A 115,343-nucleotide genomic window follows, 5' to 3' on the forward strand; every position below is an offset into this window, starting at 1 on the left:
GAATTTAAAAAAGATGACTCCTGTTGGATACAGAAATCATCTTCTTGATGTTGCCTAACTTTTTTCAAAATGTCCTTTACAAAGGGTACAGATTAAATCGCACCTACTTTTTTACCAAAAGCCTTCTCAGAAAAAGTTGCAATTCCCCCTGCATTTGGATGCTCAATAGATAAAAAAGCGAATGTTAATGCAAGTGGGATACTAAGTAAAATCATAATAAGCCAAGAAATAATCGCATTCCCTTCCGCTATACTCGCAGTCATACCAGGTAATATAAGAATTCCTGATCCTAAAACTGCCCCTACGTATAAAGCTGTTCCCTTTTTAATAGAAATTGTTTCGTTGAAATGATTAGACATTACATGCACCTCCATTTATATTTTAATTATAGAAAGTTATCAGTCTATTCAATATTCAATTGTGTATGTAATTTAGCATTAGATTTTATATTATGCATGTATTTCAGAAGTTTACTTTCAACTTTGCAAAGGAGCATGAGTAATGGATGAGATTGATAAGAAAATAACCCTATTATTACAAGAAGATGCCAGGATGACAATTACAGAAATGACTGAGCATCTACACCTTAGCCGCCCTAGCGTTACAGAAAGACTAAAAAGGTTACAAGATGCAGGAATAATTGAAAAGTATACAGCACGGATATCACTGGATACAGTTGGAAAATCAATTCAAGCATTTTTAAGAATCGAAAATTTAAAGATTCCATGCAAAAAATTTGAGGAGAAAATATACGAAGAACATAGAATACTCGAATGTCACCGAGTAACAGGTGAAAGTAGCTATTACTTAAAAGTAGCGGTTCACTCAATGAAAGAATTAGAGGAATTAATTGATATCGTTATACCATTTGGTATAGTAAAAACTTCTATGATTTTATCATCACCGATACCATATCGACCGATAATTGTAGAATAGTAATAAAAAGAGGTTATCCAAAAAGTATAAAATATCATACTCTTTTGGATAACCCTTTACAATTTATAAGAACTTTTGACTAAACTTCTTTTTTAATCCATTTTATTTTCAGCTGAAATTTTAAAGTACTTCGCAGATAATTTATAAGAGCGATTCTCATTATAAAAGTTACCTAATTCATAGGATAATTCAGCAACTAAGCGATGTTGCTTTTTTTCTACTCCCACTTCAATTGCTTTTTGCATATTTTTTTCATATTCATAATAATCTCCACGTATATTGAATATTTTAGCTTTCAAACCATATAGTTGGACATGTGCAATTGGTACATCATAAATCGATAAAAAATGAAATGCTTCATTCATAACTTTATTAACATTTTTCCAATCTTTAAGTTCTATGTACACCTCTATCATGTTTCGTAATGCATATACCTTTTGATGTTTCTCCGATAAAAATTCACTCAATTTCATAGATGAATTACCAATATCGCATCCTAGTAATTAGTTTGTCGAATTATTTAGTAAACTCGAAAGGAAGATAAACATGATTGTAAGACTAAAAAACGAATCAGCACGAAAAATAGTAAGATATGTTGGAGGCGCTGTTTTACTTTTAATAATCGCTTCTTTCCTTTATCAGTGGAAAAATGACTTAGTAATTGATCATACTGAAAGAGTCAGCTTTGCACTAGCTATCACTACTTTCCTATCTACCTTCTTACCTTTTAAAGAGAAAGTTAAGAAGTAATTACATATTTTTCATTCGCATAAAACAATTATTTTAGAATTAAAAAAGGATTGATCAAAAGATCAATCCTTTACTCTACTTCATTTAAGAAAAATAATGTTAACGCACCTGGTCCTGTATGCGCTCCGATTGCTGCTCCAATTGTATTTACGATAAATACTTCACAGCCGAATCTTTCAGTAATTAATGCTTTTAATGCTTCGGCAGTTTCTAAATCATCACCGTGAGTCATACCGATTGTTTGACCTTTAAGGTCTTTCCCGCGCTCTTCCATAATATCAACAATTCGGCTTAATACTTTCTTTTTCCCTCGTACCTTTTCAAGTGGTACAAGTTTTCCTTCATCCACATTTAAGATTGGCTTAATGTTTAGCAAACCACCGATGAAACCGGCTACTTTACTTAAACGGCCACCTCTAACAAGGTACTGTAAGTCAGCTACAGTGAAGATATGCTCCATATGCTCCATTAGAAAAGCGACACGGTTTAATATTTCTTCTTTCGATGCGCCCTCTTTTGCCATTTTTGCAGCCTCTAATACGACAATACCCTGACCGAGTGAGGCACATTTTGTATCGATAATTTCTAAATCTAAATCAGTGTATGTTTCTTTCACTTCTTTTTTAATGAGAACTGACGATTGATATGTACCAGACAATTCAGATGAAAAAGCTAAATATATACAAGGGTTACCTTCTTTTGCATAGGAAACAAATTTTTCTTGGAATGTTTCAAGTGAAGGCAATGACGTTTTATAAACTGCGCCTTCTCTCATTTTTTGCAATAAAGTAACTGATTTTAATGTAACCCCATCTAAATACTCTGTTTCTGCTTCATCATATACACGGAGTGGAATTAAATCAATATCATATGCTTGCAGCAATTCTAACGGTAAATCCGCCGCACTATCCGTAATGATTTTAACACCCATTTTTAAACCTCTATTCTGTTATAAATATATAATAAATAAAATAAAAAATATTACTTTTAAATTATATACGTAAAACTAAAATGAAGAAAGGAAAAGACTTTATATTGTATGCACTATTATTCAAAACTTGAACTGCAAATAAAAATGATTTCATTTTAACCTCTTTTTACAAGTTATTACACTGTGTATAATGAGAATATTACATTTTTTCTGAGGGAGGATACATATGAGTATTCAACTAGCTACATCTAATGATTTAGAATGGGTTAATAATCATTATGAATCGATAGGATTTGTACCAAGTGATTTAACACGAGACACAGTTGCGATCATTACATACAACAACGAGTATGCAGGTGTTGGACGTTTAGTCCAAATAGATGAAAATACTATTGAAATGGGTGGGATTTTTATTCTCCCTAAATTCAGGGGTCTACAATTAGCTGGGGAACTCGTATCATTTTTAGTACAAACTGCGAAAAAATTACAAATACAAAATGTGTATTGTCTTCCTTTCGAGGAACTAGAAAACTTTTATAAAAAATATGGCTATACTGAAGTCGATACTACGAAAGAAGTTGTCCACCCAATTATTCTAAAAAAATATAATTGGTGTTTGGAAAATTACGATAAACATGTTTTACTATTTAAATTGTGAGTTTTGTAAAAAAGGAGTCAATGCACTTTGTATTACACATCAGATTATACAAGCAATTATCTGTGAATTAGCTTCTTTATTCAAACAACATATACGCCACATTTTATGCCTGTTTTTAATAAGTGTTAGCAAGTTCGTTGACAAACTTGTTAGCACCTTTTTAAAACATAAACCTGAAGAAATTCATACAATTAAGTAACTATCCTAGCTAGCAATAATATCATCCTTCATAAATATTAAAATGAATTCATTGAGGATAAACCGTTTGGAGGATATTCTATAGCACTGAATGATTTACAAAAGATTACGCATTGATACGCTACGAATAAAAATAATGAGCTAATCAAGGGAATATAATCATTTTTATGTAATTCGCACTTGTACTTCCTGTTCTTGTATCACTTGAATGATTAATTCCAATACAATATTTTGTACTAACTGATACACATTGTCATGAAATGTACTTTGTTCTGATATGTATTCAATACATTGATATATATATCCTTCTACCAATAAGCTCCCTTTTTCAACTGTAAATTTATTTTGTCCATTCTTTTTTACTTTTGGTACTAAAAATTCGGTTTTGGTCAAAATAATCTCCTGTTCCACCTCTTTTATTCCTATGACTTTTTCTGTAAATACCACTTTTTCTCGTAAACTAATTTCACCTTTATATTTTCCTATTTCTACTGGTAGTCTGGCTGTTATATAATTATTTACTTCTCCTTCATTTCCACTCTCTAATATTATGCTGTGAATAGGAATCCATGAAGATGTCTCTACCTTATTCTCTTCATTATTCCCTTTAACTTTTTGATTATATAATTCAACAAGCATTCTCTTTTCATGAAGATTTAAAGAAACTAATTTACAATAAGCCTCCGAATGATACTGTTGCACTGTAGTTAATAACTTAGAATCTAATTCACGCCCCTCCGCATATTTTTCATTTCGAAATACAAATGCATCTTGATTTTTCACATTTATTTTTGGAAATACATTAAAGCTAGACACTTCTGAAATAATAGAAAATGGCGTTTTCACTACCATTGAATGCACTGAAGTCTCTATTTTTGATCCTAAACCTATACTTTCTCTCTTTGATTCAGTTTCTTCACTTTTTTTCTCTGATTCATTTGCTACTTCTACTTTCTCTAATCCAATCACTTTATTTTCTTTTGCTGGTTCAGTCTCTTCACTTTCTTTGTTTGATTCAATTGCTTTTTCTTCTTGCTCTAATTCTCTTTCTTCATATTCTTTTGCTGATACAGTTTTTTCACTTTTTTTCTCTAATCCAATTACTTTTTCTTCTTTTTTTGATTCAATTTCTTCATTTTCTTCCTCAAATCCAATTGCTTTTTCTTCTTTTGCTGATACAGTTTTTTCACTTTCTTCCTCTAATTCAATTGCTTTTTCTTCTTTTTTTGATTCAGTTTCTTCACTTTCTTTCTCTAATACAATTACTTTTTCTTCTTTTGCTGATCTAGTTTTTTCACTTTCTTTCTCTAATTCAATTGCTTTTTCTTCTTTTGCTGATCTAGTTTTTTCACTTTCTTCCTCTAATTCAATTGCTTTATCTTCTTTTTTTGACTCTGTTTCTTTACTTTCCTTTTTTTCTCTTATTTCGCGCGAATCATCTTGAACATTCAGCATTTTCCATTTGTAAACTTTGTTCCATATTTCCTTACCAACCCATGGCTTATTCATCACCATCCCCCCATCTGATGAAATTCATAAAAATATGCTTTTTGTACGCGACCATTCCATCATTATATATGTTTTATAATAATAAAAAAGACATTGTCTTTTTATTAAAGACAATGCTTTTTTAGTCTTATACTTGTACTTGTTGTACTTGTAAAACTTTTAAAGTAAGGTCTAGTACAATTTTTTCACGAAGCGTTCCAAATGGCTCGTTTAATTCTGTTGGACAAGGGGAAAAGTCTAATTCGAAAAATTGAGCACTTACTAATTCGACATATGGTTGTTCGTTATAAAAAACTGAATTTTGGAAGAAGTATTTATCTAAACGTGGTAAATCGCCGTTGTTAGGATTAATAAAATGAGATGTAGTGTCTGAAGAAGCAGCTATTAAAGCTAGTGATAGAAAATCAGCTTCTGTTAGATCTGCAAAACCAGAAAATGGAACATTTGCAATGCGGTCATATAGAACTCCATTACACTCATCATTTGCATATTCAATATTTTTACGAATATACCCTTGTACAAATAATTTTCCTCTTGTAACTCGGTTGTAAGGTGTACCAACTACCGGAGTAAATGCTACAGGAACTAACTTACCTTGTGTTAAAAATACATTTTTTAAGACACGTTTAATCTCAGTTGCTGGAGGATCTAATGGAACATCGGCTTCTACAACAATTTGAATTGTTCTTTCCGCTAATACAACTGGTATTTTTACGATTGGTGCTCCTGGAGTAGTAATTGGTGTTGCTGCAGCATCACTTAATGGTGTTTGGGTTTGTCCCGCTACCTGACATGGTACATTAATTGGGCATTGTTCACTCATATTTTATAATCTCCTTTATATGAAAAATTTAGAGCTTTTTAACTCTCTATACTGTATATGTTTGTCTTCTATTAATGCGTGGGTTTGTATCATAGTCACTTTTATCATTTACAAATAAAAAGAGTACTCTCTCTTTAATAGTCAAATACACATAACTTAATGTACTTAATTTTCATGTATATTTACCTATAAAAAATAGAATTTCTTAACTCTCAACGTGGAAAAATACAATGATACGTTAATTAAGTTCAATAGTAAAAAAGATAACCATATTTTCGAAGAAACTTTCAAAAAATCTATTCTTACATTTATTAAGGCAGATAAATTTAAGTTTGTTGATTTCTTCATCTCATAATATCTTTGCAACTGCAATTTAATATTGGGTAACACCTGATTGTTAAAAAATAAAAACCGACTTAATAAAGTCGGTTTTTATACCTACATTGTTGTGGAATCACTTCATCTTTATCATTCACATCGTTTTTTTACTCTCACCTTTTCCAATAGAATTTATCAATACTTCTAATGAAAACAATCTTGTCGTTGTTCTCCCCTCTAATACTATTAATTAACATCTCTCTTAACACCTTTAGTTTAGGTAAAATTATCTTTGGATATTTTATCTTTGTAATTATAAAAAAGGGCTAATTAATGTTAATTTAATTGGATTTTCTAGCCTTTTTATGTTGTAAAATTCAATTCGTACAAACTCGTTCATTTACCTATTATTTACAAAAAAGTATCGTACGCCTTATCAAAAACATATCCAAGCTTTTCCACTAGTTTAGCAGAAGTGCTATTCGCTGCATCCCAGTTTGGATATTTCGTCTTTTCTAAACAATCCAATATTAAAGCCGTACTTACTGCAGTCACCAATCCTTTTCTTCTATGATTCGGATCAGTAGCAACTTCAATTTCAATCCCATCATCATAAATACTATATGATGATGCACCGCATACAACGTCTCCTTTATAGAAAATACTATAACCAATACCTCGATTTATATAATCATCTATCAATTGATAAAGTCTTGCCGTGGTCAACGGATTTTCCATCTAGATGCAGAGTGCCGAAAAAAGTGAAGTAAACAAAAAATAACTCCAAAATCAACTTTTAATGTATATTTTGGAGTTACTTTACGCTTACTTTAAATTCACAATTTTCTATTTTCCTTTTCTTATTTATGTTTATCAGCTAAGTATCTAGCATAGTGAACTAAATTTCTAGCTACATCTAATTCAAGATTAAATATATTAGGTACACCTGGTCTCCAATTCACCTCAAACAACCACAATTTTTGGTTTTCATCAATCCCAACATCAATTCCTAACTCATCAAATAATACATCCTTATATAAAGAATTAAAATGGTTAGAAAAACTTACCGCAAATCGTTCTAAATACCTTTGAATATTATACCAATCGTTATCAAACTCCGTTTTTAAAAAAATATCTAAATAAGTACTATAACCACCGCTAGCCATATTTGATACAACACTTCCTAATGGACCTATTCTCGGGAATATTGAAGTAATAACCCACTTTCCTTCTCCATTTCTTTGAACATGCAATCGAAAATCATAAACATGACCAGATTTCATTTGACATGAAATAAACTGTTGAACTATGTAACCTTTCTCTTGAATCTTATCAGATAAAAAACTTAGCAATTGTTTTTTATTTATTAATGAAATTTGTTCTGACTCATTCATACTGTAATTCATCCCATGTTTTTCAATGAAAACGATACCCTTACCTTGATGTCCAGAAATTGGTTTAATAATAACTTTTCCATAACGATCAATCATGTCAAAAAACTTATTAACATCATTTAATTCATAAAAAGGAATAAGATATTGCTTAAATTTTTCTGCTTTTTTTATTCTGTTATATACACTTAATTTATCTCCGATTGAATGACTTGTGAATGGAACTTTATCATATAGATAATCAAAAATTTGCTGATTTTTATCACTAACATGAACACTTGCATTATAAATAACATCAGGAAAAGAAAATTCTTGTTTAACCCATTCACCATTTTCATAAGTTTTACCTAAAATCTTCTCAGTCTCTATATTTACTTTCCCTAAAGTAAAATAAAAAAAGTTTATACCTTCAGCTTTGGCTACAGCAGCATAAGTATATGCTTTCTTTACGACATTCGGATCTTTCCGATGATGAAGCATACCAATTATAGTCATATCGGTTCCTCTTCCCCTCTTTTTAAAGATCTTTTTCAAAACAAATATCAACTTCATTATATATATATTCATGTTCTCCTTCATTCAACCATTTTTTGAAAAGTCTAGAACAAGCTTAACCTCATTTTAATATTCTACCTATAGAAATAATAAATCTAAGGGTTTATAAAATAATTAAGGTAGGGTGGCATAAGATGGATACTATTGTTTTTATTGAAACAAATAAATCTGGATCCAGTAGGGAAGCGATCAAAGCAGCTGAAAAACTTAATTTCTTTACTGTTTTATTAACGAAAAAAACAAAATTTATTGAAGAACGCAGTACATTCCCTGATGTACATCAGATGATTTTCACTGATATAAATGATTATGATAATATAATTACTACAATTGAAAAATTAAATAAATCAGGAAAGAACATAAAAGGAATCTTTAGTTTTATTGACCCCTTTGTTTATCTGGCTGCACGTTTATCAGAAAAATTCTGCTCAAATATTGTATCCACTGAAGCTATCTATCGTATGGAAAATAAAATATTAACTCGTAATGTCCTTAAAGATTTACCAATCTCACTCAACTATTTAATTTACAAACCAACAGAACCATTATCATCTTTTCTAAAAAAAAATAAAAAGATAAATTTCCCTCTTATTGTGAAATCCCCTAAATCATCAGGATCAAAAGATGTATTATTAGTAAAAAATAAAAATCAATTAATTTTATCTATACAAAGCCTTTTAGAAAAACTACCTAATGAAGAAATTCTACTTGAAGAATATGTAGATGGACCTCAGTACTTAGTCGAAATTTTAGTTCAAAATGGAAAAGTCCATATTATAGCAGTAATTGAACAAGAAATTACACTCTTTGAACGTTTTATTGTTACTGGTTATTCTTTACTAGGACAGGTAGACAAAAGTCTATATACTAGTCTTTTCAATGCAGTTAATTCTGTTATTCAGGCTTTTAATATGAAAAATGGAGCTTGTCATCTAGAACTCCGGAGAATAAATAATGATTGGAAATTAATTGAGATAAACCCCAGAATATCAGGTGGAGCAATGAATGATATAATTGAAATTGGACATGGAATCAACTTAGTGCAAGAGACTATTCAGTTAATGTTAGGAAATAAACCTTCACTAAATAAAAAACATCATAAATATGTATACACTCATTACCTAACAGTTAAATTTAAAGGGAAACTAATTCGAGTTACAGGAAAGAACCGTAGTTCTAAATATCCTGGCGTAGAGAAAGTTTATATAAAACCTAAAAAAGGAACTGTCTTAAAACCACCTACATCAATGGGACATCGATGTGGCTACGTTTTAGCAGCATCCTATTTTAAAACAGAAGCTAAAAAAATAGCTTTAAAAGCAGCCAAAGAAATTTCATTTGAAATCCAAAAAGAATAAATGCAACATAAAAAACAAGATATATACACCAACTCATAAAAATATACTAAAATCAAGTTTCTTACAATTCTAATTATCATAATGCGTAATAAAAAAGTTCAATCCTTATCTACATTTATAGAAGGAGTGAACTTTTTTATTATGAAATTTTAATTTATTTACCCAACAAGCGACTCCAAAATGACTTCTTCTGTTCTGAAGCTACTATTAAGCATTTACTTTTATATAGTTTTTCGAATACTTACAAATGAGCTTTTATCTAATTAAAAATGTTCTCCGTGAATAATAACAAAGTAATGTTTTTTATTATTTTATAAATTTTTTCGAAACATAAAATTTTAACTAAGAGGGTTAATCAATAGATACGTTATAACTCCTTCTTAGAAATAAAAGATTCCGTCGCACCATTTATATATATTTTAGTCAACTTAATAATTGACTTGTACGTATTATTGTCATTCATTATCATCTTTTTCATCTCTTCTATTTCGGCATTACTAGTTCCACTCTCTATTTTTAAACAGTTCGAAATGGAAAGATATCCGCTTGATGCTAAAATAATAATATAAGTAACATCAGGGAAATTAATAAATAGCAATCCAAATTTCAAAGGATTCCCAGCTGTATCCGATAAAATTAATCGAAAATCTAACAGTTCAGGTACTGGAACAAAATCCTTAGAAACAATCGCTTCACCTACTATAGTAATTTGCTTTACTACATTCCCAAGCTCATCTACAAATTCAACACATCTAGGTGGATCAATCATTTTTGCCTGTAAAGATAAACTTAATTCAGGGTTATTAAAATCGAAGAATAGTGTACTTCCCTCAGTTAAACAATGTGGACAAACATTTCCAAGTAAACTGAATTCCTCTTCAATAAATTTAACTTTCGTTTTACAACTACAAACTTTCCCTATTCGAATCGCATCAATTCTTGAACAATCTACAAATATTACCTCACTGTCTTCTTGTGCAAACGACACTATACCTTTTATCTCATTAAATGAAATAAAATAGGATACAACTATTTCGTTTCCGTCTATTACGATACTCTCAACCCTAGAATAAGGATTTAAACTTTTCAAAAATTCACATATACTATTTTGACAACATTGACAATCACGTTTCGGCTCACAATCCACTGATTCTCCATTCCTTTCCTATATGTTTTACCTAATAAATATAATATGAAAGGCATGTAAGAAAAGCTTGGACAATATAACTCTAATATTAGTCTAGATAAGTATACAGACATATGCCTGTCAAATTAAGAAACTAATCGTTCCTCAAATAAGTAATAAAATATACTTTTCACTATAAATGCATATAACAATTTCATCTTTCAACAAAAAAGCGTTATAATAAAGTGAAACTTCTATTAGCAGGGAACTTTATCTCCTACTAATGGTTAGCCCTCACCAATCGGGCAGTCATCTCCCGCCGTCCTCATCATTTACTTCTTCATCTTGAGGTGGGAGTCTACTGCTCGTTATTGCGGGATGAATTGCAGCCTCTAAGATTACGTTATAAAGGAGATTAAAACAATGACTAAAATTAAAGTATATCAAGTAAAAGAAGAAAATATGGAAGCAGTAAAAAACATTATTGATGTTGAGGAACAAAATCCAACTGCTGAGAACTTACAAAATCTATATACATGTGTATTAGATACTGAAGATATGGCATTACCTGAATCATACATTGAAGAAGATATCTTAATTGATTCTATGGAAGTTATGGTTAACGCTTCTCAAAGCAAGCTAAGAGACTTAGGTACATATGATGTAATCGAAGTTCAAAACAAAGGTAAGAAAACACACATTTTATTATTAGCAGACGAAGAATACGAAATTATCGAAGGCTAATTCGACTCCGTACATAAGAAAAAGCTCCTTTCAAAATTGAAAGGAGCTTTTTCTTTATGCTTTTGATGTTTCACTTTTCACCTTGTTTTGTTCTTTTTTATATACCATGCGCTCATTTCCCATAAAGAAAACGAATACGAACGCTAAACTTGCGGGGACTAACGCCCACATAAATGTCTGAACGATTGAACTAGAGAGAGCTTCAATAATTTTATCTAATATTTGCGGCGGAATTTGAGATCTTGCCGATTCTGATAGAATAGCTCTTGAATCTCCTAAAGCGTTTGTATTCATTCCTCCGCTCATACCTTTAAACGATTCTTCTAATTGATCCTGGAAACCAGTTCTTTGAATCATCCCGAAGATTGTAATACCAAGTGTCATACCTAATGAACGAATGAAGTTACTCGTTGAAGTCGCAGAACCGCGTTGCTCCATACCGAAGTTATGAATAGCAGCCATACTTAGTACAGAGAATGAGAAACCAACTCCAAAACCGATAATAACCATATAAATTGTTAATAATATACGACTTGTTTCTGGCGTTAATGTACTTAATAAGAATAATCCGATTAGCATAATTACAGCGGAAATAATCATAATGTTTCGGTAGCTAAGTTTCGATGTTAAAAATCCACCTAACTGCGCTGTAACTACTGATCCTAACATCATTGGTAATAACAATAATCCTGCGTTTGTTGCCGTACCACCGTATACACCTTGAATAAATAACGGAATGTACACAGTTGCTGACATAAATGCCGCCCCGTAACATAAGGCAATAATTGTACTCATTCCGAATAGACGTTGTTTAAACATCTCAAATGAAATGATTGGTTCTTCTACTTTTCGTTCAATAACAATAAAAGCAATTACTAAAATAGCGAACCCAGCAAATAAACTTAAAATAAAGCTAGAATCCCAATCATACTTTTGTCCGCCTAATTCTAAGGCGAACATTAAACAAACTACTGCACCAACTAAAGTAATTGCGCCAAACCAATCAATCTTTTGTTCTCTATGAACTCGTGACTCTTTATAAAATAATGTAATAAAAATAAGTGCTAAAATTCCAAGTGGTAAGTTAATATAAAACACCCAGTGCCAGCTAATATAATCTGTAATATATGCGCCAAGTAATGGCCCGAAAATACTTGATAAACCAAATACTGCTCCGAATAAACCACCCATTTTCCCGCGCTTTTCTGGAGGGAAAATATCAAAAACGATAGTAAATGCGATTGGCACTAGTGCCCCGCCGCCAATACCTTGAATGGCACGATAAATACCTAACTGTGTAATATTTTCAGCAGTTCCACAAAGTGCCGAACCAATCATAAAGACGATTAAACCGAAAATAAAGAATCTCTTTCTACCATACATATCTGATAGTTTACCGAAAATCGGCATACCTGCCATTTCTGCGACCATATAGGCAGAAACGACCCATACAAAGTTTTCAAGGCCTCCTAAATCACCAACGATTGTTCCCATCGCTGTTACGACAATGGTATTATCCATTGATGCCATTAAAATCCCTAGCAATAAGCCCGCCACAACAAAACCGAGCTTATTATTCTTCTCAACCATAACCTTGCTCTCCCTCATACTACTTATATTTGTTTATGTTCTTTTACGACTGCATTACCTTTCTGATTAAAACTAGTGTGATATTCTACTACACTAATTTCACAGCCAGGGCCAATTATAACATGATTTCCTCTTACTACGTCTGCTATTGTATGTTCTAAATAAATATCATCCCCTTCAATAATTGATGTTTGAAGGCTTCCTGCATGACTTGTAAAAGGAATAAATCTCGCTTTTTTACGTACTGTAATCTTTTTCCCACCGATTTCTCTCACTTTACTTCCTTCATAACGAAGTGAGATTTCAATATTTTCAGCATTAAGCAAACCATCACTTTCAAGACCACCAGTTAGTAATAATTCCTCTACTTCTATATCTCCCTTTACATTTAAAGCGCCTTTCACATCTACGAAATCACCGGATAGCTTCCCTTTAAATTCTATCATACCTCTAACTTTTGTTTTATTAATTTGTCCGTCGCCTTGTACTTGGGCATTGCCATATACTTTTACATATTCCGCCTCCATATTCCCCTGTACTTCACTATCTCCATACACGACATAATTTTTCGCTTTCATATTGCCACGTACTTCACTCGTACCATACGTTTTAAAATCATTACAACTCATATGATTAGAGATTGTTCCTTCGCCGCGTATCTTTACTTTGTTATAATCTCCACCTGCTGAGCTACCTGATCCATTTACAGTAAGACTATGTTGATTTTCCATACCGATTCCTCTCTCCCTTTTAAACTTAAACTTGCTTAATTTCTTTTACATTTGCGCTTTTATCAACAGTAAGAACCCCAGTATATTCAATTAGTTCAATCTCACAGTTCGGCCCTACAGTAACATTGTTTCCCCTTACTGTTTTAATGTGAGCATAATCAATATCGATATTGTCACCTTCTAGCAGTTCAGCTTCTAACTGTAAGCCAAATACTGTTTTAAATAGTCTACTAAAAGCACTCAATCTATGTTTTACTTTAATGGTTTGGCCACCAATTTCTTTCGCTCTACATGTACCATGAATATTTATATTAATTTCATCTGCGCTTAATAATCCACCAACTGTAAATTGCCCTTCTGAAGAAAAAATATCAACTTCACAATTACCATCAATCGTCGCTTGACCATTGATTTTAAATTCTTCACCAGTTACATTACCACCTATCGTCCCTTTTCCTGCAATTTTTAAAGTGGTCGCCTTTACATCTTGTGTAATTGTCCCTTTCCCATCGATTCGCATCATTTCTGCACTAACTGTACCCTCAACTTTACCTGATCCGCTAATTCTCGCATCGCTACTTTTCAAATCACCAGTAACAATTCCGTAACCATTACATTCAAATTGGTCGCACTCAACGTTTCCATTAACAGTTCCTTTTCCATTTAGTTGCACTTTATGAAACTCTCCACCGTTTGATGAACCATATCCGTTTATAATTAAATTTTCTGTACGCATTATTTCTCCTCCACTACAACAGTTTAGTTTTTAATGCTTCGGTATATTTCATAATTGCTACACGTAAAACAATCTTTGTTCCCTTTTCAAAAATTAAATCCTCAACGCTTGATACTAAGAAGCATGTAGAAACCCCTAACTTCCGAATAATAACTAAGTCACAATTTTTATGTTTAATCGCTTCATAATTTTCACGTAAAACTTGTAAAACCATTTTCCCTTCTTCTAAGCTAACGTCTCCTGATTGAAGAAGTTCTTCTAACACGTATACATAAAGAATATCTGCAAATTGAAAATCTGCCGTTTTGTTCGTTTGCTCCATGAAAAATTGTAAAACAGGTTCTGATGTAATTTCTTTACGAATGAGATCTTCCTTTGCTAAAAGAATCTCTGTTACGCTTGGTGAAAACATATTTGCCAATTCATCAAGCGATAGATCCTCTTTCATCGTTTGAATTTTATCAATACGCTCTAATATCTTTTCTTTCGGAAAAAATGTTTCCTGACCTGTGAACGTTGACTTCCGTACAAACCAATCTTCCGGTATTAAATTTTTTCTCTTCCACCTATATAACTGTCCGTATGAAATACCAGTTAACTCTAATAAATCTTTTTTTGAAATTAAATCTGTAATCAACTGTATATCACTCCTTCCTAATAATAACGTAACATAACACTGTTACGCTGTAAATGGACTTTTATAACATGTAGCGTAACAATGTGGAAAACAAACTTCATTTCCATACAAAAAAGGTTCTTACACATCTTACTAAAATGCATAAGAACCTTTATATATCAAGCCTTAAACCATATTTGATAAAAATCAATCCAACCTTGTGGATTAATCATTATATTTTGCACTTTTTCGTGTGAACTTACTTGCTGTTTGTTACGGTATAAAGGAATAATATGAATTTGACGTAACAATGTGTCTTCAATATCGTGTAACAGTGTCATCCGTTTCTCTAATTGATTCTCTATAAAATAAGACTGCAATACTTCGTTAAATTTTATATTGCTATGTTGATGAATAAAGCTGTTTTTTGTAAGAAACATATATAGTAAACTTTCTTCAATACGCTCACTAATTGTCGCACTATCATGTATTATATCAGCCTTTTGTATCGTACTTGCTTGCAATAACTCTTTTGTTTCAAGAAAAACGACTTCAATAGTGACGCCATACTTCGCACACTCTTTTTGTATCCAATCTGAGTCTTCAACATGATCTTGTTCTGTAAATGTATATAGTCGCAGTGTTTCATTACGGTAAGAGCTCTCTTTAATAAGCGTATATATGTCCTCATTTATATGTATAGTGCCACCCTTTGTTAGAACCAATTCTTCTGCTATTTCTCCGCGCGCTCCTTGCAATTCCTCGATAAGCGCATTGCTATGAATGATTTTATGTAGAGCTTTCCGAAACATCGTGTTTTGCATAGGTCCTTCTTTTGTGGTATTTAATGTAATGTATGTTACATTCGACTCAAGTCTAGTTAGTTCTTTATGATGCTTTTCTATATTGTTATAGTGTGCTTTCGCTAAAATATCGCACGTATTTACGCTGTGCTCTACATTCCATAATTCAATTCGATCGAGAAATGGTCGCTCGCGAAAATATAAATCATTTGCTTCTAATACGAATACATCCTCATTCTTTTCACATAATCGAAACGGTCCAGTACCGATTAACCTTCCATCTCCATCTTCATTTACAATAGAACACTGTTCTGTACTTAAAGCATGTAAAAACAACTTATTATCTGTAGATAAACGAATCTGCACAATGTAGTCATCAAGAATATGTAAACTTTCAATGTGCTGTAACATCCAAGCATGCGGGTTATTTTTTTCTTTCATAAATCGTTTAAATGTCTGTTCAACATCATAAGCGGTTAGTTCTTTTCTATTATGAAATTGAACACCTTTTCGTAAGTAGAAGGTCCACATATATTTCTGGTCATCATATTCCCAATAAAACGCAAGTCTTGGCTCTACACTGTTTGTATTTCCGTCTATATACACTAACGTGTCGTATATATGTTTTACCATATGACATTCCGAACGCATCGTAGCGTATACAGGGTCTAATGCAATGTCTAGATTCATTTGGACTTGCAAACGTAGTACATCTCTTCTCCCTTTAGATGTCCTTTCGACTTGATACCCGAATATCGAATCTATCCAAGTTTGAAATTGAGTTTGAAGTGATGGAAAATATGAGCTATACCTTTCAATAAATGCACTCCCGTTTTTTACATCCCCTTGTTTCGTTATTTCTTTTCCTCTTTCTAAAATTAAAGAAAGTGGATGTTTTTGAAATAACAACTTTGAACGATTTCCTCTTCCTCGGCCTGGAAACCACATAATCCAATTAAATTCTTCTAATTTTTTTATGATTAATTTACTATTTCGCTCTGTACAAAATAAAGTTTCAGATATATTTTGTATTGTTATTTCTAATTGTTCTCCCTCTGCTCTCCCATTTCCATACTGGAGCCACAGGTGCATATATTGCTCCAAAATAATCATAAAACGCCCCCTAAAAGATGAAAAATCTTCCTCTTTCATTCTACCCTTTTTCATTTCCGGCTTCCATCTTATCATTTCAATATAGAAAGGAGGAAATAAAAATGAAGTATCTTTTAAAACGTTATAATAAGCCTATTCTCATTCGATTGTTCGGTGAATTGTTAGTCCGAACGACTGAAGCGATGTTAGCTATCATTTTTATTGTTCACGTTAATAAAGCGTTAAATGGTAATGTTATAGTTACAATGCTTCTTTTCGGATTACAGCCTCTCGCTGATATTGTGTTTACATTAATCGCTGGGGGTGTAACAGATAAATACGGCCGAAAGAAAATAATGTTACTCGGATTACTTTTACAAGCTTTTGCCGTAAGCGGATTCGTTTTTGCTGAATCGGTCGCCTTTTTCGCCTTATTGTATGTAGTAAATGGTATTGGACGCTCTTTATATATTCCGGCACAGCGAGCACAAATCGCTGACTTAACGAAGGAAGAACAACAGGCAGAAATATTTGCTGTTCTTCAAACGATGGGAGCAATCGGCTCTGTAATTGGCCCATTAATTGGCGCCTTTTTCTATACTAGTCACCCTGAGTATTTATTTATTTTGCAAGGTGTAGCCCTTACGCTATATGCTATTCTCGTTTGGACGCAGCTTCCTGAAACAGCTCCACTCATGAAAAACGTTAATAAAACTAAAGAAGTATATTCGACAAAACAATTTATTTCAAAGCATTACGCTGTGTTTGGACTTATGGTTTCTACGCTACCGATTAGTTTTTTCTACGCTCAAACCGAATCGAATTATCGTATATTCGCCGAAAGTGTATTTCCAAATTTTCTATTTGTACTCGTGTTTATCTCAACTTGTAAAGCAGTCATGGAAGTTATGCTCCAAATTTTCCTTGTGAAATGGTCAGAACGATTTTCTATGCCAAAAATCATTGTTATTTCCTATACTTGCTATACGTTAGCTGCGATTGGCTACGGCTATTCCACAACAATATGGTCATTATTCTTCACATTGCTCTTTTTAGTAATTGGGGAAAGTATCGCTTTGAATCACTTACTACGATTCGTTTCACAAATAGCTCCAAGTCATAGTCGCGGATTGTACTTTTCTATATACGGTATACATTGGGATATTTCAAGAACTTGTGGGCCTTTTGTAGGAGCATTGTTATTAAGTAAATTAAGCGGTAGTACGCTATTTTATATTTGTGCCTTCTTATTAATAATTGGCGGTATTATTCAAGCTTTTTTTGTTCAATCGTTAGAAAGAAACAAAACAAAAGAGCTGTCCCTATAGGAACAGCTCTTTTATTTAACCTGCCATTTTATTAATACTATCCTCCGGTGAGAACACAGAAATATGATGTACTTTACCAGTCGATTTTGGAATTACGAATTTCAATTCAAACTGGTCATTTACTTTATAAACATAAATTTTATCATTACCATTTTCTTTAACAGACGCTGGTTTTCCTAAAGCCTTTTCGATCTCTTGTAACGTAATCACTTTAAGTTCTGAATGGTAAGATCGCACGTCAAAGACTTGTGATCCTTTATTAAAGCCAAATGCGACATTTTTATTTGTAAACGTCGCATACATCCCGTTTCCTGCTTGCTCCGTCTTATCAGCTTTCCCCCACACCTTCTCTATTTCTTCAATATCTCCTGTATGCGCCGCATATGGAACATTAGGTACTTTACCTACTTTCGCTTGCTCAAATAAATCTTTTACATGGTTAATTGATTTTTGATTAAGCACTGTATTTTTCGTATTAGACTCCGTTGAAGGTTTTACCGATTCTTGACCTTTTTGTTTTTCCACAGGTTCTTTCTCTTTTTTGGAAGCAGTCTCTTCATTCTTTTTACTCTTTTCTGACGTATCGCTCTTTTTTTCCGTACTATTTTCTGATGTTGAATTAGTTTGCTTCTTTTCCTCAGCGTTAGTACATGCGGTTAAAGCCGCTACACACGTTAAAGTTAGGAAAAATATAAGTACTTTCATATATACTTTCATCATTTTCAACCTCCCTCTTCAATATATTCACTTTTGTAACCATTCCATAACACTACTCCTCAAATTATTTCCCCCCAAAAAAGTAAGTGCTTCCGTTTCTCCGAAAGTACGGACCATATACTCTATATATGATTTTCCTAAAAAATAACCGAGTCGGTTGTATCCGAAATAAGTCCCTCCGGATAGACGGAACCATTCTTTCTCTTTTTCACCTGTCCACCCTTCAACATAATCTTGTAAAAAATGTTTCTTAATGTGCTCTTCAATTTCTTTATAATATTGTAACGATGAATCACCATTACTACTACATGAATAGTAAACGGACTCACTTAAACCTTTAACTATTAGTTGTGATAAATAGGTCGCGACCCCTTCACGATATAAACTTACCGGGGCATCATTCCATTCTCTTGTAATGCTACATTATGATATATGTCCGATTTCATGAGCAACGATAACACGGAGGTGCTCCCTTACAGGAGATAATTTCTCAGCCGCAAAAAATATATCCCCAATAATCTCCCTTTCCACAAATGCATTAGAACCAAATCCACCTACAAATATATGAAAAGTTACATCTATATTACTACCAAATTGAATGCGATAGTCCTTACTAACTTCTTGAATAATTGATGGTAAAATTTCTGAAATAATACGAATGTCTTCTAGTTTTGCAGGATACTTTTCAATCGCACTAGAGAGACGTTCTTCTGTCTTAGGACACTGAAACTTAAAATACTCTTCGAATGCCTCTGGGTGCATATCATAATATTTGTTCAAGTCATGTAATCCTATATCATTGCTTTCCAAAAGCTTTAAAAAGCTTGGAATTGTATTGTTAATCATCTTATTCATCTCCTTATTTACACCTTCTCTCCTTACTCGTTATATCCTTTTTCTATAACTTAAAATACACTGTCACAAAGGCTCCTTTAAATGCAAAAAACCAGCAGGGAGTGAATAATCATTCCCTGCTGGTTTAATATTTTTGGGGTTTCTGAAATTTAATCAAACCATTTTTCGCCGTCAGAAATCCATTAAAATTGCCTATTTATATAATTAAAAAAGCTGCCCTATTAAAGGACAGCTTCAAATATGTATTTTTACACTTCGATAGATTTACCATCTTCAACGATATGGTAAAGTAAGTGCGCTAAATGATGAATTGGACCATTTTCTTCCTCTTCTTCATTTGTCTCACCTTGGAATTCAAGATCATTTAAGTATAGTGCTAAAAATTGATAGAACAATTTCAAATCAAATCCGTAGCAAGCACTTGGTTCTTCATGATCTCCTTCATATTGTAACATTAAGTATTGCTCGTTTCCTTCTGTATCTTCAGCATCAAAGAATACGAAGAAACCAACGTTTGTATCTAAATCAAATAGATGACGAGTACCTTTTTCTGTTGCTTTCTCGAAGTCCTCTTCACTTAATTTATGTACTGTTGTTGCCTTTGCATTATCCTCTTGATGAAAATTTACTGTAAATGATTTCAATGCTGACACCTCCTAATTGTATAACAGTAGCATAACAGATTAGACAACATAATACAAAGGGACTGCTTACAAATGTAAACAGTCCCCTGTATTCATTTCCGCATTGCACGGAATATAAAGCTTACGATGAAAATCAAAACAATCGCGCCTATTAAAGCCGGAACAATCGCATATCCGCCTATAACAGGTCCGAATTTACCAAGTAACGCTGTACCAAGCCAAGAACCGACAATACCTGCAATAATATTACCGATTACACCGCCAGGTACATCCTTCCCAGTAATTAAACTTGCAAACCATCCTAATATACCACCAACGATTAAAGACCAAATCATATCATTTCCTCCTTTATAATTGACCAATAAAAATTATAATCAGAAACAATTGCTTACCATTAGTTATGTTACATTTTTCGTAAGTTATTCGTCTTATGAAAATCATTCAAATCTGCTCACCCTTTTAAGGACAATCTGGCTTCAATATTGTTCTCATAAATTCGTCTTTAAACGCTTGATAATTAAATTCAACGGCAATTTTTTGTATAGGACGATTATCAAACGTCGTTGGCTCAGCTATTTTTCTAAAATCTGCAACACTTTGACCTCTCGTTACATCATTCGTCGTACTTATCCAAACTGCTGATTTTTTATATTCAAAAATATCATCATTTATAAATGAAATGAACGGAAGTAAATCGTGAATCGGACTCCCAGCAATACCTGGATATTCTTTTTTGTAAAAGTTCTCGTAATAAAAATCGATCATTGGCTTAATAAGTTTCGCCTGCCCGGTTCCTTCTTTATCAATAATATCGACCATTTCAGGGGTAATAAGAGCACGCTGTGTTACATTTAACGGATATATAGTAGCATTCTGCGCATATTTCATAACGATATTCGCGGCAATTGGATCGCCGTAAAAATTAGCTTCTGATACAGGTGTAACGTTTCCCGGAAATAGAAAAGCACCGCCCATTATATAATAAGAACATACTCGATTCATTAAATTGGGGTACAATAAAAATAATGTTGCAAGTGTTGTTAATCGTCCCGTCGCGACTATAATAATATCTTCTGGACAAGGCTCAATTAATTTAATCAATTCACAAAAATTTTCTCTGTCACAAATTCTCATTTTCGGTGGAATAATTGGACCTAAACCGTGATCCCCATGAATTTCAGGGAAAAACAAAGGTTCTTCAGCTGTCATTGGTCTACTGGCACCTTCAATAATCTTCACTTTTGTAGCATAGTATCTTTCTAAAAAATAAACATTTTCCGTAACAATTTCTCTTGATACATTTCCATACTCTGCAACGATACCTATAATATCTAATTTGCATGTTTTATTCGCATAAATTAACGTTACTGCATCATCAATACCAAAATCTCCGAAAAAGATTATTTTTTTATTAATTTTCCTCACCCCTCTCCAGCATAATCTACTATTATTATTATGCGAAAAAGACAAGGCGGTGAAACAGAGATAATTAAAAAAGCCGCCTATTTATTGGCGACTTCAATCTTTTTATAAGATAAATATGCTAGTACACTTTTGCTTGAATCATATTTCGGATTATTCCCTTTTCTCGGTTCTCTCATATGTGTTTTTTCAAACCCAGGAATGTCAGGCATTTTCTCTAAAAATTCAAGCATCTCTTCCTCAGTTCCCTCAATACGTACACGAATCATTATTACTATTCCTCAATTCTCATTTTCTCTGTACTAAGTATATCGTACATCAGAAAGACTGCAAGAAATTTATCTTTTTAATGTTGAACTTTTTTTACATACGAACAGTGCCATTTCAGTATAAAACGATTCTATTTTATTGTTTCCAAATTGAATTTTGAAAAATTCTTGCATTTCATTTGATGTTTTCATCATACACTCTGTTAACTTTACACGTTTTTGCATAGGAACATCCATCATATCGCACCACCAATCAAAATCGAACTTCTTGTCAAAAGTATGACATGACTGCATTTGCAAACCATGTTTTTCTAATAAAGTAATCCATTCTGTTTTTTTCAAAGCTCGTTCATGGCTTGGATCTCTCTTCTTTTCGATAAAGTTATAAAATGTATCAAACTCATTATTTTCTGGTGAAACGTTATCAATTAATATAAATAATCCATTATCTTCTAACGTTCGATTTACTTCAAAAATAAATTGCAAAGGATCAACAAAGTGATGTGCTGCAATTCGGCATGTAATTGTATCAAAGGATTCATCAGCAAATGGTAACCTTTCTGCATGTCCTGCTACAAATGATACATTTTCATGTCCGTTCCCTTCTATAAAACCTTTTGCTTTTTCTAACATTTTTTCTGTTAAATCAAGAGCGACTACCTCTTTGAACATTGGGGCTAACAAATTAGCAACATGTCCACCACCAGTAGCAATATCAAGAAGACGAGTATTATGACGAGTTTCAACTTGCTGAACTACATATTGTAAATCCAGTCCTTTTGCATGAATTTTACTTTTCACATACTTCTCTGCATTACTACCAAATTGTTGTTTCACAAGTTCTTCTTTACTCACTTTTATCATCTTCTTTCTATAAAGTATTATATTTAATTTATAAGTTCTCTTTATATAATTTCAAATCCTCTTTTAGTTTAGTTTAGTCTCGTCTCTTGTACTAGAGACCTTCTATCAAAAAAATTTAACTCTTTTATTTTTAAGCACAAAACAAAAAAAGTTATGGGGAATTATCCCACAACCCCACAAAATATCTCTTATATTTGAGGATCTTCTTACACGGCTAAATAACTTAATCCCCCTGTAACTTCACAATAATTTCTACTTCGCTATTAGTAGCCTCTCTTGCATGCAATCCATATTGGTCCATGCCAATCCATATCCACCCAGGACTATCATAAAGAATATCTATGTTGAAATGCTTCAACTTAGTAAGCTCTGACCTAATAAATTTATCCCTACTAGCGATTTCCTTATCAAGCAAGCCATATTCTTTCCCATTTTCAAATAGCGCTATCATCTTTCCTGCAAGTGGATGTATACGAACTATAAAGTGATATTCTTTTTCATTTATATTCGCTACAATCGTATTAGAATCAGGTACATCACATCTAGAATTCGGCATATTCATATCGGTCAGCTCCTTTATTGATTTCATTAATATCATAACAGGTTAATATTTAGATATTATTAATATAATGTAAAAAATATAAAAGCTGACTTCCCATTAGAAATCAGCTTTTACACATTGTTTATCTTTAAACTTTTTACAAATTTTATAATGTTTCTTTCTCTTCATCATTTCCGGAAACTAAATCTCCTAAAACATCCACCGTAACTTCAACTACAAATTCACAAATCCCTGCTACAACTTCTCCAATTACTTCCTCCATCTTTCTACCCCCTTGTTTTATGGAACCTATTTGTAGTATAGAAGATACTGGTTAATTTTAACTATCGGCAAAGGTGACAAAAACATTACAGATTTGTAAGCTATTTCAATGTTTTTTGAATTTATACTTCTCCCCTTTGAAACTTTAAGTATTATTAACAACCAGATAGGTCATCATAATATAAAGTATTTAAGAATCCTAATTTAAAGGAGGCGTGTAAAATATACTACGTAAAATTAATTAAAGGTCAATCTTTCTATGCTTTTGATCAACGATTCTTAGTGTCTCATGAAGAAGAGGTTTCGGAAAAAATTTTTAATTACTTACGCCGGAATGAATTCTTCGAAGTACGTAAAGAAGAATATTCCGCCTAAAGTATGAAAAGCATCAAAAAATGAATCTCATAATTGGGATTTTTTCTTGATGCTTTTATATTATCTCCCTTTATTCAACATTACTCCTCAATTCTCTTAAAATCATATAGTATATGTCCAAGCTAATTCATCGTTACCTTCATATTTTAGTATATGAGGAGGTGACGAATATGACTCATATCATTGATTATCAAGCTACTCAACCTTTAAATAAAACAGGTGAAACAACTTTTGTAATTCCCCATTCCCCAGAAAAAGCAATTCTAGCAAGTGTTAAATTAAAAATTTCAAGAAGAGATTCACGTAATAATCGAGTAGAATTAATTGCTACAGTTGGGGTTAAAGGTATAACTGAGATTTCACAAGTTTTATTCCGAATTTTCCGTGACAATACAGAAATCTTCAACGCTCAAGTAGGGATTGAATCTACAGATTCTGAGCAATTTTACGCGCAAACATTTCAAGCTATAGATCAAAATGTTAGCTGCGGGACTCACGAGTATTCATTAACTGTAGAAAACCTTACTAGTGGTGCAAGTGCAGACATTGTTGGTCCTCTGTCTTTTAGCGGCTTAGCTATTGGACAAGATCATAAGTGTTGCTAATTTAATCTATTTTGGTTTTTTGAGAAAAGTAAGACGCATTATCTGCGTTCTTACTTTTTTTATTTTCCCCACACTTACCTTCCCTTTGAATTTACTTGTGAATTTTTTGTATTTTTAGTTACCCATTGTATCACTTAATTCATCCTTTTTTTACAAATCAAAAAGATTGAAATCCATTAATGAAACACGTAATATAGACTCTGACTCTAAAAAAGTTCGTTAAAAATAATACATAAAATAAGGAGGTTTTATATACGAGTTTTTCATTTTAAAAGACAGAGAGGTTTTACATTATGTGGCGTAATAAAAATGTTTGGATTGTGTTAATTGGGGAGTTTATTGCTGGTCTAGGGTTATGGCTTGGTATTCTTGGTAATCTTGAATTTATGCAAAAATACGTCCCTTCTGATTTTATGAAATCCGTTATATTATTTATCGGACTGTTAGCTGGTGTTCTAGTCGGTCCAATGGCTGGGCGTGTCATTGATCAATATGAAAAAAAGAAAGTTCTTCTTTACGCTGGATTTGGTCGTGTTATTAGTGTTATTTTCATGTTTTTCGCTATTCAATATGAAAGTATCGCTTTCATGATTGCATTTATGATTGCACTTCAAATTTCCGCGGCATTTTATTTCCCTGCATTACAATCTGTAATTCCACTCATCGTTAATGAACATGAGCTATTACAAATGAACGGTGTACATATGAATATCGGTACAATCGCTCGTATTGCAGGTACTTCACTAGGTGGCATTCTTTTAGTTGTAATGAGTTTACAGTATATGTATGCCTTCTCAATGGCAGCATACGCTTTATTATTCCTCTCAACTTTCTTCCTACAATTTGAAGATAAAAAATCCGCTACATCAAGTAAACAATCAGCGAAAGATAATAGTTTTATGGAAGTATTTCGTATTTTAAAAGGAATCCCTATTGCTTTTAAAGCACTTATATTAAGTATTATCCCTCTTTTATTTATAGCTGGATTCAATTTAATGGTTATTAACATTAGCGAAATGCAACATGACCCAACAATTAAAGGATTCATATATACAATTGAAGGTGTAGCGTTTATGTTAGGTGCATTCGTTATTAAACGTTTATCTGATCATTTCAAACCTGAAAAGTTACTATATTTCTTCGCATTTTGTACCGCTTTTGCACACCTTTCGTTGTTCTTTAGCGATATTAAATGGATGGCACTTGCCTCATTTGGTTTGTTTGGATTTAGTGTTGGCTGCTTCTTCCCTATTATGTCGACAATTTTCCAAACGAAAGTCGAAAAAAGCTATCACGGACGTCTCTTCTCATTCCGTAATATGTTTGAAAGAATTATGTTCCAAATTGTCTTACTCGGCACAGGCTTCTTCTTAGATACGATTGGATTACAGTATATGGTTCTAATTTTCGGAGTCATTTCATTGTTAATTATATTTATTTCCCTATCTAAACAGAAACGATTTGAAAAACAAACGTCGCAATCTGCGAATTTATAAAACTAATACTTCTTAAGAATGGATCCCGTATTTTACTGGGTCCATTCTTTTTGAATTTCAAGGATTAAAATCTATTCTCTTAATGTAGTTCAAATATTTAAAGGATTATCCCCTACTACTTTCGAATAAAATAAATTATAGATTTTTCAAAAAGGAGCTGTGGAAATGTCTGATGGCATCCAATTATTAATTACCCTTCTGTTTTCATTCATTATGTTTGGCGCCCTTAATTTTTTAGCCATTTCCCTATCCCAAAATAACTTTAAAAGAAGAATTGTTGCAGGTTTCTTATTTTTACTGTTAACTCCCATTATCTTTTTGACTACTACAGCATTCACCTCTATATTCGATAAAGGTGGATTTGGCGCAGCTAACCTAGCCTTTATTATTGCAAATATGTATGTTGTAAATGGAATTGTCATTCTTCTTTCCGCTTCATTTATCCTCAAAAGACATAACATAAGATAGACCATTAGGCATGAATCTGGCATTACACTAGATTCATGCCTTTTTATTTTGAAATCCCACCCTTCTCCAAATTTTTATGTGAAATTTATTAATTCTTTATAAAAATTTAAACTTTATTCATTACAATATTCCTATCGTATTCGCACGTTTATAAAAACTAATAAGAAAGGAGTACACAATGAAAAAGCTTCTATTTATTTTCCCTATATTAATCGTTCTACTTAGTGGATGTAGCAATAATGATATATACGGTTCTTGGGAAGTCATTGATAATAAAAAAGGTGAATGCCCTGTGTATTATAAATTTGAAACAGTTGTAAAAGAAGAAAAGAAAGAAAAGGTTGTTCACAATTTAGTGGAAATGCAAACAACAACTAAAAAAGAGGATTTATTTAAAGGATCGTTTGTTAAAAATTCTAACGTGTATCGTATTGATTATGGTAACTCGTTTACATCAGATCAATCTTTAAAAGTTGTCGATAATGAATTAAATGTATACTTTTTTACAACTGAAAAAACATGTACATATAAAAAAACAAACAATTAATCTTCATTTATAACGTAGAAAATATTTTCTACGTTATTTTTATATTCCCCCTTATTATCCTCCCTCTGAATTTGTCAATCGTTTTAATTTTCATAAAAAAATGATAAAATGTAAACATGTGTTTTCAGAATAATTAAAAATACAGAAAGAAAACACTGTTTTTAGGAGGGGTTTTGATGACTTACACTTTAGCAACTAGAATGAAAGCATTCCAATCTTCTATATTTAGTGAATTAGGCGCCTATAAAAAAGAGAAAATTACAGCAGGTCATAAAATGATCGATTTAAGTATCGGGAATCCTGATATGCCTCCTGCTGATTTTGTGAGAGAAGAAATGGTACATACAGCAAGTGCAAAAGAAAGTTACGGATATACATTATCTGGTATTCAAGAATTTCACGAAGCTGTAACTGAATATTACAACAACACTCATAACGTTATTTTAAATGCCGATAAAGAAGTTTTATTATTAATGGGTTCACAAGACGGACTCGTTCATTTACCGATGGTTTTTGCAAATCCGGGAGATATTATATTAGTTCCTGATCCTGGATATACGGCTTATGAAACAGGAATTCAAATGGCCGGTGCAACATCTTACTACATGCCATTAAAAAAAGAAAATGATTTCTTACCTAACTTGGAAGTTATCCCTGAAGAAATCGCCAATAAAGCAAAGATGATGATTTTGAACTTCCCAGGAAATCCAGTTCCAGCAATGGCACATGAAGATTTCTTTAAAGAGGTAATCGCATTCGCGAAAAAACATAATATTATCGTTGTCCATGATTTTGCTTATGCTGAATTTTATTTTGATGGTCAAAAGCCAATTAGCTTCTTATCTGTACCTGGTGCAAAAGAAGTTGGCGTTGAAATTAATTCTTTATCTAAAAGTTATAGTTTAGCTGGTAGCCGTATTGGTTATATGATTGGTAACGAAGAAATTGTCGGCGCGCTTACGCAATTTAAGTCTAATACAGATTACGGTGTGTTTTTACCAATTCAAAAAGCTGCATCCGCTGCATTACGACACGGCGCTGCATTTTGCGAAAAAAACCGTGGAATTTACCAAGAACGTAGAGATACTTTAGTGGACGGATTCCGCAAATTCGGTTGGAATGTCGATAAACCAGCTGGAAGTATGTTCGTTTGGGCTGAAATTCCGAAAGGATGGACTTCGCTAGAGTTCGCTTATGCACTTATGGATCGTGCAAATGTCGTTGTCACACCAGGCCATGCATTTGGTCCTCATGGCGAAGGTTTTGTTCGTATTGCACTTGTTCAAGATAAAGTAGTATTACAAGAAGTAGTTGAAAACATTAAAAATAGCGGTATTTTCTCTATTGAAAAAATAGAAGAATTAGTTAAGAATTAATAATAACTCCCCTGCTTAACTTTAGCAGGGGTATTATTATTCCTGGAGGTACGATATGAATATTAAAGATACTCTTCCCCATCTCTATCCATTTTTAATGATTGATAAAATTACAAACGTTAAAGAATCTCAATCAGCTACAGGATACAAACTGATCACAAATAACGAGTGGTTTATTAATGAAAATCAAAACTATATGCCTCATATGCTAATTGTAGAAGCACTGGCTCAACTTAGTGCTTTTGTAAGTACAGGTGAATCTGAAGGTCTTGGTTTCCTCTCCTCTTTAGATGGGGTGGAATTTCATGAAAATGCGTATCCCGGTGATAAACTTGACTTACATTATGAATTAACACGTAACAGACGAGGTTTTGTTCTTGGGAAAGGAATTGCCTCTGTAAACGGTCAATCAATCGTTACCATTGAAAAGCTATTAATATATCAAGCTGATTAAACAGATCACATAGTAAGGGGTAGGAAAATGCGGAATGTTGTTGGTATTGATGCTGGGGGAACATTAACAAAAATTGCTTACTTTAACGAAATGAACAAATTAGTTTTTGAAAAATTTTATTCATATGAACATGAAAGAATTAAAGAATGGCTTCATAATAATAATTCAATTACACAATTATGCATTACAGGTGGTAAAGCTACACATTTAGAACAACTCCTTTCAAGTTCATATAAAATAGTAGAATTAAACGAGTTTGAAGCTACTTTAGCAGGAGTACGATACATACTAAAAGAAGAAAAACGTGCTATAAACAGCTTTGTATTAACAAATATCGGTACAGGTACTTCCATTCACTATGTTCACGACAAGCAATATGTTCGCGCTGGTGGAACTGGAGTTGGCGGTGGTACTATTATGGGTCTTTCAAAACTATTAACAAATATAGATCATTTTGAAGACGTGATTCCGCTTACGAAAATTGGTTCAAGAAACAGTCTAGATATTACAGTTGGAGATATTTATGGCGGGATTCTCTCCCCTCTTGATAATAACTTAACTGCTAGCAATTTCGGAAAAGCGACCATTACAGACTCAAATTATAGTAGTTCAGATATACTAGCTACCGTTCAAGGACTTGTCGGTGAAGTCGTCACAGCATTAAGTCTTCAATTCGCCGAAGCAAAAAATATTGACCATATCATTTACATCGGTTCTACTCTATGTAATAACGTACATCTTCAAAATATTATTAGTAGCTATACAGAATATCAAAACAAAATACCAGTCTTTTTACAAGACGGCGGTTATAGTGGTGCAATTGGTGCTTTACTTCCTAGTTCGAAATAAAAAAGCTGACTTTTGTCAGCTTTTTTGCAATGGTACTTCAAATTCAATAATTGATTCTCCATTCTCACCAATTCGTTCCACACTAATTCTATCAATTACACAATTTAACTTCTCATGAAAACTAGGAATATCCTTCGCTATTTCAGTTGCTAACTCTGTGCTATCTTTTCTCCCAACTGTTACATGTGGTATGTATGGAATGTCTCTTTTCAAAAATCGTAATAAGGGGCCTGTATACAATTTATCATGTAGTTTTTCTATTTGTTCTTTTCCTTGCTCAATTTCTAAAAATAAATAGCCTCCTATACTAGTTACACCACTTGCAAACTTAATCTCAATTGTACCTATCCCTTTTGCTAGATTCGAAATATGTGATTTCAATTCATCATTTGAAATATTACCTTCAAAAGGAAATACAATTGTTATGTGGGGAGGAATTAAACCAAATAAAGGATCGTGTATTTCTCTAATACTTTCTATCTCATCAGTAGACATGTTAGTTAGAAAAAGTAAAATTGTACGCATTTTTATATCCCCCACTCTCCTCAATTTTTTATATTTATCATATTGCATGGTAGTTTGCACTTCAACAAGTTATTTCACTTACATAGAAAAATAAAAAACTTCTCAAATGAGAAGTTTTCATATTGCATGATTATTATTTTCCCGCCAAACTTTCCTGAATTTTATATAACAAGCAATTCTCCACGGAATAATATAAGACACCGCAACGACGTAAAATAATAAACCAATTATTTGCGGATCTAAGCCAACGATATATTGTCTTGAACTATATCTTAAAATAACAATTCCGATAAAAGTAATTAAAAAGGCAGCACTTTTTTTCGTATAAATGTTTCCGTCTTCTCTTCGCTCATAGTTTGTTAGAAATATAAGTGGGATTGCGAAAATCACCCCAATGGATGCTGCTATAGTCACTTGTAATATAGCTGGATGTACTGGACCAAAAAACAATAAAATACCCGGTGTTAAAAATAGTAATGGCCACAAAATACGTTTTCCCGTTCCCTTTATCGGCTTATACATAGAACGATATCGTCGCCAAAAAATTAGCAGTGCCACGCATAAAAAGACGGTTATTAGTGAAGAGGTATCTCCCATACAGTCTTCCTTCTCTCTTAAAGTATTTGTATTTAAATCGTATCTTCAAACGAAACTTTACGAATAAACAGGGCACTAATTACAATATATATTAAAATAAGTACTATCGAAACTGATATAAAATTAGGTATTTCTAGTAACATTTTACTATCAATAAACACCAATTCTTTTATCCCTATCCCAGCATACATTGTACTCGCCAATCCGAATAAAAATATCACACTAAAGACAAATCCTAACCAATTAAATCTTTTCTGAAAAATAGTTGTTAATTGGAATAAGCTAGCTAATAATAGATAGAACACGAACTGTGCAAAGAATTGTTCAATTGTATGTGCTCCTAAATTTATATGTTTCGTTTCATAAAATGTACCTTGTAAAAGCAAAACTTGTAGAAATGAAAAAATTACTGATTGTAATATGATAAAACATACTGAACCAATAAAGAATTGTAATCTAGTAACGCCAAATGAGACAACTGTACGAAATATGTCATCTTGAACAAGAAAAACACTTGCCACAATAAATATTGTAATTGCAATAGATGAATTATTGAAGATATCATGTAAAAATGCTACCTTTAGTCCCTTTATATCAGTTGCAGTTGTTGTCCATTTTATAAATAATGCCACACACCAAAAGATAAGAATAGCCTTATAATGAAATTTCATATGTAACTTTAATTGTTTTAAAAGCATTTTCATTTCACCTCATTATCTGTTAGATAAATAAATAGTTTTTGCAGTGTTACTCTGCCTATTTCTAACCCTTCAGTTTCTATTAGCTCATAATCTCTAGCAGAAAGATCTCCCCATATCGCAGAAATCTCTTTATTCCCATACAACTCTTGTTTTACAACATTTTTCCCCATTAAAAAATTTGTCACTTTATCTTTATGTCCTGATATTATGTGTCCTTTTTCTAAAAAATCTTCCACAGAGGATTGAACAGCTAACGATCCTTCTTTTAATATGATTACATTTTCTATAACATGGGACACTTCCTCAACTAAATGTGTTGATAAGATGATTGTTCGTGGATATTCACTATAATCTTCCAATAATAATTCGTAAAACAACTCTCGATGTGCTGCATCTAAACCGGTAGTCGGCTCATCAAAAATAGTAATTGGTGCTCTACTAGCTAAACCTTTAATAATACCAACAATTGTTTGCATACCATGGGATAAATCATAATATTTTTCTTTTGCATTCAATTGAAATTTTTTAATAAGTTCCTCAGCATATTCTTGATCCCAATTTTCATAAAACATGTTACACAAATAAAAAACATCTTTTACCTTACTACTTAAATTAATGTTTTCTTTCACCTTTACGAAACAAATATTTCGCATCGCTTTACTATTTTCAAATACATTTTCACCAAATACAGATACGCTTCCACTACTTGAAATAATTTGACCAGCAAGTATGTTTAATAATGTCGTTTTCCCCGCTCCGTTTCTTCCAAGCAAACCATATATTTTATGCTCTTCCAATGAAATAGTTACTTCGTTAACAGCTAATTTCTTTTTATATTTTTTAGACAAGTTTTTCGTTTCAAGTGCAATCATCCCTCTTTCCCCTCCTTCGTAATTTTGTGTATCATGTCCATCAATTCGTCTTTTGATATTTCTAGTACTTTTGCTTCTTCCCACACTTTAGGTAAATACTCAGTCATAAAAACATGCTGTCTTTTTTTTAGTACGACTTCTTTTGCTCCCTTTGTAACAAACATCCCGATCCCTCTCTTTTTATATAAAATCCCCTCATCTACTAGTAGATTTACTCCTTTTGCAGCTGTAGCCGGATTAATTTGTAACATCTTCGCAAATTGATTTGTCGACGGAACTTGTTCTTCTTCAAGTAATATGTCTTTTAAAATATCAGATTCAATTGTTTCTGCAATTTGTATGTATATTAACTTATTTTGTTCTAGAGTAGGTTTCACGATTTCACCACCTTAGGTTCATAGGTTCATTACTTATGTAATTAACCATAGCACAATGTTATGTTTTTTTCCATAATTTTCATCAAAAAAAGAATCATTCAATACTGAATGACTCCCTTAAAAAAATGTCCGTATTTTCAATCATAAAATAACCACATCTTCCTCCATATCACTTAGATTTCCGCACAGGATGTTCATTAAAAAATTGCTTTCGAAAATCTTTATTATTAACTAGCTTTTCTATTTTTTCTTGATTACCGTAAAAGAAATTCATTACGATTCCCTTATTCCATATAAGATCATCCTTTGGCAAATCATTAAATTCTTTATACAGTATGGGTAAAAGTTCTTCTCTTTTTAATGCAAAACTTTGATTTTCAACCCGAAACTCATACCCTTTCGCATTCGGTACTAAAACTGCAAAATAAATAGCATTAAAGAGTAAATTCTTCTTCATCGTATCCTTCCCATCAAACCAATACGTCTCAATCATTTCTTCTGTAAGATTTCCATTCTCTTTTGCACCATATTCCACTTTAATATTTTCATTTTCTAAATTTAAACTTTGAACTGTTTCACCACCAGGTAAGTTTGTAACAATCGCAATAACGTCGGAATTATTTCCAACGTATGTCCCCGTATATTTTTTAAAAGCCCCAGGTTCAATATGTGATATTTCTTTTATTTGCTCCCCATTAGAACAAGCAGTAACAACTAATAAAATTGTTAGCATAACACCTGCTATTCTATTCATATACTTCATTAGACACCCCCACGTTCTATTTATTATCCAATCCATACAATGTATCCTTTAAAAAGCCCTTTTAAATATACGCATTTTAATCAAAATTAAAAATTTTCACTTTTTATGTTTACAATTATCCATTAATTGTATATAATTACTAACGTAAGAAAAATATTCTAAAAGGAGGTCGAAGGAAATGATGAAATTACAATTACATGCTTTAACTTTAGCGTTAACTGCATCTGTGTTTTTCGGACAATTAAATATGAATTCGACCACCCTAATGGAGAATTAAAAATCGTACTTTATTTCTTTTAATTCATAAATTCGCCACAGGAGGTCGTATACTTTCCTGTGGCTTTTTCACGCCCAGCCATAGGAAAAAGATATCTTCCTGTGGCTTTTTTGTGCGATTTTTTAGTCTCATACATTATTTTTTAAAGAAAGGAGCAACATTCGATGACTATTAGCGTATTGTTTTTAAGTATTACGATTCAAAGAAATACACTTTCCAAAGCTGAAATTCTTCATAATGAGCAAATTACAAAAGCTATGAATGATGTTAAGGAGCGCCAAGTGCTTTATTGCGATCACCTGTAATTCCTTTTCGAAAGGAGGAATTCGTCTATGACTTTTCATATTTTCTTTTTTACGACAGCACTTCAGAAAAAAACGTTATCTGAAGCTGAAATCTTTCGTAAACAACAATTAAAACAAACTATGGATAAAATAACGGACATTAAAAGTTCGTATTATACACAAATGTATTAAAAATATTTTTTAAAGGGGCAATATCCTAATGAAATTCAAAGCTTTCTTTTTAACTATCACCATTCAAAAACGTAAATCTTCAAAAGCTGAAATCTTACGTGAACAACAAATTAAAATTATTATGGACGAAGTAAAAGAGCGTCAGTCCTCTTATTACAATCGCCTTTACTAAATAAATTATAAAGGGGTAATTTCCTAATGAAATTTAAGGCTTTCTTTTTAACGATTACCATTCAAAAACACAAACTTTCAAAAGATGAAATTTCTCGTGAACAACAAATAAAAAACATTATGGATGATGTGAAAGAGCGCCAGTCCTCTTATTACAATCGTCTTTACTAAATAAATTATAAAGGGGTAATATCCTAATGAAATTTAAAGCTTTCTTTTTAACGATTACCATTCAAAAGCGTAAACTTTCAAAAGATGAAATTTCTCGTGAACAACAAATTAAAAATATTATGGATGATGTGAAAGAGCGTCAGTCCTCTTATTACAATCGTCTTTACTAAATAAATTATAAAGGGGTAATATCCAATGAAATTCAGAGTATTATTTTTAACAATTACCATTCAAAAAAACAAACTGTCTGAGTCTGATATGCTTCATGACCGACAAATTGAGCAGGCTATGTACAACGTAAAAGAACGACAAAGTCATTATTGTAGTCACCTGTAATTCCTATTCGAAAGGAGGAATTCATGTATGAAGTTTCACCTTTTCTTTTTAACCATTACGATTCAAAAAGAAACTATATCTGCAAATGAAGTAAAACAAGAGGAACAGTATAAAAAGATTATAGATGAAATTCGTGATCGTAGAAGCAAGTACTACACTCACCTATAATTGTTTGAACTAATATTAGAAATGAAAGGAGTCAATTATGATGTTAATAACGCGGTGTAAAGAAATGATTTGGATAGTTCAGAGGGATTCCACATAGTTCATTTAACAAAAATTCACCGCCTGCACCGCCTGATTTGATGTGTGAAAAATATACAATAATAAGTATTTCATACACCGCTTAATAAAAGATACACCCCTTTTTATTAAGCGGTGTATCTTTCTCAACATATTCTATTTCCGTTTACTTCGTTTCGTCTTAAACAATCTCACTAAGTTCGAAACAACTGTTTTTGTTACCGCATAAGCTGGTACTGCTAAAATCATTCCGATAATTCCCGCGAAATTACCTACCCCTAAAATAAGGATGATAATTGTCAACGGATGGATATTTAATTTTGAACTCATAATACGCGGTGAAATGATGTTACTTTCAAACTGTTGTACGATTGTTACTATAATAATTACGTACAGAGCTTGCATCGGAGATACGAACAGACCTATAATGACAGCTGGTGCTGCTCCGATAAATGGACCTAAGTTCGGAATTATATTTGTAAATGCTGCGATAATTCCTAAAACGAAAGCATACGGTAAACCGATGATTAAATAACCAGTAAATGTAAAGGCACCAATAAACATACAAACGAGCGCTTGACCTTGAATATATGCAGATAATGTTTCGTTCGTTTCCTTTATGATACGAAGTCCTTCTTCACGGTAAGACTCTGGTAATACACTAACAGCTTTTCCTGGAAATGCATGTCCATCTTTAAACATATAAAATAAAATGAACGGTACTGTAAAGATAACTAACGCCACGTTCGTGATAATACCAAATAAAGCCGTTGCACTCGACGTAAGTGTGTTTGGTATTTCCTTTAAGTATTCAATTGCATTTTTCTCAATTGTCTCAATGGAAACGTAGTTTTGTGTAGATAGCCATTCAAATAATCTATGATGGGATAGATCTTGTATGTATACTTTTCCCTCTTTTATGTAAGTCGGCATATTTTTTACTAAATCCATTAACTGTTGTGAGATGGTTGGAACAACTACTCCAATAGCAACTCCAGTTAATGTGATGATAAAAAGATACAGTAGTAAAATCGCTAAACCTCTAGGTACTTTTTTATTCTCCAAAAAGACTAACAATGGGTTAAATATGAAGTATAAAAATAACGCGATTAAAATTGGGAAAAATAATGTTGATATGAAGATACCAATCGGTTGAAATAGAAACGATATTTTTGTGCAAATAAATATAATTCCTACAACCATCAGCACTTCTAATGTCCAAAAGTGCACTTTCGATTTCAAAAAAACGTCCTCCTTTAAACTAGCACTTCTCTTCATTGTACCAAATTAAACTTAGATTTCACATAATATTTTCCTTTACAATATTCCAAAATCCCATTAAATACACTACAATGAGATTACAGACAAATTTGCAGGTAAAGGTGATAAATATGACACAATGCATCATTTGCAGAAAAGATACGAAAGAACTTAGTGAACAATATGTCATTCCAGAGATATTATGTGGATATTATTTCATAAATTCAATTTGTGATTCATGTCATGAACATATGACAACAAATATTGATCGTCCTTTAATTAGACATAAATTAAGTCAATATAAGATTGAGCAAATGAAAAAACAAATCGATTCCCCTCTCTATACGAATGAGCATGGTGAGGAGCTAGCAGCCGCTGAGACAGATGTAGTCGAAGTAAGTGATGAGATACTTTATTCCAATGCATTAATTATGAAACTATGTAAAAAGCACGATATTTCATTACATAATGAAATTTGGAAAGAAGAGCGCGTAACAAAAGTAGCTAGTTCTATTCAACGTGAATTGCTTTTAGATAACCGTAAATATAAAATGAGTGTATTAAAAATGGCTTATACTTTTGCTGTACAAACAATTGATGGCTACTTTGACGATCCAGATGCGATTGATATTTCTACCATTCTATTAAATGCCGATTTCATGGAATTAAAGGAAAAGAGTATCGTTCGTGACTTAAGCAAAAGCTCTTTATGGAATACATTAAATACAACGAGCGAAAACCATTACTTTATTTTACTTAGTGATAAAGACGGTCTATTCTGCTTCATTCGCCTATTTGATATTTTTGATGTTGTTGTTCATTTATCAGAAAAAAGATACAATCTTCCATCACCAATTGTCGGCGTAAATAATGTAGACAAAAAAGGATTTTTTGTGGAAAGTTTAAAACAGTATATGGATGGGCTATTTAAAGAAACTACACGTTCTATTTAATCCATATAGGAACATACGGTCTCCTTTCTTCATGAAAAGACACTGTGTTATAATGAGTGTGAAAAGAACAATACAATCACATAAAACAATTAAAACCTGTATATAAATAAAAAAGACTAGTGTGCGGCTACACACTAGTCCACGTAACTTAGCAGATTGGATTGTTCATTTATCCTATTTGTTTCGTACAAACACAACAACCCACTTTCTATAGGCATAGGTGGGTTGTTATTTTTTGAGCTTGTCAATTAAGACGACAATAAACGTTAACAATGCAATGAGAAACAGTCCACCTTGCAATAACAACGCAATTTCACTCACTTATTATCACCCCCCTCCTACTCGGAGAAGTGATAATTGAACAACCAACCGTACCATAAGTTACCTCTTAATTTTATCATATTTATTAATTGTTTACGATGAAAACCCGCAAGCTTAAAAACTTGCGAGTTTTTTATTTCTCACTATTTTTTTAAAGCATATGCATCAGCTATCATTTCACCAACGATTTTATTTTCTTGTTGCTTCTCGTCTTTTAATAAAGGGAATAACAGTTCTGCCACTTCTTCCCCCTCCTTGAACTGATTCATATAAATGAATGGATTCGGTTTTTCCAATCAGCGATACGTTATAGAATTAACTACATATTATAAAAACATTTCCTATAAGTTAACTAGTCTTTATTTAAAGACACATATGATTCGTTTGAACATCGTTACTGTTTGTTTGAAATACAGTTCGATTTATATTCATAAAAATTGTATATTTCTTTATTTGAAAGGTATTTTTCACTTACTATTTTTTATGGTCCTTAATCCGCTGTAACCAATAAGAAAACTCACATGCTAAATGCATTTGATGTGATTTAATAAGACTATTAGGACAAAGTGCTGGGAACTCAACAACTAGACTTACTTCTATCCCAGTATCAATATCTTTAAATTGATGCCGAACTCCACCAATAATAGTACCATCTTTCATACGTGCAACACCTGTTGATTGGTATTGGTAAGACTTATCTCTAGGTGTTTTCAATCCCGTTTCGTCACCAAAAACAATGAAAAATTGAACTGGGAACGGAGAATTACCTGTAGTTTCGATAACCTCTAATTCATTTTCCCCAAAGGGGCTTAGTACATAGTGATCAGGACAAGCCGATAAATTCACTTGATTATTTTCACGTGATTGTTCAAGCATAAAACTATCAATTCCATTTATAGCTTCTTCTGCTGTAATCCCATCTAAATAGATGCTTGTTTTTGAAAATTTTCGTCTATCACCAGATAAAACAGTACAGATACGCATACCTATTCCACTTAATCTAAGTTTTGATTTCAGTTTATCATACATTTCATTATATGAATATCCCAACTTTACTTTCGTTAGCTTTTTTATCATGACGTCTGTATCATTTATTTCAGGCCCTTTATGTCCTAATGTATTTAATGCTTTTTTAATACGTTCTCTTTTCCATTTTGTAAGTTGCTCTTGCGAAATATTGTTTCCATCGATAATAATCTTCATATACATTCACCTTCTTTTTGATCGTATCGTAGTGTAGTTAATACTAAATTAACCATTTCTTGTTTCGTATCTAGATTCAACTTTACTTCTGAATGAGCAATACTGCTAAGACCGTATAAAATAAATCCAGAAGCTAATGAGGAGTTGTCAGTATAAAAAATCCCCGTTTTCACTCCTTCTTCAATTACTTGTCGAATTAATGGTTGAATTCGTGTGAATAATTTCTGTTCCAGTTGAAAATGTTGTTCCGTCTGAAACGAACTCACATTTTTATAGGGTGCTAATTTTTCAATAAATGTCCAAAATATATCTAGAGAATCTTTCATCTTCTGCATTACAGACCGTTCATTTGAAATAAGTATTTCTTCAATTAACTCCATATTTTTCACAATAAAGCTATTTAAAGTCTCATCAACAAAATCTTCTTTAGATTTAAAGTAATAGTAAAACAACCCTGTTGCTACACCAGCCCGACTAACAACATCTTTTATGCTAAATCCTCCCATACCATTTTTCATATATAGTTCAAAACCAATATCCATTAACTCTTGGCGTCTTATATCGGGTTCTTTTGATATTCTTTTCATCCGTCATCTCCTACTATGTTTTTTACCACGACTGAATCTGATTCAATCATAAACGACCGAACTTGATTCAGTCAATCTTATTTGATAAATTTAAAAATCAATTTAGAAACTAAGCAACAAAATTCCTACAAAAAAAGAGTAATCCCAAGAAATATGCTTCTAACCTTAGATTTATCAAAAAAGTTAGATCATATAACTTGAGACTACTCATTTTCATTAAACACGTATTCTCTTTTCAAATCGATTAAACTTTATTTTAGCCGCACCATTTCTGTCTCTACAATCATTTGAGGAAGCGACTTTTGAATTATTTCCTTTAATACATAAAGAGCTTCATCCACATAGCCACCTTCAAAACTCTCTAAGGGCTCAGGTAACTCATCCTCATCTAAAATAAAACATTCTCCACTTGGCATTACCATAATATCAATAATTAAGTCTTCAAATGACACTAGTTCGTCTGTTATTTGCGTATTTTTTACAACATTAAAATAAGCGCCTAAATACATTCCGTTCTTATCTCTCCATATGTATAAATTGTACGGACGATTTTCCCAGTAGTATGCAATGGTGTAACTTCCTTTTGGGATTGTTAAACTCGAATCATTTGTATTCATCGTAAATGAATACTGAACCTCATAAAATAACACGATACTTTGCGATTTCTTTTCAAGTATTAAGCAATTGTGATCTACTATTGTCGAGTCATATCGGATTTTTCTTTCTATAATTTCACTTTTAGGTGTTCGTAATTTATTCATTTTTTTGTTTCCCCTTATGCTATTTCTAGTCTTAATTATATCCGTTTATATAGCGATAAAGAAGTGTACGGTCTACAATTACACAATAAAACTCCTTCTTATTTAGAAGGAGTTTTTCACTATCCACCATTCATATGTTTTAACCTTTCAGTAACCGCATCATAAAATTTTCGTTTCTCATCAACATTTAAGTGAACACGACTTACTGTTTTAGTAAATCCATACAACAACTGCACTTTCACTGGCTCTTTTAGCGTTATTTCAAAAGTAGCAGGTTCTTTTATGAACTCCATAACAGTTGCATCCAGCACCTCTTTTTCTTCTTTTGCTGTTAGGGATTCCCCCTTGTAGAATGCAATATTATCAATTTGTGTAAATGGCAATACAACTTTCTTTCCTAATCCAATTTGAATGATAACTTGTTCTTCTGTTACGACAATTGGATTTTTACGCATCGCTTGTATTTCAGCTAAAAAATAAATCATCGCATATACGTTTAGTATGAGTAAAATCCAAGCTATTACTGGATTCCATTGATGAAGTAAATAGTGAAAACCGATACTTTCAATTACTGTTGCGTGAATAATCATAATATAAACACCTATAGCGCCGGTCTTTTTGTGATAGGAATATGTGCATTCACCATCTGGTACTTTTTCACGCCACGATAAAAATGCATAATAGATTAATTTACACTCAGTAAGAATGATACTTACAGCCTTACTTCTTTTCATAGTAGCATCAAATGCTGCATCAATCGCATAAGAAAATGAAGAATACTCACTTCTATATTCTTTATATCGTTTTATTATTTTAGGAAGTACTCTTATAATTTTATATATAAGAAACAGTTCAAAACATACGAACACAATTTCTCCAGCAACTATTACATACGAAATAAATGAAAAAGCTTGTAAATAATCACTAGGAATTATAAATCTTGCGAATACATATCCAGCTATAACTACAGGAAACATATACGTTAACGAATATCTTTTCCGTATAATAAAGAAATATGTGATGACTGGAATTACAAACATAAAATCTAATAATGAACCGAGGACTACTTCTTTCGGGGCAGCTGGCACTATTGGAAGGGCATACAATAAATAGTTTGATAACATAATTAAAGATACGAGTCCAATCCAAATGCCTTTTTTCCTTCGTGAAATTGATGGATTCATTCCTTCTCTCCTCTATTCAAAAACCTCATTTAAATGGTCTTTATAAAATGAAATAGCACGTTCAAATTCTTTTATCTCATCTACTTTCACAACTGTCTCTAACAGTAATTTCATCGCTTCTTCATGTTCGTTTACGTTATATTTTGCTAATGATAAAAACACTTTCATCACGTCATTTTCCGGGAACTTCTTTATCCCTGCTTCTAATACAGTAATCGCTTTATCATATTCCCCTATACAACGATACGTACTGCCAAGACCGATATACGCACCGCAAAGGGATTCACCATCAAGTCCGTTCGCAATTGCCTGTTCATAATACGGAACCGCCTCCGTTTCAAGACCCATTACATCATGTATCCAAGCGCATTGATATAGTACTTCTGCATCCCTCGTAAAGTTTGTTAATCCTATAAGTATCTCTCTAGACTGCGCATATTTCCTTTCATTTCTAAGTTTAATAGCTTGCTTTAATAAATGTTCCATACAATCCACTCCTCACAAAATGTTCATTATGCATATATCATGTATTACACATTTACGAGCAGCTAATGGCCTATTTCATTGATTTGATTCAATTTAATAATTAGTGAGGGATACGTTCCCCCACTAATTTAATATTAACTCCATTATATACTATGCGACTGCATCTCTTTCTAAAAGCTTAAATCTACATAGTAGTGATACGATTACATAAATGCTCTAACATATTGACAATTTCTTTTGCAGTTTCATCTTTCCCATTACATAACTTCACATTACCGTCTTGTCCAATAACGTGATGCACAGCACCGCGAGAATATAAAGAATGCGGTGAGTTCGCTATCATTACACTCGCTTTTGCACCCTCCATTCTTTTGCTTGCTCTTTCAATAAGTTCTGCTTCATTTACGTCACTTTCCAGTTTAAAGCCAACGAGTATCGTTTCTGGATCCCAACTCTTTATTTGTTTTAATACTTTTGGCGCTTTTTGAAAATGAATAATTGGAGCGATATCACTTGAAATCTTTCCGTTCATATTAAGAACATTTCCATCTTGATCACAAATCTTATCGACAACCCAATCTGAGCCAGCAGCAGCCATAATAACTGCATCTACTTTTTCATGTGTAATAATACTTTTCATCTTATCTTGTAAATCAATAATCCCCTCAAATGGGTGCAATTCTAATTGGTTATTTACATCCATTGGCTTCTCAGCAAAATAGCCATGCAAATATATAACATTTGCTCCTTTTTTCATTAGCTCTTCTGCAATAATTCTTCCAATCGTACCTTTTGCTAAATTTGTATGCCCACGTACTTGATCCCATTTTTCTAGGCAGCCGCCGCTCGTAATTAATACTTTTTTCCCCTGCATAATAACCATCCCTTACTGATTTTTCGCACGAAACCACTCTGTTCCAAAGTCAACTGCATCACGCTGCCTCATAAAACGGCACGTCGCATTCCCTATCTTCCCACGCGTAACTGTTCCTTTAAGCTCATATTCAACTCCGATTTCTACAAACGTATCAGAATCGTAATCCATTTCAACGAATTCTTTCCATACTCTTACACCTTCTTCTATAATAGGTGCTCCTACCTTTATTAACTCGCGTGCACCTGTACGTACCTCAGATAAATGTATAGACGTATTAGAGTCATAACCGACACCAAGTAATAATATGTATCCATCTAAATCGTATATTTTTCGTAATGGCGATTCTTCACCAAAACTTATGGAAAGTGAATGATTCGCTGTAATTTCTTCTGCGTGTTGCCCCCATGCTGCAAAACTACTGAGTGGATGATTACTGCGCAATACATTCGGATATGTACGAAAACATTCAACTACTTCTCCCATTGCCCTTGTTGGTGTTATACGTGGATCAAATGCTGGGACGTTATCCCGAATAATTTGCCACCATTCTTCTGGTACAGGTGGTCTTGACCAATGTTTTGGATCGGATAAATCCGAAGATTGCGTCGGCATAATTATCGTTCCTTCTTCTGTAACAACTTTCATTAACGCTTCTACTACAGCAACTGCACCGCCTGATATCCAACCGATTGAACTTAATGAAGAATGTACAATAACTGTCATTCCCTTTTCTATCCCTAATGCTTTTAAATCATTTGTAATTGTTTCGATTGTATTTGGAAATTGTGTATTCGCCACTATGTCATTCATTTTCACGATTGTTCCCCCATTTTGCTTTAAACTAATACATACATATATTATCATATTTTTCTTAATTTTTAACATAATCATACAGATTACTATAGACCTATCGTTCTTATCATATCGGAAACAGTTAAATTATGGTGTATTTATTTAAAATTAATAAAGGAAGGTGCACACAATGAAGAAAATTATATTACCCCTTTTCATATTAGGGATTATTAGCTTAAGTGGCTGTACTTTTTCTAATAATGAATATGAAGATTTTTGGGTGTTAGAAAAATCTTCATATAACGAAGGTGGATATGGCCCTTCAAACTTATATGAAAAGGCACAGGAAGATCCAACTATGATTCATTACTCAAACGATAGCATTAGTGAAGGAAAAAGGATGGTATATTTAGCATTTGGAGAAAAGTATAAAAACGATAAAATTACAGTAAAAGAAGTTACAGACGAAAAAGATACATCAGTTATCGTCTTACGTATTGAAAAAAACAAAGGAAAAGATAAAAAACCCTGTTATGTATATCGGTGTGCCTAAACTTAGAGATTCTATTAAAATTGTAGATGAAGATGGTATGAAAATTTTTGAAATGAAACAAAATGAAAGCGTTACATCAAAGCAATGATCACTCTAGCACTCTTAATTCAAGCTTTATACTCATATGAAAGAGCCCATCACAAATGATGCGCTCTTTGTTAATTACCTTTTAATTCAAATGTTGCTACCCTTCAATCGTAACTCCAGTAAACATCGATAAATTCCCTGTTATTCTTTCACCTACTCGTAAAAACAGTCCAGCGGCTCTTCCGCTAATACAATGAGAACCGATAAGTAGTTTACCAGTATATGGTCCATCCCACGTATCAATTGTATAGTCAGGCATGTCTACATATTGCTGATATATTTTTCGTTGTTCAAAATAATACTCTGTTTGATCTTCAGCCAATAGTTCATCATTGTCATAAATAGATACTCCGCCGCCTTCGCGACCAAATAACGGTTTTGAAACATATGATTCTTTTCTTTCTAAGAATCGTTTATTTGTGAAATACGTTGGAAGGAAGTATTCCTTAATAATCTCTCGCTCTTCTTTTTCAAAGAAAACTTCATCTTCATAAAGTTGCCAAATTAATGCGAGCATACCTTTATTTTGCATAACAAAAGCAGCCGGTGGGTTAATAATTTGCACCTTTCCTTGTGCGATATGATTTAAAAATTGCAGACCGATTCTTTTACCATTTTTATCAGTATCTGAAACTAAATATTCAATTGGATATAAACGATATAAGTATTTAATTTTATCGCCTGCCGGGGTGTATATTCCATCATCTGCAACAACGATATCTTGTATTCCTACATAATCGGTTTGTTGCTGTAAACAATAACTTCTTAAAAACTGAACGGTTTGATGATCTTCATCATGCCAATCGTAGCTTGTAAAATAAATCGTTTCGTCAGGACTTATTTTGTAATCATGTTTAATTTGTTCCCAAGCTTGAACGACGTGTTCTTCAATATGATTCGGATGATTCACATCGTGATATCGACACAATACTTCATTAGCGACAGATGGTTCTAAATAACCTGTCGGAGTATCGCAATTTACTTCAATTAATTTAATATCATCATGATTTACGATGAAATCAAGCCTTGTAAAATATGAAAATAAACCAGTATGTTTCATTCTTGCAATTTCCCACGTCTCTGGTGGAAAACCAAGTTTTTGAAATTGTGCTGGTGTATTTGTAATGTATTGATATGTTTTATATAACACATACATAATTTCTTCTGTCGCTTTAGAAATTGCAGTATATGTACGTACTGGCATACGATACATACTAGTTGCCATATATTGATTCCATTCTTCACTCTCTAACAAACTCGGCCATGTAAATCCATTTCTACCAGCCTCTTCTGCAAGAGAAAACCAGATTTTCATATACTCTTCCTGTTCTTTTTCTGTATACATTTCTCCATTATCCTTTCAAATTAGGATCCAGCTGGTGCTTTTGCGTTTCCAATTCCATTTGAACCAGAATTCACTTTTGGCGTTTGTGTAGTAGATGCTTTTGACGTATTTGAATCTGGCGTCACTTTAGTTGAACTGTTCGGCTGTTGCTTATTCAAATCCACTTTCTTTGAAGAATCATTATTACTACTAGTGCCACCGTAATACCCACCGCCACCACCGCTGCCACCACTTCTTCGCTCATCCTTTTCACGGTATGGGATAATATTATTTGCATATGGTTTCTTTGTAAGATTTGGTTTCGCAGTATTATACATATTCGACGTCTTACTTGCTAATAAATATCCGGCAACGAACGGAAGTATTGGCAAATTGGAACTCTCATTATTAAATGAAGCGGGTGAATTATTATCTCTACATAATTCTTCTTTTTCTATATTTCCTGTCGTTGGCGCTTTATCATCACAATTTAATTTTTCTTGTTCGCTTTCTTGCTTCGTACCATCTGTTTTTACCGCACTACTTTCTTTTTGTGCACTCTCTTCATCATTATCAGCACATCCTGTTAATAAAAAAGATGACACTCCTATTGAAGCTGCAATTTTCACAAATTTGCTTTTATCCATTCTCATGTGTTATACACCTAATTTCTATTTATCTATATTTTTCCAATTATCTTTATTATATACTGTAAATATCATTTTTTTCAAACTAAACTAAATATGTAAAATTACATATTTCACATACTTTTAAGCTGTTCATTCTCGAGATAGCAATGAAATCTTTCCACCCCTGGATGTTTTTCTCCTAGACTTTTAATCTTAAACTTACACTTTTTATAAAATCCGACTGCCTCTGTATCTGTCTCAGCCTCAATATATGTTAACTCATATTCCCTAATTATTTCTTTAATCATTTGAAGTGCAATTCCTTGATTGCGATATTTTTCATCAACAGCTATGTGACACATTCTCGCTCTATTTGTATGAATTAGCACTATACCTATGCAACCCCTATTCCCATATTTATATAGCACTGCCTGATTATTTTTATACATTGAAACTGCTTTAAATAAGCTTGCTTCACTCGGACCGGTCGCATGCTTTAATACTTTTTTAATGGGATCTATTTCTAAATGCTCAACACGTTGTAACATCCTATCTCCATCCTTTCTCATGAAAAAAGATTAGCTCTTTATTGAAAAAGAGCTAATCTCATTACGCCGTTATTTTCTCTTCTTTTTTCACAACTACAGCTACATAACTATGAAGTATCATTCCGACAATTACAAGACTCATTCCAACCCACGATAAAGAAGACGGAATTGGAGCCGATAACCAGATCAGCTCTCCTACTAATGCAAATAAAACTTCACCAGACTGTGTCGCCTCGACTGTTGCTAATTTTTGCGGATCATCTTTTACAAGATCTGTCGCAAAGAAGAATAATACCGTTGCGATTAACCCTGAACTAACTGCTACAATAAAACATTGGAAAACTTGACTACTTGACGGTAGTCCGCCTGTTGATACTTCATAACCAGATAGTAAAAACCAAAATGGTAAACTTGCTAATGTCATACCGAGAACTCGTTGGAAGACATCTAATTCGCCCTTACATACTTGCATCATTTTTCTATTTCCAAGTGGATATGCAAACGCAGCAATGAGTACAGGAACCACACATAAAATGGTTTCACGAATCCCTAAAGAAGAAGCGTGTTCTACTTGCATAAGAACAACACCGAATAAAATAATGCCTGACATTACTAATTCTTTCATTGGAATTTTTTTATGTAATGGGTCTACCGCAAAAAATGGTGTTAACAAAATCCCTGCAACTATTGTAATTTGCCAAGTCGAAGCGACAAGCCACCCCGGTCCAAACGCACCCGCGAAACTAAGCGGTGCATAAAAGAGACCAAACCCTACAATACTCCATAACAACCACTCTTTCGGATTGTTTTTCATATATTGCAAGAGTTGTTTTAAATTCCCCCTATACATGACAATAAGTAATAGCATTGGAACCATAAAGTAATACCGTAGTGATGCACTCCAAATCCAACTCCCGCCCCCTAAGTCCATCGACCGGTTTAACACAAAGGTAAAGGCAAAGAAAAATGATGCCAATATCCCTATTACAATAGCTTTCATTTTAAAACCCCTTGTTTAGTTTCTTGTTATACGATACAACAAAATGAATATAATTAAAATTCGCAATTCTTATTATATATGTATTCTTTAAAGAAACAACACCATATTTTCATCATCACTATACACACCATTCATTTTTAAAGCTCTCTTTTCAATTCCATAAGTTTTAAAGCCCATTGATCCGTATAATTTTTTTGCTGGTTCGTTTGTGGATACAACACCTAAGTTCAATTGCTCTAGTTTTATATCTCGCGCTCTTTGAATGGCATTTGTTATTAACTCACGTGCCAATCCGTTCCGCCTGTTTTGTGCATCTACATACATCGCAACGATATGACCTTTATGTTTATACGCCTCTCTCTCTTCTGTTAGTAAAGTGACAACTCCAACTAAATGATTTTCTTCATTAAATGCACCAAATGTACAACTAGTAGTAGCTGTTAAATTACTTTCCACTCTCTTAATAGGATTTTCCTGGCGAATCGCCTCTTCATAAGTTGTTACAAATGCCTCTGGATTTACTTGTAAAGCTTGTAAACGTAAGTCCCAATATTTTTCCGCATCTTCTTTCGTAAGTAATCGAATCATATTTATCCTGCCCCTTTAAGTTAACATAATATTTTTATAAGCTACTATTTAAAGATTGGTATTCTTCTCTTAACATACTATAGCGATAACGATGAATGAACTTCCCTTTACGTAACCGATCATTTCTCATTATTCCTTCACAAACAAATCCTACTTTTTCATAACTCTTTCTAGCTTGTAAATTATCTTCGTCTACTCGTAGCCAAATTTTTTCTAATTTGAATTCAGAAAAACCGATTTGTAACATACTGTATAGGGCTGCTATTCCATATCCTTTACCCCAATATTCTTTATTTCCAATTGCAATCCCTAGTTCAGCATTTTTATTTGTATTATCAAAGTTTTTTAGGTCTACCCATCCAATGTGTATACCTTCCTTTGTAGCGATAGCTCGTTGTTCATAACCATTCGCTCGACTTATGCATGTTTCAATCCACCTTCTCGTATCGCCACGAGTGAACGGTGGATATTGATCTGGTACAACTAAATGTTTTGTTACTTCTGTATCTAATGACCATTGATATCGATCTTCTACATCGTCTTGTGTCAATTCTCTTAATTGAACGAATGGTACATTCATTTTGATATCCCCTTTTCATTTCCCGATAGAAAACCCTTCAAAAACTCTTCCTCCATACTGCTCTAACGTATTTTCTATAAAACTAATTAATTCATTTTTATCTCCTGTTTTATAAAAATGATCAAAAACTGCTACAAATTGGTCTGCATATTGTTCGTCATATCTTTTTAATACTCTAATAAACCATTTTGAATTTCCAAGCCATTGACCATTTACCCTTAAAACATATTCATGTACTAAATCAGCTAATAAATTTGCGATGAACAATTCTTCTTCTCTCTTTGTTGCACCAATGAAGTCATCCAAAGTATCCGTAATAAAATAGCGTTTCTGCTTCATCGTTTCTTCTGTCCATTTTTCTGGTCCTTTATTTAATAAATCATTCGCTTCTCTTTTGAGTATTTTTACAATTTCATCTTTTCCTTTTAACACAATACCTTCTGAAACTAATTGAGGTAATGAAGGTCGTCCGCGCTCACAATCACTTTTGAAAAAGGTTTTATACGTTTCAAAATTATGTACGAATACTTCAACAGGCCAACCATTACTATAGAAAGATTCTCTATAACAAGATGACAAACTTTGGTCAAATATTACAATATCAAGGTCAGATGTTTTCGTAGCCTCTCCTCTAGCAACACTTCCCCCTAGTAAAGCAACATCACAATTCGAAAATTGTGATGTAATAATACTTTGTGCCGCTTCAATTGGTTTCATAATCTTATCCCTTCTTATTTTACTTTCTTCTTTTCAGCTCTTTCTCGTGTCTTTTTAATATAGGATTCTGCATTTGGTGTTTTGCATGACGTTTCACCGTGATCAACTTCTACTTTTCCAATTTCATGTGAGATTTTAATTGCTTGTTGTTCCAAACTTTCATTTCGAACCCCTACCGCAATTAAAGCTCTATTCATCGCTTCTCTTTTACGATTTTTTTCATTATGTATATGAACTTTAATCTCTTCTAAATACGGTAAGAAAAAGTCATCGTCTAACGTTTTATTTTTTATTGCGATATTCGCTAATAATGACCAACCAGCTCTTCCAATCCATTCATCATCAGACTTCGTCCATTCTTCCATTCTTTCTATCACGATTGGCGACGTACATATAGCTGTCATAAGAACGTCCATTAAACAATAATAATCAACATCCTGAACCCATCTATTTAGTTGTTCTGACGTTAGTTTCTTCGGATCTAAAATCATCGTTGCTAAAGTCATTGCATCCATATTTTTCGTTTCCCATAATGAGATTGCTAAATCATGATCCTTTTTTATCTTCTTTTTCAACAATTTTAAATTTGCAAAACTAACTCCAAATAACGGTTCTTTTGCCCCATGATTTTTAAAGATTTTACGGTTTTGTTCTGTTCCATATTCTTCTAGTTGCTGCATTACTTCTTCAAGTAACATAGGTCCACCTCTTTTATATATTTTGTTGCCTTCACATATGTATGTACGATATATTCTACATTATTTTTTGGTTTTCCTATATTTATTTTTTAAATACGGTATGTGAAATTTTATTGATGTTCTTTAAAACAAAAAACATCCTCTTCCTTATTTTTCACACGGTTGTTCATTCACACTCTGTATACAATACTCCTCAAGCGCATTCAACGGATTTATTATGTTCCTTCCTATTATATTTTCTACCCTTGTAGCAGCGTCTACCATCGATAATTGTGCAACTGAAAGCATTTCGTTTCTATCTTTCATAATTTCATATAAATACTTTTCTAATTTAACATCATGCTCTTCTTTACGACCTTGCATAATTAACTCAAATATCCCTTCTATCACTTCTACTTTTACTTGTATGGATTTATTATTCTGCCGAGCGTATTGTTTTAAACGTTCCATCGTTCCTGAAACCGTACGATTATTTGTAAAAAGTATTGTTTGTGGCTCTTCAACATGACAAATCATTTCAAAAAATGGCTCATCAATTTTCAATATAGGTATGTCTATTTTGAAATTCTCATCTAATAGCGTAATATAATCTGTACAAGTTAATAAAAGTGTATCTACATCACTTTTGGCTATATACTTTATAATATCTTTTAAATTATTCCGTGCTTGTTCTTTTTCAAAATCACAATCTTTTTTTAATATGCGTGATAAGATGGGATCTACAAAATGGAGTATTTCGATTCCAAAAGATTGCAACGCTCGGTCAATGTATTCAATATTTGAATGATGAGCATGTAAACAAGCTAATTTTTTCATACTTATCCTCCCTTTCTAAAACAAAAAACATGAATGAACCATTTTACATGCAGTTCCATACATTCAATTCTTGTTTCATTTTTTTAAACCTGCAAAACGTTGAAATCTTGCATATTTTTTTACAAACTTTCTTACGCTTGTAAAAAAGTTTTTTTGCATTTCCCCCTCTAAAATTGCTAATATAGTAGAGTAGAACTTTTATAGAGAGAAGGAAAATTATGCGCAATGGAATTCGGATGACAACTTTAATGAAAAGGGCTCTGTTGATATGCGTCGGGGTATTGTTTACATACGAAGCTGCTTATGGATCAACACATACTGCTCTAGCAAGTACAGAGGATGAAACTAAATCTGTTCAACTTGTAAGTGAAATTCAAACATCCCTAGCACCAAAAGAAGCTCCAAAACACTATAATGGGCAGGTTAGAAAAGTTGCTTACTTAACATTTGATGATGGTCCTGGAAAATACACAGCTGAGCTTTTAGATATGTTAAAAAGTGAAAATGCAAAAGCAACATTCTTCCTAATTGGTTCAAACGTGAAAGCTTTCCCTGATCTTGTAAAACGTGAAAATGCTGAAGGCCACTATGTTGGGATGCACAGTATGACTCATAACTACAAGAAGCTGTACACAGAAGGTCATTACGTTGATGAAATGAAAGAAGACCAAGGCTTAATCGCTGGTGTTCTAGGAAAATCACCAGTATTAACACGCCCTGCTTACGGATCAATGCCAGGATTAAATGAAGCCCTTCGCAACAAAGTTGTAGAAAATGGTTTAAAAGTTTGGGACTGGACAATTGATTCATTAGACTGGAAATACAACAAAATGCCAGTAGACGCTGCATCTGCTAAAATCGTAGAAAACGTTCTACATGGTGCTACAAACCCAACAGAAGTTATTCTAATGCACGATATTCATCCACAATCAGTTAAAGCAATACCTGGAATTATTAAAGGGCTGAAAGAAAGAGGATATGAATTAGAAGCCTATAATGAGAACGAACACTTCCCATTAAACTTCTGGCATGATAATCGTATGTAATAAAAAGACTTGATTCCCTCTTGTAGGTTATCAAGTCTTTTTTTATCGTTTTGGGAATTTCCTTTGTTGCTCTTCAATAGAACGAATAATATTCTCCCTATCCTCTTGAGTTATACCGATAGAAAATTCGTATTCTTCTTCCTTACACCATGTGGGGTTAAGTTCCAGCGATAAGCGAATAACAATGTTAAACTCCCCTGCTTTTCCCCCCATAAATTCAAACGCTAAATTTGGTTCTATGAAATCTAGTTCGTTATATGTAGGGTTTGGTAAAGATTCAAACCATTTTATCATGTACTGTAAATCGTATGTTTGTAAAAAAGGATCCATCGTTTCAAAAACTTTATTTTCTTCTGATAGTTTCGCTTTTACTCTTAACCAATTTCTATCACACTCGTCTTTTGCATCTGCATATTGGTAATTTACAACCTCTAAATGTAATGATATTTTTTCATTTTGAAAATTCATGCATATCCCCCTTCTATCTCTGGATCTTTTGTTTATAAATTTTTATTAATCCCGATACTTTAAATTATACTAGGTTATTTTAATCTTTTTTTAATACGGATAAATTGTTTGCATTTATTACCCTTTATACATAAAATAAATTTGATTTGCAATATAATCTGAACTAAAGTCAAGTCCATTCCTTATCCACCACATGATGATACCTACTAATGAAGCTGTTTTAATATCAACTGCAACATAATCGTTTGGTAAATCCTTTTTCGTATTCTCTCTTCTCGTTTCTATTAATTGCTTTAAAAATAAAAATAATTGCTCCTCAAATTGATTCATTTTAAATAATATAAATAAATAATTTCGGTGGTTATATAAATAATCAAGTAATTGTGTTAGCTTTTGTTTTTCTGATAAATCTTTTGCATGTATTAAATCAGCTATTTTATTTGAAAGTTCATTTGAAATCTCATTCGTGATTTGGTCTAGTAAATCTTGAATATCTTGATAATGTAAGTAAAAGGTTGTTCGGTTTAATCCTGCTTTTGTTGCGACTTTCTGAACCGTTAAACTTGAAGTACTAGGATTCTCACATAGGAGAGAAAAAACAGCATTTTTAAACATTTCTCTTGAACGTACTGTACGAGGATCTTCTTTTTTAGGTGTAGACATTTTGAAACTCCTTTATAGATTTTCTCTTTACTTACTCGACAGTGCACATCTTCTATGTCGAGTAGTGAACATTTTCAACAAAACTGTTCATGGTCAAAGAAAATTTATTTTGTTACCATTAATTTTATCGACACATTGTCGATAAAATTAATGGTAACAATGAAGGAGTTTACCAATGCAAAAGGAAATATCAGAAAGAAATAAAAAAATTATATTAGTTGTGCTCATTGCTGGCTGTTTTTTATCAACATTAAATCAGAAACTATTAAATGTTGCGATGAGTAATTTAATGGAAGTATTTGATGTTACGGCCGCTACAGTTCAATGGCTATCAACAGGCTTTATGCTCATAAATGGTGTTCTCGTGCCAATTACGGCATTTTTAATGAAGCGATTTACAACAAGGCAGCTATTTATTAGCTCAATGCTCTCCTTGTTTATTGGGACTGTTCTTTGTGCATGTGCCATGAATTTTGGCATTTTGTTAACAGGAAGAATGATTCAAGCAGTTGGGGCAGGAATTATTATGCCACTAATGATGACAGTTATTTTATATTTATACCCTAGTGAAAAGCGTGGCAGTATTATGGGAACCATCGGTTTCGCCATAATTTTCGCGCCAGCCATCGCTCCAACATTATCTGGCTTTATTATTGAATATGTATCATGGAGATGGTTATTTATTGGATTAGCTCCATTTGTATTAATCGTTATTATTCTCGCGCTAAAATATTTAATGAATGTTGCTGAGACAACAAAAGCAAAATTAGATATCGTAAGTGTCATTTTATCAACGATTGGCTTTGGTTGTATTATATTTGGATTTAGTAGTGCAGGAAGTAAAGGATGGGATCATCCAGTTGTTATTACTACAATTATCATCGGAATAATTGTTACAACCCTATTCTGTTTACGTCAAATAAAGTCTAGCGATCCACTATTAAATTTATCCGTATTTAAATATAAAATTTTCACTCTTACATCAGTCATTAACGTACTCATTACGATGATTATGTATGCTGATTTAATTCTTTTACCGATTTACTTGCAAAATGGACGAGGTTTTACTGCTTTTGAATCAGGTTTACTTCTATTACCTGGAGCTGTGATTAATGCCTTCTTATCACCTATCACAGGTAAAATGTTTGATAAATATGGGGCGAAACCACTCTTTATTACAGGTTTAATATGTATCATTATATCTATGTGGGGTGTAATTGATTTGACCGAATCCACCACTTATATGTATTTAATGGTTCGTACCATTATTCTACGTATTGGACTAAGTTTCATTTCGATGCCTTTAAATACAGCAGGTTTAAACGCTTTACCAAGAGAACTGGGTTCACATGGTTCTGCAGTGAATAATACCGTACGTCAATTAGCAGGTGCTATTGGAACAGCAGTTATTATCACGGTATACACAATTCAATCAACTTCACATGCTTCGCAGTTATCTAGTGAAAATGGAAACATTTCAGTTATGCAAGTAAAGAAATTATCTTCTATCTTCAGCTCAAGTGATGCCTACGTATTTATGTTAGTCTTATCTTTTGTAGCTTTGATTATCGCATGTTTCATGCCTAAAAAAGTAGCACTCCAAAAATCTGAAAGTAAATCTTAAAACAAAAAATCCTACTCGTTTTCTATACGAGTAGGATTTTTTATTATTTATTTTGTTTCCCCGTCTTCAGTCGTCTTCACCTTCGTTTTATTTTTATCACGATGGTTATAGTTGTACTTAGAACGCTCTACTGGAGTGAAGCCTTCTGGTGTGTAGAATCGTAATAAGTCGCCGTTAACAACTTGGTCAGAGTATTTTAGTGATTTTTGAACCATTTGTTCATTTTGTTTTATTTCGTCTGTAAATTCTACTGGATTTCCAGTCGCTGTATCATAGTATTTGCCGTTCAGTGCAGTCACTGTTGGACTTACATAGTTACCGTTACGGAAAGGAACGACTTGTTTATGATCTGGCGATAATAAATCTGATCCGAATTGGACATAATTTTTTGTATCTGTACCTAGTAAGTGTAATAAAGTTGGAAGAACGTCAATTTCTCCGCCATATTGATGTTGTATGCCGCCTTTCATTCCTGGTACGCGAATGATTAATGGTACACGTTGTAATTGAGCATTTTCAAATGAGTTCATTTCTTTACCCATTATTTGAGACATTGCTGCGCCATGATTATCTGAAATACCGTAATGGTCACCGTACATAACGATAATTGAGTTATCGTATAAACCAGATTGTTTCAAGTAATCCATGAAGCCTTTTACAGATTCATCTAAATAACGTGCTGTTTGGAAATACGTATCTACAGATGAATCACCTGTTTTCGCTGGTTCAATTGTCGCTTCCGCTTTATCAATTGGATAAGGGAAATGGTTCGATAACGTAATAAATTTTGAATAGAACGGTTGTTTTAACGTTTGTAATAATGGAATGGATTCATTAAAGAACGGTTTATCTTTTAACCCATAGTTTACTACATCTTTTTCGTTCATATCATAGTATGACGCATCAAAGAATTTATTAAAACCAAACGATTTATAAATTTCATCACGGTTCCAGAACGTTTTGTAGTTACCGTGGAACACTGCTGATGTGTATCCTTGTTGACCTAAAATAGCTGGTGCTGATTGATACGTGTTATTAGCTTTATTTGTAAAAACAGATCCTTGCGGTAATCCAAACATTGAGTTCTCTAACATGAACTCCGCATCAGATGTTTTACCTTGTCCTGTTTGATGGAAGAAGTTATCAAAGTATAACGTATTCGCATCTTTTGTAAATGAGTTTAAGAATGGTGTAACCTCTTGACCATTTAGCTTGTAGTTTAGTAAAAAGTTTTGGAATGACTCTAAATGAATATAAATTACGTTCATTCCTTTTCCTTTACCAAAATACTCAGGATTTGGACTTGCATAAGTTGATGTAAGATAGTTTCTAACTTCTGTCATATTATCTCCATCCGCTAATGCTCGTTCTGTTGATGCTTTCGCACTTTGAATACCATCATAAATCGTAAAGTTGTACGCCCCTAAATATTTCACGATATAATTGCGGTCAAATGTTCTTGTTAACAATTCAGGACGGTCAGATTCTGCCAGACCTAAGTTAACGCTAAAGAATAAAATACCTGCTACAAATACTAGCGATAATTTATGCTTCGCAACACGGATTGGTTTAGGATTTACAAATTTCGTTGCGACTAAAACAATTAAAATGATTGTATCTAAGAAATATAGTGGGTCATATAAGTGTAGCAATGCAAAAATACTACCACCTAAATCTCCAAAGTTATTCGTTTGTGTTAATGTCGGGAACGTAATAAAGTCGCTGAAAAAGCGATAATATACTACGTTGGCATATAAAAGTATAGACATTAGCAAATTAATAATAATTAACCAAATGTAAGCTCGTTTCCCTTTCGCGAATAGTGCGAGCCCTAAAAATAGAACTGCTGAGCTTAACGGGTTGAAAAACAGTAAGAACTTTTGGATTGTGTTCGATATCCCTAAATTAAATTCTGTCACATATGCTGCATATGTTTTTAACCAAAGTAAAATAACGGCAAATACGAAAAATCCAAAATGATTACTTAATACTCGTTTACTCTTTAATAAAAATTGTTGCATCTCTCCACCTCTTTTGATCATCCAAGGCTTATTTTATATAAGTCTGTCTCTCTATTTAATTTTTCTTCTTCAAATAGATTTTATTTGTTTAACTATATGAAGAATATTAGTAATTATAATTTGTAGCTTTTATTTATTCAACTATTTCTTTTTAAACATTTTGACTTTGGTTTCTATTTTACAAAATACATTTGTAACATTTCCTGTTTTCTCCCAGGGGCTCATCCACTAATTATGACTCCACAAACTATAATCCTTTATTTCCTCATTTGCAAACTAATCTATCTCCAATTTTGGTACATTCATCTAAACTACCCAATTTCATAAAATAAAAAGTGTAGTTTGGGCAATTTGCTCAAACTACACTTTTTCGACTACCGTTTATCATCCTTTGTAGCTATTCCCTCTTCTTTTAAACAACTCTTTAAGTCCCATGAACATTACATTCCAACCATGTTCAGAGCCATCATGACACCCCTCTAAAGCTTTTTCAACATCATATTTTGTCCAATCTTCTTCATGAGCAACGATTATATTTTGTGAAAATATCATTTTAAATCCTTGTTGTTTCTCTTTTATTTCAACTGTGTTTTTATCTAACAATTCACTAAACTGCGGCGTTTTTAATGTAAATACTAATTTTTTTTAGGACGATTCATTTCGATATATTCCCCAATTGCTCGATAATCTTTTCCGCCACGATGATCAATAATTTCCCAACTCCCTCCTACTTCAGGAGTATTTCCCGTTACTTTATCCGTCCCTTCCAATGTAAAAAACCATTTCTTCATCATTTCAGGGTTTATCCACGCTTCAAAAATTTCTTACCTTCGCTAATGTTATTTTTGAATAATTATTCATTTTAATCCTTCCCCCACTTTATATTAAAACGAATATTTGTTTACTTAAAAAACCCCCGCTCTCATAAAAGAGAGCGGGGGTTTTAATCATTCATTATTGACCTTTGTACATTGCATCAACTTGTTTTTGAAGTTCTTCATTTTCTAAGAACTCATCATACGTCGCTACCTTATCAACTACACCGTTTGGCGTTACTTCGATAATACGGTTTGCAATTGTTTGTACGAACTGATGGTCATGAGAAGTGAATAGTAATGTCCCTTTAAATGTGATTAAACCGTTGTTTAATGCTGTAATAGACTCAAGGTCTAAATGGTTCGTTGGATCATCTAATGTTAATACGTTTGCACCGCTTAACATCATTTTAGATAACATACAACGAACTTTTTCTCCTCCAGATAAAACAGAAACGTTTTTCTTTACTTCTTCACCAGAGAATAGCATACGGCCTAAGAAACCACGTAAGAAACTTTCTGATTCATCTTGTGGAGAGAACTGACGTAACCAATCAATTAAAGTGTAATCACTGTTCTCGAAGTACTCAGAGTTATCTCTTGGGAAATGAGCTTGAGATGTTGTTACACCCCATTTGAATGAACCGCTATCTGGCTCCATTTCACCCATAAGAATTTTAAATAATGTTGTCATTGCAATATCGTTACGGCCGATAAATGCAACTTTATCACCTTTATTTAAAGTGAAGTTCACATTATCTAATACTTTTTCTCCGTCGATTGTTTTAGAAATACCTTCAACCGTTAATAAGTCATTTCCTACTTCACGCTCTGGTGTGAAACCAACGAACGGATAACGACGTGATGACGGTCTAATATCATCTAATGTAATTTTATCTAATAATTTTTTACGAGAAGTTGCTTGCTTCGCTTTAGATGCGTTTGAGCTAAAGCGCGCAATAAAGTTTTGTAACTCTTTTACTTTCTCTTCTTTTTTCTTGTTAGAATCTTGCGTTAGTTTTAATGCTAATTGGCTTGACTCATACCAGAAGTCATAGTTACCAACGTATAATTGAATTTTACCGAAATCAAGATCAGCCATGTGCGTACATACTTTATTTAAGAAGTGACGGTCATGGGATACAACGATAACTGTATTATCAAAGTTCATTAAGAAGTTTTCTAACCATTGAATCGCTTTTAAGTCCAAATGGTTGGTAGGCTCATCTAGTAATAGAATGTCAGGTTGACCGAATAAAGCTTGAGCAAGTAATACTTTTACTTTCTCTGCCCCTGTTAATTCAGACATCTTTTTATCATGAATATCTTCGCCGATACCTAATCCTTTTAGAAGGATTGCAGCTTCTGACTCAGCTTCCCAACCGTTTAGCTCAGCGAACTCACCTTCAAGTTCTGCAGCACGCATGCCATCTTCATCACTAAAGTCTTCTTTCATGTAAATTGCATTTTTCTCTTGCATTACTTTATAAAGACGTGTGTGACCCATCATTACTGTTTCTAGTGCAGGGAACTCTTCATATTCGAAGTGATTCTGTTTTAATACTGCTAGACGCTCACCTGGCGTAATATGTATGTCACCTGTTGATTGGTCAATTTCTCCAGATAAAATCTTTAGAAATGTTGATTTACCAGCACCGTTTGCTCCAATTAAACCATAGCAATTACCTGGCGTGAATTTTATGTTAACATCTTCAAATAATTTGCGATCTGCGAAACGCAAACTAACGTTACTTACTGTAATCATTTGTGTCCTCCTACTAATACCGCTTATTTCAGCGTTTTCTCACCGATTGTCTTAAAAAATCGCATATTACGACTCAATTATTGTAGACTATAGCTATTATATAGTAGAAGCTGGATGAATAGCAACGGTTGATTAGCTTTCTACAATGAAATCGAATAGTTTTTATCCATTCCCCTAGTTATTTTTTGTATATCATCGACCTCTTTCTAATATCCCCATTCGCTTCTCATTCTGTAATACATTAGATCATTTTTTCATTTCATATTTTATATACAAAAAACCTGTAGAGAAAACATTCCCTACAGGTTTTTCTTATCTCGTATTTATTATTTTCTCTTTATAACTCTTCAATTTACTCGCCAATCCTATTAAAGCTGGTAACAATATCGGCATTACAATTAAAGCTAATAGCATAAGGGCAATGCCAACAACTAATGCCACTTGTATTAGCGTCAATACTCCTGAAGGGATTAATGCAGCAAATGTTCCGCCTAAAATAAGTGCCGCTGATAATACGACTCCCCCTATGTGACGAGATGCATTTACAATTTTCGTTACTGAATCCCCTTCTAGCTCATTGTATCGCATCATTACGAAAATGCTATAATCCACACCTAGAGCGACAATCATTATAAAGCTAAAGAATGGAACATTCCAGCTTAATGACTCTACGTTTAATAAGTGTGAACTAATTTGTTCACTTATACCAAGTGAAGCAAAGTAAGCTAATATTAATGATCCAATAATAAAGATTGAATTTAAGAATGAGCGTGTAATCACGATTAATACAAGCGAAATCCCTAATAACATAATCGTAGCAGTACGTAAGAAATCTTGCCCGGTTACTTCTTTTAAATCAACGTTTCTAGCTGTTGTCCCGCCGATTGCTTTTTTCGCATCATTTAGTTCTGTTCCCTTTAACGTACCATCTATCGTTTTATTAATTTCTTGAATGATAGGCATCGCTTCTTTTGAATACGGGTTTACGTCTAAAATAATTGTCATTTTAGCAGTCTTTCTATCATGTGACATGTACGTATTCAATGCTTTTTGGAAATCTTCTCCTTCTAAAACTTCTTTCGGAATATAAAATTTCTCAGAGTTTTTTGATTCATTAAGCTCGCCTAAATATTTCTGAGCATCCCCTAGGCCGTTACTTATCTTTCCAAGCCCTTCTGTACTTTTAGATAAGCCTGATTGTAATTGCCCCATCTTTTCTTGCAAATCTTTAAGCCCTGTTAAAAGTTGCCCTTGCCCATCGTTTATTTTCGTTAATCCGGATTGTAACTCAGTTGATTTGTTCGCAATTTGTTTTGAACCTGTAGCCCCTTCGCTCAATCCTTTGTTCAGCTCAGCAGCTCCTTTTTGTAACTTGGTAACTCCATTGTTCATTTCTTTTAAACCGTTATCTACTTTCAGTAACGATTGATTCGCTTCTTTAAACGAATTCATCGCTGCTTTATGCTGCACCGCCAATTGATTTAATTCTTTTGAAAGTCCAGTTAATTGTTTTTGAGCTTCTTTAGCAATTCCTAATGTTTGCTGTATGTTCGGGTCATTTGCTAATTCTGGTTTCGTTTGAATGAAATTAGTCATTAACACTTCAATTTGTTCATATCCTTTTTTCGCACCATCAATTGCTTGAGAAATGCTTCCGAAATATTGATCGTAAGAACTTAAACCTTTTTCTAACTGTTCATAACCAGCATGAAGCTGTGAAGTTGCATTTGACAGGGCATTGATATTTCCGTTTAATGATGCTAGCCCATCCTCTATTTGCTCCGCTCCTTGTGCTCCATTGTTTATTCCATTCGATAATTGATTTAAAGCTGTCCCTAATGCTGATACGCCATTTTTCGCTTCATTTGTTCCATCAATTAACTTTTGAACATTTGCAAGACTATTTGAGTCATTACTACCCATTTTATCTTTCGCATCAGTTAATCCTTCATTAATTTCTTTTATGCCACCATTTGCATCTCCTAAGCCTGTATTCAATTCTCCGGCTTGTTTATTTATATATAATTCTTTAATCTTATCTCCAGTTGGACGCGTCGGTGAATATACTTCTGAGACTCCTTTAACTTTCGAGATTTTATCAGTAAGTTCATCTAAAGTTTGTAAAGAAGTCGCCTCATCTAACTTTTTATCCGATTGAATAACTAACGTACTTGGTGAAGAAAAACCAGGCGGAAAATGCTCTTCTATTACGTTAATCCCCATTTTTGATTCATATTTATTATCCACTTCAAATAAATCATTGTAATTAAGCGTGTTAGAATATTTTAATACGAATGGAATCGATATCACGAATACGATAATTAAAGCGATAAATGGTCTTGCTACTGAATTTTTCGCAAAGAATCCCCATAAACGACTATCCTCATGTCCTTTAAATGTTTTAACTGGATAAAACATTCCTTTTCCTAAAAGCACCATGAAAAATGGATTTAAAGTAGTTAATACGAGTAGTAGTACTGCGACACCAATTGCTACCGCTGAAGTCGATTGATATAATTTAAAACTCGCTAAAGCAAGAGATGCAAAGCCAATTAGTACTGCTATCCCGCTATATAAAACGGTTTTACCTGCCGATTTAAACGTTTCTTTCGTAGCCAAAAATGCATTTTCTTGTTTACTTAATTCTTCTTTAAATCTTGTATATAATAAAATGTTATAGTCTGTTCCCACTCCAAACAGGACGACTACTACAAACACTTGCGTAAAGTTTGAAAACGGAAAATTAAATTGATCTACAAGATGGGCAATAATCCCCATTGAAATTAAATACGAAACACCAACTGTAAGAAGAGAAATAATCGGAACAACTGGTGAACGGAATACAATGATTAATACTACAAGAATGAAAATGATCGAAATAACTTCTGTCTTTTTCACGCCCTCTTGAGAGGATGTAAGAAAATCACCCGCTATTAAATCACTTCCTGTTAAGTACGTTGTAACTCCTTTCGTTTGTACTTTTTTATGAAGATTATTTGCAATTTTTGATATTTTACCATGTTTTTTATCTACCGATATTTGCGTTAAAATAGTCGTATTATCTTTAGAAATTAATTGTTTCTCTAGTTCTTTATTATCTAAATGTGAAACGACTTCCTTAATTCCTAATTGCTCTTTTTCATTTTGCAGCGCGTTGATCGTTTTTGTTATTTCCTCTTTCTGTTCATTCGTTAATGCGTTTTTATCTCCACTATTAAAGACGGCTATAATTTCATACTTTTCAGCCCCTTCTTTATCCATCTCCTTTATCATCTTGTCAGCAATACTGCTTTGTTCTGTATTAGGAATCGTGATTTGCCCTTTTTCCTTCACTAACTGATCCATATTAGGCATCGTTACGATCATTGCAATAGTAATAACTATCCATAATAGAAAAGATAAACTTCTCCAACTTTTTAGCTTGCTCATTTGAATCATCTCCTGTTATTAGAGTTTCATGGTGCATAGAGAATGAATATTCATTCCCTGTTTTTGAAAACATCATTTCGGAATGAACGTTCATTCCTATTATCCTATTAAATTATTTTTCAATTCTATTAAATCACTCCTTGCGGAATGAATATTCATTCCTTTAATTGTACAGATATATCATCTCCTGTAATCGTTTTTTATATTTATTTAGGAATGAATGTTCATTCCTGTCCTTGGAATGCTATTAGAATCAAATGATTCTAATAGCATTCCAAGAGCTTTCTTCCAATTCTTTTACTAATTCTTTTGAGTATTCTAACTGCCCTGTCGCCATTACTTTTATTAATTTTTCAAGTGGTTGATATACAATAATAATTAAAGCAATTATAGGCAATGGACGAAGAAAACCTTTTTCGATTCCATCTTCAATAATATTCATAAAGAAGCCTATAAAATCGTCAAATATTTTCTTACTCTGTTCATCAAGAAAATAACTATCACAGTGAGAATTTGTAAAAAGAAAGGCATTCACATTGTTTCTCGCAAATTCAAATAAACGGTTATACGTATGACTAAACTGTTCACGAATATTTGCTTCAACAGGAAAATCAGTTTTTATTGTTTCAGATAGCTGTAGCATACTTTTGGTAAATAATGAGTTAACGAGTGCCTCTTTATTTTCAAAATAGCGATAAATAGTACCCGCGCCAACTTTTGCTTTTTCAGCGATCATCGGAATTGTCGTACCATCGTAACCACGCTCTGCGAATAATTGTATAGCCGCTTCAAAAATGTCTTCTTGTTTATTTTTAGCCATTTTTCTCACCTCAATTTCCAGGAATGAAAATTCATTCCGTTTTTAATTATAAATTACATGAATTAAAAGTCAAGTGTGTAAATACGCTATTGAAACATTTATCAAATAACACACTCAATTAAGATATTAATACATTTTTTGCGTTATCCCATCAAAAAATTTCTTTGTATCATCATGACTTAAAACCCTCAATACATCTTGTATCTTAAAAAATTGAACTTGACTTATTTCATTATCTTTTGGATGCAAATCTATTCTGTCACCTATATATTCTACATAAAACATCGTAGTTTCTTGCTCTTCATATCCAATTTTCATTTTGAGTTCTTCAGGAAAGCCAAAGCAAATTTTATCTTCAAATTGTTTTATAACTTTAAACTTTGTAGATCCAGTTTCTTCTTCCAGCTCTCTCAAAATAGCACTCTCTAAATCATTATCTGTATGTTTCACTCTACCTTTAGGAAAATCCCATTCCCCCTTTGACATAGCATATTCTCCATCTATGTCGCTAATTTTCACCTTATGTACCAATAAAAATTCACTGTGATGGAATACGACCGCACCTACGGCTTGCCTAATCATTTTACTTTTCCTCCTAAAACAATGATTTCACTCTATTAAATAGAAAAGTACTATAATAAAAAGTTTATCATTGTAGTACTTTGTTACTCATACATAGCACATGACATTAATTAAAAGAAATCATAAATAAACGGCTTACGCACCGGCACTACATTCTCAAATGCACGTATCTCCTCTTCGCTACCGCTTATTAAGTCTATTTCATTTAATTCTAGCGGTCGCTTGTAACCAAACATAATAGTAGATAACGCATTAATATCGATTTGAATTCCATTTTCTTTTGCTGTTTCTTCTTTAACGATTGTTATTTCATTATTTTTAAGTTGAACCGTTACGTTATTCCACGGTGCAAATGAATCTGTAATATGTAAAATTACTTCTTGCTCTTCGTTGTTCCAGTTCCATTCATATTGTTTGAAAAACTGTTCTACATCTACAATTCTTCCCATGAAATATGGAGTTACTTCTGCTTTTACTCGTGGTTCTTGTAATGTGTAAAGAAGTGGTTCTGTCTCACTTAGTATCATTTCTAGATCTTTAATCATAGAATCATGTTGGCAGATGAAGTTCCAAAGACCAATTCTTGCTTCATTATGTAATGGGACAAATTCTTCTACTTTCATTTTAGAATTCTCTATTTTGTATAAAATGTAACCAGCCGCCGTTTTATTTTCATCATAGTAAACTGCCAATGTTAAATCATGATACACCGCTTGTAGCCACCATTTACGTCCGCGAACTAACATACCAGAAAATCGTTCTGCAAATGTTTCATATAGATTCTCTACTTCTTCTGGATGATTATCTTTACTAAAACGTTTCACTGTACCATTCACTTGTTTTTTAATTATTAAATCGCTCTTTGTCATCTGACATACGATTCGATTCGCACAAAGTTCCCAGCCGTATTTACGATAAAATGAAACGGCAAATGGATGTAACATCGATACACTATGTCCATCTCTTTTCATAGTTTGCAGTGAATGCTGAAGTAACTCTTTTACATATCCACTTCTTCTATATTCCGGATACGTCGCTACCCCCGCAACGCCGCCCATTTTAAACTTTTCTTTTCCTATGTAAATATGAAAAGGAATTAAGTGCAACTTTGCAGCTAACTCTTCTCCTTCCATAATACCGTATATTTGATGGCTTTCCTTCATTCGTGTAATTTGCTGCTCTACTCGTTCTTCATTTGCTTTATATTGAAAAGCATATTCTGATAAACGTAATGCTTCTCTAAACTTATCTTCTTTTAATTGTATAACGTTCATATATTTCTCCTCCATTCCTCGTTTGAATTATATCATAATTCAAACTATTGTAGTTCGGTAAGTGAAATTACGAGGATGTTTCAACAAAAGATATCGATTTAGAAACAATCTAACATAAAGGCTCTTTTCAACTGCTTTCTATTGGCGGCATAAGAATATTAAAAGCCTTGCGTTCTCTTGGGTTTGCGAAGCTAAGAGGTACCATTGAAAGTGATGAAACTTATGACAACGGCAACATTACGGGCATAAAAAAAACCAGTTGATTGAGAGAAACTGGTTCAATAAAGGTTTTATATTGGATATTCATTCAACCAAATTAATGCTTGTTCATAATCATCGAAAAATTTTACGGATTCTTTTGTATTGGATTGTTGTAAATAATTCATTATCTCCCCTTCTTCAAGGAGAAACGCAATTGCCTTACTGTGATTCAAAATGGTTTCATTGAAGAACTTATCTTTCCATGCTTTTTGAACAGAAAAATGATCTGGCGTGTATCCTTTTCTATCCACCAACAATTTGTATTTCCGACCCTCGGAAATGAATTGCTGACAAACCTGCTCGAAGCCATTAAACCATTCATAAACATCAGCTGTATTAATCTTGCCAATTAGATGGGTAACAATTAAATCCCCTGAAACTGTTGTGCTGATATTCTGTTTACTCAACTTGGAACCATCTCCCTTAGTTACAATTATGCGTAAAAATCTCATAAAATCAATAAGGATAAAATTCTTACGTAATAAAGCAACATTATTTAAGAAAAAAGCCAACATAAAAAAGCAGATACATTGCATATCTGCTTCTCATCAATTTATTTAGCTAACGTTTGAAGCTCTTCAAAAAATGTAGGATATGATACGCCTACTGCTTCTGCATCTTCAATCGTTGTTTCTCCTTCAGCAATACAGCCGGCGATCGCCAGCATCATGCCAATGCGATGATCTCCGTGACTATGTACTGCACTACCTTTTAAAGTTGATTTGCCGTAAATAATCATTCCGTCATCAGTTGCTTCAATGCAGGCTCCGAGTTTCGTTAGTTCAGCAACGACTGTATCGATACGATTCGTTTCTTTCACTTTTAGCTCGTGTGCATCTTTAATGACTGTAATTCCATCTGCTTGTGTTGCCGCTAAAGCGATAATTGGGATTTCATCAATCAGTCGTGGAATGATATCTCCACCGATTTCGATTCCTTTCAGCGGCGATGTTTCAATTGTAATATTTGCAGCAGGTTCTGATGCTCCTTCGTTAATCTGCTCTACAGTAAACGTAGCGCCCATTTTCTCAAGAACATCAATAATACCTGTACGAGTCGGATTCATTCCCACATTTTGTAATAGTAGTTTACTATTTGGAATAATTGCACCTGCTACTAAGAAAAATGCCGCTGATGATACATCACCTGGCACTTGAACATCTGTTGCGGTTAACTTCTGTCCTCCTGCTAGTTTCACTGTTTTCCCCACGCGAGTTACTGTAACGCCAAACGCCTCAAGCATTCTTTCTGTATGATCGCGGGAAATATGAGGTTCTGTAACAGCTGTTACACCTTCTGCGCGAAGGCCTGCAAGTAAAATAGCTGATTTCACTTGCGCACTTGCTACCGGTGAAGTATATTCAATCGCCTTTAAATTCCCGCCTCGTATTGTGAGCGGCGTAAACGTTCCTTCTTTTCGGCCATCAATTTTTGCACCCATTTGCTTTAGTGGATTTGTTACACGTTGCATCGGTCTCTTCGCAATTGAAGCATCACCTTGCACGCAAGAAAAGAATGGTGTGTTTGCAAGTATTCCTGACATTAATCGAATCGTTGTACCAGAATTACCAACATCTAATACAGCTTTTGGCTCTTGTAAACCTTCTAATCCTGTTCCAATTACCGTAACTTCGTCTCTATTTTGTGTAATCTCTACTCCCATTTCTTTAAAACAAGAAATAGTACTTAAACAATCCGCACCAGGAAGAAATCCTTTAATTGTTGTTTTACCTTCCGCGATTGCGCCAAACATGACAGCGCGATGGGAAATTGATTTATCTCCAGGGATTGTAATTTTGCCATTCAATCCGTTATTTACAGTTTGTACTGTTTTTTCTTTCACGTTGTCACCCTCCTCATTAAATTGTTTCATACGTTTGGTATTCTTCTTTTCCGAGCGCAATTTTTGCCTGCGTTCGATCCTCTTCTCTTTGGAAACTAATTCGTAAAACCCCGAGCAATCCTTCTCGCGCTTCTAATATTTGCAAGTTCGTAATACTAATTTCTTCTTCTGCTAGAATGCTTGTGATATGGGCTAATGCCCCTACTTTATCTAAAACGTCGACGTATAAGTCGTGATAGGCAGGAATCGCCCCTCTTTTTCGAACTGGTAAAGAGTCACGATATTCTTTCGCATCTGCAAAATAACTTTGTATTTCTCCTGCATCTCCTTTAGAAACCGTCTTATATAGCTCTTCCATTTCTGAAATCCATTCTTCTAATAGTTCCAATAAATGCCCTCGATTTTGCTTTACGATATCACTCCACATTTTCGGACTACTTGATGCAATACGTGTTATATCTTTAAATCCGCCTGCCGCTAGTTGATGAATAAGCGGATTATCACCAGCATGTTTCTCAACTTGTTTTACTAATCCTGCTGCAATTAGATGCGGAAAATGACTAACTATTCCTGTTATATAATCATGTTCTTTTGTATTTAATACAAGAAAATGAGAGCCTGTTCCTTTTAACCATTCTTTTAGCTCGTCTACTTGATCCGCCTGCACGTGATTCATTGGCGTTAAAATGTAAAATGCGTTTTCAAAAAGGTGTGCCTTTGCACTTTCAACTCCTGTTTTGTGAGAACCTGCCATCGGATGACCGCCGATAAACGAAACTTTCTTTGTTAATAAAGCTTCCGCTTCATTCATGATTGTCCCTTTCGTACTTCCTACATCGGTAACAATGACATCTTCTCGTAAATGAAATGATGCAAGTTTGTGTAACAACTTTTTCGTTTCTTCAACTGGAGAGGCAAATACAATTAAATTTGCCTCCTCACATGCACGCTGTAAATCTACTGCTACTTCATCAACTACATGTAATTCTTTTGCGCGCTCTACTTGCTCTTTAAATATGTCATAACCGATAATCGTTACATCGTGCTCTTTTTTAATCGCTAATGCAAGAGAGCCTCCTATTAATCCAGTACCGATTAATACTACCTTTTTACACATTTGCCTCATCTCGAGACTTACCTTTTTTATTTTCAAAGTGTTGTTTTAACACTGAAATCACTCCTTCATTTTGTTCCCTAGTTCCGATTGTAATACGGACACCATTTGGGAACGGACGAATAATAAACCCTGCATGCGCACAAGCTTCATAAATTTCCCCAGCATCATCTACCGGCAAGAAGATAAAGTTCGTTTGCGACGGATAAAATGGAATTTCATTTTCCGTACAAAAACTCTCGTATTGTTGTAATCCTTCTGTATTAACACGAACTATTTCTTCAATAAACGCTTCATCGTTAAAAGCAATCGTCGCTGCTTTTTGCGCTAATGAAGATACGTTAAATGGCAAACGTACGACATTTAATTTCTCGATTAACTCTTCCTGTCCAATCGCATAACCAACGCGGAAAGAAGCTAATCCGTACGCTTTAGAAAACGTTCTAAGTACAAGAATGTTGTTATGTTTTTCTAAAAGCGGTAATGTCTCAGGGAAATCTTTTGCTGTTACGTATTCATAGTACGCTTCATCAATGACAATTAACGTATTTTCACTAATGCTTTCAATGAATTGAGTCAATTTTCGCTCATTCACATATGTGCCTGTCGGGTTGTTCGGATTACAAATCCATACGATTTTTGTATGTTCATCAACTGCTGAAGAAATTTCATCTAGATCATATACACCGTTCTTTAAAGCAATTTCTTTCACTTCACAGCCTTCAATAATTGCATGATGACGGTACTGTGGGAATGTTGCACCAGCCGTAACAATATTATCTCCTTTACATAGTACTGCACGACTTATAATTTGAATTACTTCATCAAGACCACTACCACAAAGCACTTGTTCCATTTGAACTTGTAATTTCTCTGCAATAGTTTGACGGAGTACTTCAGCACCTCCGTCAGGATATAAAGCATGTTCCTCCCACGATTTTTGTAATTCTCCTAAAACACGAGGTGAACAGCCAAATGGATTTTCATTTGATGCTAACTTAACAAATGAATGATTCCCGTATACTTCTTTCATTTGCTCTGGTGATTTACCTGGTTTATACGGTTGTAATGATGATAGTTGATCTTTTACTCGCATGTTAAATCCACCTTTTCATTAAAATTCTTTTGCGTATTTGTTATGTTGCGAAATATTTTGTTTTAGTAATTCCATGCGATCTTTTCCGAATTGCTCGACTAGTGCACCGGCAAGTTCCCATGCAACGACAGCTTCAGCTACAACACCTGCTGCTGGTACTGCACAGCTATCAGATCTTTCAATACTCGCTTGGAACGCTTCTTTCGTATCAATATCTACGCTTGCTAACGGTTTATATAATGTAGGAATTGGCTTCATTACGCCTCTTACGACAATTGGCATACCTGTTGTCATACCGCCTTCTAAACCGCCGGCATTATTCGTATTTCTCGTGTATCCTTTTTCTTCATCCCATAAAATTTCATCGTGCACTTTACTTCCTGGCTGTCTTGCCGCTTCAAAACCAATTCCGATCTCAGCACCTTTAAATGCATTCACGCTCATAATAGCACCGGCAAGTTTTGCATCTAATTTGCGGTCGTAATGAACGTAGCTACCAACTCCAATTGGCATTCCTTCTGCAATGACTTCGACAATACCGCCTATAGAATCTCCGCTACTTTTCGCATCATCAATCGCATTCATCATCTCTTGTTCTACTTCTTTATCTAAACATCGAACTGGTGAGTTTTCAGTTATCGTTTGAATTTCTTCAATTGGTAAGTTTGAAATACGCTTCGCTTGTACCCCACCAATTTCAAGAACATGCCCTGCAATTTCCACGCCTAATTCTTTCAAAATTTGTTTCGCAACTGCACCAGCAGCTACACGAACTGTCGTTTCTCTTGCAGATGAGCGCTCTAATACGTTTCTTATATCACGATGGCCATATTTAATTGCTCCGTTTAAATCCGCATGTCCTGGACGTGGTTTTGTAATTGTACGTTTCATTTCTTTACTTTCTTGCTCCGAAATTGGTTCAGCACCCATTACTTTCGTCCAATGTTTGAAATCATCATTTTTTACGATTAACGTAATTGGTGAACCAAGTGTCATTCCGTGACGTACACCACTTGCAATTTCAACTGTATCTGTTTCAATTTGCATGCGTCTTCCGCGCCCATGCCCTTTTTGTCTTCTTAATAATTCTTTATTAATATGTTCCGCTGTTAATGTTAAACCTGCTGGTACACCTTCTAAAATAACTGTTAACTGCGGCCCATGTGATTCTCCAGCTGTAATATATCTCATTTCTCTTGCCCCTTTACTATTTTTTTGTACAAAAAAGTCCCTACTGAGCGCTCAGTAGGGACGATGTTTATCGCGGTACCACCCTAGTTGTAGACTTCTTTCGTCTACCTCTCTTCTTCTTTAACGATCGTTTGACCGTCTTTCTCTCCAAAAGTTGGCGGGAAAGATGCTCCAAGGCTGTAATTCATGCTTACCTTTGTACTGATTCACACCGGCCATCAGCTCTCTTTAACAGTGAGATAAGCACTACTGTTTCCTCTTCAGCGCATTTATGATATGGAATTAAGATAATTTATTTTTGAAACCTTTTAACTCATCCATGAATCTATGGAATTCTGGAATATCCATTTGTTGCGCAGAATCTGATAACGCAACTGCTGGGTCTGGATGTACTTCCGCCATTACTGCATCTGCTCCAATTGCAAGTGCCGCTTTCGCTGTTGGTAATAATAAATCTCTACGTCCTGTTGAATGTGTTACGTCGACGATAACTGGTAAATGTGTTTCTTTCTTTAAAATCGGTACTGCTGAAATATCTAATGTGTTACGTGTCGCTCTCTCGTATGTGCGAATACCGCGCTCACAAAGAATAATTTGGTCATTACCTTGTGCAATAATGTATTCCGCTGCATTAATGAACTCATCAATTGTTGCTGCTAACCCACGTTTTAGTAATACTGGCTTGTTAACTTTACCTACAGCTCGTAGTAAATCAAAGTTTTGCATGTTACGTGCACCAACTTGAATTACATCAACGTAGTCTAGCGCCATTTCCACATCGTTCGGATTTAAAATTTCACTAATAATCGCTAAGTCGAACTCATCTGCTACTTGGCGTAAAATTTGTAAACCTTCTACTCCTAAACCTTGGAAATCGTATGGAGATGTTCTCGGTTTGAAAGCACCACCGCGCATTAATTTTAAGCCTTGGTCTTTCATAGCTTGCCCTACTTGGCGAACTTGCTCTAAACTTTCTACCGCACAAGGTCCCATAATGAACGTTTGTGTTCCGTTTCCAATCAATTCACCTTTAACATTAACAATTGTATTTTCTTTTTTCTTTTTACGTGAAACTAGTAATGCTTTACGGTTATCATCTTCTTGCAATTCTAAGCTAGCTTTGAAAATCGTTTTGAAAATATGTTGAATCGTTGACGTTTCGAATGGTCCTTCGTTATGCTCTGCAAGCATATCAAGTACTTCACGCTCACGTACTGGATCAAAGCGTTTCGTACCTTGTACTTGTTTTTGCTCTCCAATTTTTTGAACGATTTCACCGCGTTTGTTTAATAGGTGTAATAGTTGTAAGTTAATTTCATCTACCTGTTTACGTAATTGATCTAATTCGTGATTTGCCATTTGGAAATCCTCCTCTAATGTTTTAAAAGTATAGTAAGAGAATAAAAAATTCTCTATTTTCTGAACTGGTTAATTATACAAATTTAAAGTGGAATCGATACCTCTTCTTATTTTAAACTAATAATTACCATAAAGACACTAACTACTAGTTAATAAGCCACTTTTTTGTACAAAAAAGCCCTACTGATTCAATCAGTAGGGACGATATTTATCGCGGTACCACCCTAGTTGTAGACTTCTTTCGTCTACCTCTCTTCATTGTTAACGATCAATGTGACCGTCTTTCCCTTCATAAAGATACATATCTTTACTACGAAAAAGATGCTCCAGGACTGTAATTCGCTCTTGTTTTTGTACTGGTTCGCACCAACCACCAGCTCTCTGTTACAGGGAAACAACAACTACTTCTTTTCCTTTCAACGCGTGACTATTTTATTTTCAAGTTGGACCACTAAAATACAAAAATTCCCTACTGAATAAATCAGTAGGGACGATATTTATCGCGGTACCACCCTAGTTGTAGACTAACTTTCCGTCTACCTCTCTTCACTGTTAACGATCAATTGACCGCTTTTTCTTCATAAAGAAAATACTATCTTTACTATGAAAAAGATGCTCCAAGACTGTAATTCATGATTATCCCTGTACTGGTTCACACCAACCACCAGCTCTCTGTTACAGTAAGACTAACCACTACTGTGATCTCTTCATTGCACTTTGTTTATTCAAATGTTTTTGAAATTGAATAAGTATGATTCGTATTATAGAACGCTTTTCAAAACACTGTCAATAACTTTTTATATATTTTTTAAAAATTCCACTTCCGCCCTATGATTCCTCTTGTAAATTCTCCGTTACGATTCCGATGCGAATTATTTCATTTTCTATTAAATTTAATACATGTCTTTCTACTTCATACCTGGTTAATAGTTCTTTTATTTGTATAATCTCACTTTCAAATAAATCGGCTTCTTGACACGTCTGAAGTAAAGTAAAAAACACATTTGCATACAATTCTTTATACGCTTTCATACGCTCTTTCTTTTCAAGTATCTCTATAAACAACTGTTTCATTTCTTCTTGATTAGATTGTCCTTCCACACCTTGAAATTTACTCGAAATAATATTTAATCCTTTTTCTAAAACCTCATCCATGCATAAAACAATACGTAAAAGCATCATATATTCTCTCGTTGTTATTACGCCCATTTTCGGACGTTCTCTTAAAAACACACTAAGCCACGCTGTCCAAAATTTTTGTTGTTCCTTACCACTTAACGTTTTTACGTAGTAGCATAAATACTGCATAAATTTAATTTTATTCTCTTCGTTTTCTTGCATCAAAAGTGGATATAACCAATCTGTTTTTTGCTCCCAATATAATACGCATTTAATAAATACAAAGCTAAGCCATTTTAAAAATGCTTCTCTCGTATATGGATGTAGTGCATCTAAATGTTCTACTGCATACTTAATATATCGTCTTATTTCTGTAAACAAAGGTAGATTAATTTGCGTATAACATAATCCCGCCCACGCATATTTCGTAAGCTCACTTTCTTTCTTTAAATCTAAGTAAGGTAATACATTTTTCCGACACCATTGCTTCTCAATATGGTATAAAAACGTAATATCCGCTGTTAAACGCGCAAACATGAAATTCGTTCTTTCCGAAGTAACCCTTACCTGCTCCTCAAATAAAAATAAATATTCATACACGTTGCGATCGTATAAATGATCATATGCTAGCAGTTTTAGTAATACAGCAGTCATCTTCCCAACAGGATGCTGAATAGATTCATTGTAAAACTCTTGTTTTCCAATCTTAAAATCCGATTCCCCTCTCATAACTTGTGGAAGTACAGAAAAAGCAAAGCGTTTTACAATCCTTATACTATTTTCATCTAGCTCTTCTAATCGATTACTAATTTCATATAGAAAACTACTAATTAACCAATGAAAAGCAGTATTTCTAATAAATTTCTGCAATAACGGAATGATTTTTTGAATTTGTTCATTCGCCAAATTCCGGTTATTTCGCCACTCTCTAATACATACAAACCATACTTCATTACTAATTTCGTGCACGCCTACTAGTTGATAAGCAAACGAAATACTCCACTCTACATTCAATTTACACGCTTTTGATAACATCTCTAAAAAATGGCGTTGCTCAAAAACACCGTCTCTTGAAAATTGCCGAACTTGCTCCATTATTTCATCGTCTTTCAGCTGCAGTAATCCATCAGCTGTTACATTGCATGTAATACGTTGTTCATTTGCCTCTTTCTTTGGAACACTGTATAGATCTGAAGAAAAATGGGGGTGTTTCTGTTTCATTAGCTCGTATCCTTCCGCCGTACACTTACTATTCGAATCACACGTGAATAGTAAGTCTAATACAAGACAAGCATCAAACGCCCTCTCTTCTGCAAGATACTCTAATACATGTTGAATTACTTCTTCTTTCGTTTCCTCTAAAGCATCTGCGTAATAATTCTTTAAAAGTTGAAACACTTCATGTTTACATGTGAAATCTAACAGAACATCCACATGTAACAACCACTTCAGTTTGTCATCCGCTGTAACGAATACATTATTAATCATTGCTTCAATTGCAATTCGCTTTTGAAGTACACTATCAGTTTCTATCATTTCTGTAATATAATGATTTGCTTTTTTCTCATTGTTTTCACATAAATATGTAAGACACTCTTTTACAATTTGAATTAAAAATGTAAAATCATTTTGCTGTAACTCCTGCTCTGAAATTTCTCTATCTCTTCTTTTCAGTGCATTTTGTCTTAATGACAATAGTTGTATCTTTTCTAACCCCGTAACCATAATCGGATTTGCGTAGTAAGCGATATGTGGTCTCATTTTCTCTTTCCAAATTCGCTCCACATGAGAAAAAATAGGCATCGGTATACGACTCGATTCCTCGAGTTCAATCGACTCTTGCGTATCATTTCCCCATCTTCTTACACGCTTCAATTTAAGTTTCCCGTCTAAAATAAACGTTAATAGCAACAAGCCAATTTCTTTATGCTCAGGGAAAGAACATTTTTGCAATAAATATGTGATCATTTCAATAGAGCTACTATCTTTCTCTGCTGTTTCTAATAAAAGCAATGTCCATCTTGCAAACAACAAAGGGTCCATCGTTTCTTTCGTTTCGTTTAAGTAAGTACAAATTGTTCGCCACCATAACGGGGATATTTTAGAATGATTTTTAAAAATCAATTGAAATAGTTCTTTTTGATGACTAAATAGAAATTGCTCCACCAACCATTCCGCAAGCAATTCATCTACTTCATCATAATTTGCTGTAAGCAGAAATAAATTTCTTAGTTTCCCTTCTGCTTCAAGCCATTCCACCCATTCATAATCACGAGCAAATTCAACGAAGTACCGAACGGTTTCAATTTTTTTTATTGACTGTTTTATATAGGATAATTGCTCCTGCTCTACTGATGGAGGAACGGTCACAATATCACGAATACGCATTCTTTTCGTAATATAATTATCCCCCATTAATTCCGCCCACCGCTTCACCGCTTTCACAAGCGCCTGATGATTATTTGCTTTATTCGGATACACAATCGGTCTTATCCCTAAATGCTCCCAATGATATGTATTATCACCTTGTGCGACGAAAGCATAACGCCTTGTACTCGGTGGTAAGCCTGTTGCTAAATATTTCATTACAGGATCATTATGACTATACCCAACGAATAAAACAGTGTAATTTGAGAATAAATCAACTAAAAATCGTCTCGCCCATCCTTCTGTTAAGTAAGCCCTTCCAAAATCACCATCCGTTAAAATTAAAGCTTCTTTCTCTTGTTCTACATTCCCATGTATGTAAGCCAACCCTTTAAACGCTCTCCCTGTCGGTAAAGCAGGTGCATAATAAATATTCAGCTCTCTATTCATTTCTGTAATTACAGACGTAAAATGTTGATCAAAGTTTGTCGTTATAATTCGAACATCCGTATCTAACGGAAACAGCTTTGGAATCGCATAGTGTAATGGATTTGGTTTTGATTTTTCTATATTAACGAGGTCTCTTGCAACTTGATGCACATCTTTCGTTTTCGCAATTTTACCGAGATAATAATCGTGGGGTTCTGTCATCTCACGCCTTTCGACATATAAAGCTTTCGAAATTTCATCAACTAAATCATCGAAATTCGGTAAGTTTGATTTCCCCTTCATAGAAACTCCTGCTCCAACGAATAATACTAACTTACCTTGTTCAAGGTGATCGATTAACTCATCTGGAATTTCTACTTCTGAAGTTATCCACATCCCGGATTCCCCCTTACCTAAAAATGTCATACGCTCTCATTTCACTATAACATTTTTTAATTGTTTTTTTAATATTTAGATAAAATTTCAGCATGATAAAGTTTTATATAAATTAAACCGTTCCAATGTATGAACTCCTGAATTTATTGTAAAACTATGTATAAATGGGAGGTGTAAATATTGAGTGATATTACTGTAATACTTATCAAATTTATATCATGCATCATCGCTTTTAGTATCGGACTAGCTCTATTTTTCCCAGCAACGCTCGTCCAAATCATTTCTTTTAGTCTCTTCGTCACAATCGTTTCTTATATGTTTGTTGATAAAATTATTTTAAATCGAATTGGCAATTCCGCTGCCATTATGACGGATTTCTTACTTACGTATTTAAGCGTTTGGATTTTTGGTAATATTTTATTAGACAACTACATGCAAATTGCATGGGGCAGTATCCTTTCTGCCATCGTCTTTACATTATCAGAAGTAATCGTCCATCGCTTTTCTAATTCCCACACAAGGCACAGCAATGATAACATTCGAATTAATCGCCGGTTTGCATATGGCACGGAGTTTGCTGAAGAACAGAATGTGTTGGATAAAGATAAGAAGAAATAAAGCCATAATTACTGGTGCAAAAAAGTAGCTGTCTCATCAGTCGAATTTTTGACGATGTGGCGCTCCTTTTTGTTTTTTGTACTATCAATACGGTGAATGAAATTATATTAACGATTTTGGAAATATATCTATCGTAACTCTAATTATATCAACGATTCGACAAGAAATATCGATTTATCGACAACGTTTGATAGCCTATCTTCAAATAAAAAAGCTGCCCCATTAAGAGACAGCAACTTCTGTAATTACGCTTTTACTTTTAAATCTTTTAACGTAATAACATCTGCAAATGATCCAAATACAACATTATGATGTTTTACAATATCTTCAGCGCGTAATACATCTGTGTCAAATGTGCTATGTGCATCACTTACTAATGTTACTTTATACCCTTCACTAAACGCTCTTCGCGTTGTCGTATCAACACAGTACTCTGTTTGCATTCCTGAAATAATAACATGCTCAATCCCTTTTCCTTGTAACACTTCGTTTAAGTTTGTCTTATGGAATGAGTCTGGAGTCGTCTTTTCAACGACAAGCTCCCCTTCTCGCGGTGCAATCGCCGCATGTACTTTCCAACCATCTGTCCCTTTTTCTAATGGATGATCCTTAGGTCCATTATGTTGGACATAAATAACCGGAATACCATTTGAACGACATTCCCCAATGAGCTCTTGCAACGTTTCTAAAAACTTTTCCCCATTATGTACTGGGATTCCTGCTGTATACATACCCGCTTGCACATCAATAACTAGTAATGCCTTTTTCATTTCACACAGCTCCCTTTATTTTTATAAGCCCCTGCATATTTATTATAATTGTTTATATTCTACCATCCAACAATCTTCTAATTTCCCTTCATGCAGTTCATGTTTCTCTAGTACTTTCACCTTTTTAAACCCGCATTTTTCATAACAGCTTATCGCACGTTCATTATTTACTTTAGGATCCATCGCTATCGCTTCTGCTCCTAAGTTCTCCATTATGTATGTAATTGCTGCTTGAACAAGTTTTGTTCCAATTCCTTTTCCCCAAAAAATCGGTTCACCGATAAATTGGTCCATTCCCCATACATTCTGCGATTCTCCATATCCATATAACGCTTTCCATTCAGAATCAACTGGATACATTTGAATGTAACCGATTGGCATTTCATCAAATTCTACTAAGCATCTTTTTTCATTACTGTTTGGATTATGTATAAAATGGGCAAGCACCTTTTCTACAGATTGCGGATTATCTCGTCCTTCGTAATACTGTAGGACTTCTGGGTTTGTTAGCCATTTTGAAATGATAGATGCATCGTTTTTTATTACGTATCTAACTAATAATTGTCCCTTTTGGAATAACATAGGTCACCTCCTTATTAGTTACTCTTATAATAACTTTTCTATATGCGGATAGTAAATTTGTCAAACAGCTTTACTTGCATAATCCCACAATAAGAAATTATCCTGTTCAACCTATACTGAGTATCATAAACTATTATTTAACTAACTAAAAGAATGTTTCCCATAATGAAGTTCTTTTGTAACAGGACCTAAAAAACTAAAACAATTTGGAGATGATACTTTGAAATCAACATTAATTATTCTTCGAGGAAACTCCGCAAGCGGCAAGACAACTATCGCAAAAGAACTGCAAGAGCATTTCGGGCAAGGAACACTTCTAGTCTCACAAGACGTTGTGCGCAGAGATATGCTAAAAGTTCACGATACAATGGGTAACTTATCTCATGATTTACTATTTGAAATTACGAAGTACGGAAAAGGAAAATGTGAATTTGTTATTTTAGAAGGTATTCTAAACAGCGGTAGATATGGAGATATGTTAAAAGAATTAATACATTATTTTGACGACGCACATACATATTACTTCGATTTATCACTAGAGGAAACCATTAGACGACATAATACAAGAGAAAAACGACATGAGTTTGGTGAGGATTTATTAAGTAAATGGTATAACCCTCACGATACAATTGAAGTTGATAAAGAAACTATTTTTACAGATGATTTCATACAAAAAGACATCTTTCATGCGATTCTTAATGATGTGACACATCAAAAATAAGACTGACTTTTTATGTCAGTCTTATTCTTTTATGTTCCTTGAATTTCAGTTTTCATAACGGAACAATCTTTACATACATAATAATATATATTCATTTCCCCAAACTGGAAATCAACTACTGAAATAAGTTCCCGTTCTTCAAGATCTTGTGTAATTGTAGCAACATATTTCATCTCTTTCGAACAAGTTGGACATCCTAAATCTTCTGGAACATCACCATATAAAGGCGCTCCTAACAATCTACATATATATTCCGAACCGAATAAGTCAAAAGCTTCCCAGTAACTATCTTCATCAGTAGGTATATCTTCATTTTTCATATTCGTTAAAAATAAAAGCCAGTCTCAATAAAGAGAACTGACTTCTATTTGGATAACCATTATTATAAAACTTTTACTTTAACAGTTTGTCTTCCCCAGTTCATAGCTTTACTTTTTGAACCCATTAAAACATCAATACGATTTCCTTTAATAGCACTACCAGTATCACCAGCAATAGCTTCTCCATAACCTTCTACCCATACTTTAGATCCTAATGGGATTACCTTCGGATCTACTGCAATAATTCTCATATTAGGATTTGCCGTTAAATCATGACCCATCGCAGTTAAAACGCGTCCACCATATGTACCATTTTCACTTGGATCAGCAGTATATGCTGTCGCTACTACCGTTAATTCACGTTTAGCAGACTGTGTGTTATTTTTAGATACTTCTTGTGTCTTTGTTGCTTCTTTTGCTTTCGCTTCTTCTTTCGCTTTTTCTATTTCTCGTGCTTGCGCTTCTTCCTTAGCCTTTGCTATTTCCTGCGCTTTTGCTTTTGCTTCTTCTTTTGCTTTTTCTATTTCTCGTGCTTTTGCTTCTTCCTTAGCCTTTGCTATTTCTTGTGCTTTTGTTTCTTCCTTTTCTTTTTCCATTTCTCGTGCTTTTGCTTCTTCCTTAGCTTTTGCTATTTCTTGCGCTCTTGCTTCTTCCTTTGCTTTTTCCATTTCTCGTACTTTTGCTTCTTCCTTTGCCCTTGCTATTTCTTGCGCTTTCGCTTCTTCTTTTACTTTTTCTATTTCCTGTACTTTTGCTTCTTCTTTAGGCTTTACTATTTCTTCTGCTTTCGTTTCTTCCTTAACTTTTACTCTCTCTGTTACTTTCGCTTCTTCTTTAGGCTTTACTATTTCTTCTGCTTTCGTTTCTTCCTTAACTTTTACTCTCTCTGTTACTTTCGCTTCTTCTTTAGGCTTTACTATTTCTTCTACTTTCGTTTCTTTCTGCTCTTTTGTTGTTTCTTTCGCTTTTGCTATTTCTTGTACTTTTGCTTCTTTCTGCGTTTTTACTTCTTCCTTTGCTTTAACTGCTTTTTGTACTTTCGCTACTCGCTTCGTTTTCTCTTCAGCTTTCTTTTCAATTGGTGCTGTACTTGATAGGAAAGAAACATTTGCATAAGCTGTTTTTCCTTTATACTCAAATTGCAGCCAGCCATCTTTTACTTGATGTGTTGATTCAATTACATCATCTTGTTTCAGTCTGCCAAGAATTTCTGATTCTGTGTTTGCTTCAGTACGTACATTTAACAAATTTGCTGTTACATGGTAAATATCTTTTGTAAACTCCGAACTTACAAATACTTCTTTACCATTTAACTCAATTTTTGACCACCCATCTTCGGTATTTATGACTTTTAACTCTTGCCCATTTTTTACTTTTTCGACAACTTTTGATTCTGTAGTCGGTTTTTCACGTACATTGAGTACATCTGCTGTTACGATCGTTTCTGCGGTAACAGTTGTAGTAAATGCCCCCAATCCAAAAAACGTTGCTGTTGCTGCGCCAATTATTTTTTTCATAATAGCCTCCATTACATTTTTTTGAATTCTATGAAATCCTTCCATTAAATTAGGGAATTCCACAGAGTATCAAAACATTTGTAACAGTATATTAATACCACTTAATATACTGTTTTTAAAACTTCCTACTCCAATATTATCAAATTTTCATTTCTAATTCTATACATTATAAATCTATTTATCTTCTATAAACTCTTCATGACCTTCTACTTCACACTAGATAGTTGTCGCAATTCCTGCCAAGAATAAACTTACAATTGCTAAAAATGGCGTTCCAGCTATTGCACCTCTTAAGTGAAACTTATAGTCTTTATATCCTTTCATTCCCTCAGTACTAGGAATAACAACAAATCTTGGAGTAATCCAGCAAAATATAAGCCAATCGATTATTAATAAATCTACTAAATTGAAAATCATTACAATCCCAAAAGTATGTAAATAGGCTTCAATATACAATAATTCCCCGTGGTGATGTAGTATATATGTAGAAACTAAAGGCGTTCCGAAGAGAATAATATTGTAAATAATTCCGAAATAAAATGTTTGTTTTTTCTCATTTATCGATTTTGGCAAAACTACTTTTTGAATATCTTTCGGATAATCATTTAACCAAAGGCGAGGATTATAATATGTAGACCCTAATATCATAATAGACAGTATAAAAGACATGGAAATACCGACAATCACCATTTGTTCAAATTGCCCCACAAATGTCCCTCCTTATTTGAAATTTTGACGTACGTAATTCACTTAATTAGACATTGTATGCATGTTATGACTTAAAAATCATCTAATACCATTAATAAAATTTTTTCATTACAATCCGCTTTTTCCTAACGTCCATTCTTATTTCTTGCAATATGCATGCAAATTTAATAAAGTGAACATCTAATTAGTGTTGTTGAATTTCGCTAATTATTACAGAGTGCATATTTTCAAATTTACATAAAGATAGGATTGGTGAAACGAATGAAAATCGAACATATAGCAATTTGGGTAAATGATTTAGAATTAATGCGTACTTTCTATACAAAGTACTTTAATGGTAAAGCAAACTCTTTATATCATAACGAAGCAAAGCAATTTGAATCTTATTTTATTGCGTTCGAATCTGGAGCAAGGCTTGAACTTATGCGTAAAAAAGGTATAGAAAATGAGCCTAACCTTAATATTACTGGTTATGCACATATGGCATTCTCAGTTGGAAGTGAAGAACGTGTAAATGAACTAACAAAAACGTTAAAAGAAGCTGGTTCTCCTTTATTAAATGGACCACGTTTCACTGGAGATGGCTATTACGAAAGTGTAATTAGTGATCCGGAAGGCAATCAAATAGAGATCACTATTTAACTATCGTTTATCTTTTCTGAAGAACAAATAAAAATTCGTTTGGAGGAACCCTATGCATAAACTGCATTTCAAAAAATTTGAAGCAACAGATTTTAGTCCATATTTCCAGCTCGTATCAAATGAAAGAGTGATGGCACAAATTACAGAGCGTGCTATTCCGCTAGAAGAGGCACAAAACGACTATGAAAAATTGTTAAGGCGCAATGAAAAGCATAAACTGTTTGGGTCTTATAAAGTTTATGACAGTGCAACAAATGAATTTATCGGCCTTGGACATGTAACAGTGAATGAAGATAATATAAAAGAAGCTGAAATTGGGTATATGATTTTGCCAGAGCACTGGGGAAAAAGATATGGTAGTTATATTGCAAGAGAATTAATTGAAATAGCGAAGCAGACAGATGTAAACGTACTAAAGGCAATTATCGATCCAAACAATATCCCCTCTCGAAAAATTTTATTAAACGCTGGTTTTACATCAGATATAGTTTGTGAGATTGATGGATTACCTGGGGAAATTTTAAGTATATATATTTAACTTTATTAAGGCAATGCTGCATTTGAGATACATGTAGTGTTGCCTTTTATTCATTATCTCGATTCCCCGATAGGCCCGAAAATCCCATTCTAGGAATAATCCCCCTCACTCATTCATCTACTTATAACGTATAGTCAGTTCTATTTTTCTATTTGATTTTACAACTGACGAATAACATTTTAGATAATTTATTTTGTGACAAGGAGAGAAGACTTAAATGAGTAATCAAAATATTGAACTTACAGGACGTATCGTAACCCCCGGAAATCCAGAATATAATTCCGCTCGAGAGGAATTCAACACATTTTTCAACAAATTCCCATTAATCATTGTCTTTGCTCAAAATACACAGGATGTAGTAAATGCAGTTCGCTGGTCGAGACAGCATAACGTACCTATGCGCATGCGCTCTGGTCGTCATAATTACGAAGGGTTATCCGTTAACAATGCTGGAATTGTAATTGATGTAAGTGAAATGAAGCAATTAGAAATAGATCATAATGGTGGGACTATTACGATCGGAACTGGATGGAGAAACCTTTCTTTAACTGAAACGCTCGCGGCTGAAGGATTAGTTGTGCCAAGCGGAGTTTGTCCCACTCCTGGTATTGAAGGTGTGACATTAGGCGGTGGACATAGTATACTCTCCCGTCCATGGGGATTAACTCTTGATCATTTAATTGAGCTAGAAATGGTTGACGCCAACGGTTGTATTATACGAGCCAACGCTAGTCATAATTCTGATCTCTACTGGGCATATCGAGGTGCAGGTGGTGGTAACTTTGGAATATGTACTTCCTTCAAGTTTCGAACACATAAAATTAATACAGTGGGATTTGCAGAAATTAGTTGGGGCTTAAAAGATTTAAAACCTGTACTAAAGTCATGGCAAGAATATACCCTCCCTTGCGCTGATAAGCGATTTACAAGCACCCTCTTCATGTCTTCAGGGGTAGAACCATCGTTATTGATGCAAGGAGTATTCCTAGGTTCAGTCCAACAATTGCAAGCACTTCTACAGCCATTATTACAAACTGGTTTACCATTAACAGTAACTATAAATGAAATACCTTGGGTAGAAGCTGCAACACGAATTGCTGCAACACAGCCTATAGCGCCTTTACCATTTAAAAGTGTAGGTCCATATTTGTATGCACTATTGCCTGAAGAAGCACTCACGATCATCGAGCACTTTATAAACAATTCACCGCAGCATGCAACAACCTCTCTATTTTTCCATGGATTAGGCGGAGCCGTAGCTGAAATATCGAACGAAGCTACAGCTTATTTTTACCGAAAAGCACTTTCGAACATGTCAATATTCTCCACTTGGGATCAAGAAGAAGGTGCTGCCGCAAGCATTCGATGGACCGAAGATTTCCGATTAGCAATGTTACCATACACAAAAGGCGTTTACGTTAATACACCTGACCTTTCCATTAAAGATTGGCCAGATGCTTACTATAGCTGTAACTTTGATCGGTTAATGGAAGTAAAGGCTAAATATGACCCGAAAAATGTTTTCAACTTCCCGCAAAGTATTCCGCCCTTTTAATAGTCGATACTGACATTTATAGTTTATATTTCTAGCAAAAAAGGAACGATTCTTTCCATAAAAATTATGGGAAGAATCGTTCTTTTTCTATGCTGGATGTATTTCATTTCTTTTTTCATCTTTTTTTAATGTTCTTTTCATCCTAATTTCATCTGAATCTCATTCTTATTAGTTACACTCAGTTTATACATAAATAACTAGTAAGGAGGAATCATATATGAAAAATTATGAGACGGACCAAAATAAGAATAGAAATAATATCCCTCTTCCTGATGAAGTCACTTCTGTTTCATCACGAGGTTGGCAGATGCTGAGCAAAGTTCCAGAAGTCACGATTTTCTTCTGGATTATCAAAATCATGGCAACTACAGTGGGCGAAACAGGCGCGGACTTCTTAAATACAAACTTGAACTTCGGCTTGACTAAAACGACCTTTGTTATGAGTGCTCTCTTGTTTATAACACTGTTCTTCCAGTTCAGGTTGAAGAAGTATGTTCCCTCGGTTTACTGGCTCACTGTTTTGCTAATTAGCGTTGTTGGCACGCTGGTCACCGACAATCTTACGGACAACTTCGGGATCGCTTTAGAGACTACAACCATCGTTTTCACCCTTTTGCTACTGGCAACTTTTGCTACTTGGTATGTGAGTGAGAAGACACTGTCCATTCACTCTATTTACACAACAAAACGTGAAGTATTCTACTGGTTGGCTATCCTATTCACCTTCGCATTAGGTACTGCAGCTGGTGATCTCGTAGCAGAAAGTCTCAACTTAGGTTACTTGATTTCAGCGCTCATATTTGCCGCATTAATTGGGGCTGTATCCATCGCTTACTACCGCTTCAAATTAAATGCAGTGTTGGCCTTTTGGATCGCTTATATTTTAACTCGTCCTTTCGGCGCCTCTTTTGGAGATTATTTATCACAGCCTCACAATTCCGGTGGTCTTGGTCTCGGTACCGTGGGAACTAGCGTAATTTTCCTCGCAATAATCTTGAGCTTAGTTATTTATTTGACCAAGACGAAAAAAGACGTGAACCCGAGCGTACATTAATATATATTTTATCTGAACCTTAAAATAGGTGACATGATTTCATAATCGTTAGTACAAATTTCAACCAAAAGAAAATAAAAAGGCAATACTAGCGGTCGTATTGCCTTTTTATAAAACAAATCTACTCCATCCGGAAAAAATGCTTCTAGAGCTTTTTATATGTTTGTGTTGGATGATTCTTCCCTAATACTGTCTGAAGTCTCTATGATTTTTTTGTGTTTACTTATATAATCCCTCCTGCGGACATCATACTTTTGTAACCATAGTAAAAGTAAAAATATTTAACTAGGTGTACATTCGTCAATTTGTTTACATAATAATATTATGTAAAAAAACTAACCTTTTAACGAAATTGTACCTTTTTTCCTACTAACATACATACTAACTACATTACTAATGAGCGCTAAAGTAAAAATAACTGCACCCATTAAAAATGTTTTATTAAAACTATATACAATTCCTTGTTTATGTTGCTGCTTCATCTGTTCGTATAACTTGTTAGCCTCTTCAGACTTTAATATGCTGTATTTCTTTTTATCAATTCCTTTCATCGCTTGCAACACCTGTTCTCTTTCTATAGTTGTTACATTACTTTTTTCAATCACAGTCATTACTTCTTTATTTACTTTTTCTTTTTCAACTAACAATTGATGATTCAAAAACATGACCAGTATTGCTACCCCTACAATACTTCCGACCGTTCTAGAGATATTACATACGCTTGAAGCAACACCTGTTTTCTCCGCCGGCACACTTAAAACCGCAGTTGTTGTATATGGTGCTAATGTGCACCCTGTTCCAATTCCAACGATCACTAATCGCCATATATAATCCCATGTAGTAAAGTTTGAATCTATATGACTAAATAAATACGAGGCTATAATAAAAGCAATCATCCCTATACTACCTATTAATAAACTACCTCGTTTCGCCGCAATTGGTGTTACTAACCCTGTAACAATCATTGAAACAATTGCTAAAGTACTAATAATTAAGCCTGACTGTAGCTCAGACATACCTTCTACTTGAACGAAATAAAAAGCAAGTATAAATAGAAAGTTCATTAATCCCATACCAACGAAAAATAAGGAAAGATTTGAAATTGAAAACTCTTTATATGAAAACAACTTTAAAGGTAACATCGGATTATTACTTTTCTTTTCGATAATGAAAAATAATATAAAACTTATTAATGAGAGCATAAAAAGAAGAATTAAGCTTAACGTGCTTAATTGATTTGTATTTACTTGTATAAGTGCATATACAAGTAAGCATAGTGCAGATGCAGAAGTAATCATACCCGCCCAATCTATTTTAGAACTTGCAGTATGATCATACGATTCTTTAATACAAAGAATCACGAAGATTAAAGATAATATACCTACTGGGACATTTATAAAAAACACCCAGCTCCAATTCAATTTATCAGTTAAAACACCACCTAGTGAAGGCCCAATTGCCGCTGCTAACCCTCCGAAAGCCCCCATAATACCGCCTATCATACCTTGTTTCTCTTTCGGTACTAACTTTAGACCAAGAGGCATAGCAACTGGTACGATAACCGCTGCTGAGATTCCTTGTATTATCCTAAAGGCTATTAATGTATGAAAAGAAGTGGCAATACCACACATTAGTGAACTAATAGAAAACCCTAATAAACCGATAATATACAGCTTCTTGCGACCAAACTGGTCCGCAAGACGTGCTGCAATTAATAAACACGATACAAAGGCAACGTTATAACTATTAGTAATCCAAGAAATGGTGTCAATTGACGTATGAAATGTCTTTGTCATTTCTGGTAATGCGATATTCACAATGTTTGAATCTAAAATTGCCATAAAAAACCCTGCAATTAATGCAAATGTATTCCTCAATTCCCCTACCCCTATTCGTTTTCTTTATTTAAAATCCCATTCATAAATAAATTTACACATGTCCCTATATACTCTTCTAACTGAATTTCTTCTTCCGCTATACTAACATTCATAATGTATAAAAACAGTTGTCCATAAAACATATTCGCTATTAAACGATAGTTACATGAAGCAATATGCCCCTTCTCTCCAAGTTGTTTTAAATAGGTTTCTAAATGATCTACTAAATGTGAATTCAACTCATGCAGTAACGTTTTCATTTCACTATTTTGTCTTGATTCTATTAACGCAGCCCAAATATAATTTAGCTTCGGCAAATTGATTTGAATATATGTTTCTGCCACTTTCGTAAGGTCCTTTTGTAAATCGCCAGTAAATTGCTCTTCTATTTCCTCTAACAAAGCCACTGGTGTCGTGCGTAAAATAATACTTTCTCTAAATAGGTTCTCCTTATTTTTAAAATTACGGAATATCGTTAATTCGCTTACCCCAGCTTTTTCTGCCACTTCACGAATTGTTGTCGCTGTATACCCCTTCTCACCGAATAATAAAGTAGCAGCCTCCATAACTTTCTCTCGCGCTGTTAATTTCCCCATTTTTATTCCTCCATCCAATATGTAAGTAAGTGATTACTAACATATTATCATAAAAAGAAAAATGAAAGTAACTAGTTACTTTCATTTTTCTGAAATTTCATTATCTATTCAACAACCGAAAGTAAAATTTTCTCCAGTTCTTTTTTAGATAACATACTATCGTTTATATACACTTGATATGCATTTTCCCCTTCTTTTGCAGGTACAACCATTTTCATAGCCCGTACATGTGACACTTTATACTCTCCAAATGTAACATCATACCCATTTAGTTTATATTTCTTTATATCTCCAGAAAAATTAGGTCCTCTTTCAGAGGGTTTATCAAATGGCCTGTCAATAAAATAATCTTTATATTCTCCCTCAATGATTTCAAAAAGATGAATTGTAAAACCTAATTCTGCATCTGAAGTATGTGGCTGTTTTTTTACATTACGATTTTCATATCTCATCGTAATAAGCGGCATAGGTTTTCCTAATGTCGCTTCGGCTTTTACCTCTTCAAATACTAGTTGATGTCCAACTGGAATATATGTAGGATGCTTAATCGGAAAACCAGTTATTTTTTCAGCTTGTTCAAAAGTATAGGTAAAATGCTGATTTATTCTATCTTCATATGTATTTAATTGTTCCATTACCTCTTTATCTCTTTTTTCTTCATCAGCATTTAGACGATCGGTAGCTGTATATTGTCTTTTTCCATTCTCTACGACACTTACTTTCTTATAAAAATGGTACGATTCCTGTAATAAAGCAACATACTTTTCAAAGTCCTCTTCTGTAAATATACTTTTAGCAATTTCTATACGTTCCATTACCCCATTATAACCATCCTCAGTCATTCCCATATCTTGCCTTGCTTCTTCTGGTGTCCCAACAATTTTATCCATTAATGTTGTACCCGCAAAAGTACCGGTTGGTATAAGAACAGCCGCAGCTATAAAGCCAAATAATAACTTTTTCTTCATAGAAGTTTTTCCTTTATTTTTCATTTGTTGATATTTATGAAAAGAAGTTTGTACTTTATTTTCTAGATTAGCAGTTGGTTCGATTGATCCCGCTTTTCTTTTCAATTCATTCGTTATATATTTTTCAAAATCCATTTACTTCTCCCTCCCTTATGTCTGGCATATGCTCCATTTCTGTCCTTAATCGTTTTAACGCTGTATGTAATCGAGATTTCACTGTGCCAACAGGGATTTGAAGAAGCACTGCAATTTCATCTAAGCTATATTCATGGAAATAACGCATAATAACGACTTCACGATGCTTATACGATAATTTTTGTACAACTTCTGCTAATTCATTACGTGTTTCTTTATGTAAAATGCCCTCATCCATTATATAAGACCTGTCTTGCTCATACATTTTCTTCTTTTCAAAGATTCGAAATCGCCGCCACGATTTACGACGCCAATCTTGCACTTGTTTTACAACGATACCATGTAACCAAAAACGAAATGAACGGTTCATATCATAATTCGTTACTGACTTCCACATTTTGATGTACACTTCATTAACTATATCGTCTACATCTTGGTGTTGATTCCCTAATAAAAATACTACTGTTCTATAAATATCTTTACAGGTGTATTCATAAATAACTTGAAAGGCTTCTTGGTCTCCGGACTCCATTTTATATAGCCATTCTTTAAATTCTACTTCATCCAAAATTACGTTCCCCTCTCATGATCTTTCACACTATATTCGTCCGTTTCACACAAAAGGTTCATTTTACACAAAAATTTATTTATTACAATAAAAATATAATATATATTTTACAGAAAGGAGGATTCGTATAATGAACAAAGAAGACAAAATTTATGCTGAAAAGGTATTAAAACAACTCTTTATAGGAGCGAAAGTTGATGGGGTTCAATTTGGTATTTCTTCAGCAACTATAAAGATTCTTTTTACAGATTTTGAAGCTGCAGTGGATTATGATGGACAATTACATGTCAACATTGAATCGAAATGGTGTTTATTTAATACTCCACCTGAAAAATATCCATCTAATGAGGATGAATTTGACGATTATACTGAGGAAGAAGAATATAAGAGAATATTTGAAATGAGAAGAAAAAAAGTTACAGACATACAATTAGGTAAGGCAACTCCGCATTTAATTATTACATTTGAAAATGGGCAAATCATGTTTGTAAATGGTTTTCATGACTATTATGAATGCTGGCAAGCTGGGGTCCAATTTGAGGATTGGCTTGTAGTTGCTGCACCTGGAAATGAAATCGCTACTTGGACTCCTGATGAGTTCAAAAATAAATAAAAAGTTGATTTTCGTGAAGAAGCATCGAAGATAGTTTACAAATTAGCCTAACAATATACATTATCATCATTTAAATTAGCAAGTCAATTTCTAAGTTCTTTTAGTGAAAAAGAAAGGTTTTCGTCAATTCATGTTACCCTCTATATAAAGAATACAATGATTTAAACGTAAACGAATATCTCCTTATTAAAATTATATACCTGTGAAAGGATGATAAAGATGCCTTGTGTTCATGATTTTGGAATAATTGATGATTTCAATCATCAAAAAAATTACAATGAGTATACCCCAGAGAAATATCATTGTGTTTCTATTGATGATGATATTATCAGTAGTTTTAATCAACATTTATCAATCATGAAAACGTACTTTCATACATTCAAGAACCCAGAATATGGTTTAGCTTATTGGGGTATCACAATTATTCCACCTGAGTCATTATCAATATTTTATGAAGCAGTTACCTCTTCAAGGTACTTTAAAGATTCTGTTGAACTTACTGAACTGGCTTCAAAAATTGTACAAGCAACAGCAGAGCAAAAATACATGATACATTATGGAGTATAAATGTATTTCTAAGTTTCGTTTACTGTATTTTTCTTGTACGAATATTTATTACAATGTGACTGTTAAACGAGTGATTAAATTTAAAAGAATTACATAATGATTCAAAAAATGCTTTGGATTTCTCCCAAGCATTTTTGTGTGCTACTTATATTTTTATTCCTGTAACCATTTATACCGTGATTTAGCTTTTTTCTCCATGTTGTTCGAACTACTCAAGATTCTTCCCTCATCTTATTGATTTGAAATATACATGATAAAGCCCATGACCAGTAGAGTTACCTTAGCATAACGTCTTATCCCCAAGCCCCCAACTAAACCATTTTCCATGTCCTTCCGTTTCCCCAACCGTTTCACAATATTCGTTTCCGTTAATATAATAATCAATATGAAGGTCCCGGTCCCACATGTTGTTATATAGGTGGAATACATCACGTTTTGCACCAATTTCTTTAATTTGTTTTTCTAGCGTATGTTTCACATCTTCTGGTATTTGATTCGCTACATGTGTATGGAAAATACAAATCACTGCATCTTCCCTTATTTGATCTACAATGGATGGTAGAAGCACTACACCATCTCCTTCAATTAATTGCACTGATTGTTCTTTTACAAGTTCTGCCGCTTGATTGAATAGTACCAGTCTTCCTTTATGTTCTGGCCAAATAAGCGCTCGTAACCATAAATAGTCTTCGTCATCATTTAAATCGTTCACGTGTAAATCTAGTCCGATTCTTTCTACGACAGGTGGACTTTGTTTTAGCAAATACGGCATATTATCCCCTCTTATTTCAGAGGTTAAATGAACATTCGATTGTGTATTTCCATACACTTCTTCCATTCCATATGAATAACTATATTGATCCCAAAATAGTTGTAATCCTGAACTTGTACCAATTTCTATTAACGCTAACGGTTTGTTCACTTTATTAAATATGTAACAGAAACTTGGATACAAATAGGCACATCTTCTTACTTCATTCGTTTGAACGAGTTTCGTTTGTAATAAAGTAATTATTTCTTCACGATATACATGGCAAAAATCTTTAAATTGGTGAAAGGCATTTTCAAAATTTATATCAGCATTTTCAACTAAACTTTGATAATAGTTTTTTAAACTGTGCTCTTTTCCTTTTAACAATAAATAATGGACTGCACCTAATAATAAGTTTGGGACTGGTTGACCAGGTTGTGCGTAGGAAGCCAACGTAAGAACTTCCTCATCTTCAGAAATTTTTATTGATAAATATTCGTATAAGTCACTAGATCCTTTACATTCATTCACAGAAAAGTTTCGAAATAAGTTTGCGACTTGTTCTTTTGTAAGCATTGGTATCCCTCCTTAATTATTTTCAGAATAATCTTATCATCTATTTGTTATTTTTTTCAAATAAGATGTAATAAAAACAGATTTTTACAAATTCTCAAAGATTAAAACTTAAAAATAAAAGTATTAGTAAGTTTTTTTGAGATAACATCAAACTGGAATTCTTCTCCAAATCCCGCTTTACTACAATGCTTTTTACCCTTATGGCAGAAGAATTCTACAAAATAAAGCGTTAAATAGTTTAAAATTATCAGATAACACTAGATATTTTAGTCTATTAATTATTATAATAGAGTATGAGATGGTTATATAATTGAGACAAAAAAGGTAAATACCTAGGTGGGGCCTAGGCGGTGTTTTCTTTTTACGGCTTAGATATAAAAACACCTACTCTTTTTTGCCAATATAGGGGATGGAGAGATTATCATGAGCAACATGCAGCAAAAAACAGACGTTATCTTAATTGGCGCTGGAATTATGAGCGCAACGTTAGGATCATTACTTAAAGAATTGGCACCTGAATGGGAAATTAAAGTATTTGAAAAACTCACAAATGCCGGAGAAGAAAGTTCTAACGAATGGAATAATGCTGGTACAGGACATTCTGCGCTATGTGAGCTTAACTATACATCCGAAAAATCTGACGGGTCTATAGATATTGGTAAAGCTGTAAAAGTAAATGAGCAATTTCAACTCTCAAGACAATTTTGGGCGTATCTTGTTAAGAAAAACTTAATTCGTAATCCACAAGATTTTATTATGCCACTACCTCATATGAGTTTGGTGCAAGGGGAAAAAAATGTAGAGTTTCTAAAAAACCGTTTTGAAGCGCTTTCAAAAAACGCTCTATTCCAAGGAATGGAATTTTCTGATGCTCCTGACACATTAAAAAAATGGCTTCCACTCATTATGGAAGGCCGTAACTCTAATGAACCAATGGCTGCAACGAAAATTGACTCTGGAACAGATGTTAACTTCGGTGCGTTAACGCGCATGTTATTTGATTACTTAAAAACTAAAAATGTTGAGCTAAACTACAAACATAGTGTTGAAAATATTAAACGCACGAAGAATGGTTTGTGGGAAGTAAAAGTTCACGATATGAATAGTGGCAAAATCGAACATCATACTGCGAAATTCGTCTTTATCGGCGGCGGTGGCGGTAGTCTACCTCTACTTCAAAAGACTGGTATTCCTGAGTCAAAACATATTGGAGGATTCCCAGTAAGTGGACTATTTATGGTATGTAAAAACCCAAAAGTTGTAGAGCAGCATCATGCAAAAGTATACGGAAAAGCTAAAGTTGGTGCTCCGCCAATGTCTGTACCTCACCTTGATACAAGATATATAGACAACAAAAAAGCTTTACTGTTTGGACCATTTGCAGGCTTCTCACCTAAATTCTTAAAAACTGGCTCAAACCTTGATTTAATTGGTTCTGTAAAACCGAATAACGTCTTAACGATGTTAGCAGCCGGTGTAAAAGAAATGGGATTAACAAAATACTTAATCCAACAAGTTATGTTATCACACGAAAAGCGTATGGAAGAATTACGTGAGTTTATTCCGAACGCTAAAAGTGAAGATTGGGATACTGTCGTTGCTGGACAACGTGTGCAGGTAATTAAAGATACTGATGCAGGTGGTAAAGGAACACTTCAATTTGGTACAGAAGTTGTTAGTGCAAATGACGGATCAATCGCTGCGTTACTTGGTGCTTCTCCAGGTGCTTCTACTGCGGTTCACGTTATGCTTGAAGTATTAGAAAAATGCTTCCCAGAACGTATACTAGAATGGGAGCCAAAGATAAAAGAAATGGTCCCTTCTTACGGCGTGTCACTTACGGAAAATCCAAGACTGTTCCAAGAGCTTCACGCTTCAACAGGACGCACACTTGGGTTAAATGAAAAAGAAGCTGTTCACAATTAATGAATAGACTAAAAAAACGACATAATAAAAACGTCCGATATATTCGGACGTTTTTATTTTCTACTAGAAATTATACTTATCAATATTATCCTTCGTAAATACAACTCGTTCAGGAAGTACGATAATACCGTTTCCTTCTACCTCATAGTCATACCCTTGAATTGAGTTTGGTTCTACTCTCACTTTGCTGATTCCTTTCACTTCAAAGCTGTCCCCTACTTTTAACTTCTTCCCTTTTACAACAATTTCATTTGCAACATACGTTGCGAGGGCACCTTGTTGTTTAACATCCCATAAACCGAATTGTTGTACTGTTCCTCGTTTTACATAATCACGCATAACACTTGGTGTTGAAAATCCAGTTACGGCTACTTTTTTATCCATTTCCAAATTTCCAGCAGCTTACGCCATCGCTGGAAGTGCCGTTGCATCTGGACATATTAATGCGTTAATATCTGGATACCTTTTTAAAATAATCTCTCCTACTGATAAAGATTTTTGCGTATTATTTTCACCAGACTATTTATCCCACATTAACGGGCAATAAGACTCCCACCTCAAAATTCGGCTGGAGCAAAGAAGTTAGGTGGGAGATCAACTGCCCGTAAACGCCCGATTGGTGAGAGCTAATAATCAGTGGGGATGAATACCCCCCCACTGATTAAAGTTTCACTTTATCGCTTCAACTGGAATAAACAAAATAACGAGCACATATGTTTAAGCAGTGGTCAATTGTTGAAAGGGATGAAGAGCATGTCACAGCTGAATTTTGAAGACAATTTGTTAACAAAAGTAGCTTGGTACTATTATAAAGATCAATTAACCCAGCAAGAAATTGCTTCACTTCTTCACATTTCAAGAAATAAAGTCGTTCGGTTGTTAGATAAAGCACGGACGGAAGGTGTCGTCACATTTCACGTAAAAGGTACTGGTTTGCACTGTTTAAGCATCGAACGTGATCTTATGAAAAAATTCCATCTAAAAGATGCTTTCGTTATTCCAACGCCAACTGAAGATTATGCATTTTCACTCGGAAAAGCTGCCGCACAATATTTAGAAACTCAATTGCAACAAGGTGATTTACTTGGGATTGGCTGGGGAGAGACGATAAGTAAAATGCTAGAAAACATTCATTTTGATAGCTCTATGAGTCTTTCAATCGTTACTCTTACAGGAGGCGTAAATCACTATATTCCAAGAAATCAAAGCTATTTAAACTACATGCAAGGCGATCTTCATATTATTCCTACCCCTTTTCTAACATCTACAAACGAAATGACACAAATTATTCTATCTGAACCGAGCGTGAAAGATATGCTTCACGTCGCTTCACTCGCTCATACAGCAGTAGTTGGCATTGGCAGCTTATCTCAAGACGCCACAATTGTGAAAGAAGAAAAATTAACACTACGTGAAATGACTTATATACGTAGTCAAAACGGGGCTGGAGATATTTTAGGGCAATTTTATAATACTGACGGAAAACAATTAGAACTTCCCCATCATAACCGTCTTATCGGCACACCACTCTCTGTTCTTCAAAATATGAAACATGTCGTTGGTGTAGCTGGCGGTACGGAAAAGATAGCTGCAATTTACGGCGCCTTAAAAGGAAAGTTCATTCATACATTAATTACCGATGAAGAAACTGCCCTCTCCTTATTAAGAAAGGAAGGTGACTCTCAATGTCTACTCTATTAGCTTACGACGCTGGTACAGGGAGCATTCGAGCAGTTCTTTTTGATTTAAACGGTAATCAACTTGCTGTTAGTCAAAAAGAATGGATTCATAAATCAGATAGTCGTTACCCTGGTTCTATGAATTTTGATGTAACTGAAAACTGGCAGCTCGTTCAACAATGTACGAAAGAGGTTCTTCAAAAAAGTAATACGTCCTCCTCTTCTATTAAAGGTATTAGTGCAACGAGTATGCGTGAAGGCTTTGTTTTATACGATAAAAACGGGCAGGAAATATGGGCTTGTGCAAATGTTGATGGCCGCGCGTCAGCGGAAGTTAGTGAACTAAAACAAATTCGTTCCGAAATTGAAAAGGATTTATATAAAAAATCTGGTCAAACTTTTTCATTAGGTGCTTTACCTCGCTTACTTTGGATTAAAAAACATGAACCAGACGTGTACAGGAGCATTCATTCTTTCACGATGTTAAACGATTGGATTTTATATAAATTGTGCGGCGTACTACAAATTGATCCTTCAAACGGATGTACGTCCGGTATATTCGATTTACAAAATAGAGCTTGGGATAACTGGGTTGCTGAGCAATGCGGTCTTACTCTATCCTTTTCTCCAAAAGTAAATGAAGCTGGTACAGTTATCGGGAATATCACAAAACGAAGTGCTGAGTTAACAGGATTACATGAAGGAACACCGGTCGTTGCTGGCGGCGGAGATGCACAAATGGCATCGCTTGGAACTGGAGTTGTAAAGCCTGAACAAACATTTATATGCGGAGGCAGTTTTTGGCAACAAGAAGTAAATATAACAAAACCAGAAACTGATCCAAATGCGGCGATTCGTGTTAATTGCCACGTCATTCCTAACCTATGGCAATACGAAACAATTGCTTTCTTCCCTGGCCTTGTTATGAGGTGGTTTCGAGATGCCTTTTGCCATGAAGAAAAACGGCTCGCTGAAAAACTCGGTGTAGATGCTTATGAATTACTAGAAGAACAAGCGAAAGAAGTTCCTGTAGGCTCACATGGCATAATCCCCACTTTTTCAAATGTAATGAATTATATTTCTTGGCGACATGCTGCACCATCCTTTTTAAATTTAAGTTTAGATGCTGAAAAATGCGGTAAAAAAGAAATGTTCCGGGCAATAGAAGAAAATGCCGCCTTCGTTACATTCGGCAACTTGAAATTAATAGAGGCTCTCACAGGGAAATTTCCTTCTGAAGTGATTTTTGCTGGCGGCGCTGCTAAAGGAAAACTTTGGCCGCAAATTCTTTCAGACGTTCTTGGAATCCCAGTGAAAGTACCAGTTGTAAAAGAAGCGGCAGCTTTAGGAACTGCAATTGCTGCTGGGGTTGGTGCTGGCATATATTCATCTATGGCAGCGACTGCCGAACAGTTTGTACAGTGGGAAAAAACATTTGAGCCAGTCACTGAAAATCATGAACTATATAAGGAATTCTATGAAACATGGAAAACTGTGTATAACAGTCAGCTCGCTTTAGCCGATAAAGGGCTTACCTCACATATGTGGATTGCACCCGGTGCTCTGTAACACATTACATAAAGTGAAACTTTAATCAGTGGGGGGTTTGTTCCTCCCCCACTGATTATTAGTTGAACCAATCGGGCGTTTACGGGCAGTTGACCTCCCCCTAACTTCTTTGCTCCAGCCAAATTTTGAGATGGGAGTTTTACTGCCCGTTAACGCGGGATAAAGGAGTGAAATGTATGTTAAAAGCGAATGAAAATGATTTCTCCTATCGCTTCGGTGATAACGGGCCTAAATATTTAATACAAGGTCCAAATATCGATCTTGGCCTAGTCGTGATTCAGCCTGGGCAAGAGTTTCAAAATCACTATCATACAACGTGCGAAGAGGTCTTCTATGCGTTAGAAGGCGAAATAGATTTCTATGTGAATAACGAGAGAGTTCCGATCAAACAAGGGGATGTCTTGCAAGTTCGACCTCATGAATCCCATTATCTTATTAACCATTCTGATAAGCCTTTTAAAGCTGTTTTTATAAAGTCACCACATTTACCAAATAAAGATACTGTACAAACTGAAAATCCAACATTAACGAAGGAGTGATTCCTAATGACTTGGGGATTTAAAAATCGATTAAACACAATTTTACCTGACGGCAGAGCGGTTATGTTAGCGATAGATCACGGCTACTTTTTAGGGCCAATTCACGGACTTGAACAACCGTTAGAAACAGTTAAAAACTTGCTTCCATATACTGATTCCCTCTTTTTAACACGAGGCGTATTAAGTTCCTGTATTCCTGAAAACTGCAACACACCGATGGTTATGCGTGTATCAGGCGGGGCAACTGTAGTCGGCAAAGATTTAGCGAATGAAACAATTGTTACACCTGTGAAAGAAGCAGTAAAACAAAACGCAATTGGCGTCGGCGTTTCTGTCTTTGTTGGATCAGACTATGAAACACAAACTGTTTCAAATCTCGCAAACGTAGTCTCTGAAGCTCACGATTACGGCCTGCCAGTACTCGGTATTACCGCCGTTGCGAAAGAACTACAAAAACGTGAAGCTCGCTTTCTAGCACTCGCCTCCCGCGTATGTGTTGAAATGGGAGCTGATATTATTAAAACGTACTACTGCGAAGGATTCGAAAAAATCACAAGCACATGCCCTGCTCCAGTCGTAATCGCGGGCGGACCGAAACTAGATTCAATCGAAGACGCATTAAACATTACGTACAATGCGCTGCAAGAAGGCGCAATCGGAGTAGACATGGGCCGAAACATATGGCAATCCGAACATCCAACTGCGATGATTCAAGCGATTCATGGCATTGTAAAAAATAGATTGAATGTGAAAGAGGCGCTGGAACTATATAATGATGTGAAAAATTAATGTGAAAAGATGGACTATTTATTATAACGGGTTCAGTTAAGAGGAGTAAAACTTGTTTTGACACTCAAACTACACAAGGAAAAGGATGGCACTTGCCATCCTTTTTGACATACATTGAACTTTTACTGTTTTCAAGTTTCCTTCTTCGACTAACGAGCCAAAAATTTTAATCAACCTTTAACTTTATAGCTTTTGTAGCAATAAAAGTTTTAATATGCTTATCTAATATCCTTGTTCCACCAAAATCATCCTCGTAAAAACCCGTTATAACAAAACCAGCTTCAACTTGACCTTGGATTTGATCTTCTAGAGTATGTGCGTATTCTATTGTTTGATTTAAATTAATATAATCTTGAACTTCATCCTCTGGTAAATAATCCAATGTTGATGAAGGTATTGAATGTTTAACATCCAAAATACCTTTTTGTTCTTGGTTGTCATCAAAAATCCATAGTAAAGGATTTGTAAATCCAGAAATAAGAATACCTTTATTCTTTAAAACCCTTGAAATCTCATTCCATACAAGATGAACATCTTTTACAAACAAATTAGAAACAGGATTTACGACAATATCAAAATATTCATCTTCAAAATCACTAAGATCTGACATATCTCCTTGTACTGTTTTTAAAGTTAATCCATCCCGTTCCGCTACCATTTCATCTTGTTCCAATTGCTTCTTAGATATATCAGTAACTGTTACATCTGCTCCAGCAGCAGCCAGTACTGGTGCTTGTTGCCCTCCACCTGATGCTAAACAAAGTATCTTTAATCCCTCTAATGACTTTGGAAACCAATCTCTAGGAACTGATTTTTCTGTGGTGACTGTGATTTCCCATTCACCTGATTTACTTTTTTCAATAACCTCACTACTTACAGGTTGAGTGTATCTAGAACCTTCTTCAACCTTCTTATCCCATGCATTACTGTTTTGTTGTGTAGTATCCATTATAATCATTCCTCCTAACTATCTAGTTGCATTTTAATTGTGACATTATTAACTATTTACACCCTTTTTCTATTAACCTACCGATAGTTAATAAATGGTTTTCTATATTTATTTTAACACATAAACATCCTGTTTTTCTAAATATTTAAATTAATTGATTATATTGTAAAAAATGAGAATTGTTTCAGTTATAATAAAATATGAAAACAAAATAAAGGAAAAGAGGAATGATTATGCAACGAATGCCTTTTGAACGCCCTACTGATCATTATGATGAACGCTTATCTTCTATTGATGAAAAAATTTGCTCTTTATTAAAAGAACGGAAAGAACTTTCGAATGGGAATCCGGGTTTCCCACCAGATGAAGCCATTTCTAATTGGGCAAAGCAGAACGGGTTATATCCCGATTATTTAAATTTATTATTCTCATCTATGATGGACGAAGATGAGTTTAAACCTCGCGTCGAGCCGACTAAGTTTAAAAAACATATACCCGTTTTAAAAACTTATGAACATAAAGAAACTGTGTATACTGTAACCTTTATTCGTCAATATTCTAACGCTAGTGTAATTAATTTATATAAGGAATGGGATCCAAAAAACAATACACTTAATGAGAATAATACACATAGCCTTGTTGAATTATCGATAAATGATACATACGATTGCTGGGCAGAAGGATGGACTGGAACAGATGGACATGTGAGCTACCAATTTGTAGTTTCCCCTACTCTTCCTAATAATCTCTCTGAAATTAGCTTATTATTTAAAGAACAAAGTATGCCATTTATGAAAGATCAAGCTATGCTTGAATTTGAAATTCGGTTAGATTAATAAAGTGAAACTTTAATCAATAGGGGTTTTGTCATCCCCCACTGATTATTAGTTGAATCAATCGGGCTTTTGACTAAAAGATGCTTATTTTTTACTTTGGTGTTCCATTAAATAAGCGAATAAAATGATCAAGCCCCTTTCCAAACTGGATAAGGGGCTATATATACACCTTCAAAGAATTATTCTTGATGAGTGCCATTCAGTTTTGAGACTTTCTTACCATCTCTATAGTCAAGGCAAGATACTTCAATTAACAATCCATTAAACATTGTAAAATAAAAACCATAACTACTACCTCTCATTGAATACGGTTTCTTGTCTATTTCAATGCCACCAGCTACTAAACGATTATATGATTGATCAACTTCACTTGAAGTTTCCACTAAAAAACCAATATGAAAAGCTTCAGGATACATAACTTCCTTATTCACCTTAAATGCTTTTGGATCACTTAGCACAAGTATAAATCCACTCTCATCACTCATTACTACAAGTGCCTTTCCCTTTTGCTCCAAAAATTGAAAATCAAAAAATGTTTCAAAGAAATGTCTAGCTTCTGATAAATCATCAACACATAGATTTAAATGATTCAACTTCATTCACTCATCTCCTTTTAAGCAGAGGGTATATATACTCATATTGATAACACTTACATATGTAAAGAAAGATATACCGTCTAAGACTTTTTTATAGTCTTATGCTTTTTCCTATAGCTTAGAACGTTTTTCGAAATGAATGCAATCATATGAAAAATTCGACATGGAGTATCGATTTACCTATATAAGTTGACAAGTGTTATAGCTATATCATTTATTCTCCAAATTAAGTAAAATCCACTCAATCAAGAAAACTGCTGAAGAGATACGCTCTGTCGTATCACCTAAAAACAATTTATTTATAAAACCTGCAAAATTCGTCGGTACTTTAGATAATGTTTCAATATATTTCAAAGCAGATCCAGCTGGAGGTGTTGGTCTGTTATTAATAGCCCATATTCCCTCTAGCAATGTCCACATTGATGTGTGAACTATGTATGAAGCTTTTAACTCATCGTTTGCTTTCAAAGCAGCCTGAATTTTAATAAGCGAACTATGTAACCAATGAGAAATGCCTTTTACTTTATCACTAGAAACAGAATAATTTTCATATTTATGTTGAGCTATTTCCTTTAACCTTTTCAACTCACCGTTACTATCAAATAAAATTTCTCCTTCTAGAAAAGAGTATAATTCCATTGGATTATTTTTAAAGTTTAATTGAATTCTATTAAAATCTGCATACTTATATTCAATTAAAATACCTTCTCTCTTTTCAGAATGAAAATCTTTCTTTTGTCCATTCTCTAAAAGAACGTATAAATCTAAATCGGATTCGGGGTATGCGTCACCTCTTGCTATAGATCCGATGAGCATTAATCCACTCTCTTCATTCCTAGCTATATATTCATTTAGAATTTTATGTACTAACTCTTTATGGTTTTCATATGTAATAAATGAAAGATTTTCTATCATTTTTACCCTCCAAAGTTATTGAGCACGTAATAGAATTCCTATAAGAATATATCGATATTTCTCAGTTTCTAAAATACGCAAACACCTTTTAAACGATATTGAATTATATTTTTTCTCATACATTTCCATTATAAACACTGCTAATTTTTACATACCGAGCTCTATTTTATTTTCACATACATGTGAAATGCTTAGTCGCATTGCTTTCTATTAATTCTTTGTGCAATTGGGTGATCATCCTTTAGTTGCAACAGATCCCATAAATTCCCGTATAAATCCTTAAATACTGCAACAATTCCGTATGATTGCTCTTTCGGTTCTCTCACAAATTCTATTCCTCTTGAAATCATTTCATTATAATCTCTCCAAAAATCATCAGTATTTAAGAAAAGAAATACTCTACCACCTGATTGGTTACCAATAAAGGGCTCTTGCTCAGGTTTAGATGCCCTGGCTAGTAATATTGTGGTACCGACTGAACCTGGAGGAGATACCACTACCCACCGTTTGTTTTCTTCTGGCTGATAAATATCTTCAACTAATGTAAAATTTAGTTTCTTTGTATAAAACTCTATTGCCTCGTCATAGTCTTTTACTACTAATGCAATATGAACTATCGATTGAACCATTATTGTCCCTCCTAATCTTACTCACTGATCGAGTTTATATTATAACATTTCTAGTTTTAACCTGTCCGTTAATTCTTCTTACATCACATGCGAATCATTCTCTTTATTCAATATAAATAACCATCTATCAGTAAGCAGATAGATGGTTATTTATTCGAAAGAATATAATTAAACAAATGTATTTTTACGACTGTTGATAAGCCGATTTCGATGATTTCACATAATAAACCCCGTGCTCAACCTTAATGATATGATCTGGCTTTGGCTTACCGCGGCCCGCTCTATGTCCAGCTAAATGCTCTTCACTTGTTTCCCAGTTTTTCCATGCTTCTTCCGATTCCCAGCGAATCATAACTACTACTTCTTCATCTCCGCGTCTCACTTTTTTCACGAGAACACTTAAGTCGATGAAGCCTTCAAATTTTTCAATAATGCCTTCTCCTGTAAAACGCTCTACAACTATATCTGATGTACCTTCTTTTACTGTAAATGTTTTCGTTTCGATAAACATATTTCCCACTCCCTCTTTATAATGAAAGAATACTAGTATTCTTTCATTATAGTTGATTATGATAATTATTTTCAATTAAAAAGTTTCTAATTTTTAGAATTATGCTGACTTCTCCTCAATTGCCTCATCTAAAAATTTGAAATACGGAAGCAATATTCCTATTAAAGAAGTGACACATATAATCGAGCCAATGATAAAGTATAGTACTCTCACTCCCCACATTTCACTCAGTATTCCCCCTAATAACACACCTAATGGCATTGCCGATCGTATGAAAAATAATCGCACTGAAAATACTTTTCCTATCATATTATTTGGGACAGTTTGTTGGCATATCGTCGTATTATGAACATTGAAAAATGAAATACAAATACCCGCAATTACTTCAATAATTACCGCAATTATGATACTGTGATTGAACCCTAAAGAAATGTATGTAAGGCCACCTATAAACAATCCTCCAAGCATAAGTATTCGCCGGCTTTTATATGTTACTTTTCCGACTAATATTGATCCAACTACATAGCCAAGTGGGGAACCTGCCATGAAGTAACCGTACTCCGCATATCCCGCTGACAGCTCATCTTTTATATAAGGTAGGTTTGTAACCATCGTTACCCCAACTCCAAATTGAACGAAAGTAAGAAATATACCGAGCCAAACGATTATTGGTTTTGTGAAAAAGTATGTAAAACCATGAAGAAACTGTTCTATCCACGTTTTTCGAATCTCTTGCTGTACCCTCTTTTCTTTTATGAAAAGCAATAATCCTCCGCTTATAAATAAACACATACATACGAAAGATAGCGTAAGTTCGATTCCAATAAATTTAATGACGATACCACCTATTACTGGCGCGAGAAACATCATAAGACGAGTCATTCCATCAATATACGCATTCGCGTCTTGAAGCTGCTCTTTATTCACAACAGTTGGTGTAATCGCTTGGCTCGCAGGGGTATAAAGAGGCGTAATGAGACCAACTATAATTTGGACAACGTAAATGTGCCAAACTTCTATACCGCTAGTAACTAGCATCACCAAAGGCAGTAAGAAAACAGATGCCCGCATCCATTGCGAAAAAATCATAATCCACTTTCGGCTCCATTTATCAATAAATGGGCCACTTATAAGTTGCAGTATGAGAGAAGGAATTAGATATAGTAACCACATACTGCTTAATGCTGTTTTCGATCCTGTTAACTCATATACAAGAATTGAATTACATAACGTCCCGAAAGCCCCGCCTAATTCCGAAATCGCACTACCTATCCACATAAAAAAGAATGAACGGTTTTTCAATACACTCTTCACTATAGCTCACCAACTTTTCTATTAAATTCCTCCCTTTATGTACATTCTCGTTGTATATTATCTATTCAAAAATGCATCTAATTCTTTCGCTAAAGACTGCACTGCTTTCTTTCTCAACACATATTTTCCGTCTTGAATATCAACTAACTTTGCTGAACGTAAAAGTTTCAAATGATGATGTACTGTCGATTTTCCTAGTTGTAATCTTTCCGTTATTTCTTGCAGCGTACGCTCTTGTTCAAATAGTAGTTTTACAATACGAAGCCTTGCCTCGTCCCCGAGCGCCTTATGTTTATGAACTAAAAAATAACTCGGCTCATACGGATCTTCTGGATGTATACTTTCATTTGCGACTGGATAATGAAACACTTTCGTATCTTCAATATCAGCTTCTATGTTCCACGGTCTGTATGTAATTTGCGGGATAAGAAGTACGTGATGAACACTTGGCTCTGGCATATATGTAACTCCACCTGTAGCCCACTCGACAAACTCTTCCGGTTTCATCTTTTTATTCATTTCATTTTTCGCTTCATAATCTCGCTGTAGTATAGAAACAATTTCTTCTGCCTCTTTTTTTACAACACTGTCATACCAACCTGTCATAACGGCGATTAAATGCGTTTTTAGTTCGCGCACATCGGCATGACATACAAACTCTATATACGTAGAGAAAAACTGATGATCATGTGTCAGTTCCTTTAGTTCATGTATTACAGATACTTCTCCGCTTGCAGCTAAACGTCTTTTCGCTTGATACGCTTCTCCTAAAAACGGTAAACATATATACTTTAAATCTTCTTCTGAAAGTGAATCGATATTTGCAATAAACTGTGATAGATCCTGAAAATCTCCCTCATACAATAACTGAAGTAATGCTTTCCATGTATTATTTTCTTCTACGAACTGTAAATGCTCTCTCATCTCTACCGATAATGATTGTCTAATTTTTTCCCATTCACTTTGAGATTTTTCAAGCGTGTCGATTAACCTTTTATGAGTAACTGCCGCAATGCCAAGTGCACATTCGAAAAGTATCGAATACTTCATTTGAACGTTGTACGTTTCCCTCTTTCTACTCGTTACGTGAAAGACTTCCATTTAATCCCCTCCTTATTTGCTAATTATCAAATTCTATATTTATCGAATTATACCTTCTAATTTTTTGGAATTTTAAAATCTTCTGAAACTTTATATTGCTACAAATTTTTTAATTTAAGCTACAGTTAATTTTCTTGTTCAACTATGAGGCAGGTTTATTGAAGAGAAAGGAGAATTTATTGCAGTAAGAAAAATGATTTAGAAAGCCTAAGTTTGTTTCTGCAATTACTACAACGGCGCCGTATTGTTCTTTTAGAGACTTCCAAATATCAATTAGATGATAAGTAGGTACGTTTCTACTTAATTTCTCTAACACTTATTGCCGGTCTATCTCATAGTTAAGGAGGCTATACGAATGAGTAAAAAAGAAATATTACAAAATGGGGTCAAGCAAGTTTTTTACGAAGAAGAATGGTACCCACCGATATCAGAAGCGTTAAAGAATCTTACCGCTGCACAAGCATGTTGGCAACCTGAAGGAACGGCCAGTAATACGATTTGGGAAAATGCAAACCATTTACTAACCTTTAAAGAGCGTTTACTTTCCCGCTTACATCTGGATGACACATTTGTTGCTCCACAAAATAATGATGACACGTTTGTTGCTCCACAAAATAATGATGACACGTTTGTCCAAGGTGGACCTAATGATGATGAAGCGTGGCAACAAACAGTGAAGCGAACGCTTCAAGTACATGATGCCTTACAATCTTCATTAACATCCCTTCAAGAAACAGAACTGGATCAACCAAGTCCTTCTCTACCAGTTTGGCAACAATATCTGAATATCCTATTGCATGATGCTTATCATACAGGTCAAATTATACAACTTCGTAAACTCCAAGGTTCATGGCCATCTCATCGTTCATATTTATAAGCAATGATTAAAGATGATAGACAAGCATACGATTCTACATTTAGCAGAAAAAGTACAAAAAAAGCAAATGAGATTCTAACTCTCATTTGCCTTTTTGCATGCTGGAGAAACGTCCTGCAATGAATTATTAAGCTTAATTAAAATTCAGCAAAGAATATTCAATGGATAAAGTAAAACTTTAATTAGGCATTTACGGGCCGTTATCTCCTGCCTAACTTCCCTGCATTCACCTCTTATTAATTCATTTGTGCATCGTTCAATAGCCCAATTATTTCACTCAACATTTCTTCTGTGAAAGTACCTGCGCTAAAGTTCACTAATGCTCGTAATGGCATATCGTCCATCATTTCAGAGGCATCACTATCCCATCTAGCAGAAATAGTCACACTAAACCCTAGTTAGTTATTTATCTTCCCTTTTCAAAAAAGTTAATGACTTATACGAGATATTCTATAACCGAAATTTCTACATTACTAAATTTTCACGACAAAAGTCATTTTACAAAAGTCTTAAAAAAACATACGGGTATTTCACCTAAACAATTTAAAAATGGATGCAGTTATTAGTTGTCCCTTGTTCCGTCAATAGATTTATTTTGTCGCTTTACATTATTAATACATATCCTTTATAAAGCGGAAAAACATTAATTTTTAGTACATAAATCGAAATAGATTAACCCCAAACATAACTTAAATTCTTCATAACTTCTGATCATAATCCAAATTTGGAAGAATAGGGGCTTTTTTATATACAAATAATAAGCCTCAAGGAGTTGTTGACATGCATTTTATATTAAATATGTTAGGGATTTTCGTTGTAATATTAATCGTTTTCCTATGTTCGCCTAATAAAAGAAAAATAAAATGGAGACCAATCGTTATTCTAATAATATTGGAGCTTTTTATTACGTGGTTTATGTTAGGAACCAAATTGGGCAGTATTATCATTAATAAAATTGCATCATTTTTCAGTTGGCTACTATCGTGCGCTAATGAAGGTATTCGATTTGCATTTCCTTCAGCTATGGAAAATCAAACAGTTGATTTCTTCTTTAGCGCATTACTTCCTATCATTTTTGTTATCACTTTTTTTGATATTCTTTCGTATTTTGGAATCTTAACTTGGATTATTGATAAAGTTGGTGCAATCATTTCAAAGATTTCTCGTTTACCAAAGTTAGAAAGCTTCTTTTCCATTCAAATGATGTTTTTAGGAAATACGGAAGCACTTGCGGTTGTTCGTGATCAATTATCTGTGTTAAAAGAAAATCGTTTGTTGACTTTTGGAATTATGAGTATGAGTAGCGTCAGCGGATCCATTCTTGGTGCTTATCTATCAATGGTTCCAGCAACATATATTTTCAGTGCTATTCCTTTAAACTGTATTAACGCATTAATCTTGGCTAATGTTTTAAATCCTGTAGAAGTTACTAAAGAAGAAGATGTTATTTATTCACCTTCAAAAAATGAAAAAAAAGATTTCTTTTCTACTATTTCAAACAGTATGTTAGTTGGGATGAATATGGTTATTGTTATTTTAGCGATGGTAATTGGATATGTAGCTTTAACAGCATGTTTAAATGGTATTTTGAGCTTTTTTGTAACAGGTTTAACAATTCAAAAAATCTTCTCGATTATCTTTAGTCCCTTCGCTTTTTTACTTGGTTTATCAGGAAAAGATGCTATGTATGTAGCTGAATTAATGGGGATAAAAATAACAACGAATGAATTTGTTGCAATGATGGATTTAAAATCAAACCTAAAGTCTTTACAACCACATACAATTGCAGTTGCCACTACATTTTTAGCTTCTTTTGCAAACTTTAGTACAGTAGGTATGATTTATGGAACTTACAATTCATTATTTGGCGGGGAAAAATCATCAATAATCGGTAAAAATGTTTGGAAGCTTCTTGTTAGCGGAATGGCTGTTTCCTTATTAAGCGCTATGCTTGTGGGGCTTTTTGTATGGTAAATGAATAATTGTAATAAGATGAAGACACTTAAACTGAATTGGGTGTCTTCATCTTATTACTTGTTCTTTTATAATTCTTATCTCCGAATCTGTCCATTCCCACGAATCACATATTTTGTGGAAGTTAATGCAGGTAACCCCATTGGTCCCCTTACATGTAGCTTTTGTGTACTGATGCCAATTTCTGCGCCGAATCCGAATTCAGATCCATCAGTAAAACGAGTTGATGCATTATGATACAGTGCAGCCGCATCAACAGATGTGAAAAACTTACTGACGCTTTCCTCGTTTTCTGTAATAATCGCTTCGGAATGCATAGATCCATACGTATTTATGTGATGAATCGCTTCTTCCGTAGTGGAAACCACTTTAACTGCCAGTGTGAGAGATAAAAACTCTGTTTCCCAGTCTTCTTCTGAAGCTAATGCAATAGAAGAATCAATTGCCAATGCTTTATTATCACCACGTAGCTCCACGCCTCTTTCCTTCAAGGAAGAAAAGAGCTCGCTACCAAATTGCTGCGCCCAATTCTCGTGAAGTATAATCGTTTCAATTGCATTACATACAGATGGACGCTGCGTTTTTGCGTTTATAATAATATTAAATGCCATTTGTTTATCCGCTGTTTCATCAATGAAAATATGACAATTTCCCGCACCTGTTTCAAGTACTGGAACAGATGCTTCTCTCACTACAGTATCTATTAACTGCTTGCCGCCTCTTGGGATAAGAACATCCAAGTACTCATTCAATGTAAACAACTGCTTTGCACTATCGCGCGTTGTATCTTCTATGAGCTGTACGCTTTCTGGAGGCAAGCTTGTTTGTTTAATCGCTCGGTGAATAACGCTAACGATGGCTTTGTTAGAATGAATAGCAGAAGAACTACCACGTAGTATTACTGCGTTTCCTGTTTTCAAGCAAATTGTAGCAGCATCCACTGTCACATTCGGCCTTGCCTCGTAAATCATTCCGACAACACCAAGTGGTACGCGCATCTCCTGAATAGATAATCCATTTGGTCGTTCCCATGCACTAACACATTCTCCAACAGGATCACGTAAATCAATTAGTTGCTTAATACCTTCAGTCATATCAATGATACGCTGTTCATTCAGCATAAGGCGATCAAGAAGAGAATCAGAAAATCCTTTTGTCTTCCCTTCTTCAATATCCCGTTTGTTTTCCTCTAAAATATAAGCTGTTTCTACTATCATCTGATCAGCAATCGCAGCAAGTGCTTCGTTTTTTTGATTTGTAGATTTAAGTACAAGTTCTCTAGCAATTTCTTTCGCCTTTTTCCCCTTTGCCAACACTTCATTCATTTTTATTTCCTCCTTTTTAAGGTTAATCAGTTTTTATTTGAGAACCATTTAACACCAGTATCTAAATCTTTCCTGCCCATTAAAATTTGAGTGCTCTCTTTTCTTAAAATGAAACCCAGTGATCTCTATGGATGACTTCATAATTATGCCTTTCGCCTCTTGCTTGAATATCTTGGCTTTGCATACCTTTTAAATTCCTTAGTTCCTCTGCGCTATATGTGCATTGTCCTTTTCCTATTACGCGCCCTTGTTGCGTGATTACTTCCACGACTTCACCCACTTGGAAAAATCCTGACACATTTGTAACACCAGCAGGAAGAAGACTCTTACCATGCTGAATGATGGCAGAAGCTGCCCCCGCATCTACTTCAATTTGTCCGCTAACAAGCGAATGCAAGGCGATCCATTGCTTGTTCATCTTAATCACTTTTTGAGGAGCATTCCCGATATATGTTCCATCACCTTTGCCCTTCATAACATCTAAAAACTTCTCCTGTCCACATCCCGTTCCGATAAATACACTCACTCCAAGAGATAGTGCCGTCTTTGCAGCATCGATTTTTGATTTCATACCGCCAGTCCCAAATTTTGAACCAGCATCTCCAGCAAGAGAAGCAATTTCTTCCGTTACCTCAGGAAGGAAATGATATTTTTTCGCATCCGCATTTTTCTGAGGATTTTGGTCATATAAACCGTTCACATCTGTAAAAATCATGAGCATATCTGCCGAAACAAGTCCGCTTACTAAAGCTGACAGCATATCATTATCACCGAACGTCAGCTCTTCTAAAGAAATGGAATCATTTTCATTGATTATAGGAAGAGCGGAACGATTTAGTAGCTCTCCTAAAGTAGCGTAAGCGTTACTGTATTGTTCTTTTCTAGAAAAGTCACTTCTCGTTAGTAAAAGTTGTGCAGTAACGATACCATATTTACGGAATTCCTCCGTGTACGCCTGCATTAATAAACTTTGCCCGACAGCGGCAGCAGCCTGTTTCCCTTTAATTGTCACAGGTCTGCTAGGATACCCTAGAGCAGAAAAACCTGCAGCGACTGCCCCAGATGTAATCAACAAAACTTCATGCCCTTCCTCTTTCAATCGTGCCAATGCAGCAACGTGATCTGAAAGTTGTTCTTTACAGATGCCTCCATGACTTGCTGCCAAGGAACTGCTCCCAATCTTTACAACAATTCGTTGTTTTTTCACTTTTTTATCCCCCAAGTCTAAAATCAAAGTTTTTATAAATTACACTTTTATTTATACAGTTTGCAGCTATGTCTATCCTCATCAATGCTGCACCTATAGTACTAAAGGGCAAAATAAAAATGACCGCTTCGCCCTTAATAAAATAAAAAGGACGAAACGGTCATTGTTCCGCGGTACCACCTTAATTGATATACATAGATATCCACTTGGCGCCTATAACGCAGGCGTACGCCTAAACTTTCATTTAAGACTCAGGGATAGGTTCGATACATTCTATACGAGGAATCTTTCAGCCGGTGAATTCCACTCTCTTTCGCAAGAAGACATATGTACTATTTCCCTTCAACGATTTTCGGTTTAATTTTTTATATTATGCGATATAATTTGATTTGGTGTCAAGAAGTATTTTTAAAAATAAATAGAGCGGCAAGTTACTTGTATGAAATTATTACCCTACTGAATGAAAATACAAATCGATATAAGTTTACCTCATATTCATCAACATAAAACCTAAAATTAAAGTGTATATATTTACATAATGTCGAATATAATTGATTTTCAACTTTTGGTGTTGCAAAAAGGAATATATTCTCTTAGAATGTTTCTTTATATTGCATGGAGATGTTATTGTTATTTTAAGATAACAATTTCAAAATGATATAATTTATTATAAAAGGAGCAAGATTGAGTTATTATGGATAAACAAATTGGATTCATCGGTTGCGGAAATATGGGAATGGCTATGATTGGTGGGATGCTAAACAAAAAGATAGTGTCTGCAAATAATATTCTTTGCTCGGATTTAAACACTACGAATTTAAAAAATGCTAGTGAAAAATATGGGCTAACTACAACTACTGACAACAATGAAGTAGCTAAAAATGCTGATATTTTAATTTTATCAATTAAACCAGACCTATACGCATCAATCATTAACGAAATAAAAGAAATAATCAAAAACGATGTTATCGTCGTAACGATCGCTGCCGGGAAAAGCATTAAAAGTACTGAAAAAGCTTTTGCTAAAAAATTAAAGGTTGTAAGAGTAATGCCTAACACCCCTGCTCTTGTTGGAGAAGGAATGTCTGCGTTATGCCCTAATGAAATGGTGACAGAAAAAGATTTAGAAGATGTGCTAAACATTTTCAATAGCTTTGGTCAAACAGAGATTGTAAGCGAAAAATTAATGGACGTTGTAACATCTGTAAGTGGTTCTTCGCCAGCATACGTATATATGATTATAGAAGCGATGGCAGATGCTGCCGTACTAGATGGTATGCCAAGAAATCAAGCATATAAATTCGCAGCTCAAGCTGTATTAGGCTCTGCAAAAATGGTACTAGAAACAGGAATACATCCAGGTGCATTGAAAGATATGGTTTGTTCTCCTGGCGGAACAACGATAGAAGCTGTAGCAACATTAGAGGAAAAAGGCTTACGAACAGCAATCATTTCAGCTATGCAGCGTTGTACGCAAAAGTCTGTTGAACTATCTAGGCAAACTAAAAAGTAATAAATAAGTGTAAAGAAACCCACTTTAAATACATTCACATATCTTTAAACAGTTTTAGACTATATGTACATTACATTTACATACTCCTCCTTTTTCACCAGTAACTGAACGGACAAATTCAAGGATAATTGAGTTTGTCCGTTTTGTATTTTGTTATCTTAAAATAATTTTACTGTTCTTATTATCATTTATTTTATAGCGTAATACCCTTTTATCATTAAGGTAACATCATTTTTATATGTATTTTCTGCAGATTGTATTAAGTTTTAAATCATACGTTTCTTGTAAAAGACATGATACATACCAGATGAAATATACTCAGAGACTAAGCATAATATCTATTGAAAAAAGTAATATCAATCGCCCTAAATTGTTAACATAATATTTTTATCGTCCTCTAATATTAATACCTACTATTTCCTAATCCACCTCCATTACAATTTAAATCATTTAAGTTTGCTGTTTATCCGGCATTTACCATTTAAACAAAAACTCCCCTTAAATCGAAAATGATTAAGGGGAGTCAGTCATATTTGATGAAGTTATAGTTCTGATTTTACTGGAATAGAAACATTGTTTTTCACTAATTTTTTAACGTCTTTAAAGCTAACAAAATTGTTGTTTTGCTCATCCCAAAGACGGAAACGGATTGACCGCAAGCTTGTAGCAAGAGTAATCGTTGGTACATTCTTTAAAGGAAGCGTATTATTGTGTGCCTCTTCTAGTTTATAGTTAGGTACTCTTGGACTTAAATGGTGAACATGATGAAATCCAATATTACCAGTTAGAAATTGCAGGATTTTGGGAAGTTTATAAAACGAACTTCCTTCCACTGCCGCTTTCACATATTCCCAATCTTTATCTTCTTCAAAATAAGAATCCTCGAATGTGTGCTGTACGTAAAACAGCCAAATACCTATTGAACCTGCTATTAAGAATATGGAACCATGTACTAAAAGAAACGATTGCCATCCGATTGCCCAGCAAAGTAACCCTACTAAAGCAACAATTAAAACATTCGTCAAATAGGTGTTCATGCGTTCCTTCTTTCTAGCACCTTTTCTGTTAAATCTATTTTTAAGTAAGAAAACATAAATCGGACCTAACACAAACATAACGAATGGGTTGCGATATAAACGATATGCTAAACGGAGTCTAAATGGCGCTGCCAAATATTCATTCACTGTAAGCGTCCAAATATCTCCTGTACCTCGCTTATCCAAATTACCACTTGTAGCGTGATGAACGGAATGCTCATGCCCCCATTGATCAAACGGGAATAAAGTTAAAACACCCATACATGTCCCTACTATTCTATTTACACGGCGACTTTTAAAAAAAGAATGATGGGTACAATCATGAAAAATAATGAAAACCCGTGTCATAAATCCAGCGGCTAACAGAGATGGAACTAATGCTAGCCAATAAGAAACGGACAAACTTTTATAAGCAAGGTACCATAAGATAATAAATGGCACTACCGTATTGATGATTTGCCAAACACTTTTTTTTGCCGTTGATTTTTCAAAAGGAGCAACTTGTTTTTTTAAATTTTTAGTATTTTGTAATGTCATTTTTTCTAATTCCTTTCCTTTATGTTGCTAATTCGTATTATAACACATTATTAGTAGTAGGTGTTATACGCAGGTATAATAAATATTTTATACTATGAAAATCTCTTTTTTCTTACTCATTCCTTACAAATTGCTTACGTCCAGAATAGCTTCTATTATAGGATAGAAGGAGCATTTGTGCCTGGAATTCCGAAGTTTTTCCCAATAAATATATTAATTAAAAAGAAACACAGAGTTTTTTTCACTTCTGTACTGCCCTGTTTCCACAATAAGAAGTGAGCTGTCCTGCTTTTTTCGTCTCAGCTTTTACCTCGTTATCGTTCATTATGCTTCCTGTACCTAGAACAATCGTTCCCACTAATGCTAGCCTCATTATCTTTTTACGAAGATTCATCATTGTTGCTCCTCCATAAGCTGTTTTCGACATCCTCAATGTAAACAAGGATTTGATTTTCCATAACATTTACGCAAGCTTATATTTATTCTTTTTTATTATTAATCCCCCACTGTCAGGAAACTAACAATAACCAGTTTTCTAGAACGATAAAAAACGAATAACATACACAATGAACGTAATGTTCACTTGTTACAACTGATTTTACCGGAACCGGATCTATTTCATGAAACAAATCAAATTACATTTAAAATAAAAAACTAGTCTATTTTGAAAACTTCCCTCACTTTTATTTAACTGTTATTCTATATAAAATATAAAAATTCAACGTCCGTTTA

Annotated in this window: 120 protein-coding genes, 9 pseudogenes and 4 other annotated features; of the genes and pseudogenes, 43 read left to right on the forward strand and 86 right to left on the reverse strand. The window is 34.0% G+C overall.

The window, feature by feature from the left end; all coding sequences use genetic code 11:
• Positions 1–95: 95 nt before the first annotated feature.
• Positions 96–359, reverse strand: a pseudogene (locus tag ABH960_RS17315) (amino acid permease); the annotation flags it as partial.
• A gap of 142 nt (positions 360–501) precedes the next feature.
• Here ABH960_RS17315 and ABH960_RS17320 point away from each other — a divergent pair.
• Entirely contained in the window at positions 502–936 is a 435-nt protein-coding gene (locus ABH960_RS17320; protein WP_103458577.1) for an Lrp/AsnC family transcriptional regulator, read from the forward strand.
• Between the two features lie 92 nt (positions 937–1,028).
• Here ABH960_RS17320 and ABH960_RS17325 read toward each other — a convergent pair.
• Positions 1,029–1,412, reverse strand: a pseudogene (locus ABH960_RS17325) (helix-turn-helix domain-containing protein); the annotation flags it as partial.
• A gap of 70 nt (positions 1,413–1,482) precedes the next feature.
• On the opposite strand from ABH960_RS17325, the gene ABH960_RS17330 reads away from it, so the two are divergent.
• Positions 1,483–1,686: a hypothetical protein gene (locus ABH960_RS17330; protein WP_002136809.1), complete on the forward strand. Its 204-nt coding sequence runs from the start codon at positions 1,483–1,485 to the stop codon at positions 1,684–1,686.
• Positions 1,687–1,756: 70 nt separating this feature from the next.
• Here ABH960_RS17330 and ABH960_RS17335 read toward each other — a convergent pair whose 3' ends face one another.
• On the reverse strand, positions 1,757–2,617 hold the full coding sequence (locus ABH960_RS17335; protein WP_002136810.1) for a DegV family protein: 861 nt from the start codon (positions 2,615–2,617) through the stop codon (positions 1,757–1,759).
• Positions 2,618–2,843: 226 nt separating this feature from the next.
• On the opposite strand from ABH960_RS17335, the gene ABH960_RS17340 reads away from it, so the two are divergent.
• Positions 2,844–3,275 carry a GNAT family N-acetyltransferase gene (locus tag ABH960_RS17340; RefSeq protein WP_340952621.1) on the forward strand — a complete coding sequence of 144 codons (432 nt, stop codon included), beginning with the start codon at positions 2,844–2,846 and terminating at the stop codon, positions 3,273–3,275.
• A 363-nt stretch (positions 3,276–3,638) separates the two neighbouring features.
• On the opposite strand, the gene ABH960_RS17345 is transcribed toward ABH960_RS17340, so the two are convergent.
• From ABH960_RS17345 to ABH960_RS17360, 4 genes and pseudogenes are all read right to left on the reverse strand, one after another.
• On the reverse strand, positions 3,639–4,982 hold the full coding sequence (locus ABH960_RS17345; protein WP_404447014.1) for a BC_2427 family protein: 1,344 nt from the start codon (positions 4,980–4,982) through the stop codon (positions 3,639–3,641).
• A gap of 127 nt (positions 4,983–5,109) precedes the next feature.
• Positions 5,110–5,805 carry a CsxC family protein gene (locus ABH960_RS17350; protein ID WP_002065863.1) on the reverse strand — a complete coding sequence of 232 codons (696 nt, stop codon included), beginning with the start codon at positions 5,803–5,805 and terminating at the stop codon, positions 5,110–5,112.
• A 718-nt stretch (positions 5,806–6,523) separates the two neighbouring features.
• Positions 6,524–6,831: pseudogene (locus ABH960_RS17355) on the reverse strand (GNAT family N-acetyltransferase); the annotation flags it as partial.
• Positions 6,832–6,983: 152 nt separating this feature from the next.
• Positions 6,984–8,081 carry a YheC/YheD family endospore coat-associated protein gene (locus ABH960_RS17360; RefSeq protein ID WP_404447017.1) on the reverse strand — a complete coding sequence of 366 codons (1,098 nt, stop codon included), beginning with the start codon at positions 8,079–8,081 and terminating at the stop codon, positions 6,984–6,986.
• Positions 8,082–8,203: 122 nt separating this feature from the next.
• Here ABH960_RS17360 and ABH960_RS17365 point away from each other — a divergent pair, with 122 nt between their 5' ends.
• Positions 8,204–9,427, forward strand: a complete 1,224-nt coding sequence (locus ABH960_RS17365) for an ATP-grasp domain-containing protein (RefSeq protein WP_002065857.1) — start codon at positions 8,204–8,206, stop codon at positions 9,425–9,427.
• A 367-nt stretch (positions 9,428–9,794) separates the two neighbouring features.
• On the opposite strand, the gene ABH960_RS17370 is transcribed toward ABH960_RS17365, so the two are convergent.
• Positions 9,795–10,574, reverse strand: a complete 780-nt coding sequence (locus ABH960_RS17370; protein ID WP_404447021.1) for a BC_2878 family exosporium-associated protein — start codon at positions 10,572–10,574, stop codon at positions 9,795–9,797.
• A gap of 402 nt (positions 10,575–10,976) precedes the next feature.
• Here ABH960_RS17370 and ABH960_RS17375 point away from each other — a divergent pair, with 402 nt between their 5' ends.
• Complete coding sequence (locus tag ABH960_RS17375; protein WP_105584988.1) at positions 10,977–11,297, forward strand: hypothetical protein; 321 nt, start codon at positions 10,977–10,979, stop codon at positions 11,295–11,297.
• 54 nt (positions 11,298–11,351) lie between these two features.
• Here the strand turns inward: ABH960_RS17375 and ABH960_RS17380 are convergent, their stop codons facing one another.
• From ABH960_RS17380 to ABH960_RS17400, 5 genes are all read right to left on the reverse strand, one after another.
• Positions 11,352–12,887, reverse strand: a complete 1,536-nt coding sequence (locus tag ABH960_RS17380) for an MDR family MFS transporter (protein ID WP_002084972.1) — start codon at positions 12,885–12,887, stop codon at positions 11,352–11,354.
• A gap of 23 nt (positions 12,888–12,910) precedes the next feature.
• Positions 12,911–13,618 carry a polymer-forming cytoskeletal protein gene (locus ABH960_RS17385; RefSeq protein ID WP_016101229.1) on the reverse strand — a complete coding sequence of 236 codons (708 nt, stop codon included), beginning with the start codon at positions 13,616–13,618 and terminating at the stop codon, positions 12,911–12,913.
• 25 nt (positions 13,619–13,643) lie between these two features.
• Positions 13,644–14,354 (reverse strand): bactofilin family protein, encoded by a 711-nt coding sequence (locus ABH960_RS17390; RefSeq protein WP_002189907.1) that lies wholly within the window; start codon positions 14,352–14,354, stop codon positions 13,644–13,646.
• A 13-nt stretch (positions 14,355–14,367) separates the two neighbouring features.
• Positions 14,368–14,991: a YhbD family protein gene (locus ABH960_RS17395; protein ID WP_404447027.1), complete on the reverse strand. Its 624-nt coding sequence runs from the start codon at positions 14,989–14,991 to the stop codon at positions 14,368–14,370.
• A gap of 158 nt (positions 14,992–15,149) precedes the next feature.
• On the reverse strand, positions 15,150–16,925 hold the full coding sequence (locus ABH960_RS17400; protein ID WP_404447349.1) for an SgrR family transcriptional regulator: 1,776 nt from the start codon (positions 16,923–16,925) through the stop codon (positions 15,150–15,152).
• Between the two features lie 62 nt (positions 16,926–16,987).
• Here ABH960_RS17400 and ABH960_RS17405 point away from each other — a divergent pair, with 62 nt between their 5' ends.
• Positions 16,988–18,193 carry an MDR family MFS transporter gene (locus tag ABH960_RS17405; RefSeq protein ID WP_404447030.1) on the forward strand — a complete coding sequence of 402 codons (1,206 nt, stop codon included), beginning with the start codon at positions 16,988–16,990 and terminating at the stop codon, positions 18,191–18,193.
• Positions 18,194–18,208: 15 nt separating this feature from the next.
• Here the strand turns inward: ABH960_RS17405 and ABH960_RS17410 are convergent, their stop codons facing one another.
• From ABH960_RS17410 to ABH960_RS17445, 8 genes and pseudogenes are all read right to left on the reverse strand, one after another.
• The gene (locus ABH960_RS17410) at positions 18,209–18,913 is read right to left on the reverse strand and encodes a YjgB family protein (protein ID WP_404447032.1); all 705 of its coding nucleotides are present in this window, start codon (positions 18,911–18,913) and stop codon (positions 18,209–18,211) included.
• 24 nt (positions 18,914–18,937) lie between these two features.
• Positions 18,938–19,756: pseudogene (locus ABH960_RS17415) on the reverse strand (aminopeptidase).
• 257 nt (positions 19,757–20,013) lie between these two features.
• On the reverse strand, positions 20,014–20,409 hold the full coding sequence (locus tag ABH960_RS17420; RefSeq protein ID WP_002084959.1) for a hypothetical protein: 396 nt from the start codon (positions 20,407–20,409) through the stop codon (positions 20,014–20,016).
• Positions 20,410–20,501: 92 nt separating this feature from the next.
• A complete protein-coding gene (locus ABH960_RS17425; protein WP_002013368.1) occupies positions 20,502–20,744 on the reverse strand; it encodes a GlsB/YeaQ/YmgE family stress response membrane protein in 243 nt (80 codons plus the stop codon).
• A 124-nt stretch (positions 20,745–20,868) separates the two neighbouring features.
• Positions 20,869–21,834 carry a nucleoside hydrolase gene (locus ABH960_RS17430; protein ID WP_309514980.1) on the reverse strand — a complete coding sequence of 322 codons (966 nt, stop codon included), beginning with the start codon at positions 21,832–21,834 and terminating at the stop codon, positions 20,869–20,871.
• 77 nt (positions 21,835–21,911) lie between these two features.
• Positions 21,912–22,100, reverse strand: a complete 189-nt coding sequence (locus ABH960_RS17435) for a DUF3970 family protein (protein ID WP_002013371.1) — start codon at positions 22,098–22,100, stop codon at positions 21,912–21,914.
• 69 nt (positions 22,101–22,169) lie between these two features.
• Positions 22,170–22,955 carry a class I SAM-dependent methyltransferase gene (locus tag ABH960_RS17440; protein WP_002127814.1) on the reverse strand — a complete coding sequence of 262 codons (786 nt, stop codon included), beginning with the start codon at positions 22,953–22,955 and terminating at the stop codon, positions 22,170–22,172.
• Positions 22,956–23,187: 232 nt separating this feature from the next.
• Positions 23,188–23,526 carry a hypothetical protein gene (locus tag ABH960_RS17445; protein ID WP_404447037.1) on the reverse strand — a complete coding sequence of 113 codons (339 nt, stop codon included), beginning with the start codon at positions 23,524–23,526 and terminating at the stop codon, positions 23,188–23,190.
• A gap of 483 nt (positions 23,527–24,009) precedes the next feature.
• Between ABH960_RS17445 and ABH960_RS17450 the strand changes: the two genes are divergently transcribed.
• The 8 genes from ABH960_RS17450 to coaW all read left to right on the forward strand — a co-directional run bounded on the left by ABH960_RS17450 (position 24,010) and on the right by coaW (position 29,957).
• Positions 24,010–24,162 (forward strand): YqbF domain-containing protein, encoded by a 153-nt coding sequence (locus ABH960_RS17450; protein ID WP_078179002.1) that lies wholly within the window; start codon positions 24,010–24,012, stop codon positions 24,160–24,162.
• Between the two features lie 170 nt (positions 24,163–24,332).
• A complete protein-coding gene (exsC, locus tag ABH960_RS17455) occupies positions 24,333–24,767 on the forward strand; it encodes an exosporium protein ExsC (RefSeq protein WP_404447040.1) in 435 nt (144 codons plus the stop codon).
• Positions 24,768–25,060: 293 nt separating this feature from the next.
• Positions 25,061–26,263, forward strand: a complete 1,203-nt coding sequence (locus ABH960_RS17460) for an MFS transporter (RefSeq protein WP_219302716.1) — start codon at positions 25,061–25,063, stop codon at positions 26,261–26,263.
• Between the two features lie 165 nt (positions 26,264–26,428).
• Positions 26,429–26,731 carry a hypothetical protein gene (locus tag ABH960_RS17465; protein ID WP_214933168.1) on the forward strand — a complete coding sequence of 101 codons (303 nt, stop codon included), beginning with the start codon at positions 26,429–26,431 and terminating at the stop codon, positions 26,729–26,731.
• Positions 26,732–26,909: 178 nt separating this feature from the next.
• Complete coding sequence (locus tag ABH960_RS17470; RefSeq protein WP_113937515.1) at positions 26,910–27,278, forward strand: hypothetical protein; 369 nt, start codon at positions 26,910–26,912, stop codon at positions 27,276–27,278.
• Between the two features lie 176 nt (positions 27,279–27,454).
• The gene (locus tag ABH960_RS17475) at positions 27,455–28,654 is read left to right on the forward strand and encodes an LL-diaminopimelate aminotransferase (RefSeq protein WP_404447044.1); all 1,200 of its coding nucleotides are present in this window, start codon (positions 27,455–27,457) and stop codon (positions 28,652–28,654) included.
• A gap of 55 nt (positions 28,655–28,709) precedes the next feature.
• A complete protein-coding gene (locus tag ABH960_RS17480) occupies positions 28,710–29,108 on the forward strand; it encodes a 3-hydroxyacyl-ACP dehydratase FabZ family protein (RefSeq protein WP_404447047.1) in 399 nt (132 codons plus the stop codon).
• Between the two features lie 27 nt (positions 29,109–29,135).
• The gene (coaW, locus tag ABH960_RS17485) at positions 29,136–29,957 is read left to right on the forward strand and encodes a type II pantothenate kinase (protein ID WP_404447050.1); all 822 of its coding nucleotides are present in this window, start codon (positions 29,136–29,138) and stop codon (positions 29,955–29,957) included.
• A gap of 15 nt (positions 29,958–29,972) precedes the next feature.
• Here the strand turns inward: coaW and ABH960_RS17490 are convergent, their stop codons facing one another.
• The 6 genes from ABH960_RS17490 to ABH960_RS17515 form a co-directional block, all read right to left on the reverse strand.
• Positions 29,973–30,482, reverse strand: coding sequence for a 2'-5' RNA ligase family protein (locus ABH960_RS17490; RefSeq protein WP_404447053.1), 510 nt, complete (start codon positions 30,480–30,482; stop codon positions 29,973–29,975).
• Positions 30,483–30,599: 117 nt separating this feature from the next.
• Positions 30,600–31,079, reverse strand: a complete 480-nt coding sequence (locus ABH960_RS17495; RefSeq protein WP_016127147.1) for a CcdC family protein — start codon at positions 31,077–31,079, stop codon at positions 30,600–30,602.
• 32 nt (positions 31,080–31,111) lie between these two features.
• Positions 31,112–31,783: a DUF4052 family protein gene (locus tag ABH960_RS17500; protein ID WP_404447056.1), complete on the reverse strand. Its 672-nt coding sequence runs from the start codon at positions 31,781–31,783 to the stop codon at positions 31,112–31,114.
• Positions 31,780–32,652: an ATP-binding cassette domain-containing protein gene (locus tag ABH960_RS17505; RefSeq protein WP_012261132.1), complete on the reverse strand. Its 873-nt coding sequence runs from the start codon at positions 32,650–32,652 to the stop codon at positions 31,780–31,782. Before ABH960_RS17505 ends, ABH960_RS17500 begins: the two co-directional genes overlap by 4 nt.
• Entirely contained in the window at positions 32,649–33,029 is a 381-nt protein-coding gene (locus ABH960_RS17510; protein ID WP_000805181.1) for a GntR family transcriptional regulator, read from the reverse strand. Before ABH960_RS17510 ends, ABH960_RS17505 begins: the two co-directional genes overlap by 4 nt.
• Positions 33,030–33,198: 169 nt before the next feature.
• Positions 33,199–33,792, reverse strand: a complete 594-nt coding sequence (locus ABH960_RS17515) for a DUF4825 domain-containing protein (protein WP_404447061.1) — start codon at positions 33,790–33,792, stop codon at positions 33,199–33,201.
• Between the two features lie 441 nt (positions 33,793–34,233).
• Here ABH960_RS17515 and ABH960_RS17520 point away from each other — a divergent pair, with 441 nt between their 5' ends.
• Genes ABH960_RS17520 through ABH960_RS17550 form a run of 7 tightly spaced genes read left to right on the forward strand, consistent with a single transcriptional unit; the run spans position 34,234 to position 35,391 of the window.
• Complete coding sequence (locus tag ABH960_RS17520; RefSeq protein WP_000156202.1) at positions 34,234–34,374, forward strand: YrzI family small protein; 141 nt, start codon at positions 34,234–34,236, stop codon at positions 34,372–34,374.
• A 27-nt stretch (positions 34,375–34,401) separates the two neighbouring features.
• Positions 34,402–34,545 carry a YrzI family small protein gene (locus tag ABH960_RS17525; RefSeq protein WP_000142704.1) on the forward strand — a complete coding sequence of 48 codons (144 nt, stop codon included), beginning with the start codon at positions 34,402–34,404 and terminating at the stop codon, positions 34,543–34,545.
• Between the two features lie 28 nt (positions 34,546–34,573).
• A complete protein-coding gene (locus ABH960_RS17530) occupies positions 34,574–34,717 on the forward strand; it encodes a YrzI family small protein (protein WP_000668987.1) in 144 nt (47 codons plus the stop codon).
• Between the two features lie 26 nt (positions 34,718–34,743).
• A complete protein-coding gene (locus tag ABH960_RS17535; RefSeq protein WP_000668953.1) occupies positions 34,744–34,887 on the forward strand; it encodes a YrzI family small protein in 144 nt (47 codons plus the stop codon).
• Between the two features lie 26 nt (positions 34,888–34,913).
• Entirely contained in the window at positions 34,914–35,057 is a 144-nt protein-coding gene (locus tag ABH960_RS17540) for a YrzI family small protein (RefSeq protein WP_002013394.1), read from the forward strand.
• Positions 35,058–35,082: 25 nt separating this feature from the next.
• Positions 35,083–35,223, forward strand: a complete 141-nt coding sequence (locus tag ABH960_RS17545) for a YrzI family small protein (RefSeq protein ID WP_000672237.1) — start codon at positions 35,083–35,085, stop codon at positions 35,221–35,223.
• 27 nt (positions 35,224–35,250) lie between these two features.
• Positions 35,251–35,391, forward strand: coding sequence for a YrzI family small protein (locus ABH960_RS17550; protein ID WP_002065956.1), 141 nt, complete (start codon positions 35,251–35,253; stop codon positions 35,389–35,391).
• Positions 35,392–35,622: 231 nt separating this feature from the next.
• Here the strand turns inward: ABH960_RS17550 and ABH960_RS17555 are convergent, their stop codons facing one another.
• Positions 35,623–36,708 carry an AI-2E family transporter gene (locus ABH960_RS17555; protein ID WP_000837889.1) on the reverse strand — a complete coding sequence of 362 codons (1,086 nt, stop codon included), beginning with the start codon at positions 36,706–36,708 and terminating at the stop codon, positions 35,623–35,625.
• 149 nt (positions 36,709–36,857) lie between these two features.
• Between ABH960_RS17555 and ABH960_RS17560 the strand changes: the two genes are divergently transcribed.
• Positions 36,858–37,679: an HNH endonuclease gene (locus ABH960_RS17560; protein WP_000189680.1), complete on the forward strand. Its 822-nt coding sequence runs from the start codon at positions 36,858–36,860 to the stop codon at positions 37,677–37,679.
• Between the two features lie 228 nt (positions 37,680–37,907).
• Here ABH960_RS17560 and ABH960_RS17565 read toward each other — a convergent pair whose 3' ends face one another.
• From ABH960_RS17565 to ABH960_RS17605, 9 genes and pseudogenes are all read right to left on the reverse strand, one after another.
• On the reverse strand, positions 37,908–38,000 hold the full coding sequence (locus tag ABH960_RS17565; RefSeq protein WP_001289318.1) for a putative holin-like toxin: 93 nt from the start codon (positions 37,998–38,000) through the stop codon (positions 37,908–37,910).
• 143 nt (positions 38,001–38,143) lie between these two features.
• A pseudogene (locus ABH960_RS17570) lies at positions 38,144–38,257 on the reverse strand (alkanesulfonate monooxygenase); the annotation flags it as partial.
• Positions 38,258–38,474: 217 nt separating this feature from the next.
• Positions 38,475–39,203 carry a hypothetical protein gene (locus ABH960_RS17575; protein ID WP_404447069.1) on the reverse strand — a complete coding sequence of 243 codons (729 nt, stop codon included), beginning with the start codon at positions 39,201–39,203 and terminating at the stop codon, positions 38,475–38,477.
• Entirely contained in the window at positions 39,200–39,790 is a 591-nt protein-coding gene (locus ABH960_RS17580) for a TetR/AcrR family transcriptional regulator (protein WP_002127831.1), read from the reverse strand. Before ABH960_RS17580 ends, ABH960_RS17575 begins: the two co-directional genes overlap by 4 nt.
• A gap of 251 nt (positions 39,791–40,041) precedes the next feature.
• Positions 40,042–40,551 carry a ribonuclease FAU-1 family protein gene (locus ABH960_RS17585; protein ID WP_001038143.1) on the reverse strand — a complete coding sequence of 170 codons (510 nt, stop codon included), beginning with the start codon at positions 40,549–40,551 and terminating at the stop codon, positions 40,042–40,044.
• A 119-nt stretch (positions 40,552–40,670) separates the two neighbouring features.
• On the reverse strand, positions 40,671–41,735 hold the full coding sequence (locus tag ABH960_RS17590) for a hypothetical protein (RefSeq protein ID WP_404447073.1): 1,065 nt from the start codon (positions 41,733–41,735) through the stop codon (positions 40,671–40,673).
• Positions 41,736–41,747: 12 nt separating this feature from the next.
• The gene (locus ABH960_RS17595; protein WP_404447075.1) at positions 41,748–42,221 is read right to left on the reverse strand and encodes a tetratricopeptide repeat protein; all 474 of its coding nucleotides are present in this window, start codon (positions 42,219–42,221) and stop codon (positions 41,748–41,750) included.
• Positions 42,222–42,405: 184 nt separating this feature from the next.
• Positions 42,406–43,095 (reverse strand): phosphopantothenoylcysteine decarboxylase domain-containing protein, encoded by a 690-nt coding sequence (locus tag ABH960_RS17600; protein ID WP_404447078.1) that lies wholly within the window; start codon positions 43,093–43,095, stop codon positions 42,406–42,408.
• A 12-nt stretch (positions 43,096–43,107) separates the two neighbouring features.
• Positions 43,108–43,908 carry an AAC(3) family N-acetyltransferase gene (locus tag ABH960_RS17605; RefSeq protein WP_125930143.1) on the reverse strand — a complete coding sequence of 267 codons (801 nt, stop codon included), beginning with the start codon at positions 43,906–43,908 and terminating at the stop codon, positions 43,108–43,110.
• A gap of 172 nt (positions 43,909–44,080) precedes the next feature.
• Between ABH960_RS17605 and ABH960_RS17610 the strand changes: the two are divergent.
• A pseudogene (locus ABH960_RS17610) lies at positions 44,081–44,531 on the forward strand (hypothetical protein).
• Positions 44,532–44,627: 96 nt separating this feature from the next.
• Here the strand turns inward: ABH960_RS17610 and ABH960_RS17615 are convergent.
• From ABH960_RS17615 to ABH960_RS17655, 9 genes are all read right to left on the reverse strand, one after another.
• Positions 44,628–45,875: a glutathionylspermidine synthase family protein gene (locus ABH960_RS17615; RefSeq protein WP_404447080.1), complete on the reverse strand. Its 1,248-nt coding sequence runs from the start codon at positions 45,873–45,875 to the stop codon at positions 44,628–44,630.
• Between the two features lie 20 nt (positions 45,876–45,895).
• Positions 45,896–46,507 carry a hypothetical protein gene (locus tag ABH960_RS17620; protein ID WP_404447083.1) on the reverse strand — a complete coding sequence of 204 codons (612 nt, stop codon included), beginning with the start codon at positions 46,505–46,507 and terminating at the stop codon, positions 45,896–45,898.
• Between the two features lie 107 nt (positions 46,508–46,614).
• On the reverse strand, positions 46,615–47,031 hold the full coding sequence (locus ABH960_RS17625; protein ID WP_404447086.1) for a GNAT family N-acetyltransferase: 417 nt from the start codon (positions 47,029–47,031) through the stop codon (positions 46,615–46,617).
• A 61-nt stretch (positions 47,032–47,092) separates the two neighbouring features.
• Complete coding sequence (locus ABH960_RS17630; protein WP_113937527.1) at positions 47,093–48,031, reverse strand: DMT family transporter; 939 nt, start codon at positions 48,029–48,031, stop codon at positions 47,093–47,095.
• Between the two features lie 87 nt (positions 48,032–48,118).
• Complete coding sequence (locus ABH960_RS17635) at positions 48,119–48,619, reverse strand: GNAT family N-acetyltransferase (RefSeq protein ID WP_113937528.1); 501 nt, start codon at positions 48,617–48,619, stop codon at positions 48,119–48,121.
• Between the two features lie 34 nt (positions 48,620–48,653).
• Complete coding sequence (locus ABH960_RS17640; RefSeq protein WP_113937529.1) at positions 48,654–49,199, reverse strand: GNAT family N-acetyltransferase; 546 nt, start codon at positions 49,197–49,199, stop codon at positions 48,654–48,656.
• A gap of 15 nt (positions 49,200–49,214) precedes the next feature.
• Positions 49,215–49,916 (reverse strand): nucleotidyltransferase domain-containing protein, encoded by a 702-nt coding sequence (locus ABH960_RS17645; RefSeq protein ID WP_404447091.1) that lies wholly within the window; start codon positions 49,914–49,916, stop codon positions 49,215–49,217.
• 14 nt (positions 49,917–49,930) lie between these two features.
• Complete coding sequence (locus ABH960_RS17650) at positions 49,931–50,614, reverse strand: DNA alkylation repair protein (protein WP_404447094.1); 684 nt, start codon at positions 50,612–50,614, stop codon at positions 49,931–49,933.
• Positions 50,615–50,761: 147 nt separating this feature from the next.
• Positions 50,762–51,430, reverse strand: a complete 669-nt coding sequence (locus ABH960_RS17655; protein ID WP_404447097.1) for a hypothetical protein — start codon at positions 51,428–51,430, stop codon at positions 50,762–50,764.
• A 218-nt stretch (positions 51,431–51,648) separates the two neighbouring features.
• On the opposite strand from ABH960_RS17655, the gene ABH960_RS17660 reads away from it, so the two are divergent.
• A complete protein-coding gene (locus tag ABH960_RS17660) occupies positions 51,649–52,476 on the forward strand; it encodes a peptidoglycan-N-acetylglucosamine deacetylase (protein ID WP_404447100.1) in 828 nt (275 codons plus the stop codon).
• Positions 52,477–52,518: 42 nt separating this feature from the next.
• On the opposite strand, the gene ABH960_RS17665 is transcribed toward ABH960_RS17660, so the two are convergent.
• Together ABH960_RS17665 and ABH960_RS17670 are read right to left on the reverse strand one after the other, a co-directional pair.
• Positions 52,519–52,944, reverse strand: a complete 426-nt coding sequence (locus tag ABH960_RS17665) for a WapI family immunity protein (RefSeq protein ID WP_002032758.1) — start codon at positions 52,942–52,944, stop codon at positions 52,519–52,521.
• Positions 52,945–53,061: 117 nt separating this feature from the next.
• A complete protein-coding gene (locus ABH960_RS17670) occupies positions 53,062–53,607 on the reverse strand; it encodes a TetR/AcrR family transcriptional regulator (protein WP_404447104.1) in 546 nt (181 codons plus the stop codon).
• A 175-nt stretch (positions 53,608–53,782) separates the two neighbouring features.
• Here ABH960_RS17670 and ABH960_RS17675 point away from each other — a divergent pair, with 175 nt between their 5' ends.
• On the forward strand, positions 53,783–55,231 hold the full coding sequence (locus tag ABH960_RS17675) for a DHA2 family efflux MFS transporter permease subunit (RefSeq protein ID WP_404447107.1): 1,449 nt from the start codon (positions 53,783–53,785) through the stop codon (positions 55,229–55,231).
• Between the two features lie 47 nt (positions 55,232–55,278).
• Here ABH960_RS17675 and ltaS read toward each other — a convergent pair whose 3' ends face one another.
• From ltaS to ABH960_RS17750, 15 genes are all read right to left on the reverse strand, one after another.
• Positions 55,279–57,252, reverse strand: coding sequence for a lipoteichoic acid synthase (ltaS, locus tag ABH960_RS17680; protein WP_113937537.1), 1,974 nt, complete (start codon positions 57,250–57,252; stop codon positions 55,279–55,281).
• A 384-nt stretch (positions 57,253–57,636) separates the two neighbouring features.
• Positions 57,637–57,804 (reverse strand): ATPase, encoded by a 168-nt coding sequence (locus ABH960_RS17685; RefSeq protein ID WP_404447110.1) that lies wholly within the window; start codon positions 57,802–57,804, stop codon positions 57,637–57,639.
• A gap of 83 nt (positions 57,805–57,887) precedes the next feature.
• The gene (locus ABH960_RS17690; protein ID WP_002084908.1) at positions 57,888–58,046 is read right to left on the reverse strand and encodes an SRPBCC family protein; all 159 of its coding nucleotides are present in this window, start codon (positions 58,044–58,046) and stop codon (positions 57,888–57,890) included.
• 160 nt (positions 58,047–58,206) lie between these two features.
• Positions 58,207–59,832, reverse strand: a complete 1,626-nt coding sequence (locus ABH960_RS17695) for an ABC-F family ATP-binding cassette domain-containing protein (protein ID WP_002013447.1) — start codon at positions 59,830–59,832, stop codon at positions 58,207–58,209.
• A gap of 312 nt (positions 59,833–60,144) precedes the next feature.
• On the reverse strand, positions 60,145–63,261 hold the full coding sequence (locus ABH960_RS17700; RefSeq protein ID WP_404447114.1) for an MMPL family transporter: 3,117 nt from the start codon (positions 63,259–63,261) through the stop codon (positions 60,145–60,147).
• Between the two features lie 253 nt (positions 63,262–63,514).
• On the reverse strand, positions 63,515–64,081 hold the full coding sequence (locus tag ABH960_RS17705) for a TetR/AcrR family transcriptional regulator (RefSeq protein WP_002084903.1): 567 nt from the start codon (positions 64,079–64,081) through the stop codon (positions 63,515–63,517).
• Positions 64,082–64,207: 126 nt separating this feature from the next.
• Positions 64,208–64,663 (reverse strand): NUDIX domain-containing protein, encoded by a 456-nt coding sequence (locus ABH960_RS17710; RefSeq protein WP_404447117.1) that lies wholly within the window; start codon positions 64,661–64,663, stop codon positions 64,208–64,210.
• A gap of 110 nt (positions 64,664–64,773) precedes the next feature.
• Positions 64,774–65,937: a GNAT family N-acetyltransferase gene (locus ABH960_RS17715; protein ID WP_404447120.1), complete on the reverse strand. Its 1,164-nt coding sequence runs from the start codon at positions 65,935–65,937 to the stop codon at positions 64,774–64,776.
• Between the two features lie 290 nt (positions 65,938–66,227).
• Positions 66,228–66,734 carry a SpoIIAA family protein gene (locus ABH960_RS17720; protein ID WP_033734078.1) on the reverse strand — a complete coding sequence of 169 codons (507 nt, stop codon included), beginning with the start codon at positions 66,732–66,734 and terminating at the stop codon, positions 66,228–66,230.
• Between the two features lie 17 nt (positions 66,735–66,751).
• Positions 66,752–68,041 (reverse strand): 3-phosphoshikimate 1-carboxyvinyltransferase, encoded by a 1,290-nt coding sequence (gene aroA / locus ABH960_RS17725; RefSeq protein ID WP_404447124.1) that lies wholly within the window; start codon positions 68,039–68,041, stop codon positions 66,752–66,754.
• A gap of 16 nt (positions 68,042–68,057) precedes the next feature.
• Entirely contained in the window at positions 68,058–69,158 is a 1,101-nt protein-coding gene (tyrA, locus tag ABH960_RS17730) for a prephenate dehydrogenase (protein WP_002084896.1), read from the reverse strand.
• The gene (gene hisC / locus ABH960_RS17735; RefSeq protein ID WP_002189978.1) at positions 69,151–70,251 is read right to left on the reverse strand and encodes a histidinol-phosphate transaminase; all 1,101 of its coding nucleotides are present in this window, start codon (positions 70,249–70,251) and stop codon (positions 69,151–69,153) included. Before hisC ends, tyrA begins: the two co-directional genes overlap by 8 nt.
• An 18-nt stretch (positions 70,252–70,269) precedes the next feature.
• Positions 70,270–71,442 carry a chorismate synthase gene (gene aroC, locus ABH960_RS17740; protein WP_002013434.1) on the reverse strand — a complete coding sequence of 391 codons (1,173 nt, stop codon included), beginning with the start codon at positions 71,440–71,442 and terminating at the stop codon, positions 70,270–70,272.
• Positions 71,443–71,495: 53 nt separating this feature from the next.
• Positions 71,496–71,715 (reverse strand) — a binding site (T-box leader).
• A 9-nt stretch (positions 71,716–71,724) separates the two neighbouring features.
• Positions 71,725–72,801, reverse strand: coding sequence for a bifunctional 3-deoxy-7-phosphoheptulonate synthase/chorismate mutase (locus tag ABH960_RS17745; protein WP_002189979.1), 1,077 nt, complete (start codon positions 72,799–72,801; stop codon positions 71,725–71,727).
• Between the two features lie 194 nt (positions 72,802–72,995).
• Positions 72,996–73,230: a binding site (T-box leader), on the reverse strand.
• 54 nt (positions 73,231–73,284) lie between these two features.
• Positions 73,285–73,521, reverse strand: a binding site (T-box leader).
• 108 nt (positions 73,522–73,629) lie between these two features.
• Complete coding sequence (locus tag ABH960_RS17750) at positions 73,630–77,142, reverse strand: DUF4020 domain-containing protein (protein WP_404447129.1); 3,513 nt, start codon at positions 77,140–77,142, stop codon at positions 73,630–73,632.
• Between the two features lie 150 nt (positions 77,143–77,292).
• On the opposite strand from ABH960_RS17750, the gene ABH960_RS17755 reads away from it, so the two are divergent.
• Positions 77,293–77,730 carry a YndM family protein gene (locus ABH960_RS17755; protein WP_002032800.1) on the forward strand — a complete coding sequence of 146 codons (438 nt, stop codon included), beginning with the start codon at positions 77,293–77,295 and terminating at the stop codon, positions 77,728–77,730.
• 245 nt (positions 77,731–77,975) lie between these two features.
• Here the strand turns inward: ABH960_RS17755 and ABH960_RS17760 are convergent, their stop codons facing one another.
• Positions 77,976–78,500 carry a cysteine hydrolase family protein gene (locus tag ABH960_RS17760; RefSeq protein WP_002032801.1) on the reverse strand — a complete coding sequence of 175 codons (525 nt, stop codon included), beginning with the start codon at positions 78,498–78,500 and terminating at the stop codon, positions 77,976–77,978.
• A gap of 42 nt (positions 78,501–78,542) precedes the next feature.
• Positions 78,543–79,082 (reverse strand): GNAT family N-acetyltransferase, encoded by a 540-nt coding sequence (locus tag ABH960_RS17765; RefSeq protein ID WP_404447134.1) that lies wholly within the window; start codon positions 79,080–79,082, stop codon positions 78,543–78,545.
• A 220-nt stretch (positions 79,083–79,302) separates the two neighbouring features.
• On the opposite strand from ABH960_RS17765, the gene ABH960_RS17770 reads away from it, so the two are divergent.
• Entirely contained in the window at positions 79,303–79,803 is a 501-nt protein-coding gene (locus tag ABH960_RS17770) for a kinase (RefSeq protein ID WP_002142252.1), read from the forward strand.
• Positions 79,804–79,832: 29 nt separating this feature from the next.
• On the opposite strand, the pseudogene ABH960_RS17775 reads toward ABH960_RS17770, so the two are convergent.
• From ABH960_RS17775 to ABH960_RS17785, 3 genes and pseudogenes are all read right to left on the reverse strand, one after another.
• A pseudogene (locus tag ABH960_RS17775) lies at positions 79,833–80,132 on the reverse strand (hypothetical protein); the annotation flags it as partial.
• A gap of 53 nt (positions 80,133–80,185) precedes the next feature.
• Complete coding sequence (gene entB, locus ABH960_RS17780; protein ID WP_404447137.1) at positions 80,186–81,640, reverse strand: cell wall-binding protein EntB; 1,455 nt, start codon at positions 81,638–81,640, stop codon at positions 80,186–80,188.
• Positions 81,641–81,856: 216 nt separating this feature from the next.
• Positions 81,857–82,348: a nitroreductase gene (locus tag ABH960_RS17785; protein WP_113937548.1), complete on the reverse strand. Its 492-nt coding sequence runs from the start codon at positions 82,346–82,348 to the stop codon at positions 81,857–81,859.
• A gap of 261 nt (positions 82,349–82,609) precedes the next feature.
• Between ABH960_RS17785 and ABH960_RS17790 the strand changes: the two genes are divergently transcribed.
• The 4 genes from ABH960_RS17790 (at position 82,610) to ABH960_RS17805 (ending at position 86,137) form a co-directional block, all read left to right on the forward strand.
• Positions 82,610–82,990, forward strand: coding sequence for a VOC family protein (locus ABH960_RS17790; protein WP_404447141.1), 381 nt, complete (start codon positions 82,610–82,612; stop codon positions 82,988–82,990).
• A 52-nt stretch (positions 82,991–83,042) separates the two neighbouring features.
• A complete protein-coding gene (locus tag ABH960_RS17795; protein WP_404447144.1) occupies positions 83,043–83,528 on the forward strand; it encodes a GNAT family N-acetyltransferase in 486 nt (161 codons plus the stop codon).
• 217 nt (positions 83,529–83,745) lie between these two features.
• Positions 83,746–85,083: an FAD-binding oxidoreductase gene (locus ABH960_RS17800; protein WP_404447147.1), complete on the forward strand. Its 1,338-nt coding sequence runs from the start codon at positions 83,746–83,748 to the stop codon at positions 85,081–85,083.
• A 217-nt stretch (positions 85,084–85,300) separates the two neighbouring features.
• Entirely contained in the window at positions 85,301–86,137 is an 837-nt protein-coding gene (locus ABH960_RS17805; RefSeq protein WP_404447150.1) for a COG4705 family protein, read from the forward strand.
• 335 nt (positions 86,138–86,472) lie between these two features.
• Here the strand turns inward: ABH960_RS17805 and ABH960_RS17810 are convergent, their stop codons facing one another.
• The 4 genes from ABH960_RS17810 to ABH960_RS17825 form a co-directional block, all read right to left on the reverse strand.
• Positions 86,473–88,014 (reverse strand): MFS transporter, encoded by a 1,542-nt coding sequence (locus ABH960_RS17810; protein ID WP_088039610.1) that lies wholly within the window; start codon positions 88,012–88,014, stop codon positions 86,473–86,475.
• A gap of 11 nt (positions 88,015–88,025) precedes the next feature.
• A complete protein-coding gene (locus ABH960_RS17815; protein ID WP_088039611.1) occupies positions 88,026–88,610 on the reverse strand; it encodes a TetR/AcrR family transcriptional regulator in 585 nt (194 codons plus the stop codon).
• Positions 88,611–88,714: 104 nt separating this feature from the next.
• Positions 88,715–89,713, reverse strand: coding sequence for a hypothetical protein (locus tag ABH960_RS17820; protein ID WP_088039612.1), 999 nt, complete (start codon positions 89,711–89,713; stop codon positions 88,715–88,717).
• Positions 89,703–90,281 (reverse strand): sigma-70 family RNA polymerase sigma factor, encoded by a 579-nt coding sequence (locus tag ABH960_RS17825; protein WP_088039613.1) that lies wholly within the window; start codon positions 90,279–90,281, stop codon positions 89,703–89,705. The genes ABH960_RS17820 and ABH960_RS17825 overlap by 11 nt, the downstream gene beginning before the upstream one ends.
• Before the next feature lie 130 nt (positions 90,282–90,411).
• Between ABH960_RS17825 and ABH960_RS17830 the strand changes: the two genes are divergently transcribed.
• Together ABH960_RS17830 and ABH960_RS17835 are read left to right on the forward strand one after the other, a co-directional pair.
• The gene (locus ABH960_RS17830) at positions 90,412–90,894 is read left to right on the forward strand and encodes a hypothetical protein (protein ID WP_404447155.1); all 483 of its coding nucleotides are present in this window, start codon (positions 90,412–90,414) and stop codon (positions 90,892–90,894) included.
• Positions 90,895–91,113: 219 nt separating this feature from the next.
• Positions 91,114–91,461, forward strand: a complete 348-nt coding sequence (locus ABH960_RS17835; RefSeq protein WP_113937555.1) for a short-chain dehydrogenase — start codon at positions 91,114–91,116, stop codon at positions 91,459–91,461.
• 280 nt (positions 91,462–91,741) lie between these two features.
• Here the strand turns inward: ABH960_RS17835 and ABH960_RS17840 are convergent, their stop codons facing one another.
• Positions 91,742–92,788 carry a DUF2332 domain-containing protein gene (locus ABH960_RS17840; RefSeq protein ID WP_404447158.1) on the reverse strand — a complete coding sequence of 349 codons (1,047 nt, stop codon included), beginning with the start codon at positions 92,786–92,788 and terminating at the stop codon, positions 91,742–91,744.
• A 423-nt stretch (positions 92,789–93,211) separates the two neighbouring features.
• Here ABH960_RS17840 and ABH960_RS17845 point away from each other — a divergent pair, with 423 nt between their 5' ends.
• Positions 93,212–94,714 (forward strand): malate:quinone oxidoreductase, encoded by a 1,503-nt coding sequence (locus tag ABH960_RS17845; protein ID WP_113937557.1) that lies wholly within the window; start codon positions 93,212–93,214, stop codon positions 94,712–94,714.
• A gap of 63 nt (positions 94,715–94,777) precedes the next feature.
• On the opposite strand, the pseudogene ABH960_RS17850 reads toward ABH960_RS17845, so the two are convergent.
• Positions 94,778–95,230 (reverse strand): annotated as a pseudogene (locus ABH960_RS17850) (substrate-binding domain-containing protein); the annotation flags it as partial.
• Between the two features lie 237 nt (positions 95,231–95,467).
• On the opposite strand from ABH960_RS17850, the gene ABH960_RS17855 reads away from it, so the two are divergent.
• From ABH960_RS17855 to lsrF, 4 genes are all read left to right on the forward strand, one after another.
• Positions 95,468–96,415, forward strand: a complete 948-nt coding sequence (locus ABH960_RS17855; protein ID WP_309514991.1) for a sugar-binding transcriptional regulator — start codon at positions 95,468–95,470, stop codon at positions 96,413–96,415.
• A complete protein-coding gene (lsrK, locus tag ABH960_RS17860; RefSeq protein ID WP_404447162.1) occupies positions 96,400–97,962 on the forward strand; it encodes an autoinducer-2 kinase in 1,563 nt (520 codons plus the stop codon). The genes ABH960_RS17855 and lsrK overlap by 16 nt, the downstream gene beginning before the upstream one ends.
• A 176-nt stretch (positions 97,963–98,138) precedes the next feature.
• A complete protein-coding gene (locus ABH960_RS17865; protein WP_000909986.1) occupies positions 98,139–98,501 on the forward strand; it encodes a cupin domain-containing protein in 363 nt (120 codons plus the stop codon).
• A 6-nt stretch (positions 98,502–98,507) separates the two neighbouring features.
• The gene (gene lsrF / locus ABH960_RS17870; protein WP_002032842.1) at positions 98,508–99,290 is read left to right on the forward strand and encodes a 3-hydroxy-5-phosphonooxypentane-2,4-dione thiolase; all 783 of its coding nucleotides are present in this window, start codon (positions 98,508–98,510) and stop codon (positions 99,288–99,290) included.
• 166 nt (positions 99,291–99,456) lie between these two features.
• Here the strand turns inward: lsrF and ABH960_RS17875 are convergent, their stop codons facing one another.
• Positions 99,457–100,239, reverse strand: coding sequence for a class I SAM-dependent methyltransferase (locus tag ABH960_RS17875; protein WP_002127899.1), 783 nt, complete (start codon positions 100,237–100,239; stop codon positions 99,457–99,459).
• Positions 100,240–100,472: 233 nt separating this feature from the next.
• Here ABH960_RS17875 and ABH960_RS17880 point away from each other — a divergent pair, with 233 nt between their 5' ends.
• A complete protein-coding gene (locus tag ABH960_RS17880; protein ID WP_404447167.1) occupies positions 100,473–101,075 on the forward strand; it encodes a hypothetical protein in 603 nt (200 codons plus the stop codon).
• Positions 101,076–101,254: 179 nt separating this feature from the next.
• On the opposite strand, the gene ABH960_RS17885 is transcribed toward ABH960_RS17880, so the two are convergent.
• The 6 genes from ABH960_RS17885 to ABH960_RS17910 form a co-directional block, all read right to left on the reverse strand.
• Positions 101,255–101,674 carry a VOC family protein gene (locus ABH960_RS17885; RefSeq protein WP_404447170.1) on the reverse strand — a complete coding sequence of 140 codons (420 nt, stop codon included), beginning with the start codon at positions 101,672–101,674 and terminating at the stop codon, positions 101,255–101,257.
• 207 nt (positions 101,675–101,881) lie between these two features.
• A complete protein-coding gene (locus tag ABH960_RS17890) occupies positions 101,882–102,586 on the reverse strand; it encodes a nucleotidyltransferase domain-containing protein (protein WP_242245823.1) in 705 nt (234 codons plus the stop codon).
• A gap of 191 nt (positions 102,587–102,777) precedes the next feature.
• On the reverse strand, positions 102,778–103,215 hold the full coding sequence (locus ABH960_RS17895) for a VOC family protein (protein WP_000250787.1): 438 nt from the start codon (positions 103,213–103,215) through the stop codon (positions 102,778–102,780).
• 184 nt (positions 103,216–103,399) lie between these two features.
• Entirely contained in the window at positions 103,400–103,726 is a 327-nt protein-coding gene (gene hmoA, locus ABH960_RS17900; protein ID WP_002084853.1) for a heme-degrading monooxygenase HmoA, read from the reverse strand.
• 99 nt (positions 103,727–103,825) lie between these two features.
• Positions 103,826–105,040 (reverse strand): MFS transporter, encoded by a 1,215-nt coding sequence (locus ABH960_RS17905; protein WP_404447173.1) that lies wholly within the window; start codon positions 105,038–105,040, stop codon positions 103,826–103,828.
• 57 nt (positions 105,041–105,097) lie between these two features.
• Positions 105,098–106,141 (reverse strand): ArsR/SmtB family transcription factor, encoded by a 1,044-nt coding sequence (locus ABH960_RS17910; protein WP_003190247.1) that lies wholly within the window; start codon positions 106,139–106,141, stop codon positions 105,098–105,100.
• A gap of 355 nt (positions 106,142–106,496) precedes the next feature.
• Between ABH960_RS17910 and ABH960_RS17915 the strand changes: the two genes are divergently transcribed.
• On the forward strand, positions 106,497–107,018 hold the full coding sequence (locus tag ABH960_RS17915; protein ID WP_404447352.1) for a DinB family protein: 522 nt from the start codon (positions 106,497–106,499) through the stop codon (positions 107,016–107,018).
• 236 nt (positions 107,019–107,254) lie between these two features.
• Here ABH960_RS17915 and ABH960_RS17920 read toward each other — a convergent pair whose 3' ends face one another.
• Positions 107,255–107,404: a hypothetical protein gene (locus tag ABH960_RS17920; RefSeq protein WP_215564442.1), complete on the reverse strand. Its 150-nt coding sequence runs from the start codon at positions 107,402–107,404 to the stop codon at positions 107,255–107,257.
• Between the two features lie 33 nt (positions 107,405–107,437).
• Here ABH960_RS17920 and ABH960_RS17925 point away from each other — a divergent pair.
• Both ABH960_RS17925 and ABH960_RS17930 read left to right on the forward strand, forming a co-directional pair.
• A pseudogene (locus ABH960_RS17925) lies at positions 107,438–107,584 on the forward strand (helix-turn-helix domain-containing protein); the annotation flags it as partial.
• A gap of 214 nt (positions 107,585–107,798) precedes the next feature.
• A complete protein-coding gene (locus ABH960_RS17930; RefSeq protein WP_113735796.1) occupies positions 107,799–108,992 on the forward strand; it encodes a NupC/NupG family nucleoside CNT transporter in 1,194 nt (397 codons plus the stop codon).
• Between the two features lie 77 nt (positions 108,993–109,069).
• On the opposite strand, the gene ABH960_RS17935 is transcribed toward ABH960_RS17930, so the two are convergent.
• Both ABH960_RS17935 and proB read right to left on the reverse strand, forming a co-directional pair.
• Complete coding sequence (locus tag ABH960_RS17935; protein ID WP_404447177.1) at positions 109,070–110,317, reverse strand: glutamate-5-semialdehyde dehydrogenase; 1,248 nt, start codon at positions 110,315–110,317, stop codon at positions 109,070–109,072.
• Positions 110,318–110,420: 103 nt separating this feature from the next.
• On the reverse strand, positions 110,421–111,524 hold the full coding sequence (gene proB, locus ABH960_RS17940) for a glutamate 5-kinase (RefSeq protein ID WP_404447180.1): 1,104 nt from the start codon (positions 111,522–111,524) through the stop codon (positions 110,421–110,423).
• 144 nt (positions 111,525–111,668) lie between these two features.
• Positions 111,669–111,879, reverse strand: a binding site (T-box leader).
• A gap of 339 nt (positions 111,880–112,218) precedes the next feature.
• Here proB and proC point away from each other — a divergent pair.
• Positions 112,219–113,037: a pyrroline-5-carboxylate reductase gene (gene proC, locus ABH960_RS17945; protein WP_404447183.1), complete on the forward strand. Its 819-nt coding sequence runs from the start codon at positions 112,219–112,221 to the stop codon at positions 113,035–113,037.
• A gap of 542 nt (positions 113,038–113,579) precedes the next feature.
• Here proC and desA read toward each other — a convergent pair.
• Together desA and ABH960_RS17955 are read right to left on the reverse strand one after the other, a co-directional pair.
• Positions 113,580–114,611, reverse strand: a complete 1,032-nt coding sequence (desA, locus tag ABH960_RS17950) for a Delta(5) desaturase DesA (protein ID WP_404447186.1) — start codon at positions 114,609–114,611, stop codon at positions 113,580–113,582.
• A 241-nt stretch (positions 114,612–114,852) separates the two neighbouring features.
• Positions 114,853–115,008 (reverse strand): hypothetical protein, encoded by a 156-nt coding sequence (locus ABH960_RS17955; RefSeq protein WP_404447189.1) that lies wholly within the window; start codon positions 115,006–115,008, stop codon positions 114,853–114,855.
• Positions 115,009–115,343 lie beyond the last annotated feature (335 nt).

It is taken from the genome of Bacillus sp. RC252 (genome assembly GCF_044909215.1).
Taxonomy (GTDB): Bacteria; Bacillota; Bacilli; order Bacillales; family Bacillaceae_G; genus Bacillus_A; species Bacillus_A mycoides.

Bases quoted from the DNA above. Each gene is read 5' to 3' on its own strand.
- ABH960_RS17550 (WP_002065956.1), top strand. From the start codon at position 35,251: ATGAAGTTTCACCTTTTCTTTTTAACCATTACGATTCAAAAAGAAACT.
- ABH960_RS17490 (WP_404447053.1), bottom strand. From the start codon at position 30,482: ATGCGTACAATTTTACTTTTTCTAACTAACATGTCTACTGATGAGATA.
- ABH960_RS17715 (WP_404447120.1), bottom strand. From the start codon at position 65,937: ATGAACGTTATACAATTAAAAGAAGATAAGTTTAGAGAAGCATTACGT.
- ABH960_RS17830 (WP_404447155.1), top strand. From the start codon at position 90,412: ATGAACAAAGAAGACAAAATTTATGCTGAAAAGGTATTAAAACAACTC.
- ABH960_RS17320 (WP_103458577.1), top strand. From the start codon at position 502: ATGGATGAGATTGATAAGAAAATAACCCTATTATTACAAGAAGATGCC.
- ABH960_RS17630 (WP_113937527.1), bottom strand. From the start codon at position 48,031: ATGAAAGCTATTGTAATAGGGATATTGGCATCATTTTTCTTTGCCTTT.
- ABH960_RS17845 (WP_113937557.1), top strand. From the start codon at position 93,212: ATGAGCAACATGCAGCAAAAAACAGACGTTATCTTAATTGGCGCTGGA.
- coaW (WP_404447050.1), top strand. From the start codon at position 29,136: ATGCGGAATGTTGTTGGTATTGATGCTGGGGGAACATTAACAAAAATT.
- ABH960_RS17910 (WP_003190247.1), bottom strand. From the start codon at position 106,141: ATGGAAGTCTTTCACGTAACGAGTAGAAAGAGGGAAACGTACAACGTT.
- ABH960_RS17345 (WP_404447014.1), bottom strand. From the start codon at position 4,982: ATGAATAAGCCATGGGTTGGTAAGGAAATATGGAACAAAGTTTACAAA.
- ABH960_RS17330 (WP_002136809.1), top strand. From the start codon at position 1,483: ATGATTGTAAGACTAAAAAACGAATCAGCACGAAAAATAGTAAGATAT.
- ABH960_RS17895 (WP_000250787.1), bottom strand. From the start codon at position 103,215: ATGGTTCAATCGATAGTTCATATTGCATTAGTAGTAAAAGACTATGAC.
- ABH960_RS17445 (WP_404447037.1), bottom strand. From the start codon at position 23,526: ATGAATATGCCGAATTCTAGATGTGATGTACCTGATTCTAATACGATT.
- lsrF (WP_002032842.1), top strand. From the start codon at position 98,508: ATGACTTGGGGATTTAAAAATCGATTAAACACAATTTTACCTGACGGC.
- ABH960_RS17930 (WP_113735796.1), top strand. From the start codon at position 107,799: ATGCATTTTATATTAAATATGTTAGGGATTTTCGTTGTAATATTAATC.
- ABH960_RS17410 (WP_404447032.1), bottom strand. From the start codon at position 18,913: ATGATGAAAGTATATATGAAAGTACTTATATTTTTCCTAACTTTAACG.
- tyrA (WP_002084896.1), bottom strand. From the start codon at position 69,158: ATGTGTAAAAAGGTAGTATTAATCGGTACTGGATTAATAGGAGGCTCT.
- ABH960_RS17350 (WP_002065863.1), bottom strand. From the start codon at position 5,805: ATGAGTGAACAATGCCCAATTAATGTACCATGTCAGGTAGCGGGACAA.
- ABH960_RS17645 (WP_404447091.1), bottom strand. From the start codon at position 49,916: ATGAAACCAATTGAAGCGGCACAAAGTATTATTACATCACAATTTTCG.
- ABH960_RS17650 (WP_404447094.1), bottom strand. From the start codon at position 50,614: ATGTTACTTGAAGAAGTAATGCAGCAACTAGAAGAATATGGAACAGAA.
- ABH960_RS17890 (WP_242245823.1), bottom strand. From the start codon at position 102,586: ATGATAGAAAATCTTTCATTTATTACATATGAAAACCATAAAGAGTTA.
- ABH960_RS17865 (WP_000909986.1), top strand. From the start codon at position 98,139: ATGTTAAAAGCGAATGAAAATGATTTCTCCTATCGCTTCGGTGATAAC.
- ABH960_RS17880 (WP_404447167.1), top strand. From the start codon at position 100,473: ATGCAACGAATGCCTTTTGAACGCCCTACTGATCATTATGATGAACGC.
- ABH960_RS17875 (WP_002127899.1), bottom strand. From the start codon at position 100,239: ATGGATACTACACAACAAAACAGTAATGCATGGGATAAGAAGGTTGAA.
- ABH960_RS17625 (WP_404447086.1), bottom strand. From the start codon at position 47,031: ATGTTACAACGTGTTGAGCATTTAGAAATAGATCCCATTAAAAAAGTA.
- ABH960_RS17635 (WP_113937528.1), bottom strand. From the start codon at position 48,619: ATGATTCGATTACTTACGAAAGAAGATGCGGAAAAATATTGGGACTTA.
- ABH960_RS17340 (WP_340952621.1), top strand. From the start codon at position 2,844: ATGAGTATTCAACTAGCTACATCTAATGATTTAGAATGGGTTAATAAT.
- ABH960_RS17640 (WP_113937529.1), bottom strand. From the start codon at position 49,199: ATGAATGTACCATTCGTTCAATTAAGAGAATTGACACAAGACGATGTA.
- ABH960_RS17750 (WP_404447129.1), bottom strand. From the start codon at position 77,142: ATGACATTTTTAGGTAAGGGGGAATCCGGGATGTGGATAACTTCAGAA.
- ABH960_RS17495 (WP_016127147.1), bottom strand. From the start codon at position 31,079: ATGGGAGATACCTCTTCACTAATAACCGTCTTTTTATGCGTGGCACTG.
- ABH960_RS17405 (WP_404447030.1), top strand. From the start codon at position 16,988: ATGAAGTATCTTTTAAAACGTTATAATAAGCCTATTCTCATTCGATTG.
- ABH960_RS17815 (WP_088039611.1), bottom strand. From the start codon at position 88,610: ATGGGGAAATTAACAGCGCGAGAGAAAGTTATGGAGGCTGCTACTTTA.
- ABH960_RS17600 (WP_404447078.1), bottom strand. From the start codon at position 43,095: ATGCAGGGGAAAAAAGTATTAATTACGAGCGGCGGCTGCCTAGAAAAA.
- ABH960_RS17475 (WP_404447044.1), top strand. From the start codon at position 27,455: ATGACTTACACTTTAGCAACTAGAATGAAAGCATTCCAATCTTCTATA.
- ABH960_RS17935 (WP_404447177.1), bottom strand. From the start codon at position 110,317: ATGAATGAAGTGTTGGCAAAGGGGAAAAAGGCGAAAGAAATTGCTAGA.
- ABH960_RS17805 (WP_404447150.1), top strand. From the start codon at position 85,301: ATGAAAAATTATGAGACGGACCAAAATAAGAATAGAAATAATATCCCT.
- ABH960_RS17790 (WP_404447141.1), top strand. From the start codon at position 82,610: ATGAAAATCGAACATATAGCAATTTGGGTAAATGATTTAGAATTAATG.
- aroC (WP_002013434.1), bottom strand. From the start codon at position 71,442: ATGAGATATATTACAGCTGGAGAATCACATGGGCCGCAGTTAACAGTT.
- ABH960_RS17655 (WP_404447097.1), bottom strand. From the start codon at position 51,430: ATGAAAAAATTAGCTTGTTTACATGCTCATCATTCAAATATTGAATAC.
- ABH960_RS17765 (WP_404447134.1), bottom strand. From the start codon at position 79,082: ATGTTATTCCAAAAGGGACAATTATTAGTTAGATACGTAATAAAAAAC.
- ABH960_RS17720 (WP_033734078.1), bottom strand. From the start codon at position 66,734: ATGCAATGTATCTGCTTTTTTATGTTGGCTTTTTTCTTAAATAATGTT.
- ABH960_RS17515 (WP_404447061.1), bottom strand. From the start codon at position 33,792: ATGAAGTATATGAATAGAATAGCAGGTGTTATGCTAACAATTTTATTA.
- ABH960_RS17505 (WP_012261132.1), bottom strand. From the start codon at position 32,652: ATGATTGCACTTGAAACGAAAAACTTGTCTAAAAAATATAAAAAGAAA.
- ABH960_RS17710 (WP_404447117.1), bottom strand. From the start codon at position 64,663: ATGATTAGGCAAGCCGTAGGTGCGGTCGTATTCCATCACAGTGAATTT.
- hmoA (WP_002084853.1), bottom strand. From the start codon at position 103,726: ATGTTTATCGAAACGAAAACATTTACAGTAAAAGAAGGTACATCAGAT.
- ABH960_RS17525 (WP_000142704.1), top strand. From the start codon at position 34,402: ATGACTTTTCATATTTTCTTTTTTACGACAGCACTTCAGAAAAAAACG.
- ABH960_RS17685 (WP_404447110.1), bottom strand. From the start codon at position 57,804: ATGATATTTTCACAAAATATAATCGTTGCTCATGAAGAAGATTGGACA.
- ABH960_RS17605 (WP_125930143.1), bottom strand. From the start codon at position 43,908: ATGAATGACATAGTGGCGAATACACAATTTCCAAATACAATCGAAACA.
- ABH960_RS17745 (WP_002189979.1), bottom strand. From the start codon at position 72,801: ATGGCAAATCACGAATTAGATCAATTACGTAAACAGGTAGATGAAATT.
- ABH960_RS17545 (WP_000672237.1), top strand. From the start codon at position 35,083: ATGAAATTCAGAGTATTATTTTTAACAATTACCATTCAAAAAAACAAA.
- ABH960_RS17380 (WP_002084972.1), bottom strand. From the start codon at position 12,887: ATGGTTGAGAAGAATAATAAGCTCGGTTTTGTTGTGGCGGGCTTATTG.
- ABH960_RS17520 (WP_000156202.1), top strand. From the start codon at position 34,234: ATGACTATTAGCGTATTGTTTTTAAGTATTACGATTCAAAGAAATACA.
- ABH960_RS17760 (WP_002032801.1), bottom strand. From the start codon at position 78,500: ATGAAAAAGGCATTACTAGTTATTGATGTGCAAGCGGGTATGTATACA.
- ABH960_RS17580 (WP_002127831.1), bottom strand. From the start codon at position 39,790: ATGAAAAGAATATCAAAAGAACCCGATATAAGACGCCAAGAGTTAATG.
- ABH960_RS17530 (WP_000668987.1), top strand. From the start codon at position 34,574: ATGAAATTCAAAGCTTTCTTTTTAACTATCACCATTCAAAAACGTAAA.
- ABH960_RS17660 (WP_404447100.1), top strand. From the start codon at position 51,649: ATGCGCAATGGAATTCGGATGACAACTTTAATGAAAAGGGCTCTGTTG.
- ABH960_RS17390 (WP_002189907.1), bottom strand. From the start codon at position 14,354: ATGCGTACAGAAAATTTAATTATAAACGGATATGGTTCATCAAACGGT.
- desA (WP_404447186.1), bottom strand. From the start codon at position 114,611: ATGACATTACAAAATACTAAAAATTTAAAAAAACAAGTTGCTCCTTTT.
- ABH960_RS17535 (WP_000668953.1), top strand. From the start codon at position 34,744: ATGAAATTTAAGGCTTTCTTTTTAACGATTACCATTCAAAAACACAAA.
- proC (WP_404447183.1), top strand. From the start codon at position 112,219: ATGGATAAACAAATTGGATTCATCGGTTGCGGAAATATGGGAATGGCT.
- ABH960_RS17375 (WP_105584988.1), top strand. From the start codon at position 10,977: ATGACTAAAATTAAAGTATATCAAGTAAAAGAAGAAAATATGGAAGCA.
- ABH960_RS17480 (WP_404447047.1), top strand. From the start codon at position 28,710: ATGAATATTAAAGATACTCTTCCCCATCTCTATCCATTTTTAATGATT.
- ABH960_RS17820 (WP_088039612.1), bottom strand. From the start codon at position 89,713: ATGGATTTTGAAAAATATATAACGAATGAATTGAAAAGAAAAGCGGGA.
- ABH960_RS17795 (WP_404447144.1), top strand. From the start codon at position 83,043: ATGCATAAACTGCATTTCAAAAAATTTGAAGCAACAGATTTTAGTCCA.
- ABH960_RS17540 (WP_002013394.1), top strand. From the start codon at position 34,914: ATGAAATTTAAAGCTTTCTTTTTAACGATTACCATTCAAAAGCGTAAA.
- ABH960_RS17460 (WP_219302716.1), top strand. From the start codon at position 25,061: ATGTGGCGTAATAAAAATGTTTGGATTGTGTTAATTGGGGAGTTTATT.
- ABH960_RS17800 (WP_404447147.1), top strand. From the start codon at position 83,746: ATGAGTAATCAAAATATTGAACTTACAGGACGTATCGTAACCCCCGGA.
- ABH960_RS17585 (WP_001038143.1), bottom strand. From the start codon at position 40,551: ATGAATAAATTACGAACACCTAAAAGTGAAATTATAGAAAGAAAAATC.
- ABH960_RS17590 (WP_404447073.1), bottom strand. From the start codon at position 41,735: ATGAATCCATCAATTTCACGAAGGAAAAAAGGCATTTGGATTGGACTC.
- ABH960_RS17575 (WP_404447069.1), bottom strand. From the start codon at position 39,203: ATGAAGATTATTATCGATGGAAACAATATTTCGCAAGAGCAACTTACA.
- lsrK (WP_404447162.1), top strand. From the start codon at position 96,400: ATGTCTACTCTATTAGCTTACGACGCTGGTACAGGGAGCATTCGAGCA.
- ABH960_RS17915 (WP_404447352.1), top strand. From the start codon at position 106,497: ATGAGTAAAAAAGAAATATTACAAAATGGGGTCAAGCAAGTTTTTTAC.
- ABH960_RS17465 (WP_214933168.1), top strand. From the start codon at position 26,429: ATGTCTGATGGCATCCAATTATTAATTACCCTTCTGTTTTCATTCATT.
- ABH960_RS17560 (WP_000189680.1), top strand. From the start codon at position 36,858: ATGACACAATGCATCATTTGCAGAAAAGATACGAAAGAACTTAGTGAA.
- exsC (WP_404447040.1), top strand. From the start codon at position 24,333: ATGACTCATATCATTGATTATCAAGCTACTCAACCTTTAAATAAAACA.
- ABH960_RS17700 (WP_404447114.1), bottom strand. From the start codon at position 63,261: ATGAGCAAGCTAAAAAGTTGGAGAAGTTTATCTTTTCTATTATGGATA.
- ABH960_RS17665 (WP_002032758.1), bottom strand. From the start codon at position 52,944: ATGAATTTTCAAAATGAAAAAATATCATTACATTTAGAGGTTGTAAAT.
- ABH960_RS17840 (WP_404447158.1), bottom strand. From the start codon at position 92,788: ATGCTTACAAAAGAACAAGTCGCAAACTTATTTCGAAACTTTTCTGTG.
- ABH960_RS17470 (WP_113937515.1), top strand. From the start codon at position 26,910: ATGAAAAAGCTTCTATTTATTTTCCCTATATTAATCGTTCTACTTAGT.
- ABH960_RS17435 (WP_002013371.1), bottom strand. From the start codon at position 22,100: ATGATTCGTGTACGTATTGAGGGAACTGAGGAAGAGATGCTTGAATTT.
- ABH960_RS17400 (WP_404447349.1), bottom strand. From the start codon at position 16,925: ATGAAAGAGGAAGATTTTTCATCTTTTAGGGGGCGTTTTATGATTATT.
- ABH960_RS17335 (WP_002136810.1), bottom strand. From the start codon at position 2,617: ATGGGTGTTAAAATCATTACGGATAGTGCGGCGGATTTACCGTTAGAA.
- ABH960_RS17620 (WP_404447083.1), bottom strand. From the start codon at position 46,507: ATGAGAATGGATAAAAGCAAATTTGTGAAAATTGCAGCTTCAATAGGA.
- ABH960_RS17705 (WP_002084903.1), bottom strand. From the start codon at position 64,081: ATGGCTAAAAATAAACAAGAAGACATTTTTGAAGCGGCTATACAATTA.
- hisC (WP_002189978.1), bottom strand. From the start codon at position 70,251: ATGCGAGTAAAAGATCAACTATCATCATTACAACCGTATAAACCAGGT.
- ABH960_RS17690 (WP_002084908.1), bottom strand. From the start codon at position 58,046: ATGATGAAGAAATGGTTTTTTACATTGGAAGGGACGGATAAAGTAACG.
- entB (WP_404447137.1), bottom strand. From the start codon at position 81,640: ATGAAAAAAATAATTGGCGCAGCAACAGCAACGTTTTTTGGATTGGGG.
- ABH960_RS17955 (WP_404447189.1), bottom strand. From the start codon at position 115,008: ATGATGAATCTTCGTAAAAAGATAATGAGGCTAGCATTAGTGGGAACG.
- ABH960_RS17360 (WP_404447017.1), bottom strand. From the start codon at position 8,081: ATGAATATATATATAATGAAGTTGATATTTGTTTTGAAAAAGATCTTT.
- ABH960_RS17695 (WP_002013447.1), bottom strand. From the start codon at position 59,832: ATGATTACAGTAAGTAACGTTAGTTTGCGTTTCGCAGATCGCAAATTA.
- ABH960_RS17385 (WP_016101229.1), bottom strand. From the start codon at position 13,618: ATGGAAAATCAACATAGTCTTACTGTAAATGGATCAGGTAGCTCAGCA.
- ABH960_RS17425 (WP_002013368.1), bottom strand. From the start codon at position 20,744: ATGATTTGGTCTTTAATCGTTGGTGGTATATTAGGATGGTTTGCAAGT.
- ABH960_RS17595 (WP_404447075.1), bottom strand. From the start codon at position 42,221: ATGGAACATTTATTAAAGCAAGCTATTAAACTTAGAAATGAAAGGAAA.
- ltaS (WP_113937537.1), bottom strand. From the start codon at position 57,252: ATGCAACAATTTTTATTAAAGAGTAAACGAGTATTAAGTAATCATTTT.
- ABH960_RS17835 (WP_113937555.1), top strand. From the start codon at position 91,114: ATGCCTTGTGTTCATGATTTTGGAATAATTGATGATTTCAATCATCAA.
- ABH960_RS17615 (WP_404447080.1), bottom strand. From the start codon at position 45,875: ATGTATACAGAAAAAGAACAGGAAGAGTATATGAAAATCTGGTTTTCT.
- ABH960_RS17500 (WP_404447056.1), bottom strand. From the start codon at position 31,783: ATGAAAATGCTTTTAAAACAATTAAAGTTACATATGAAATTTCATTAT.
- ABH960_RS17885 (WP_404447170.1), bottom strand. From the start codon at position 101,674: ATGAAGTTGAATCATTTAAATCTATGTGTTGATGATTTATCAGAAGCT.
- ABH960_RS17855 (WP_309514991.1), top strand. From the start codon at position 95,468: ATGTCACAGCTGAATTTTGAAGACAATTTGTTAACAAAAGTAGCTTGG.
- ABH960_RS17670 (WP_404447104.1), bottom strand. From the start codon at position 53,607: ATGTCTACACCTAAAAAAGAAGATCCTCGTACAGTACGTTCAAGAGAA.
- ABH960_RS17365 (WP_002065857.1), top strand. From the start codon at position 8,204: ATGGATACTATTGTTTTTATTGAAACAAATAAATCTGGATCCAGTAGG.
- ABH960_RS17675 (WP_404447107.1), top strand. From the start codon at position 53,783: ATGCAAAAGGAAATATCAGAAAGAAATAAAAAAATTATATTAGTTGTG.